Source organism: Streptomyces sp. NPDC037013 (genome assembly GCF_055607265.1).
Map to the genome: position 1 here is coordinate 56488 of NZ_JBVJRV010000001.1, position 103744 is coordinate 160231.

Here is a 103744-nt window from a genome sequence, read left to right on the forward strand (position 1 = left end):
GGCGACCCCTGGGGCGACGGCGTGCTGACCCTCGGCCCGATCTCCCTGGCCCACACCCGCATCGCCGCGCTCGCCGCCGCCGCGCTGCTCATCACCGCCTTCCTGCTCGCCTTCCGCCACACCTCGTGGGGCGTGGCCATGCGCGCCGCCGCCGAGAGCCCCGAGACGGCCGCCCTGATGGGCGTGCGCCTGGGCAGGGTCTCGCTCGGCGCCTGGGCGGTGGCGGGCGCCCTCGCCGCCGTGGCCGCGCTGTTCCTCACCGTCTTCCCCACCCCCGGCCTGGAACGCGCCACCTCCCTGGCCGCGCTCAAGGCGTTCCCCGCCGCGATCCTCGGCGGCCTCGACTCCACGACCGGCGCCCTCGTCGGCGGCCTCGTGGTGGGCGTCACCGAGTCCCTCGCCACCGGCTACCAGAGCGACCTGACCTTCCTCGGGCGCGGCCTCGGCGACCTCGCGCCCTACCTCGTCATGACCGCGATCCTGCTGATCCGGCCCGCCGGGCTCTTCGGCACGAAGGAGCTCGCCCGTGTCTGACACCCGCACCGGCGCGCCGCGCTCCCGCGGCCACGCCCTGGTCACCGGCGGCCGTACGTACCTGTGGGCGGCCTGCGCGGTCCTGCTGCTCGCCCTGCCCTTCTACGTCGACCGCTTCTGGCTCCAGGCGGGCCTCTTCGCGATGGCCGCCGCCATCGGCGCGATCGGCATCAACCTCCTCACCGGCGCCACCGGCCAGCTCTCCATGGGGCACGCCTTCTTCCTCGCCGTCGGGGCGTACGGGTACTGCGCCCTCGCCGGTGACGGCGGCGACGGCCTGACGGGGCTCGGCCTGCCGACCTGGCTCGCCGCCGTCCTCGCGGTGACCGTCGCCGGGCTCGCGGGCGGGCTCTTCAGCCCCATCGCGGGCCGCCTGCACGGCGCCTACCTCGGCATCGCGACCCTCGCGCTGATCTTCATCGGGCAGCACGTGCTGTTCAACGCGCACGACCTGACGGGCGGCTCCAACGGGCGTGACGTACCGCCCCTCGACCTCTTCGGCCTCACCTTCGACGAGCGCGAGACGGTGGTCGCCGCCGTCCCGTTCGGCTCCGCCGAGAAGCTCTGGTACGTGGGCCTGGTGCTCCTCGTGGCGTGCGGGCTCTTCGCGCGGGGCGTGCTGCGCGGCCGCCCGGGGCGCGCCATGAACGCGATCCGGGACCACCGCGTCGCCGCCGGGGTGATCGGTGTGCCGGTGGCCCGCTACCGCGCCGGCGTCTTCGTCCTGTCGTCGATGTACGCGGGCCTCGCCGGGGTGCTGCTCGCCCTGGTCTTCCAGCGGACCGTGCCCGACTACTTCGGCATGACGCTCTCCCTGGAGTACCTCGCGATGATCGTCATCGGCGGTCTCGGCTCGGTCGCGGGCGCGGTGGCCGGCGCCGCCCTCGTCTCCCTGCTGCCCCAGCTGCTGAGCCGCTACAGCGAGGCACTGCCCCTCGTCTCGGCACCCGGCACCGGCGGGGTCTCACCGGGCGAGGCGTCCCGGTATCTGTACGGCGCCGCCGTCGTGGCGGTGGTGCTCTTCCTGCCCGGCGGCCTGGCGCGGATCGCCGACCGGCGCAGCAGGCCACGTCCAGGCACTCCAGGGGAGGAAGCATGAAGAGACTGACCAGGGCCACGGCGGCCACCACGGCCCTCGCCGCGCTGCTCGCGCTCGGCGCGTGCAGCTCGAAGGCGAAGGACGGCGGCGGCGGGGGCGAGGACAAGGGCGGGGTGAAGACCGGTACCGGTGTGACGGGCAAGACCATCGGGCTCGGCGTGCTCACCGACATGACCGGCGTCTACGCCACCCTCGGCAAGAGCGTCACCCAGGCCCAGCAGCTCTACGTCGACCGGCTCAATGCCGACGGCGGCGTCTGCGGCCGCAAGGTGAAGCTCACCGTCCGCGACCACGGCTACGACCCGCAGAAGGCCGTCGCCGCCTACACCGAGCTGGAGCCGGACGTCCTCGGCTTCGCCCAGTTCATCGGCTCCCCGTTCGTCGCGGCCGTCAAGCAGCGCGTGGCCGGCAACAAGGGCCTGGTCCTGCCGCAGGCCTGGTCGGCGAATCTGCTGGGCAGCCCCTACGTACGCGTCATCGGGTCGACGTACGACCTGGAGACGATCAACGCGATCGACTTCCTGATGAAGGAGAAGGGGCTCAGGAAGGGCGACAAGCTGGGGCACGTCTACTTCGAGGGCGACTACGGGGAGAACGCCCTCAAGGGCTCCACGTACATGGCGGCCGCGTCGGGCCTCACCGTCGTGGAGCAGAAGATCAAGCCGACGGACAACGACATGACCGCCCAGGTGTCCGCCCTGAAGAAGGCCGGTGTCAAGGCCGTCGTGATCAGTGCGGGCCCCCGGCAGGCCGCGTCCCTGGTGGGCGTCGCCGCGGCGGTCCGCTTCGACGTCCCGGTCATCGGCAACAACTCGGCGTTCGCCCCGCAGCTCCTCGCCACCCAGGCGGGCCCGGCGCTCATGAAGAACTACTACGTGGCCTCGCCCACGCTGCCCATAGGCGCCGACACGGCGGCGGCGAAGAAGCTCGTCGCCGACTACCGGAAGGCGCACCCCGAGGACTCCCTCGACAACGGCGTCGTGGCGGGCTGGACGGCGGCGTCCGTCTTCGGAGAGGCCCTGAAGAAGGCCTGCGCGGACAAGGACCTCACCCGTGAGGGCGTGGACAAGGCCCTCCTCACCATCGACGACTTCGACGCGGGCTTCGGCGTCACCCAGGACTTCACCGACCCGAAGGCGCCCTCGTCCAGGGCGAGCGTGATCCTCAAGCCCGACAAGAAGGCGACGGGCGGCATGCGGGTGGTCCGCGGGCCGGGCACGGCCGCGGCGGCGGAGAAGTACACGGCGGGCGGCTGAATCGGCGGCACGCGAAGGGGGCCTGAACCAGACGGTTCAGGCCCCCTTGGGCGTCGTACACGAGGCTAGGGCAGCTGCGCGGCCCGGGCCTCCCTGCGGTTGCCGCGGAAGTTGTTCACCCTCCGGGCCGTGGCGAAGAGGGGGATCACCGCGCCGAGGACCACCTGGAGCGCGCAGCCGGTCTGCAGGAGCAGCAGGCCGCCCGGGGCGTCGAACGCCCAGGCCGCGAGAAGCCCCATGGCCGCGACGATCCACGCGAGCATGGCGACCGCGAGGGGACCGCGCGGCTTGGGGTACTCGACGCGGCTGACCATGAGCCAGGCCGTGCCGATGATCGCGAGGAGCGTCGCCCAGAAGGGCAGCTCCAGGAGCACGATCGAGACGACCGTGAGCGCCCCGAAGGGCGAAGGCATGCCCTGGAAGGTGCCGTCCTTCACGGTCACGCAACTGAACCGCGCAAGCCGCAGCACCACCGCCAGGAGCACCACGATCGCGCCCACCGCCGCGACCCGCTGATGCGCGTCGTTGGCGACCATGCCGTAGACGAGCACGAAGTACGCGGGGGCGAGCCCGAAGCTGATCAGGTCCGAGAGGTTGTCCAGCTCCGCGCCCATCGGCGAGGACCGCAGCTTGCGGGCCACGAGTCCGTCGAAGAGGTCGAAGACGGCGGCGCAGAGCATGAGGATCACGGTGGTCGCGGCGGAGTGCCGCGCCATGCCGGTCTCCTCGCTGCCCTGCAGGTGCGGGATGAGGATGCCCGTGGTGGTGAAGTACACCGCCATGAACCCGCAGGTGGCGTTACCGAGCGTGAGGGTGTCCGCTATCGAGAGCCGCAGTGAGAGAGGCATCTCCTCGTCGGCCTCGTCCTCCGCCGCCTCGGGCACCCAGCCCGCCTGTGTCTCAGGATCAACCACGGTCAATGCGAGTCACCCCAGCCACGGTCTTCTGACCGACCTCGACGTCCGCCTCGACACCCTCGGGGAGGTAGATGTCGACGCGCGAGCCGAAGCGGATCAGGCCGATCCGCTCGCCCTGCTCCACCTTCGTGCCCTGCGGCACGTACGGCACGATGCGCCGTGCGACCGCGCCCGCGATCTGGATCATCTCGATGTCGCCGAGCTCGGTGTCGAAGTGCCAGACAACGCGCTCGTTGTTCTCGCTCTCCTTGTTGAACGCCGGGACGAACCCGCCGGGGATGTGCTCCACGGACGTCACCGTGCCCGCGAGGGGCGCGCGGTTGACGTGGACGTTCAACGGGCTCATGAAGATGGCGACGCGGGTACGCCCGTCCTTCCACGGCATGATGCTCTGCACCACGCCGTCGGCGGGGGAGATGACCCGGCCCTGAGCGATCTCGCGCTCGGGGTCGCGGAAGAACCACAGCATGCCCGCCGCCAGAGCGGTGGCGGGCACGGCGACGGCTGCGGCGCCCTTGGAGCGGCGCGCGCGGGCGAGGCTGAGTGCCGCGGTTGCGACGGTCGGCAGGAGCCACGGCGATGCTCCGCGAGCAAGGCGTCCCTTAAGAATGCCGTCGCGTGGTGCAGAGGTTTGGCTGTGGGGCATGGATGACCTTCGTAGCGGATGATGCCGCGCAGTGAACGGGGGACGGCGGCTTTTTCCGGATGCTATCGGTTGCGAGCCACAACTGGGCAAGCCAGGAAGCCGAGTCGGCGGCCGAAGAGTGTTGACAGGGTGTGATCTTCTTCTCGGCGAAAGTGGCCCAAACCGGGCATCTAGCCCTGGAATCGATACTCTTCGAGTAGTCGTCGGCCAATGATCATTTTCTGGATCTCGGCGGTACCTTCACCGATCAGCAGCATCGGAGCCTCGCGGTACAGACGCTCGATCTCATACTCCTTCGAGAAGCCGTAACCACCGTGGATCCGGAACGCGTCCTCCACGACTTCCTTGCAGTACTCGGAGGCGAGGTACTTCGCCATCCCTGCTTCGAGGTCGTTTCGTTCCCCGGAGTCCTTTTTGCGGGCTGCGTTGACCATCATCGCATGGGCGGCCTCGACCTTGGTAGCCATCTCGGCCAGCTTGAACTGAATCGCCTGGTGCTGGGCGATCGGCTTGCCGAAAGTGTGGCGTTGCTGGGCATACGAGACGCCCAGCTCGAAGGCACGCTGAGCGACGCCGCAGCCACGGGCCGCGACGTTGACGCGGCCGACCTCGACGCCGTCCATCATTTGGTAAAAACCTCGGCCGGTGACCCCGCCGAGCACGCGATTGGCCGGAATTCGCAGGTCGTCCATGATGAGTTCGGTCGTGTCGACGCCCTTGTAACCCATCTTGTCGATCTTGCCGGGGATGGTGAGGCCGGGACGGACCTCGCCGAAGCCCGGCTCCTTCTCCACGAGGAACGTCGTCATCGACTTGTGCGGCGCGGTGCCCTCGGGGTGTCCTTCGTCACTCCGGCACAGAACGGCCACCAGAGTCGACGTGCCGCCGTTGGTCAGCCACATCTTCTGACCGTTGAGGACGTACTCGTCGCCGTCCCGCACGCCCTTCGACGTGATCGCCGACACATCGGAGCCGAGCCCCGGCTCCGACATCGAGAACGCGCCCCGCACCTCGCCGGCCGCCATCCGCGGCAGGAAGGTCTCCTTCTGCTCCTGGGTGCCGTGCTGCTTGAGCATGTAGGCGACGATGAAGTGGGTGTTGATGATGCCGGAGACCGACATCCAGCCACGCGCTATCTCCTCGACGCACAGCGCGTAGGTGAGCAGCGACTCGCCCAGACCGCCGTACTCCTCCGGGATCATGAGCCCGAAGAGGCCCAACTCCTTGAGGCCGTCGACGATCTGCTGCGGGTACTCGTCGCGGTGCTCCAGTTCGGTCGCGACAGGAATGATCTCCTTGTCGACGAAGTCCCGGACGGTGGAGAGGATCTCCTGCTGGACGTCGGTGAGACCGGCGGTCTGCGCGAGTCGGCTCATGGCTTCACTTCTCCTGGGACTTCAGCTCCGGGCGGCCGGGCTGTTCGCCGCCGCGCTCCTTGATGTACGTCTCGGTGGGCACCATCACCTTGCGGCGGAACACGCAGACCAGCGTGCCGTCCTGCTTGTACCCCTTGGTCTCCACGTAGACGATCCCGCGGTCGGACTTGGACTTCGACGGGGTCTTGTCGAGGACCGTCGTCTCGCCGTAGATCGTGTCGCCGTGGAAGGTCGGCGCCACGTGCTTGAGCGACTCGACCTCCAGGTTGGCGATGGCCTTGCCGGAGACGTCCGGCACGGACATGCCGAGGAGCAGCGAGTAGATGTAGTTGCCCACGACGACGTTCTTCTTGAAGTCCGTCGTCTTCTCCGCATAGTTGCTGTCCATGTGGAGGGGGTGGTGGTTCATGGTGAGCAGGCAGAAGAGGTGGTCGTCGTACTCGGTGACCGTCTTTCCGGGCCAGTGCCTGTACACGGCGCCGACTTCGAACTCTTCGTAGGTGCGGCCGAACTGCATGATGTCCTACGCCTCCGGGGCCTCGAACTTGGACGTGCGGGTCATCCCCGCCGCACGGCCCTTCCCGGAGATGACCAGCGCCATCTTCCGGCTCGCCTCGTCGATCATCTCGTCGCCGAGCATCGCCGAGCCCTTCTTGCCGCCCGCCTCGGACGTGTAGTACTCGTACGCGTCCAGGATCAGCTCGGCGTGGTCGAAGTCCTCCTGGGAGGGCGAGAAGACCTCGTTGGCCGCCTCGACCTGGCCGGGGTGCAGGACCCACTTGCCGTCGAAGCCGAGCGCCGCGGCGCGGTTCGCGACCTCGCGGTAGCCGTCGACGTTCTTGATCTGCAGGTAGGGGCCGTCGATCGCCTGGAGGTTGTTGGCGCGCGCGGCCATCAGGATCTTCATCAGGATGAAGTGGTAGGCGTCCGCCGGGTAGCCGGGCGGCTGCTCGCCGACGACCAGCGACTTCATGTTGATCGACGCCATGAAGTCGGCCGGGCCGAAGATGATCGTCTCGACGCGCTGGGACGCCTCCGCGATGGCGTTGACGTTGTTGAGGCCCTGCGCGTTCTCGATCTGCGCCTCGATGCCGATCTTGCCGACCTCGAACCCCATGGTCTTCTCGATCTGGGTGAGCAGCAGGTCCAGGGCGACGATCTGGTCGGCCGTCTGCACCTTCGGCAGCATGATGCAGTCGAGGTTCTGGCCCGCGCCCTCCACGACGGTGACGACGTCGCGGTACGTCCACTCGGTGGTCCAGTCGTTGACGCGCACGACGCGCGTCTTGCCGGTCCAGTCGCCCTCGTTGAGGAACTTGACGATGGTGTGCCTGGCCTCCGGCTTGGCGAGCGGCGCGCAGGCGTCCTCCAGGTCGAGGAAGACCTGGTCGGCGGGGAGGCCCTGGGCCTTCTCCAGGAAGCGCGGGTTCGAACCCGGTACCGCGAGACAGGAGCGGCGCGGACGCAGACGGTTCACGGGGTGGGTCATGCGGGGACCTCCAGAGGGTCGAGGTGGTTCGCTTTCCGGATCTCGTCGACGATACGGCCGATGATCTCGGTGATGCCGAAGTCCTTGGGGGTGAAGACGGCGGCCACACCCGCCGCCTTCAGGTCCTCGGCGTCGCTGTTGGGGATGATGCCGCCGGCGATGACGGGGATGTCGTGGGCGCCGGCCTCGCGGAGCCGCACGAGCACGTCCGGCACGAGCTCGGCGTGCGAGCCGGAGAGGATCGACAGGCCCACCGCGTGCACGTCCTCGGCGAGCGCCGCGTCGACGATCTGCTCGGGCGTGAGGCGGATGCCCTGGTAGACCACTTCGAAGCCGGCGTCCCGCGCGCGCACCGCGATCTGCTCGGCGCCGTTGGAGTGCCCGTCGAGGCCGGGCTTGCCGACCAGGAAGCGGAGCCTGCCGCCGCCGAGGTCCTCGGCCGTCCGCGCGACCTTCTCGCGGACCAGGGCGAGCGGCGTGCCCTCCTCCGCGGTGACCGCCACAGGAGCGCTGGAGACGCCCGTGGGCGCCCGGAACTCCCCGAAGACCTCCCGCAGGGCCCCCGCCCACTCTCCGGTCGTCACACCGGCGCGTGCGCACTCCAGGGTGGCCTCCATGAGGTTCTCCGTGCCGGCGGCCGCCCCCTTGAGCCGCTCCAGGGCCTTGCAGGGGCGCGGGTGGTTGAACGGCGGCTGGTAGCGGTTGTCGCGCCAGTGCGCGAGGGCGCCGACGACGCGCGCCTCCACCGCCGGGTCGACCGTCATGATCGCCGCGTCCAGATCCGAGGTGAGGGGGCTCGGCTCCGTGGACTCGTAGGAGTTCACACCGACGATCTTCTCCTCGCCCGACTCGATGCGCGCCCGGCGCTCGGCGTGCGAGGAGACCAGCTGCGACTTGAGGTAGCCGGACTCCACGGCGGCCATCGCGCCGCCCATCTTCTCGATGTGGTCCATCTCGGCGAGGGACTCCTCGACCAGGGACTCCACCTTGGCCTCGATGACGTGCGAGCCCTCGAAGATGTCCTCGTACTCCAGGAGGTCGCTCTCGTGCGCGAGGACCTGCTGGATGCGCAGCGACCACTGCTGGTCCCAGGGCCGGGGAAGACCCAGCGCCTCGTTCCAGGCCGGCAGCTGCACGGCACGCGCGCGTGCGTCCTTGGAGAGGGTGACGGCCAGCATCTCCAGGACGATGCGCTGGACGTTGTTCTCCGGCTGGGCCTCGGTCAGGCCGAGCGAGTTGACCTGCACGCCGTAGCGGAACCGGCGGTGTTTCGGGTTCTCGATGCCGTACCGCTCGCGCGTGACCTGATCCCAGATCCGCCCGAACGCCCGCATCTTGCACATCTCCTCGATGAAGCGGACACCCGCGTTCACAAAGAAGGAGATGCGGGCCACGACGTCCCCGAACTTCTCTTCGGGGACCTGCCCCGAGTCGCGTACGGCATCGAGAACCGCGATGGCGGTGGACATCGCGTACGCGATCTCCTGGACCGGTGTGGCCCCCGCCTCCTGGAGGTGGTAGCTGCAGATGTTGATCGGGTTCCACTTGGGGATGTGGGCCACCGTGTACGTGATCATGTCGGTGGTCAGCCGCAGGGAGGGTCCCGGCGGGAAGACGTGCGTCCCGCGCGAGAGGTACTCCTTGACGATGTCGTTCTGCGTCGTCCCCTGGAGCTTGGTGATGTCCGCACCCTGCTCCTCCGCGACCACCTGATAGAGCGCCAGGAGCCACATGGCGGTGGCATTGATCGTCATCGAGGTGTTCATCTGCTCCAGGGGGATGTCCTGGAACAGCCGTCGCATGTCGCCGAGGTGCGAGACGGGCACGCCCACCCGGCCGACCTCGCCGCGGGCGAGGATGTGGTCGGGGTCGTAACCGGTCTGCGTGGGCAGGTCGAAGGCGACCGAGAGGCCCGTCTGCCCCTTGGCGAGGTTGCGCCGGTACAGCTCGTTGGACGCCTCCGCCGTGGAGTGACCGGCGTAGGTCCGCATGAGCCACGGCCGGTCCTTCTGACGCTCTGTCATGTTCCGCTGCTCCTCAGTGCGTTCAGACGTTGCGGAAGCGGTTGATCGCGTCGATGTGCCGGGCGCGCATCTCGGGGTCGCGCACGCCCAGGCCCTCTTCGGGCGCGAGGGCGAGGACGCCGACCTTGCCCTGGTGGAGGTTGCGGTGGACGTCGTAGGCCGCTTGGCCGGTGTCCTCCAGGCGGTACGTCCTGGAGAGCGTGGGGTGGATCTTGCCCTTGGCGATCAGGCGGTTGGCCTCCCACGCCTCGCGGTAGTTGGCGAAGTGCGAGCCGATGATGCGCTTGAGGGACATCCACAGGTAGCGGTTGTCGTACTCGTGCATGTAGCCCGAGGTCGAGGCGCAGGTGGTGATGGTGCCGCCCTTGCGGGTGACGTAGACCGAGGCACCGAAGGTCTCGCGGCCGGGGTGCTCGAAGACGATGTCGATGTCCTCGCCGCCGGTGAGCTCACGGATGCGCTTGCCGAAGCGCTTCCACTCCTTGGGGTCCTGGGTCCGCTCGTCCTTCCAGAACTTGTACCCCTCGGCGTTGCGGTCGATGATCGCCTCGGCGCCCATGGCGCGGCAGATCTCCGCCTTCTGGGGGCTGGAGACGACACAGATCGGGTTGGCGCCGCCGGCCAGCGCGAACTGCGTCGCGTACGAGCCGAGCCCGCCGCTCGCGCCCCAGATCAGGACGTTGTCGCCCTGCTTCATGCCGGCGCCGTTGCGGGAGACCAGCTGGCGGTAGGCGGTGGAGTTGACCAGGCCGGGGGAGGCGGCCTCCTCCCAGCTGAGGTGGCCCGGCTTCGGCATCAGCTGGTTGGACTTGACCAGGGCGATCTCCGCGAGGCCGCCGAAGTTGGTCTCGAAGCCCCAGATCCGCTGCTCGGGGTCGAGCATCGTGTCGTTGTGCCCGTCGGAGGACTCCAGCTCGACGCTGAGGCAGTGCGCGACGACCTCGTCGCCGGGGTTCCAGGCGTTCACGCCCGGGCCGGTGCGCAGGACGACGCCCGCCAGGTCGGAGCCGATGATGTGGTACGGCAGGTCGTGCCGCTTGGTGAGCTCGCTGAGCCTTCCGTACCGCTCCAGGAAGCTGAAGGTGGAGACCGGCTCGAAGATCGAGGTCCACACGGAGTTGTAGTTGACCGAGGAGGCCATGACGGCCACCAGGGCCTCACCGGGGCCGAGTTCGGGGATCGGCACGTCGTCCAGGTGGATCGACTTGCGGGGGTCCTTGTCGCGGGTGTCCAGGCCCGCGAACATCTCCGTCTCGTCCTTGTGCACGGTGATCGCGCGGTACGAGTCGGGCAGGGGGAGAGCGGCGAAGTCGGCGGACGTGACCGCGGCTGAGCCGCTCGCGGTCGCGGTCTGGGCCTGAATCGCGTCCAGGATTTCCTTCACGGTATTGCCTCCGGCGAAGAAGCGTCTGAGGGAACGCTCTTGAGGATTGCGTCGGGTGCTGAAGTTGCGGTGGAGGTGTGCCGTCGGTTCGGCGAAGGGGGTGGTGCTCGGCGACGCCTTGGTGGGGCGCGGGAGGTGCCTGTGACGCAGGCGTCCGGGCGCACGAGCCGTGGCTTGTGGGGACAGCCGGCGTACGGGAGTTCTCTGTACGCCGGCCGCCCGGACACCCTCAACGTATGGCACCGCGTGCCAACGGGCAAGACACTGGGTGCCATCAATTTTTGACCGATGATCGATCAGTGCAGGTCAGAGGGGGTGGAGACATGGCGGAGGGGGCGCTACCGGCTGGTAGCGCCCCCTCGAAAGCCAAGGACGAAACGGGTCAAACAGGTGACTATGAATGCTCGCGCAGCGCCTTCTCGATGGTCCGCATGACCTCGTCGAGCGGCGCGTCCGTACGGGCCACCGTGACCAGGACCTCACCCCGCGCCGAGGCCGTCGCGGGCACGGAGGCGGGCAGGGTGTCACGCCCCGCGCCGATGCCGGTGCCGAAGGTGCGGCGGACGATGGCGAAGGCGTGGTCGAGCTGGGTCTCCACGTCGCCTTGGCCGCCGGCCCGCAGCCAGCGCCGCAGGACGTGGTTGTGGGCGGTGACCACGGCGGAGGCGGCGACCTCGGCGAGCAGCGGATCGTCGTTGCCGTCGTGGTGCGCGTGCTCGTCGAAGTGGCCCAGGAGATAGCGGGTGAAGAGGCGCTCGTAGCGGGCCACCGAGGCGATCTCGCGCTCCCGGAGCGTGGGCACCTCACGGGTGAGGCGGTAGCGCTCCACGGAGACCGCGGGGGAGGCCGCGTACATCTTCATGACTTCCTTGATGCCCCGGCACACCGTGTCCAGCGGGTGCTCGTGCGGCGGCGCCGCGTTGAGCACCGCCTCCGCTCGGATCAGGGTGTCGTCGTGGTCCGGGAAGATCGCCTCTTCCTTGGAGCGGAAGTGCCGGAAGAAGGTCCGCCGGGCGACGCCCGCGGCGGCGGCGATCTCGTCGACCGTCGTCGCCTCGTACCCCTTGGACGCGAAGAGCTCCATCGCCGCGGCCGCCAGCTCCCTGCGCATCTTGAGCCGTTGGGCGGCGGCACGGCTGCCCGCGGCACTCTCCGGAGCGTCGGGGCTTGCGTTGCGTGAGGACTTGGCGGCCTTGGACATGCCATGAACGTACTGCATATGCGCGGTGAGGTGCTCCTGAGGGATGGGGCCGCCCGAGGGTTCGAGCAGCCCGCCCCAGTCCGTCCGTTCGCCCAGGTGCCCCTCGGCCGGCTCAGCGCCGGGCATATTCGCGGAAGCCACGACCCGTCTTGCGGCCGAGGCAGCCCGCGGCCACCAGGTGCTCGAGCAGCGGCGCCGGGGCCAGGCCCGGGTCGCGGAACTCGTGGTGCAGGACCTTCTCGATCGCCAGCGAGACGTCCAGGCCGACGACGTCCAGGAGCTCGAAGGGGCCCATGGGGTAGCCGCCGCCGAGCTTCATCGCGGCGTCGATGTCGTCCAGCGTCGCGTAGTGCTCCTCCACCATCTTGATCGCGTTGTTGAGGTAGGGGAACAGCAGCGCGTTCACGATGAAACCGGCGCGGTCACCGCAGTCCACCGGGTGCTTCCGGATCCTCGCGCAGACCTCGCGGACCGTGGCCCGCACGTCGTCCGCGGTGACCACGGTGCGGACCACCTCGACCAGCTTCATCGCCGGGGCCGGGTTGAAGAAGTGCATGCCGATCACGTCGCGCGGCCGCGAGGTGGCGCGGGCGCAGGCCACGACCGGCAGCGAGGACGTCGTGGTGGCGAGGATCGCGCCCGGCTTGCAGACCTTGTCGAGCGCCGCGAAGAGCTGCCGCTTGATCTCCAGGTCCTCGGCGACGGCCTCGAGGGCCAGATCGACGTCGGCGAACGCCTCGTACGACCCGGCCGGGGTGATCCGCTCCAGTGCCTGCTCCGCCGCCTGTTCCGTCATCCGGCCCTTGGCGACGGACCGCGCGAGCGACGTGCCGATACGGGCCTTGGCCGTCTGCGCCTTCTCCTCGCTGCGGGCGGCGAGCACCACGTCGAAGCCGGCCTTGGCGAAGACCTCCGCGATGCCGGACGCCATCGTCCCTGAGCCCGCGACGCCCACCGAACGGACCGTGCGGCCCGGCCCCCGCACCTCGTCCTCGCGCGGGGTCAGCGCGTCGGGCACCACCTCGGCGCCGCCCGGCTCCGCGTACGTGTAGAAGCCGCGGCCCGCCTTGCGGCCGGTCAGCCCCGCCTCGCTCAGCTGCTTGAGGATCGGCGCGGGCGCGTGCAGCCGGTCCTGCGACTCCGCGTACATGGCCTCAAGGACCGTGCGGGCGGTGTCCACGCCGATCAGGTCGAGCAGCGCGAGCGGTCCCATCGGCAGGCCGCAGCCGAGCCGCATCGCGGCGTCGATGTCCTCGCGGGAGGCGTACTTCGACTCGTACATCGCGGCGGCCTGGTTGAGGTAGCCGAAGAGCAGCCCGTCGGCGACGAAACCGGGCCGGTCGCCGACCGCGACGGGCTCCTTGCCCAGGGCGTACGCGAGCTCGGTGACGGAGGCGACGGCGGCGGGCGCGGTCAGCACGGACGAGACGACCTCGACGAGCTTCATCGCGGGCGCCGGGTTGAAGAAGTGCAGGCCCAACACCCGCTCGGGGCGCGCCGATTCGGCGGCAAGACGGGTCACGGAGAGCGCGTTGGTGCCGGTCGCGATGATCGTGTCGGGGCGCACGACGGCGTCGAGCTCGCGGACGACCTGCTGCTTGATCTCGTACGACTCCGGGACGACCTCGATGACCAGGTCGGCGTCGGCCGCGGCCCGCAGGTCGGTGAAGGTGCGGACGCGGGCGAGGATGGTGCGGCGCTCCTCCTCGGTGAGCCGCTCCCGGCGCACGGCGCGGGCGGTCGAGGCCTCCAGGGAGCCGACCGCGCGGGTGGCCGCCGCCTGACTGATGTCGATGCCGATGACCTCGCGGCCCGCCCGGGCCAGGACCTCGGTGATGCCGGTGCCCATCGTGCCGAGACCGATGACGGCGACAGTGTTCAAGGGAGTGTCCATGCGGGGACTCCTGGAAGAGAGTGACGACTGAGGGGCGCGCGGATACGGCACGTGCGGGGGCGCATGCGATGGCGAACGCGAAGGCAACTGCCGTACGACGAGCGGGAGATGGGGCCTGCCGTGGCCGGGCGGCGCACAGGGCACACCCGGTGAGGGATCCGACCGGCTCTGTCCCGGAGCCGGGTCGTACTGAGGTACCTGAAGTACCGAACCGACCGAACTCCCCCACTGCCCCGGAGGGTGTGGGGGTACCCCCATGGCGGCTGCGTCACCAGGCCGCCACGAGAAAAGGAACTGCTGCGGGGAGTGTGCCCCGCTCACATGAGATTAACCGGCGAGTAACGAGCGCGCCAGCCCGCGATGTTCACCGATGTCTGTGATCTACATCGCGACCACCCGGAAGGCTTAGGCTCACGCCATGGATGAGGAGTTGCGGACGGTGACGGAACGCTTACGGGCCGAGGCCGGGGGATCGCCGGAGTACGAGAGGCTGGTCGCCACCGGCGACCTCGACGAACTCGCCGAGGTGCTCGTCTCGCCCGGACAGCCCCTGTGGGCCCGGGAACTGGCGGCGCTCAGGCTCGGCGTCGCCGGCGACCGCAGGGCCTTCGAGTCGCTCGTCCTCCTCCTCAACCACCGGGATCCGCCGCGGTGTGCCGCGGCGGCCCACGCCCTGGCGCGGCTCGGCGACCCGCGCACGGCGCGCGCGGCGGCCGCCCTCGCGACGAACGAGCTGCGCATCGCCTACGCGTTCTACCCCGTGCGCCTGCTGACCGAGCTGCGCGCGCCCGAGTCGGCGCCCGCGCTGATCACCACGCTGCAGCGCAGGCTCGCCCCGCACGACCCGTACGGGAAGATCGCCCTGGCCTGCGTGGAGGGGCTCGGGGCGCTCGGGGACGGCCGGGCCAGGCCGGTGCTGATGGCGGCGCGCGGCCACCCCCGCCTCGCGGCGGCGGCCTCGGCGGCGCTGGCGCGGCTCCCGGAGTGAGGCGGGGCCGGACCGGACCGGGGGTGGCAGAGGGGCGCGGCGCGGTCAGGTGAGGCGGCACCGGTAGCGCAGCTCGGGGACGGCCATCCCCTCGACCGTCTGCGGGTCGATGGCGCCGTCCGGGGCGAAGCCGAAGCGCTCGTAGAAGCGGCGCGCACGGGTATTGCCCTCGATGACCCACAGGCGCAGCCCGGTGCGGCCCTCGCCCGTGCAGCGCGCCAGACACTCCAGGAGCAGCGCGCGGCCCACGCCCGTGGAGTACTCCTCGGGGTGCGCGTAGAGTGCGTACAGCTCGGCCTCGTCCGGTGGCGCGTCGTCGTCCCGGGCCGGGCCGAAGGCGGCCCAGCCCACGACCCGGCCCGCGCGCTCGGCGACCAGATCCACCGTGGCGTGGCTCCGCGCGAGCCGCTCGCGCAGCCGCGCCGCCTCGTCCTCGGCGCTGAGGGCGTCGAGGAACCCCTGGGGCATCAGCGAGGCGTACGCCGACCGCCAGCCCAGGACGCGTAGTTGGGCGACGGCCTCGCAGTCGGCATCGCGCACGGGGCGTATCCGCAAGGGGGGTATCCGCGTGGTTCGTGTCGGCATGATCCGTGTCCGTGTCCGTGTCGGCTCGGCTACTCCGGCACCACCGCGAACGCCTCTATCTCCATCAGGAATTCGGGGGAGATCAGCGAGGCCACCTGCATCGCCGAGGACGCGGGGAGCCGCTCCGGGTCCAGGAAGGCGTCCCGCGCGGACCGCACGGCCGGCATGTGCGCCATGTCCGTGACGAAATAGGTCAGCTTCACGACGTCGTCGAAGGTCGCGCCTGCCGCCGCGAGACAGCGCCGCAGGTTCTCGAAGACCTGGTGGGCCTGGGCCGTCGCGTCGCCCGCGCCGACCAGCTTCCCCTCCTCGTCCAGGGCCAGTTGGCCGGAGACCGCGACGAAGCGGCCCGTGCCCATGACGACGTGGGTGTACGCGGTGGCGGGGAAGACGCCCTCGGGGGCGCCGATGTGGGTCAGTCGGCTCATGCCCCCATGGTGGACCACGGGTGTGACAACCCTCCGCGCCCGGCCTTCCCGGTGCCCGCGGCACCCGCCGCCCCCGCCGGCTTCGGATCCGGCAGCGCCTCGCACTCCGCGTCGGCCTCGCCGCCGCCCGCGGGCACCTCGCCGCTCGTCAGGTACGCGGCCAAGTACCGGTCCAGGCAGGCGTTTCCGCTCAGCGTGACGCCGTGGTTGCCGCCGCCCCGCTCGACCACGAGACGGGAGCCGGCCAGTGCGCGGTGGAGCGCGACGCCGCCCTCGTACGGGGTGGCGGGGTCGTCGGTCGCCTGGAAGAGCAGGACCGGCGGCAGCTGGGAGTTGGCGACGTCCGGCGGGAACAGGGAGTACGTCGGCCAGAACGCGCACGGAGCGTTGTACCAGGCGTTGTTCCAGGTCGAGAACGGCGCCTTGCCGTGCGCCTCGTCGTTGTCGGCGCGCCAGGTGCGCCAGTCGCGCGGCCACTGCGCGTCCCGGCACAGCACCGCCGTGTAGACGCTGTAGCTGTTCTCGCCCCCGGCGTCCACGGCACCGAGCCTCTCGTACGCCTGGACGAGCGGGGCGCTCTCGTGGTCCTTCGCGTAGGCGGCGAACGCCGCGGCCAGGGTGGGCCAGTAGCGGTTGGCGTAACCGCCCGGGATGAAGGTGTCCTCCAGCTCGGCGGCGCCCACCTTCCCGCCCGCGGGCTTCTCGGCGAGCGCGTCCCGCATCGCGTACCACGCGGCCTCGATCTTCGCGGGGTCCCTGCCGAGACCGTACGTGGCGTCGTGCCGGGCGATCCACGCCATGAACGCCTTGTGGCGGGCGTCGAAGGCGTGGTCCTGGCGGAGGTTGTCCGCGTACCAGACGCCCGTGGGGTCCACGAGGGAGTCGAGCGCCATGCGGCGCACCCGGTGCGGATAGAGCTTTCCGTAGAGCGCGCCCAGGTAGGTGCCGTACGAGTACCCGAAATAGTTGATGCGTTCCGCGCCGAGGGCCGCGCGGATGGCGTCCATGTCCTGGACCGTGCTCACCGTGTCGATGAACGGCAGGATCTCCCCGTACTTCGTAGAGCACGCCTGCGCGAAGGCGCGTGCCCGGTCGAGGTTGGCGCGCTCCAGGGCGGGGGTGGCGGGGACCGAGGCGGGGCGCCCGGGGGAGAAGTGGCCGGGGCGGCAGTTGAGCGCCGGCTCGCTCTTGCCGACTCCGCGCGGGTCGAAGCCGATGACGTCGTACTGTGCGGCCACCCGCTCGGGCAGGGAGGAGGCGACGAACCCCGCCATGGCGAGCCCGCTGCCGCCGGGCCCGCCGGGGTTCACCAGGAGCGGCCCCTGCGAGGTCCCCGCGGTGTGCGGGACGCGGGAGAGGGCGAGGGTGATCTGTCTGCCGGCCGGGTCGTGGTGGTCGAGCAGGACCTTCAGCGAGGCGCACTGGAGCGTCGGGTGGTCCCGGGTGGCGCACTCCCGCCACGCGAGCGGAGCGGGTACGAGGGAAGGTGCGGCCCGGACGGTGTGCGGGCGCCCGGCCGGGGCGCCCGAGGCGGGTGGCACCATCGCGACCATTCCGGCCGCGGCGGCGACCGCGCAGAGTACGACGGCGCGCTTCTTCATCCGGCCTCCCGGAGCGGTGGATCGGGGCCCGCAGGCCGCGGCCCTCGGCGCATGTTTCCGGAAAGCGGCGCCGGAGGAGGCACTCCCACCACGAAATGACCCGAAAGGGGCAAGCCGCTCAGAGCAGCGTGAGCTGCGTGGGTCCCGCCACGGGCGCGGGCGGCTCGGGGACACGGACCCGACGCGACGCGCCCGCGCGCGAGGGGCCGATGCCGAACTCCTCGGCCAGCTCGTGCACCTGACGGGTGACGCGGCGCTGGTACCACTTCGGGGCGTAGGCCCCCTCCGCGTACAGCCGCTCGTACCGGCGCACCAGATACGGGTGGTGGCGGGCCAGCCAGGCCATGAACCACTCCCGTGCCCCCGGCCGCAGATGCAGGACGAGCGGGGTCACGGAGGTCGCGCCGGACGCGGCGATGGCCCGCACGGTGGCGCGCAGCTGGTCGGGGTGGTCGCCGAGGAAGGGGATGACGGGCGCCATCAGGACGCCGCAGCCGATGCCGTGCCCGGTCAGGGTGCGCACGACGTCGAGGCGTCGCTCCGGGGCGGGGGTGCCCGGCTCGACGGTGCGCCACAGCTCCTGGTCGACGAAGCCGACCGAGACCGAGATCCCGATGTCGGTCACGGCGGCGGCCTGTCGCAGCAGGTCGAGGTCGCGCAGGATCAGCGTGCCCTTCGTCAGGATCGAGAAGGGGTTGCCGTGGTCGCGCAGGGCCTCGATGATGCCCGGCATCAGCCGGTAGCGGCCCTCCGCGCGCTGGTAGCAGTCCACGTTGGTGCCCATGGCGATGTGGTCGCCGTGCCAGCGCGACGAGGCGAGCTCGCGCCGCAGCAGCTCGGCGGCGTTGATCTTGACGACGATCTGACTGTCGAACCCGAGGCCGGTGTCGAGGTCCAGATAGCTGTGCGTCTTGCGGGCGAAACAGTAGACGCACGCGTGCGTGCACCCCCGGTAGGGATTGACCGTCCATTCGAACGGCATGCGGGATGCGCCCGGCACGCGGTTCACGATCGACCTGGCCCGGACCTCGTGAAAGGTGATCCCCCGGAATTCCGGGGTGTCGAAGGTCCTGCTGACCACCCTGTCCGCGCCGAACAGCGCGGCATCGGCGGTGGTCCCCGGCAGCGGCCCGTCGGAGAGGTTCTCCCAGCGCATGACGCCTCCTCGGTAGCACTGGCCCCAGAATAGAACACATGTTCCCTTGATCGTGCGCATCGACCCCGAGAGGGTCTGCGGGGAGAAGGGACGGAGGTGTGTCGTGTCCATGGTGTGCCGTGTCCATGGGGTGGCGTTCCGCCGAGCGCGAGAGGCGCGACACCGCACATGTCACCGCCGCGACCGGGGAGGTTGATCGTCGGCGAGGTCGACGCGGTCCTCGCGGGCCGCCGCCGCGCCCTCTGGGCGCGGGACTTCCCCGCCGAAGGCGACCGCGTCATCGCGGGAGTCATCGCCGAACAGATCGCCGCGGGTCCGGCCTATCCCGGCGCGCACGGCCGCCGGCTGATCGTCGAACGCGCGAGCGGGGCCGTCGTCGGCTCCATCAGCCTGTTCGGGCCGCCGAGCGAGGGCTCGGTGGAGATCGGCTACGGCGTCGTCCCCTCCCGGCGCGGCCTCGGCTACACCCCCGAAGCCGTCAGCGCCCTGGTGGCATACGCCCTGACCGCGCCGGACGCCACCACCGTCCACGCCCGCGTGGAACTCGCCGATCCGGCCTCCGTCCGCGTCCTGGAGAAGGCCGGGATGCACCGGTGGAGCAGTGACGGGAGCACCGCCGTGTACCGCACGGACACGCCGGAGCCCTCCCGCCGCCAGCGGAACCCCGGGCCGGCGGGCGGGTCACCGACGCCCGCTCGCCGGCCCCGGGCCACCGGCCCAGCCGTACCCCGTCGCGCCCGGCGGGAGGGGCCGGGGCCCGGTGGAGGCGTCGGGGCAGGGATGATCGAGGACATGCTCGTCGAGTCCCTGTCCGTCGCCGCCCTGGTCGTCGTCCTCGTCTGCGCCGTCATCCGCCCCCGAGGCCTGCCCGAGGCCGTCTTCGCCGTGCCTGCCGCCGGTGTCGTGATCCTGACCGGGGCGATCCCGCTCGACGACGTACGGGAAGAGGCCGCCCGGCTCGGCCCGGTGATCGGCTTCCTCGCCGGCGTCCTGGTGCTCGCCAAGCTCTGCGCCGACGAAGGGCTCTTCCACGCCTGCGGCACCTGGATGGCGCGCCGCGCCAAAGGGCGGCCCCACCGGCTGCTCGACGCCGTCTTCGGGCTCGCCTCACTGATCACCGCGGCCCTGAGCCTGGACGCCACCGTCGTCCTGCTCACCCCGGTCGTCTTCGCCACCGCCGCGCGCATGGGCACCCGGCCGGCGCCGCACGTCTACGCGAGCGCCCACCTGTCCAACACGGCCTCCCTGCTGCTGCCCGTCTCCAACCTGACCAACCTCCTCGCCTTCACCGCGAGCGGGCTGAGCTTCACGCGGTTCGCGCTGCTCATGACGGCGCCCTGGCTGGTCGCCATCGCCGTCGAGTACGCCGTCTTCCGGCGGTTCTTCGCCGCCGACCTCGACGCCCCGACCGAGGGCGGCGAGGACGCGGAACCCCCCGAGATGCCGCTGTTCGCCCTGGTGACGGTCGTGCTCACGCTCGCCGGATTCGCCGTGGCCTCCACGATCGGCGTCGACCCCGCCTGGGCCGCCGCCGCCGGGGCCGCCGTGCTGGCCGTCCGGGCGCTCGTGCGCCGGCACACGACACCCGTGGCGATCCTGCGCTCGGCGTCGCTGCCCTTCCTGGCCTTCGTCCTCGCCCTCGGCATCGTCGTCAGGGCCGTCGTCGACAACGGCCTCGGCGACGCGCTCGGCCGGGTCCTGCCCGACGGCACCGCCCTGCCCGCGCTCCTCGGCACCGCCGCCGTCGCCGCCCTGCTCGCCAACCTGATCAACAACCTGCCCGCCGTCCTCGCCCTGGTCCCGCTCGCCGCGCCGACCGGTCCGGGTGCCGTGCTCGCCGTACTGATCGGCGTGAACATCGGACCCAACCTCACCTACGCGGGCTCCCTCGCCACCCTCCTGTGGCGCCGCATCGCCCACCAGCACGACCACGAGGTCGACCTGGGCCGCTTCACCCGCCTCGGGCTCCTCACCACTCCCGCCGCCCTGGTCCTCGCCACCCTCGCGCTGTGGATGTCGCTCCGGCTCCTGCCGGGATGAGCGGGATGAGCAAGACCCCGACCGGGGACCCGATTTGGGCGGCCGGTACGCCGGGTGGTTGGCTTTCCGCGAAGGCCCCGAGAAACACACCCCGAGAAACACACATGCTGGAGGAAGTGCAATGGCGCAGGTCGAGGCAGTCGCGGAGCGCATCATCACGGCAGGGCCGGACGACGTCTTCGACGCCCTTGCCGACTACAACGGCACCCGGGAGAAGATCCTTTCCGAGCACTTCAGCGAGTACGAGGTGCGCGAGGGCGGCGACGGCGAGGGCACCCTCGTCCACTGGAAGCTCCAGGCCACCAGCAAGCGCATCCGCGACTGCCTCCTGGAGGTCAGCGAGCCCAACGACGGTGAACTCGTCGAGAAGGACCGCAACTCCTCCATGGTCACGACCTGGACGGTGACGCCGGCGGGCGAGGGCAGGTCCCGCGTGCTCGTCACCACCGTGTGGAACGGCGCGGGCGGCATCGGCGGCTTCTTCGAGAAGACGTTCGCGCCCAAGGGCCTCGCGCGGATCTACGACGCCGTGCTCGCCAGGCTCGCCGCCGAGGTCGAGAAGTAGGCCGCCCGCCCGACTCCCGCGCGGCCCCCAACTCCCGCGCGACCCATCCGGGTTGTTCTCACGCTCACCGTTTCGAGTGGTTTTCTGTTCGGTCCCGTTGTACGCCGTAGGGCTCCCACCGGCACTTACGCCCCCGAGGCCCCGTGGCGGGGCGACTCGTCGCGCTTGCTCGCTGTTGTCGCGTAATGCGAGAAATGGGCGGCGCAGGCGCGACGAGGGGAGCAGACGTGGGCGGGACGACGCTGGTGAAGGTCGCCGAGCAGGAACAGCGGGAACAGCAGTCGCAGCGGGATCAGCGGATCGCGTGGGACGCGGCAGGTGGTGACGCGGCCGGGGCGCCCGCGGCGCAGGGCGAACGGGGGCCGGGCCAACCGCCGCCACCCGCCCCCGATCCGGCGGGGCACGGGCTCAGCCCGAGCCGGGTGCGGATGGTGTTCGTCGGGCTGATGCTCGCCCTGCTGCTCGCCGCCCTGGAGCAGATGATCGTCGCCACCGCGCTCCCGAAGATCGTCGGTGAGCTGCACGGCCTCGACAAGATGTCCTGGGCGATCACCGCCTACCTGCTCACCTCCACCATCGGCCTGCCCATCTACGGCAAGCTCGGCGATCTCTTCGGCCGCAAGGGCGTCTTCCAGTTCGCGATCGTCGTCTTCGTCATCGGCTCGGCACTCGCCGGCTGGTCGCGGACGATGGACCAGCTGATCGCCTTCCGCGCGCTCCAGGGCGCCGGCGCGGGCGGCCTGATGATCGGCGTCCAGGCGATCATCGCGGACATCGTGCCGCCCCGGCGGCGCGGCCGCTACATGGGCCTGATCGGCGCCGCGTTCGGCCTCGCCTCGGTCGCGGGACCGCTGCTCGGCGGCTTCTTCACCGACCACGTCTCCTGGCGCTGGTGCTTCTACTTCAACGTGCCCTTCGGGCTCGTCACCCTCCTCGTCGTCACCCTCGTCCTGAAGCTGCCCCGGCGTACCGTCAAGGCACGGATCGACGTCCTCGGCGCCCTCCTGCTCGCCGCCGCCTCCACCTGCCTCGTGCTGCTCACCAGCTGGGGCGGGACGGAGTACGAGTGGGGCGACCGCGTGATCCTCGGCCTCGGCGCGGGCGCCGTCGTGGCGAGCGTGCTCTTCCTCGTCGCCGAGAGGTTCGCGGCAGAACCGATCATTCCGTTGCGTCTCTTCCGCGACCCGGTCTTCAACGTCACCTCGCTGGTGGGCATGGTGATCGGCATCGCCCTCTTCGGGGCCGCCAGTTACCTGCCGACGTTCCTGCAGATGGTCGGCGGGGCCAGCGCCACGGAGTCCGGCCTCCTGATGCTGCCCATGATGGGCGGCATCGTCGGCGCCTCGATCGTCTCCGGCCAGCTCATCAGCCACACCGGGCGCTACAAGATCTACCCGGTCCTCGGCGGCGCCCTCTCCACCGTCGGCATGTGGCTCCTGTCGCGGCTGGAGGCCGACACCTCCCGGCTGCAGTACAGCATCTGGATGGCGGTGCTCGGCGCGGGCATCGGCATGGTCATGCCGGTCCTGGTGCTCGCCGTGCAGAACGCCGTGCGCCCGGCCGACCTGGGCACCGCCACCAGCGCCAACAACTACTTCCGGCAGATCGGCGGCAGCGTCGGAGCCGCGATCTTCGGCACGCTCTTCGCCGACCGCCTCGCCGACGCGCTGCACGAGCGGCTCCCCGCGGGCGCGGCCCTGCCCGACGCGGAATCCATCACCCCGCAGCTCGTCCACACGCTGCCCGCGCCGCTGCGCGAGGGCTACATCCAGGCCTACGCCGACGCGATGCCACGGATCTTCCTCTACCTGGTGCCGGTGCTCGCCCTCGGCATGCTGCTCGCCTTCTTCCTCAAGGAGACCCCCCTGTTGTCCAGCGCCGCCTCCCACAACGCAACCGCCACCGAGCCCGACGCGGACCCCGTCGGCGTCCCCCAGGCCCGCACGGCGCCGTACGCCGCCGGGGTCCCGGTCTGCGGCACCGTGCAGCACCCCGACGGCACCGTGGTGCCCCGCGCCGCCCTCACCCTCATCGACGTGGCCGGACAGCAGATCGGGCGCGGCGCGAGCGGCGAGGACGGGCGGTACGCGCTCTCCACGCCGGGGACCGGCTCCTTTGTGCTGATCGCGGCGGCCGGCGGGCACCAGCCGCAGGCCGTCACCGTCACCGTCGGCGAACGGCCCGTCGAACTCGACGTGGTCCTCGGCGGCGCCGGACGCCTCGCGGGGACCGTGGTGACCGCCGACGGCTCGCCCGTCAGGGACGCCGCCGTCACCCTCACCGACGTCCGCGGCGAGGTCGTCGCCACCACCCGCAGCGGACGCGAGGGCGGTTACGTCATCACGGAGCTGGTGGCCGGCGAGTACACGCTCGCGGCGAGCGCCCCCGCCTTCCGCCCCGCCGCGCTCCCCGTCACCGTGCAGGCCTCGCGCGAGACCCGCCAGGACGTGGAGCTCGCGGGCGGCGCCGTGCTGCGCGGCACCGTACGGGCCGGCGGCGGGCGGACCGTGGAGGACGCGCGCGTGACGCTGCTCGACGCGGCGGGCAACGTCGTGGACACCCTGACCACCGGAGCGGACGGCACCTTCCGCTTCGTCGACCTGTCGTCCGGCGAGTACACCGTCATCGCGGCGGGCTACCCGCCGGTCGCCACCGTCCTCCAGGTCGCCGGCGGCGGACGCACCGAGCGGGACCTCCAACTCGGCCACGAGGACTGAGCCCCGACCTCCCGGGGGGCGTGCGCCGGTGGCCCGGCGTGCGGGGCAATTCCCCCATTGCCCCGCACGGCAACCCGCGCCGGTCGTACGGTGGTTGGTGGCGACCCAGATCTTGCGCCGCCACGGGAAGGAGCATGAGCCATGGACCGAGGCACTCCAGAGGAGCCGGTGACGCAGAGTGCCGCGTCCGGACGCATTCCCCTGGCCGTGGTCGTCGTCGACGGAGCGGGCCTCGTCTCGCACTGGAGCGTCGGGGCGCGCCGCCTCTTCGGCGTCGGCAAGGAGGAGGCGGTCGGCCGCCCGGTGGGCGATCTGCTCCCCGTGCACGGCGCGATCCAGGAGGACCGCGAGACCTACGAGGCGTACGACGGGCTCGGACCCGACCTGGAGACCTCCCTGGACGGGCGCATCTCCTATCCGGCCGCGGGGCGTGCGCGGCTGGCCGGCCCGGGCGACGGCGGAGGCCGCGACCGGGTCGACGTGCTGTGGTGGGCGTATCCGCTGGTCGGCCCAGGACCCGAGCGGCTCCTCGTGCTCGCCGCCGACGCCGCCCGGCTGGCCGCGTCCGAGGGGCCGCGGGGCGACCGGGGCGAGGGCGAGGAGCAGGTGGAGCGGATCGCGCCGGGCTTCGCCCTGCACACCGACTTCCCCGGCGCGGACGAACTCGCGGCGAGGCTCCCCGAGATCCTGCCCAGCATGAGCGTGGACGAAAGCGCCCGCATCGTCTCCCAGATCCTCGAACTGGGCTATCCCGTCCTGGAGTTCAGCCGGCACGACCGGGTCCCCGTCACACCGGACTGGGGTGTCGCCCGGCGGGCCGAGCGCAAGGAGCGCAGGCAGCGCGCCGCGGAGGCGATCGCCCACGGCGCCCCGGTGGCTCCGGAGGCGGTGGACGACGAGGGCGAGGACCTCGAGTACGCCGCGGTGCGCGAGCGCCTGGAATTCCTCAACGAGGTGAGCGGGCGCATCGGCTCCTCGCTCGACCTGTCGCGGACGATCGTCGAGGTCAGCAAGGCGGTCGTGCCGCGCTTCACGGACGTCGCGGGCACCTATCTGCGCGAACAGGTCGTCGCCGGTGAGGGCTTCCCCGAGGGCGTGCCGGACGAGACCACCATGTGGCACCGGGTCGCGCTGGAGCACACCGACGAGCCGGGGCGCTGGGACGACGTGGTGCCCGTGGGGGAGTCCATGCCGTTCCCCGCGCACACGCCGTTCTTCCAGTGCATGACCTCGGGAGACCCGGTGCTCGTGCCGCGCATCACCGAGGAGATGGGCAACGCCATCGCCTCCCAGTTCGAGAAGCGCGACATCCGGCCGCTGATCAACCACCGTTCGATGCTCGTCGTGCCCCTGAAGGCGCGCAATGTGGTGCTCGGCTTCATGATCCTGCTCCGCCACCAGGAGCGGCCCGTCTTCAACGACATGGACCGCGTCACCGGCGCCGAACTCGCCGCCCGCGCGGGCCTCGTGCTCGACAACGCCCGCATGTACACCTACCAGGAGAGCGTCGCCGACACTCTCCAGGACAGCATGCTGCCGCAGATCCAGCCCCGGATGTCCGGCTGCGACATCGCCACCCGCTATCTGCCCGGCACGCTGCTCGGCCGGGTCGGCGGCGACTGGTTCGACTCCGTCAAGCTGCCCGGCTCCCGGACCGCGCTCGTCGTCGGCGACGTCATGGGCCACGGCCTCAACTCCGCGGCGATGATGGGCCAGTTGCGTACGGCCGTACAGACCATGGCCGCCCTCGACCTGCCGCCCGAACAGCTCCTGCGCAACCTCGACGACCTCGCGCAGCGCCTCGGCGAGCACTACCTGGCGACCTGCCTGTACGCGGTCTACGACCCGATCGCGGGCGAGCTGCACCTCGCCAACGCGGGCCACATCCCACCGGTCCTCGTCCGCGCCGAGGACGGCCGCAGCGAACTCCTCGACCTGCCCACGGGGGCGCCCATCGGCGTCGGCGGCGTGCCCTTCGAGTCGGTGGTGGTCCGGGTGGCACCCGGCGACCGGCTCCTCATGTGCACCGACGGCCTCGTCGAGGTCCGCGGCGAGGACATCGGCGTCGGCCTGGCCACGCTCACCGAGTCCGCCGCACACCCCGCCGCCTCCATGGACGCCGCCTGCGACACGATCATCCGCGCCCTCAACACCCGGGGCGGCCGCAAGGACGACGTGGCGCTCCTGATGGCCCGGCTCAACGGCATCCCGCAGGAGCACGTCGCACACCGCCGGCTCGCCGTCGACCCCAGCGAGGTGAGCCGGGCCCGCGACCTGGTCCGCGCCCAGCTGCGCGCCTGGTCCCTCGACTCCCTGAGCGACACCGCCGAACTGCTCGTCAGCGAGCTCGTCACCAATGTCGTGCGCCACTCCCGCAGCACCAGGATCGACCTGCGCCTGGTCCGCGCCGGGGCGCTGGTCTGCGAGGTCGAGGACGACGACCAGACGCTGCCGACGCTGCTCAGCGCGGGCCCCGGCGACGAGTTCGGCCGCGGTCTGCGCGTCGTCAGCGCCCTGGCGAAGGAGTGGGGCACCAGCCGGACGCGGCGCGGCAAGACGGTCTGGTTCGAACTGGCCCTGCCCCGGCGGTAGATGGCGTCGCGTGGGCGCACGCTCCGGCGGGCACGGCGGATGCGGGGCGCACCCGGCGGACGCGTGTCGAATGACGGTGAAGGAAATGCGCGGGTGCCTTGTCCGTGCGCCCCTGGCGCGGTAAACCGATCTTGTCGCCGGCTTCGGCGGCTCTCGTCGGACCCTGGGGAGCACGGACATGAGCGTCACGAGTCGGTACAGGGAGGCGTGGGAGGGGTTCTGGCAGGAGGCGCCCGAGGATCCCGGAGCCGTCTTCTGGGACGCCGAACCCGCCCTCACCGCCGGCGTCCATCTCGCGCTCTTCGAGCCGCACTTGACCGCGGTGGGCCTGCCGCTCGTCGACGTCGGCTGCGGCAACGGCACCCAGACGCGCTTCCTCGCCGACCGCTTCCCGCGCGTCCTCGGCATCGACCTGTCCGCGGCGGCCCTCGACCACGCCCGGCGCGCCGACCCGGCCGGCCAGGCCGACTTCCGGCAGCTCGACGTGGCCGAGAAGAGCGAGGCGGAGCAACTGCACGCGGAGTTGGGTGACGTGAACGTCTACATGCGCGGCGTCCTCCACCAGTGCGAGCCCGCCGACCGGCAGCCGCTGCTCGACAACATCGCCACGCTCCTCGGCGACCGGGGCCGCGCCTTCGTCGTCGAACTCTCGGAGGCGGCGCGTGCCGTCCTGCAGGGCCTGGCTCAGGGTCCGACGGGGCCGCCGCCGAAGCTGGCCCCGGTCTTCGCGCACGGCCTCACCCCCGCCGAGGTCGTCGACACCGCGGTGGGCGAGCACATCGGGGCGGCCGGTCTGAGGGCGGTAGCCGAGGGGGAACTGCCGCTGCTGACCACAGAGTTCACCGCCGAGGGTGCCCGCATCGAACTGCCGTCGAGGTGGCTGGTGCTGGGTCGCGCCGACTGACGCCGACCGAGGATCCGTACCGCCCGGCGAGCGCGGACGCGACCGCCCGCAGGACAGCGAGCGTCCTGCCGGTCCCGCCCCTGCTCAGGGATCGACCGGGCCGTCGGGCGGCGTGCCGACGCCCAGCAGGGCGAGGAAGGCGGCGGCCGCGGGGGAGGGCGCGAACCGGCTCCACACCAGCCGCTCCACCCGCACCGGTCCGTCGGTGACCGGCACGCTCCGCAGGTCGCGCAGTTCGGCGGCGAACGCGGCGGGGAGCAGGGCGACGCCCAGGCCGTGGCGGACGAGCCGCGCCATCAGTTCGACGCCGGACACCTCGAAGGCGACCTCGCGCGGCAGGCCCGCGGCGGCGAACGCCTCGTCCGACTGGGCGCGGGCGGCGGTGCCTTCGGTGAAGTCCACGAACACCTCGGCGGCGAGCAGGCGGAGGTCCACCTCGGTCCTGGCGGCCAGCGGATGGTCCGGGGCGACCACGGCGACGTGCCGCCCCTGGGCGAGTTCGAGCTCCCGGACGCCCTGCGGGTGGAACCAGGGCTGGACGCCGAGGAACGCCGCGTCCAGGGCGCCGTCCCGCACCTGCTCGGCGAGCCGCTCGCTGGGGGCGCTCCGCAGGCTGATCCGCACCTGCGGATGGCGCACGCGGTAGTCCCGCAGCAGTGCGGGCAGGTCGAGGGCGGCCACCGTGGGGATCGTGCCGACGGCCAGCCTCCCGCGGATCTCCCCGGTGGCCGCGGCCACCTCGGCCCGCGCCCGCTCGGCCGCCTCCACGGCCTGACGGGCCGCGGGCAGGAACGCCTCCCCGGCCGGCGTCAGCCGCACCCGGCGGCTGGTCCGCTCGAACAGCCGGGCGCCCAGCTCCTTTTCGAGCCGGGCCACCTGGTGGCTGAGCGCGGACTGCACCACGTGACACCGCTCGGCGGCGCGCGTGAAGCTCATCGTCTCCGCCACCGCGAGGACGTAGCGCATCTGCTGGAGTTCCATCCGATCCATCGTGGAACGCGATGGATCGGATGACAAGCATGTGTTGGACCGATGGATGCCCGGTGGGTGATGCTGAAGCCCACGGCGGAAGACGGCGGAAAACGGCGGCCGCCGTCCCCGTACGCACCCCCGGCGCCGGCCCCGGCGCCCGACCCTCGGAGACCCCCCATGCGCGTGATCGCCTTCGACCACCTCGTCCTCAACGTCACCGACATCGAGCGTTCGCTGGCCTTCTACACCGGGCCGCTGGGCCTTGAACCGGTGCGCGTGGAGGAGTGGCGGGCCGGCGAGGTCCCTTTCCCGTCCGTGCGGGTGAGCCCCACCACCATCATCGACCTCGTCAACGGGCCCGAGGGACAGCCCAGGGGCTCGAACGTCGACCACATCTGCCTGGTCGTCGAGCCGCTCGACTGGCAGGAGGTCATCGACTCCGGCGTCTTCACGGTGGTGGGCGGCCCCGGTGAGCGGTTCGGCGCCCGCGGCACCGCCATCTCCCTCTACGTGCGGGACCCCGACGGCAACACGGTGGAGCTGCGCTGGTACCCCGAGGACTGACGCGCCAAGGGCAGGGCCTAACTGCCCCCGCCGCTGGAACCACGCCAGTACGCGTCCTCGTCCGCCTGCTCGGCTGTTTCAGCGGCCGACGGGCTCTCGAGGCGGCGCAGCAGCTCGCCCAGTGCGCGCGCCGTGCTCACCGTGGTGGGGTGGTGCTCGCCGAGCAGCCGGGTCTGGCCCTCCAGCGTCGCGCGGTACTCGGCTTCGGCGGCGGCGAAAGCACCGCGCCGGCCGAGCGCCCAGGCGAGGGCGTGCCGGGTGTGCAGGGTGTGCGGGTGGTCCGGCCCCAGCAGCCGGGAGCGGTCCGCGAGTACGGCCCGGTACTCGGCCTCCGCCGCCGCCAGGTCGCCCCGCTGGCCGAGCACCCAGGCCAGCGCGTGCCGGGTGTACAGGGTGTGCGGGTGGTCGCGGCCCAACGACCGGGCGCGGTCGGCGAGTACGGACCGGTACTCCGTCTCCGCCGCCGCGAGGTCGCCCCGCTGCCCGGCGATCCAGGCCAGGTTGTGCCGGGCCCACAGGGTGTCGATGTGGTCGGCGCCGAGGACGCGTCGGCGGGCATCGAGGACCGCACGGTACTCGGCCTCCGCCCCGTCCAGGTCCCCGCGGAGGTTGAGCACGTGGGCCAGCAGGTGCTGGGTCCACAGGAGTTGCGGGTCGGTGCCGGGCAGCGTCCTGCGCTGGAGGCCGAGCAGGGCTCGGTACTCCGTCTCGGCCCCGGCGAAGTCACCGGCCAGACAGGTGAGTTGTGCGCGTTCGCGGCGCAGTCTCAGGGCGGTCCTGCCGTCGTCGGGCAGCGCGGCGCAGACCGCACCGGCGCGTTCCGCGGTGGCGGCGGCGAGGTCGTACAGGCCGGCATCCCGCGCGTACTCGATGCAGGACAGGGCCACGGAGGTCACGGACTCCGCGTCCGGGGCCGGCCCGGGCCCACTCCCCAACTGGTCGAGCAGATGGTGCAGGTGGGCGGTCGCGAGGTTCCAGAACGGCCAGTCGGCGGGGTCGCGCGGGTCGTGCCGGCCGGCGCCGTCGTGCAGGCCCCGGGCGACCAGCGCGAGGTAGTCGCCGCGGCTGCGCCGGACCTCGTCGAGCTGCCGGGTCACCTCGGCGACCATCGGGTGCAGGCTCACCGTGTACAGGGCCCGGGGGTCGGGGTCGCCCTCGGGGGCCTGAGTGGTGACCAGGGCGTAGTCGGCGAGCGCGTTGATGGCCTGCTGGAGGTCGGCGCCGGGCCGGAGCCGGAAGAGCGGGGAACCGTGCAGGGCCGGGCAGGGCAGCACCTCCGTGTACGGAATGGGGGCGTCCCCGAAGTGCGCGAGGAGCCGCAGCAGCGGCCTGGTGTGGCCCAGCTGCCGCCGGGCCAGCAGGTCGAGCGTGACCTCCCAGGTCGCGGTGGCCCGTTGGCGCGGCAGGTGCGACGGCCGGCCGGTCGGGCTGTCGAGCAGTTCGTGGAGCCGGTCGCCGAGCGCGACGTGGTAGGCGTCGAACGTCCGGGGACAGCGCGGCGCGCCCGGCCACGAGGGGTTGCGGTCGGCGCGGGAGAGGTAGAGGCCGGCGTGGTGGAGCAGGAGGGGCAGGTGGCCGAGCCGGTCGGAGAGCGCGGCGGCCTGCGCGCCGGGGCCGGCGGCGGGCGCGCGGTCGAGGAGCAGGTCGGTCGCCGCTCTGCGGGAGAGGGCGCCGAGCGGGTGGAGGGTCGCGCAGGGCCCCCACGCCTCGTGGTTCTGATTGCGGCTGGTGATCAGCAGCCGGCCCGGTGGCGGCGGGCGGCGGATCCAGCCGTTGCCGTCCTCCACATGGCCGTCGGGGGCCGCCAGGATGCCCAGGTCGTCGGCGTTGTCGACGATCAGCAGCCAGGGCCGTACGCGCTGTTCCAGTGCCTCCCACACCAGGTCCGGGGCGTCACCGGACGCGCCCGACCAGGCGAGCCTGAGCCGCTCGACGCCGACTCCGAGGCGGACGGCGAGCGCGCGCAGGTGCGCGTCGAACGTGGCGGCGTCGACGGCGGACAGCTGCCACACCTCGGCGCCCCGGGCCCTGGCCTGCGCGGCGACGGCCAGCGCGACCGTCGTCTTGCCCGATCCGCCGGTGCCGCACACCACGTGCACGGTGCCGCCCGGTGCGGCGAGCAGGGCGTCGACGACGCGCCGGCGGCCCCGGACCGGATAGGCGAGCTGGCGGGGCGCGATGGACACCTGGCCCGCGGGGCCGAAGTTCTCGCCGTGGTGGTGCACGTGCAGGTTGTTGGCGGCGGCGTAGGTGTCCCGGTCGGATCCGATCCAGATGCCCGGTTGTTCCGGGTGCGGTGCGGTCATGGCGAGGAGCGGTCTCCGTGGTGGTGCGTGACGGTCATGTCGTGTGCGGCGGTGTAGGAGTCTCTTCCGGCGCGCACCTCGATACGCGCCTCTGGCTCTCGTACGGGCGACTCGGGGCCGTGCCGTTCGGCGCGCACCTGCTCGATCGCCTGCCGCAACTCCCTTGCGGCGTCGGGGTGCTGCTGCAGCAGAGCCAGCAACTGCCGTTCCCAGCCGGGGAGTACGGCCGCGCGGACGTCCGCCCTCTCGCCGTCGGCGGCGCGCTCCACCACGGCGGCCTCGGCCCGGAGCCGGTCCGCCACGTCGGTGAGTCCCGGCTCGCGGCCGAAGAGCCCGAGGAAGCGGGTGCGTGCCGTCTCCCAGGCGTCCGTGGCCATCGCCCCGACCAGCGCCGCTCCGCCCGCTGCCGCCAGGCCGGCCAGTGCCTCGGTCGTCATCGTCCCCAACTCCCCACGGTCCGCCCGCTCTCGGAGGGCCCGGCCCCGGCCGTGACCCGCTCCGTCGGACAGTTCATCGGGCCCTGGGGTCGTCACGTTACGCAATTCCGGTAATACGTGAGGTAACTGAAATGAGGGGTCGCCCCACCGGTTGGGCTCCGTATCACTGCATCCGCACCGAGAAGGGAAGGAGTGGGGGAGGGCGGCGCCCCGAGCCGTCGGCGGCCGGCAGGAACGGGGGGGACCATGTCCGACACCGGAGAGGCGCCTGGAGCGGGCGGGTCGCTGCCCGACCCCCTCGCGACGGACCCGGCCGCCGGGACGGGGGTGCCCGCCGCCACGCCGCCGCTGCACATACGCAGCGCGGGTGAAACCCTCCTGGGGCTGCTCCACCTGCCCCCGGGGCCCGGCCCGCACCCGGTGGTGGTGCTGCTGCACGGCTTCCCGGGCAACGAGCGCAACTTCGACCTCGCCCAGGCGCTGCGCCGTTCGGGGCGCGCCGCGGTGGTCTTCCACTACCGCGGTTCCTGGGGGGTGGGCGGCACCTACGCCTGGCGCCACCTCCTGGAGGACAGCGCGCGCGTCGTCGCCGCGCTGCGCGAGCCCGGCACCGCGGCCGAACATCGGCTCGACCCCGAACGGATGGCGGTCGTCGGCCACAGCATGGGCGGTTTCGCGGCGCTGCTCACCGCCGCCGCGGATCCGCGGCTCCGCGCCGTCGCCTCTCTGGCGGGGTTCGACCTCGGTGCGGTCGGGGCCAGGTGCCGGAAGGACCCGGCGGCCCGGGAGGCGTTCGTGGGCGCCTTCGACGAGGAGCTGCTCCCGCTGCGGGGCACCAGCGGCGAGGCGCTGGTGGCGGAGGCCCAGGCCGCCGGGGACGCGTGGCGGCTGACCCGGCTGGCCCCGCACCTCGCCGACCGGCCCGTGCTCCTGGTGGGCGCCGGCCGGGACCACGTGGCGCCGGTCCGCATCCACCACGACCCCGTCGTCGCCGCGTACCGTGGCCACCCGGTGCCCCGCCTCGAACACCATGTCTTCGCCACCGACCACTCGCTGTCCGACCACCGCGTGGCCCTGGCCAGGACCGTGATCGACTTCCTCGACCGGAGTATGGGCCCCGCCCGGTAGTTCCCCGAAAGTCCCTTCCCGGCCCGAGTCTCGTTCGGTCCTGCGAACCCAACGCCCTTTTCTGCGCGATGCGTTGACGCCGTCCTGCGTGCTGCCTAAGTTGCCGTTCGTAATCCTGATCGCTGTCTGATATTTCGAACGAGACGAAGGCGGATGGTGCGCATGGTGCGAACGGTGGACATGGCGCGCGGGCGGCGGAGACGGCTCGGGCTCACCCTGGGGGCGCTGGGCTCCCTGCTCGCGGGAACCCTCGCCGCGAGCCCCGGGGCGACGGCGGACCCGCCGGCATCGGACGAGCCGGTCGTGGACTACACGATCGACGTCGACACGGCCCGTACCGGCGCGAAGATCGACGACTCGATGTACGGCGTCTTCTACGAGGACATCAACCGCGCGGCCGACGGCGGGCTCTACGCGGAGCTCGTGCAGAACAGGTCCTTCGAGTACGGCCCCGCCGACAACACGTCCTATACGCCGCTGACCTCCTGGGAGACCTCGGGCGCGGCGCGGGTCCGTGACGACGGCGGCCGCCTGAACGCCCGGAACCGCCACTACCTCGCCCTGGGCGGCGGCGCCTCCGTCACCAACTCCGGTTACAACACCGGCATCGCGGTCACGCAGGGCGAGCGGTACGACTTCTCCGTGTGGGCCCGCGCCGACGGCACGTCACGGGCGCCCCTGACCATCGCCCTCCGGGACGGCGCAGGTGGCCTGGCCACGGCCCGCCGCGTCACCGCGCGCGGCGGCTGGGCCAGGTACGAGGCGACCTTCGCCGCCACCCGTACCTCCACCACCGGCCGGCTCGCCGTCACGGCCGGCGCCCCCGCCGCACTCGACATGATCTCCCTCTTCCCCCGCGACACCTACAAGGGCCGTAAGAACGGCCTGCGCAAGGACCTCGCCCAGAAGATCGCCGACCTGAAGCCCGGCTTCCTCCGCTTCCCCGGCGGCTGCCTGGTCAACACCGGCAGCCACGAGGGGTACGACGAGAAGTCCGGCTGGCAGCGCAAGCGTTCCTACCAGTGGAAGGACACCATCGGCCCCGTCGAACAGCGCGCCACCAACGCCAACTTCTGGGGGTACAACCAGAGTTACGGCCTCGGCTACTACGAGTACTTCCGGTTCGCCGAGGACATCGGAGCCATGCCGCTGCCCGTCGTGCCCGCCCTGGTCACCGGCTGCGGACAGAACAAGGCCACCGACGACCCGGCCCTGCTCCGGCGGCACATCCAGGACACCCTCGACCTCATCGAGTTCGCCAACGGCCCCGTGAGCTCGGAGTGGGGTCGCAAGCGGGCGGCGATGGGACACCCCGAACCGTTCCACCTCACCCACCTGGAGGTCGGCAACGAGGAGAACCTCCCCGAGGAGTTCTTCGCCCGCTTCAAGGAGTTCCGGGCCGCCATCGAGGCCCGGCATCCGGAGATCACGGTCATCTCCAACTCCGGCCCCGACGACAGCGGTTCCATCTTCGACAGGGCGTGGCGGCTCAACCGCGACGCGGACGTCTCCATGGTCGACGAGCACTACTACAACAGCCCCCGGTGGTTCCTGGAGAACAACGACCGCTACGACTCCTACGACCGCAAGGGCCCGAAGGTCTTCCTCGGCGAGTACGCCTCACAGGGGAACAGGTTCGCCAACGCCCTCTCCGAGGCCGCGTACATGACGGGCCTGGAGCGCAACGCCGACGTCGTCAAGCTGGCCTCGTACGCGCCGCTGCTCGCCAATGAGGACTACGTGCAGTGGAAGCCGAACATGATCTGGTTCGACAACCACCGCTCCTGGGGCTCGGCCAACTACGAGACGCAGAAGCTCTTCATGCGCAACGTCGGCGACGAGGTCGTGCCGTCCACCGCCTCCGGCACCCCGGCCGCGTCCGGCCCGATCACCGGCGCCGTCGGCCTCTCCACCTGGGCGACCAGCGCCGCCTACGACGACGTGAAGGTCACGTCCGCCGACGGCCGCACCCTCCTCGACGACGAATTCTCGGCCGGTGACGACCGCTGGACGAGGGCCGCGGGCAGGGGCAGTTGGGCCGTCCGCGACGGTGCGTACGTCCAGTCCGACGAGAGCGCCGAGAACACCCTCGTCACCGCGGGCGACCAGGGGTGGCAGAACTACGACCTGAAGGTCAGGGCCACCAAGAAGGCGGGCAAGGAAGGCTTCATGGTCGCCTTCGGGGTCAAGGACACGGGCAACCTCTACTGGTGGAACCTCGGCGGCTGGAACAACACCCGGTCGGCCGTGGAGAAGACGACCGACGGCGGCAAGCAGACGATGATCGAGGACGGCACGAGGATCGAGGCGGGCCGTGCATACGACCTGCGCGTCGAGGTGCGCGGCCGGCAGGTGACGCTCTACCTCGACGGCGCCAAGTGGGGCTCCTTCACCGACGACAGGCCCGCCGAGCCCTTCCGCCAGGTCGTCACCCGCGACAAGGCCACCGGCGAACTGATCGTCAAGGTCGTCAACGCCCAGGCGGCAGCGGCCCGTACGCGGCTGGACCTCGGCGCCGGAGCGAAGCCCGCGGCCACGGCGCGCGTGACCACGCTGACCGCCGACCCGGCGGCCGAGAACACCGGGGACGCGCATCCCGTCGCACCCAGGACGTCGACCTTCGAGGGGGTCGACGACCGCTTCTCGTACACCTTCCCGGGGAACTCGGTGACGTTCCTGCGCATCAGGACCGGCTGAGATCAATCCCCGCTCGGGGAGCGCGAGTTAGGCTTACCTAACTTGCGCGGCCCGTCGGGTGGCGGTGCCGCGCTCCGTCCGGATCGGAAGGGGAACGGCTGTGACCAACGGTGAAGCCCGGAACGCGGCGGCGGAGGCCGAGGACCGGATGCGGATGATCCAGCTCGTCTTCGGCAGCATGGCGGCACAGACCCTGCGCGCCGCCCAGCGGCTGCGGGTGGCCGAACTCCTCGGCGACGGCGAACGCCCCGCCGAGGAGGTCGCCGCGGAGGCGGGAGCCCGGGCCCAGGGCATGACACGGCTGCTGCGCGCCCTCGCGAGCCTCGGCATGGTCCGGGAGAGCGCGCCCGGCACCTTCGCGGTGACGTCCGCCGGCGCCCTGCTCCACCCGGACCACCCCGACTCGGTGGCGGCCCTGGTGGGGCTCTTCACCGAGCCGCTCATGCTGCGGGCCTGGGAGGACCTGGACGTCGCCGTGCGGACCGGCAAGCCCACCTTCGACGCGGCCTTCGGCAAGGACTTCTTCTCCTACCTCAAGACGGACCCGGAGCAGTCCGCCCAGTTCAACGCGGCCATGAGCCAGGGCACCAAGGCCATCGCCGAGGCGCTGCCGGAGGCCTTCGACTTCGGCGGATACCGCACGCTCGTCGACGTCGGCGGCGGCGACGGAACGCTGCTGGCGGCGGTGGCCCGCGCCCACCCCGGGCTGACGGGCATCGTGTACGACACGGAGGAAGGTCTGGCGCAGGCCCCGCAGACGCTGGCGCGGCACGGGCTCTCGGGCCGGTGCTCGACGGTGACCGGGGACTTCTTCCGGTCGGTGCCCGAGGGAGGCGACCTCTACCTCCTGAAGAGCATCATCCACGACTGGCCGGACGAGCGGTGCGCCGTCATCCTCGGCCACTGCCGCGCGGCGCTGCCGCCCGGCGGGCGGGTGCTGATCGTGGAGTGCGTGCTGCCCGAGGCCGGGGACCCGGAGCAGGTGGGCGCCAGCTACCTCAGCGACCTCAACATGATGGTGAACGTGGGCGGCAGGGAGCGCACCAGGGCCGAGTTCGAGGAGCTGTGCGGCCGGGCAGGGCTGACCGTCCTGTCCGTGACGCCGGTGGGCGCGGGCAGCCCCTTCTGCGTGATCGAGGCCGGCCTGAGGACCCGTTGACCTGCCTCTGTCGTGCCCTTACCGTTTCGGCGTTCGACATGACAGATCCTGTCCGGTATCTCGAACGTCTCGCGCGGTGGCTCCCGCGCTGCCGCCCCTTTCGGAAAGGCAGAACTCCCCATGAGTACGAGCAGTGAACTCCCCGGCCGCAGAGCGCTGTTGAAGGGCACGGCAGCCGTCGGCGCCGCCGGGGCGCTGGCCCTGGCGCCGGGCACCGCCCGCGCCGGCACCCCGCACGGCGCCGCCGGAAGGGCGCCCCTCGTCAACCCCCTCGTCCGCACCCGCGCGGACCCGCACATCCACCGCCACACCGACGGCCGCTACTACTTCACGGCCACCGCACCCGAGTACGACCGCATCATCCTGCGCCGTTCCCGCACCCTGCGCGGCCTCACCACCGCGACGGAGGCCGTGGTCTGGCGGCGGCACACCGACGGCGAAATGGCCGCGCACATCTGGGCGCCGGAACTGCACCACATCGACGGCAAGTGGTACCTGTACTTCGCCGCGGCCCCCTCGCACGACGTGTGGAAGATCCGCATGTGGGTCCTTGAGAACTCCCACCGCGACCCCTTCAAGGGCAGCTGGACGGAGAAGGGCCGGATCACCACCGCCTGGGACACCTTCTCCCTCGACGCGACCACCTTCACCCACCGCGGCACCCGCTACCTCGCCTGGGCGCAGAAGGACCCCGCCGAGGACCACAACAGCGCCGTCTTCCTCTCCCGGATGGCGAACCCCTGGACCCTGACGGGACCTCAAATACGCCTCACGACACCGGAGTACGACTGGGAGCACATCGGCTTCAAGGTCAACGAGGGCCCCTCGTTCCTCCGGCGCGGCGGGCGCGTCTTCATGACCTACTCCGCGAGCGCCACCGACGCCCACTACTGCATGGGACTGCTCACCGCCGCCGCGGACAGCGACCTCCTCGACCCCGGCTCCTGGACGAAGTCACCCCTGCCCGTCTTCACCAGCAACGACACCACCGGGCAGTACGGCCCCGGCCACAACTCGTTCACCGTCGCCGAGGACGGCCGCACCGACGTCCTCGTCTACCACGCCCGCCCGTACAAGGACATCGTCGGCGACCCGCTGGACGACCCCAACCGGCACACCCGCGTCCAGCCCTTCGGCTGGCGGCCGGACGGCACACCGGACTTCGGCGTCCCCGTGGCGGACGGCCCCGCATAGCGATCGGCGCCCGGAGTGCCGTCGCACTCCGGGCGCCGCGGGCGGGGCCGGCTCAGCGGCCCGAGAAGGCGTGCACCGTGCTCGACCGGTACCGCTCACCGGGCCGCAGCACCGTCGAGGGGAACGACGGCCGGTTCGGCGAGTCGGGGAAGTGCTGGGTCTCCAGGCACAGACCGTCGCCCTGGCGGTAGGTGCGCCCGGAGGGGCCGGTGAGCGTGCCGTCGAGGAAGTTGCCCGAGTAGAACTGCACGCCGGGCTCCGTCGTCGCGATCCGCATCGTGCGCCCCGACCCGGGATCGCGGAGCGTCGCGAAGGGCTCGGGGCGCCGGGTGATCCCCTTGTCGAGGACCCAGTTGTGGTCGTAGCCCTTGGCGGTCACCAGCTGCGGGTGGGCGGTGCGGATGTCCTCGCCGATCCTCTTGGCGCGCCGGAAGTCGAAGGGCGTGCCCGCCACCCGCGCCAGCTCGCCCGTCGGGATGAGGCCCTTGTCGGTCGGCGTGAACCGGCCCGCGTCCAGGGTGAGTTCGTGGTCGTAGATGCCGCCGCTGCCCTCGCCCGCGAGGTTGTAGTACGTGTGGTTGGTGAGGTTCACGACCGTCGCCCTGTCGGTCGTGGCCTCATAGTCGATCCGCCAGTCGCCGGGCGCGGTGAGCGTGTAGGTGACCTTCACCCGCAGCGTCCCCGGATAACCCATGTCACCGTCGACGCTCACATGGCGCAGGACGAGGCCGACACCCGTGGAGTCCGCGAACGGCTCCACGTCCCACACCCGCGTGTTGAAGCCCTTCGCCCCGCCGTGCAGGCTGTTCTCCCCGTCGTTGACCGAGAGTTGATACGTGGTGCCGTCCAGGGTGAAGCGGCCGCGGGCGATGCGGTTGCCGTAGCGGCCGATGAGCGCGCCGAAGAACGTGGTGCCCGCGGCGTACGCCTCGATCGTGTCGTACCCGAGGGAGACGTTCGCGTACCGGCCGTGCCGGTCGGGGAGTTCGAGGGACTGGACGATGCCGCCGTAGGAGAGGACCTTCATCCTCGTGCCGCCGTTCGCCAGCGACCAGCGGTACACCTTCGTGCCGTCGGCGAGCCTGCCGAACAGCTCCTTCGTGGGGCGGCGCCCCGCCGACGCGTGCGCGGTGCCGGCGGCGGCCGCGGAGATCCCCGTGGCGGCGGCCGCGGCCAGGACGGTGCGTCTGCTCGTTGCCATCTGCGGTTCCATCAGAGGTTCAGCTCCATCAGAGTTCAGCTCCATCAGAGAGGGGGGACGGGGGACTAGCGGCCGACCTTGCGCTTGTTCCAGACGTCGAAGCCGACCGCGGCGAGCAGCACGAGCCCCTTGATGACCTGCTGGTAGTCCGTGCCGATGCCCACCAGCGACATGCCGTTGTTGAGGACGCCGAGGACCAGGCCGCCGATCACCGCGCCCATCACCGTGCCGACGCCGCCGCTCATCGACGCGCCGCCGATGAAGGAGGCGGCGATGGCCTCCAGTTCGAAGTTGAGGCCCGCCTGGGGGGTGCCCGCGTTGAGCCGGGCCGCGTACACACAGCCCGCGAGCGCCGCGAGGACACCCATGTTGACGAAGACGAGGAAGGTGACCCGCTTGTCCTTGACGCCCGAGAGCATCGCGGCGGCCTTGTTGCCGCCGAGCGCGTACACGTGCCGGCCGACGACGGCGTTGCGCATCACGTAGCCGAGGGTGATCAGCAGCCCGCACATGATGAGCATGACGACCGGCACGCCGTGGAAGCTCGCCAGCGTCAGGGTGAAGGCGACCACCGCCGCCGTCATCGCCACGCACTTCGCCGCCCACAGACCGGCCGGAAGCACCTCCAGGTCGAACGCCGCCTGCCGCTTGCGGTCCCGCCACTCGCGGAAGAGGAGGAAGGCGACGGTGACGAGACCGAGGACGAGCGTGGGGTTGTGGTACTGGGTGTACGGGCCCATCTCCGGGATGAAGCCCTTGGCGATGTTCTGGAACCCCTCGGGGAAGGGCGCGAGCGACTGGCCCTCCAGGACGATCTGCGTCAGACCGCGGAAGAGCAGCATGCCGGCGAGCGTCACGATGAACGACGGGATGCCGAGATACGCGATGAAGAAGCCCTGCCAGGCGCCCGCGACCGCCCCGATCAGCAGCGAGAGGACGAGGGCGAGCACCCACGGCATGTCGTGCTTGACCATCATCACCGCCGACATGGCGCCGACGAAGGCCACCAGGGAGCCGACGGAGAGGTCGATGTGACCGGCGATGATGACGATCATCATGCCGATGGCGAGGATGAGGATGTAGCCGTTCTGCTGGATCAGGTTGGAGACGTTGTTCGGCAGCAGCAGCGTGCCGTCCGTCCAGATCTGGAAGAGCACGACGATGAAGGCCAGGGCGACGAGCATGCCGTACTGGCGCATGTTGGAGCGCATGCTCCGCACGAGCAGCGCCCCGGCCGACGGGGCGGCGGGCGGCGGCGCGGCGGACGAGTCCCGTGGCGGAGTGGTCGTGGTGGTCATGGCGGCCTCAGCTCCTGCTGCTTCTGGTCTTGGTCATGTGGCGCATCAGGACTTCCTGGGTGGCCTCCGCGCGGCTGACCTCACCGGTCAGGCGGCCCTCGGCCATCGTGTAGATCCGGTCGCACATCCCGAGCAGCTCCGGCAGTTCGGAGGAGATGAACAGGACCGCCTTGCCCTGCGCCGCGAGCTTGTCGATGACGGTGTAGATCTCGTACTTGGCGCCCACGTCGATGCCGCGCGTCGGCTCGTCGAGGATCAGCACCTCGGGGTCGGCGTGGATCCACTTGCTCAGGACGACCTTCTGCTGATTGCCGCCGGAGAGGCGGCCCACCTGCTCGAAGACCGTCGGCGTCTTGATGTTCATCGACTTCCGGTAGCGCTCGGAGACCTGGCGCTCGTGGTGTTCGTCGACGAAGCCGCCGAAGCCCCCGAGGCCGCCGATGCCGCGCCGCCGCATACCGGTCAGGGAGGCCAGCGAGACGTTGCGGTTGATGTCGTCGATGAGGTTCAGGCCGTAGCGCTTGCGGTCCTCGGTGACGTAGGCGATGCCCGCGCCGACCGCCGCCGGGACCGTCTTCGTGACCACCGGACGGCCGTTCACGGCCACGGTGCCCGCGACGTACTGCCCGTACGAGCGGCCGAAGACGGACATGGCGAGTTCGGTGCGGCCCGCGCCCATCAGCCCCGCGATGCCGACGATCTCCCCGCGCCGCACGGTCAGCGAGACGTCGTCGACGACGGTGCGCTGGTGGTCGACCGGGTGGCGCACCGTCCAGCCCTCCACCGACAGGGCGAGCTCACCGGCGTCCACGCCCTCGTACGGCGTGCGGTCGGGGAAGCGGTGGTCCAGGTCGCGGCCGACCATGCCCCGGATGATCCGGTCCTCCGACAGCTCCGCGTCGCCGTCCGCGGAGCGGCGTACGGGCAGCGTCTCGATGGTCCGCCCGTCGCGGAGGATCGTCACCGCGTCGGTGATCCGCCGGATCTCGTTGAGCTTGTGCGAGATGATGATGCTCGCCACGCCCTGCTCGCGCAGCTCCACGATCAGGTCGAGGAGCTTGCCGCTGTCCTCGTCGTTGAGCGCGGCCGTCGGCTCGTCGAGGATGAGCAGCTTCACCTCCTTCGACAGCGCCTTGGCGATCTCCACCAGCTGCTGCTTGCCCACGCCGATGTCGAAGACCGGTGTCTGCGGCTTCTCGTGCAGGCCGACCCGCTTCAGCAGGGCGCCCGCCCGGCGCAGGGTGTCGTTCCAGTCGATGAAGCCGCGCGTGGTCCGTTCGTTGCCGAGGAAGATGTTCTCGGCGATCGACAGGTACGGGACGAGGGCCAGCTCCTGATGGATGATCACGATGCCGTGCCGCTCGCCGGCACGGATGTCCTTGAAGGCGATCGGTTCGCCCTCGAAGAGGATCTCGCCGTCGTAACTGCCGTGCTCGTGCACCCCGCTGAGGACCTTCATCAGCGTCGACTTGCCCGCGCCGTTCTCGCCGCAGATCGCGTGGATCTCGCCCGCCCGCACCGTCAGGTTCACGTCGGAGAGCGCCTTGACGCCCGGGAACGTCTTCGTGATCCCGCGCATCTCCAGAAGCGGCCGGCTCTCCCGCGCGGCCCCGCTCATGAGAGCTGTCCCGCCGTGAAGTACCCCTCGTCGACGAGGAGCCGCGTGTTCTTCCTGTCGATGCTGACGGGCTTGAGGAGGTAGGACGGCACGGTCTTCTTGCCGTTGTTGTAGTCCTTGGTGTTGTTGACCCGCACCTTCTTGCCGGTCAGCACCGCGTCGCCCATCTGCACCGTCTGCGCGGCCAGTTTGCGGGTGTCCTTGAAGACGGTCTGCGTCTGCTCGCCCCGCATGATCGACTTCACGGAGGCGAGCTCGGCGTCCTGGCCGGTGATGACGGGCAGCGGCTGGCTCTTGCCGCCGTATCCGGCGCTCTTCAGCGCGGAGATGATGCCGATGGAGATCCCGTCGTACGGCGAGAGGACCGCGTCGACGCGCTGCTCGCCGTAGCTCTTGCTGATCAGGTCGTCCATGCGCTTCTGCGCGGTGCCGCCGTCCCAGCGCAACGTGGTGGCCTGGTTCATCCGCGTCTGCTTGCTGCGGACGACGAGCTGCCCGGTCTTCAGATACGGGCGGAGCACCTTCATGGCGCCGTTCCAGAAGTACTTGGTGTTGTTGTCGTCCGGCGAGCCCGCGAAGAACTCGATGGTGTGCTTCTCGCCCGAGCCCGCCTCCGGCTTGCCGAGCTTGAGCTTGTCGACGATGTAACTGCCCTGCAGCTCGCCGACGCGCTCGTTGTCGAAGGACGCGTAGTAGTCGACGTTCTGGGTGCCGAGGATGAGGCGGTCGTACGAGATCACGGGGATCCCCGCCTCATGCGCGCGCTTCAGGACGTCGGTGAGGGCCGAGCCGTCGATGGCGGCGACGACGAGCAGCCGGTGCCCCTTGGTGATCATGTTCTCCAACTGGGCGACCTGGTTCTCCACCTTGTCGTCGCCGTACTGGAGATCGGTCTCGTAACCGGCCTTCTCGAACTGCTCCGCCATGTTCTTGCCGTCGGCTATCCAGCGTTCGGACGCCTTGGTCGGCATGGCGAGGCCGATCGTGCCGCCCTTGCCGGTCTCCGCCTTGTAGCGGCTGCCGCCCTTGGCCTCCTGGCCGCAGGCGGCGAGCGAGACGGTGAGCAGCGCGGCCGTCAGGGCCACGCCGAGCGTGCGGGTACGCGGTCTCGTGCGCATGGTCAGTCCCCTTCCGGGACGGGGAAACGGCACAGCTCACCGGCGTGGTGCGAGCCCAGCGGCGACATGCCGCCGTCCGCGCCGTGCCGGGCGAGCAGGTCGAGGGCGAGCCGGCCGCGCCTGACCCGCTCGCGGGCGGTGGCCAGGGCGTGCTCGCGCAGATGGGCGCCGTACGGGTAGATGCCGGCGGACTTGGAGAGGCCGAACTTGACGTACAGGGGGGCGCCGCGCCTGATCAGCTCGGCGACCTCGTACATCCGGACGTAGCCGCCGAGGTCGTCGGGGGCCTCGACGTACATGTCCATGGGCGCCCGGCTCACCCGGCGGATCTCGGTGAGGTGGTCCGGGGTCAGGTCGGAGGGCACGTTGAGGGAGTCGGCGCCGAGACGCTCGTACACGGCGTACGAGGCGGGGTTGACCGGGCCGGTGAGTGCGGACAGCTTGAAGGTGGTGTCGGCGGGCAGGACGCCGGCCACCCGGAGCCGGTGCAGCGTCCACAGGACGCCCTCGTCCGCGACGAGCAGACAGCGCACGCCGAGACCGGTGGCGCGCACGGCGTCCTCGACGCAGCCCGCGAGCGCGGCGTGGCCCCGGGCGCGCAGCCCCGCGCCGCCGGAGTCGGTACGGGTGGAGGCGCCGGTGTCCCAGGTGCCGCGCGGGCCGGTGAACAGGCAGAGTTCGATGTCGCGTTCGGCGCACGCCTCGACCATCTCGGTGATCTCGACGTCGGTGAGCATCCAGACGCCGCTGCCCTGGCTGATGCGGTGGACGGGGACGTCGAGGCGCGCGCTCTCCTTGAGGACGACGGCGAGCGCCTCGGGGCCCTCGACGGAGGGGATCTCGGTGCGCCAGGTGCCGCCGTCGGGGAAGGCGTGCGGGGAGGCGGTCGCCGGGTCGGGGGCGGGCACCGCGTGTCCGATGCGGGCGAGGGCGTCGACGCCGGGGCGGCGGGGGAGGGAGGGGCCGGTCACGTGACTCCAATGTTCGGTATATCGAACGAGGTTCGACTCGTTCGGCAGAAGGGGGGGCGCGGTTCGATTCATTCGGCGCGGCCGGTGGGTGTCGGCGGGTTCGCGGCCGGAGGGTTCAGGGCCGCAGGAGCACCTTCCCGGTCTTCGGGTCGCCCCCGCCGACGAGGGTGATCGCCTCCCCGAACCGCTCGAGATCGAACTCGTGCGTGATCAGCGGGGCGGGATCGAGCAGTCCGAGCCCGAACGCCCGCACCGCCTCCGACCAGGCCGAGGACGGCGCCCCGAAGACGGAGCGCACCTCCAGCTGGCTGAGGGACAGATGGACCGGGTCGATGCCGACGGCTCCCGGCGCGAACATGCCCGTGAGCACCACCCGGCCGCCCCTGCGGGCCAGCAGACAGGACGAGGCGGCGGTGGTGGGCGCCCCCGCGGTCTCCACCACGAGATCGAAGGCACCCTCGGCGGACCGGGCCTCCTCGGGCGAGACGGCATGGGACGCCCCGAACTTCAGCGCCTGCTCGCCGCGGGCCGCGCGCGGGTCGACGACGGTCAGCTCGGCGGGGTTGGACGCGGCGAGCAACTGCACGGCGAGCAGCCCGAGCGTCCCGGCGCCGACCACCGCGACACGCTCACCGGGCCGCGGCCGGCCCGCCCGTACGGCCGCCGCGATCACGGCGGCCGGTTCGAGCAGCGCGGCGGCGCGCAGGTCCGCGTCGTCGCCCAGCGGATGCAACAGCCGTGCGGGCACGGTGAGATGGTCGGCGAAGGCGCCCGGCTCGGTGAACCCGGTCTCGGCATAGCCACCGGTGCACAGGCTCGTCTCGCCGCACCGGCAGCGCTCGCACACCCCGCACGCCCGGAACCCCTCGGCGACGGTCGCGCGCCCGACGAGGGCGGGATCGACGCCCTCGCCCACGGCCAGCACGGTCCCGGACCACTCGTGGCCGGGAACCACCGGGTAGCGGACGTAGGCGGCGTCGCGGTGTCCGTCGTACACCTCGCGGTCGCTCATGCAGATCCCGGCGGCGGCGACCCGGACGAGGACCTCGCCGAAGCCCGGCACGGGGACGTCACCGGTGACGAGCCGGTGCCCGCCCGGCCGGTCGACGACGATCGAGCGGCTGCCGCTCACCCCTGCGCCCCGCCCGGCGCCCGCTTCTCCCAGCCCTCGGCCCAGAGGTCGAACCGGGCCTGCTGCTGCGGGAATTCGGCCGCCGCGTCGGTGTCGAGCTCGACACCGAGACCCGGCTCGTGCGACAGGTGGAAGCAGCCCGTCTCCGGATCCACCCGGGGCGCGCCCTTCACCACCTTCTTGATGTCCGCGTCCGCGAAGTCGTTGAAGTGCTCGAGGATCTTGAAGTTCGGTGCGGTGAAGCCGACTTGGAGCGAGGCGGCGGTCAGCACCGGGCCGCCCACGTTGTGCGGGGCCACCAGCATGTAGTGCGTCTCGGCGGTGGCCGCCAGTTTGCGGGTCTCCCAGATGCCGCCGATGTGGCCGACGTCGGGCTGCAGGATGTCGGCCGCCTGGTTCTCGAACAGTTCGCGGAACTCGATCCGGTCGTGGATGCGCTCGCCGGTCGCCACCGGCATCTCCACCTTGGCCGCCACCTTCGCCAGGGCCTTGAGGTTCTCCGGCGGCACGGGCTCCTCCAGCCAGGCCGGCCGGAACGGGGCGAGCTCGCGCGCGAGCCGGATCGCGGTGGCGGGCGAGAACCGGCCGTGCATCTCCAGCATCAGTTCCGCGTCGGGTCCGATCGCGTCCCGCGCCGCCTCGATCAACGAGACGGCGTACAGGCTCTGTTCGTGGTCCAGCTCGTAGTGGCCGGTGCCGAACGGGTCGATCTTCAGGGCGCGGTAGCCGCGCTCCATGACCCCCCGCGCGGCCTTGTGGTACGCCTCCGGGGTGCGCTCGGTGGTGTACCAGCCGTTGGCGTACGCCTTGACCCGGTCGGTGACCTTGCCGCCGAGGAGCTGCCAGACGGGGACGCCGAGCGCCTTGCCCTTGATGTCCCAGCAGGCCATCTCGATGACGGCGATGCCCGACATCACGATCTCGCCGGCCCGGCCGTAGTCGCCGTACTTCATCCGGCGCACGAGATCCTCCACCGCGAACGGGTCGGAGCCCTTGATGTGGTTGGCCTCCGCCTCGCGGAGGTAGCCGATGAGCGCGTCGGTGTGGCCGAGCATGCGCGTCTCGCCGACGCCGGTCAGCCCCTCGTCGGTGTGGACCTGGACGTAGGTGAGATTCCGCCACGGCGTACCGACCACATGCGTGCTGATTCCCGTAATGCGCACGGCAGTTGCCCCTCGATTTGTTCGGTATTTCGTCACACGTTCGAAATGTTGGCGTGACGTTATTCACGGTGGCCGGAAGGTGTCAATGGGTCGCGCGGAACGGTCTTGTGGCGAGGCGCCGGCCGTGCTGCCGGGCGCCGGCGGCCATTGCGCCGCGAACTCCGCCGTGCCTACCCTGTGTTCGTCATACCGATCAGCGACCGAAGTTTCGGACGCGCAGGGTGGGAGGCCGAACTCATGGGACGACTGGTGCCCGCGGTGACCAGGTCGCTGGACATACTCGAACTCTTCCTGGAGGGCGACGGCACGCTCTCCGCGCCGGAGGTCACCCGCAAGCTCCAGCTGCCGCGGACCACCGTGCACGAGCTGCTGACCACCCTGGCCGCCCGCTCGTACCTCGTCCAGACCCCGGACCAGCCGGGCCGCTACCGGCTCGGCGTGCGCACCTACCAGCTCGGCAGCCGCTACGCCGAACAGCTCGACCTGGCGGCCGAGGGCCGGCAGGTGGCGCGTGAGGTCGCCGAGACCTGCGACGAGACCGTGCACGTGGCGATCCTGGAGGACACCGACGTCATCTACATCGCCAAGGTGGACTCCACGCACGCCGTGCGCATGGTCTCCGCGGCGGGCCGCCGCCTGCCCGCGCACTGCACCTCGGTCGGCAAGATGCTGCTCGCCTCGCTGCCCCCGGCCGAGCTCGAAGCCCGCATCCAGGGGCGGGAGTTCACCGCCATGACGCCCGACAGCATCACGGATCCCGGGGCGCTGTTGACCGCGCTCGCCGGGATCCGCGAGCGGGGCGTCGCCGTCGAGCACCGGGAGTCCAACCCCGACGTCAGCTGTGTGGCGGCGCCCGTGCGCGACGGCGCGGGCCAGGTCGTGGCGGCCCTCTCCATCTCCGTGCCGATGATCCGCTGGAGCGAGGAGCGCGAGCGCGAGCTGGCCGACCTCGCCGTCAAGGGCGCCGCCGACCTCTCGGCCCGCCTCGGCCACCGGGGCCGGCGATGAGCCGTCCGTACGACGTGGCGGTGGACGAGCGGGCCGCGCTCGGCGAGGGCCCCACCTGGGATGCGGCCACCGGCCGGCTCATCTGGGTCGACATCCTCGGCGCGCGCGTCCACACGTACGCGCCCGGGGACGGCCGCCGCACCGTCATGGCCACCGAACAGCACGTCGGCGCCGCCAAGCCCCGCGCGGGCGGCGGCCTCGTGGTCAACCTCCGCGACGGCATCGGCCTGTACGGGCCCGGCGGCGCCCCCTTCCGCTGGCTGGTGCGCGACCCGGTGCCCGGCCGCCGCGGCAACGACGCGGCCGTCGCGCCCGACGGCACGCTCTGGGCGGGCACCATGCGTTCCGACGAGGCGCCGGGCGGCGGCAGTCTCACCCGCGTCGCCCCCGACGGCACCACCACCGAACTGCTCGGCGGGGTGACCGTCAGCAACGGCACCGGCTGGAGCCCCGACGGGCGGCTCGTCTACTACGTCGACAGCACCACGCGCCGCGTCGACGTGCTCGACCACGACGGCCGCGACGCCGTGCGCAGAAGGCCGTTCGTCCACATCGAGGAGGGGGCGGGCTTTCCCGACGGGCTCACCGTCGACGCCGACGGCTGCGTCTGGGTCGCGCTCTGGGACGGCGCCGCCGTCCGCCGCTACACCCCCGACGGACGGCTCGACCGCACCGTGGAGCTGCCGGTGCGCCGCCCCACGGCCTGCGCCTTCGGCGGCCGCGAGCTGACCGACCTGTACATCACCACGGCCCGCACCGGCCTCGACCGGCCGCACCCCCTCTCGGGCTCGGTCCTGGTCGTGCCGGGTGCGGGCCGTGGCCTGCCGGGCGTCGCGTTCGCGGGCTGACTCAGCGCTTCCCGGCGAGGGTGCAGACGGCGCTCGCGCTCTTGTGCGGGTCGCTCTCCGAGCGTGCGGTGAGGGTGAGCTTGCCGTGCCCGGCCTTCGGCTTCGCGGCGACGGCGACGTCCACCTCGACGGTGGAGCCGGCCCGTGCCGTGGTCAGCTTGCTGGGCAGCCAGGCGGACCAGCCGCGGCCCGATACCTCGGCGGAGAGCCGGTAGACGTCGGAGCGGAGGTAGCGGGCAACGTTCTCGGGGTGGCCGCCCGGCGGGTCGGCGACGGCGCGGCCGGTGTTGGTCAGCGGGAAGGTGCAGGTGGCGCGGTTCTTGCCGGGGTCGCCCGACGCCTCGCCGCGGCCGAGCGCGGCGCCGCGCCGCTGGGGACCGGAGCCGTCGAGGGACTTGACGGCGATCGTGTACGACAGGACGCCGGAGCGGCTCCGCCGGATGTCGGTGACGTAGAAGTGCAGCCGGTTGGCGCGGTCCACGTACTCGTAGGAGCTGCCTGAGTCGGCGCCCGCGTGGAAGAGCGCGTCGCTGAGCTGCCGGTAGTCCCCCATGGTGATCTTCTGCGGGGTGCCGTCGGGGCGCGTGAAGTCCACCATGTCGATGTCCTCGGGGTGGGCGTCGATCACCCAGGCGAAGGGGGCCCGGTCCTCGTTCTTGGTCTTGGAGATCAGCACCCCGTTGTCCGGGGTGAAGGAGTCCATGCCCATGCGGTCCACGACCTCGACGGTGTAGTTCTGGTAGCCGCCGCCGTCGCAGAGCGGATCGGTGTCGCGGTCGCAGGCGGGGGAGAGGTCGCGGGACATGGCGATATTGACGCCGGAGAGGCCGTCGGCGCCGGGCGGCGCGGAGCGTGCGGTGACCCGGGCGACGACCGTGCCGGAGTCGTCGAGCGCGTCGCGGTCCAGGCGCAGCACGTTCTTCTCGTCGACGATGCCGAGCTTCAGCTTGTCGCGCAGCACGTGGTGGGAGCCCATGGAGCCGCCCTCGGTGGCCGGGATCTTCCAGCGGGTGTGCGGTCCGCCGGGACCGTTGAACGAGCCGCGCGAGAGCATGCTCCAGATGCCGGTGTAGGAGCGGCTCAGGGGCGTGCCGTAGGGGTTGTTGTAGTTGTCGCCGATGCCCAGGATGTGGCTGAGCTCATGGGCGTACACCCCCATGCCGGAGCTCTCGGCCTGGGTGGAGGAGCCGGTGACGGCGTTGGGCCAGATGCGGGCCGCGGCCTGCCAGGAGGTCCATGGCACGTAGCGGGTGGCGGCGGAGTTGCCGCCGGAGGCGATGGGGGCGGGCGGCCCCCAGGCCGCGGGCACCTGTCGGGGTCCGGCGAACTTCATCTGGCCGAACTCCTGCCAGGTGGAGGACTCGTCCTGCCCCGCGGTGAGGAAGAAGACGAAGTCGTACTTGGCGGCCTCCGCCTCGCCGACCTGAGCGATCCAGGCGGCCTTCCCGTCCGTACGGATGTTCTTGCCGCAGGTGGTGCGCGCCGGGCAGGCGTCGGGGTTCATGCTCGCCTCGATGCCGTACTGGAAGGACTTGTACGGCATGCGGTACACGCCGTACGCCGTCAGGTCGACGCCGAAGCGGCCGCCGGAGTCCTCCATCCAGTACTCGTTGATGGTGTGGCCGTGGTTGAGCGTGCCGGGCTTGTTGAGGAAGTCGCGGTAGAACGCGGGGAGCCGGTCGCGCGGTACGCCGGACGCGGTGGGCTGCGGGTTGCCGAAGACGGTGGAGCCGGGCGGCCTGCTGAGCGTGAACTCCTCGTCGGGATAGTCGAGGAGCACCAGGGCGCCCTTGAAGGTGCGCTCGGTGGGTTCCAGGCCGGGGTCGGCCCAGTCGGTGCCGGGCACGGAGCGGTACTCGCTCCAGGTCATGTCGTCGGGGTTGCGCCAGTTCTGCGGGTCGATGGGGCGGATCAGGGAGGGCCGGGCCCGGTCGGGCCCGCCGGATGCGGCGGGCTCGCCCGGTGTCGCGCGGGCGGTGCCGACGGCGGCCGCCGCCAGGGTGGCGAGGACGGCGGCGACGACGGTGGTGCGACGGGCCGGTCGGCGCGGACGGGTGCGGTGGCCGCGCGCGGGGCGTCTGTGACGGAGGAACATGGCTCACCTCGTGCCTCTTGCCGGGATAAAATGGACAAGTGCATGACAAGCCGTTCGAGTGGTGCGTCCGCTGCCAAGGTAGGCCGCCCGGGGCGGTGATGCCAGAGCGCCCCGGGCGGCCCGGTTCAACGGCCGGGCCCGGCCGCCCCGTTCAGCGGTCCAGTTTCCGCAGGTACTTCCCGAACTTCTCCAGACCGTCGATGTTGCGCGGCCCGCTGATGCCCTCGTTGTAGTCGAGGACGAAGAAGTTGTTCTTCCTGACGGCCGGCAACTCCCTCGTGTGCGGCGACTTCTTCAGGAACTCGATCTTCTTCTCCGCGGACTGCTCGCCGTAGTCGAAGATGATGACCACCTCCGGCTCGGCCTCCGTCACGGCCTCCCAATTGGCCTGCGTCCAGCGCGCGTCGAGACCGGCGAAGATGTTCCTGCCGCCCGCGCTCTCGATGATGTCGTTGGGCGGCACCTGACGGGCGGCCGTGAACGGCTGGTCCGTGCCCGAGTCGTACAGGAAGACCGGCACCCGCTCGCCGCCCTTCGGCGCCTTCGCCTCCACGGCCGCCACCCGCTTCTTCAGCCCGGAGACGACCCGCTCGGCCCTCTTCTCGACGTGGAAGATCTTCCCGAGCCGCTCCAGGTCGCTGTAGAGCGCCTTGAACGGGGTGACGCGCTGCGGGAATCCCGGGTAGTTGAAGCAGCTCTCCGTGTGCATGAAGCTCTGGATCCCCAGCTTGTCGAGGATCTTCGGGGTGATGCCCCGCTGGTCGCTGAAGCCGGAGTTCCAGCCCGCGACGACCAGGTCCGCCCTGGCCTCGACGACGACCTCCTTGTTGAGCAGGTCGTCGCTGAGCTTCTTCACCCGGGCGTACTCCTTCGCCCACGGGGACTCGCTCACCGGCGGCAGGCCGGGCGGCATCACGTACCCCTGCACGTGGTCGGTCAGGCCGAGGCTGAACAGCTTGTCGGCGCTGCCGCCCTCGTAGGCGACCGCGCGCCGGGGCACCTTGTAGGAGACGGGCTCGCCGCAGCGCTCGACGACGGTCCGCTCGGACGCCTCGGCGCCGCCGTCCGCGTCGACCTCGGCGCCGCAGCCGGTGAGCAGCGTCAGCGCGAGCGCGGATCCGGCCGCGAGGGATCGGGGATGGGACATGGGCAGTCGTGCCTTTCAGAGGGAGGGGTGGAGGGAGTAGAGCAGCTGCGGGTCGCCCGTCAGCGGATGCGGCACGACGCTGGCCTTGACGCCGAACACGTCGGCGACCAGCTCCTCGGTGAGCACCTCCGCAGGGGTCCCGGACGCCACCAGACGGCCCGCCGACAGCACGCCGATCCGGTCGCACGCGGCCGCCGCGAGGTTGAGGTCGTGCAGGACGACGAGGACGGTCGGTCCGGCCCCGCGCAGCTGGGACAGGACCTCGATCTGGTGGCGTACGTCGAGGTGGTTGGTCGGCTCGTCCAGGACGAGGACCCGGGGCTCCTGGACGAGGGCGCGGGCCAGCAGCACGCGCTGGCGCTCGCCGCCGGACAGGGTGAGGACGCCGCGGCGGGCCAGATGGCCGATGTCCAGGCGGTCCATCGCCCGTGCGCACAGCTCCCGTTCGCGTGCGGTGAGCGCCTGGTTGCCGCGCTGGTGCGGGGCCCGGCCGAGCGCGACGACCTCCTCCACCGTGAAGTCGAGGCCGACGGAACCGTCCTGCGTCATGGCGGCCACGAGCTGCGCGCCGCGCCGCACGGAGAGCCGGGCCAGGTCGTCCCCGCCCACCCGCACCGTGCCCGTCGTCGGCCGCAGCGCCCGGTACACGCAGCGCAGCGCGGTCGACTTGCCGCTGCCGTTCGGCCCGACCAGGCCGACCACCTGCCCGTCCGGCACGTCGAGCGACAGATCGCGTACGAGGCTCCTGCCGTCGACGACGACGCCGAGCCCGTCGATGCGCAGCTCCATCTCAACGCCCCCCGAGAACATGGCCCTTGCGGCGCATCAGCGTGATGAACACCGGCACACCCACCAGGGCGGTGATGACGCCCAGCGGCAGTTCGCGCGGCGCGACCACCGTCCGGGACAGCAGGTCCACCCAGACCATGAAGACCGCGCCGACCAGCGGGGCAACCGCGAGGACCCGGGTGTGCGTGGCCCCGACGACCATCCGCACCAGGTGCGGCATGACGAGCCCGACGAAGCTGATCGACCCGCTCACGGCGACCATCACCCCGGTGACCAGGGAGACGAGCACGAGCAGTCCCCTGCGGTGCCGGTCGGCGCCGACGCCGAGGCTCGCCGCGGTCTCGTCGCCGAGCACCAGGACGTCCAGCGCCCTGCTCTGCCGGTACAGCAGGGCGAGACCGGCCAGGACGGCCGCGGAGACGACGGGCAGCGCGCCCCAACTGGCCGCCCCGAAGCTGCCCATGGTCCAGTAAAGGACCATGGCGGTCGCCTCGCTGTCCGGGGAGAAGTAGATGATGACGCTCATCACGGCCTGGAAGCCGAGCGACATCGCGACCCCCGTGAGGACCAGGCGCAGCGGCGACAGCGCGCCCCGCTCGCTCGACGCCGCGTACACGAGGAAGGACGCGACGACCGCGCCGGCGAACGCGCCGGCCGACACGGCGTAGACGCCGAGCGCGGCCAGGCCGCCGGTCACCGTCACGCCGACGGCGCCCACCGACGCCCCCGAGGAGACGCCGAGGACGAACGGGTCGGCGAGGGCGTTGCGCACCATCGCCTGGACGGCCACGCCGACCGCGCTGAGTCCGGCGCCCACCAGCGCGGCGAGCAGCACGCGCGGCGTCCGGATCTGCCAGATGATCTGGTACGTCGTCGACTCGTCGGCGCCGATGCGGCCGCCGCTGAGCGCCGCCCAGAGATAGCGGGCGGTCTCGGCGGGCGACACGTAGGCGGCGCCGAGGCCGATTGCCACGACGACCGAGACGATCAGCAGGAGGCCGAGCGCGACGCAGGTCAGCACCAGGGCCCTGGTCGAGGCGAGCCGGTCCCTGACGGTGGTCCGGGTCATCGGCGCACCCTCGGCGGGTGCCCCGGCGAGGACGCTCACGCGGTCACCGCCTCGTCGTCCACGGGGCCCGCGCGCCGCAGCCGGACGACGGCGCCGAGCGCCACGAGCACCAGCGCGCCGAAGACGGCCGCGGTGCCCGGGTAGCCGGCGAGGCCGAGGCCCGCGCCGCCGAGCGCCGCGCCGGCGAACACGCCGAGGCTCTGGCCCGCCGCGTTGAGGCTGAGCGCCGAGCCGCGCAGCGTGGTCCCGCAGCGGCGCACGATGAGGCTGACCACGCAGGCCGCGACGATCGCGTGGCTCGCCGCGTGCAGCGCGGTCAGCGCGAGGGCGAGCGGCAGCCAGTGCGTGAAGTAGAAGCCGATGACCGAGAGGAGTGCGGCCACGAGCCCGGCGGCGAGCATCCGCTCCGTGCCGACGCGCGGCGCGGCGGAGTTGGTGACCCGCCCGGTGAGGAGGTTGCTGACGAAGAACGCCGCGCCGCTGAGCGTCCAGACGAACGCGAACAGCCCGGCGTCGAGGCCGAACCGCTCCTCGTAGAAGGCCGCGAGGTAGGAGAGGTACCCCATGAAGACCGCGGTGCGCAGGAATCCGATCAGGAGCAGCGGCAGCACGCCGCGGACCGCCGCGAGCGCCTTGAACGAGGCGAGGTAGCCGAGGCGCGGCCCGGTCCGCGCGGCCCGCGCCGCGCCGTCGTCCCGCTGTCGCCGGCGCCGGGCCACGAAGACCGCGGCGAGCGCCAGCGACACGGCGGTCACGGCCAGCAGGTCGCCCTGCCACCCCCAGAAGAGCGCGGGCAGCGCGATGACCGGCGCGGCGAGCATGGCGGTCATGGACTGGGTGGCCGTGACGAGGGTCGCCGCGCGCCCGGCCGCCCGGCCGGTGCCGAAGCGGTCGGCGGCCGCCGCGGTCAGCGCCGGGTTCAGCACGGACGTACTGGCGCCGACCAGCAGGCAGAAGGCGGCGAGCAGCACGAAGTGGCCGCCCGCGCCGAGTGCGGCGGAGGCGCCGAGCGCGGCGAGCGCGCCCGCCGCCGCCCACTCCCTGGGCACACGGTCGATGAGCGGGGCCAGTGCGGTGCCGACCAGCAGGGCGGCGAGCCCGCCGAGCCCGCGCAGGCCGCCCATCGCGGCGACGCTGCTGCCCGCCTCGTCGGCTATGGGCACGAGGTAGGTGCTGAAGACGGTGAACGGCAGCAGGCCGACGGCCGCGGCGAGCAGGACGGGCCACAGGGCGCGGGCCATCCGCAGGTCGCCCGGCACGGGTTCGGCGGCGGTGTCCTTGGTGGGGGCGTCGGCGCTCACGCGGCCGCCCCGCTCGTAAGGGCGGCCCGGTACCGGTACATCGGGGTGGGGTCCGCGCTGAACTGCGAGAACGTGAACGGTTCGGCGTTCAGGGCGGTGACACCCGCGCCGAGGAAGGCGCGGGCGACGGCGCTGCCGCTCTGGGCGTAGACGATCAGCGGCACGTCGTGTTCGACGCAGTGGCGCAGGATCAGGTCGAAGGTGCCGTTGCTGAGGGTCATGCCGGTGGCGACCACCGCGTCGGCCCGCGCGAGGACCTCGGTCATGTCGTCGGTGACGGGGTCGCCCCACGCGGTCGTGCGCAGGTTCAGGTCGCAGGGCAGGCAGACGCCGCCCCGCTCGCGTATCGCCGCGACAAGGGGGTTGACCACGCCGATCAGGGCGACCCGGGCGCCGGGCGCGATGTCGAGCAGTCCGGCGACGGCGGCGTCGCGGGCCTCGGCGCGCCGTTCGGGCGTCCCGGCCGGCAGCATGACGCGCTCGGCGTCGTCTGCGTCGCGGTGCGGGCGGACCCGGGCGAGGTAGGCGTCGAGCGCCGCGGTGCGCACCGGTGCGCACTCGTCGCGCAGGAGCTTGTCCAGCGAGTGCCCCGAGGCGTTCTCGCAGAAGTCCGGGGCGACTTCGCCCGCCTCGAAGGAGCAGGCGCCGAACGCGTCGCCGACGCGGAGCAGCAGGTAGTGGTTGTGGTACGTGACCTCGCCCCCGGCGAGCCGGGTGGTGTTGTAGAGCCAGAACGCGCTGGTGACGGTGAAGTCGCCCGGGTCGGGGCCGTGCGCGCCCGACAGGACGGCCTCGGTGAGCTCCGCGACGGTGTGGGGCGTGGGGTGCGACATGTGTTTGCTGTTCTCTCTCGGGGGCGGGTGGTTCAGGGGGCGGTGGGCGCGGTGACGGGCGGCCAGGCCGTCGTGGACCAGGGGTGCTTCAGCTCGTCGAGCGAGGTGATCTCGTGCGGCTTCAACGTGTCGATGTCCGGGGCCTGTTGGTGGTGCGCGTACGCGCTCTCGACGTAGCGGTGGCCGGTGTCGGCGGCGATGAAGACGTACGTGCGCGAGTCGTCCCGGCGCCGTTCCCACAGGGCGGCGAGGTGGGCGGCGCCCGCCGAGAGCCCGGCGAAGATGCCGCTGGTGCGCAGCAGGGAGACCGCACCGGAGAGGGCGCTGTCGAAGTTGACCCAGTGCACGCGGTCGTACAGCTCGTGCCGGACGTTGCGGAACCGGATGGCGCTGCCGATCCCGGCGATGATCATGTCCGGGTCGGCGACGTGCTCGGAGCCGAAGGTGACGCTGCCGAAGGGCTGCACGCCGACGAGACGCACGTCGCGGCCCGTCTCGCGCAGATAGGTGGCGAGGGCCCCCGTGGAGGCGCCCGAGCCGACGCCGCCGACCAGGGCGACCGGGCCCGCGGGCAGCTCCTCGTCGAGCTGGTCGGCCACCTCGCGGTAGCCGTAGTAGTGGATCTCGTCGTGGTACTGGCGCATCCAGTGGTACGAGGGGTTCTCGGCCAGGATCTCGGCGATGCGCCGGACCCTCGTCTCCTGGTCGAGGCGCAGGTCTTTGGAGGGTGCGACCTGTTCCAGCGTGGCGCCGAGTATCTCCAGCTGGACCCGGGTCGAACGGTCCACGGTGGTGGAGCCCACGATGTGGCACTTCATCCCGTGGCGGTGGCAGGCGAGGGCGAGGGCCTGCGCGTAGATGCCGCTGGAGCTGTCGATGAGCGTGTCGCCCGGCCGGACGGCGCCCGTCTCCAGCAGGTGTCGGACGGCGCCGAGGGCCGAGTAGACCTTCATGGTCTCGAAGCGGAGGCAGGTCAGATCCGGGGCGAGGGATATGAGATCGGGTCTCTTCACCGCTTCGGCGATGTGGGCGTGCATGGCTGAGATCCCCCGTAGGGCGTGCGGGACGTGTGGGCAGGGCGGGACGGGGCCCGGGGGAGCGCAGCGGCTTTCGGCCCCCGGGAACGCCGAGAGCATCACACTAGATGAAAATGATTGTCAAGAGCGGTTAATCTCGGCACACTGATGGCCGCGGGGTGCCGAGACGGGCACCCCGCGATGTCGAGAGGAGTCGCGTGAAGCTGTTCCAGGAGGCCGGGCCCCGGCCCATGGCCCGCCCGCCGCGAGAGGGGCCGCCGCCGGGCACGGGGGTCGGCACCGCCTTCGGCACGTTCGGCGAACTGCTCCAGGGGGCCCTGCCGGAGGACGATGGCGACTTCCTCGTGACGCTGCCCGTCGCGCGGTGGACGATGGCCACGTTCCGGCCCGGGTCGGCCTCGGGAGAGCTCGAGGTCCGTCCCGCGCACAAGACCAAGGCCCTCCGACTGGCGCGCATGATCGCCGACTTGGCGCCGCCCCGGCCCGGACCGGCGCGCGGCGGGGTGCTCAACGTCAGCAGCGTGATCCCCGAGGGCAAGGGGCTCGCCAGCTCCTCGGCCGACCTCGTCGCCACCGCACGCGCGGTCGGGCGCGCGCTCGGCGTCCCCATGCCGCCCGCCGCGATCGAACGGCTTCTGTGCCGCATCGAACCCACCGACGGCGTGCTCTACCCCGCCATCGTCGCCTTCCACCACCGCAGCGTCCGGCTCCGCGCGGTCCTCGGCTCGCTGCCCGCGATGGCGGTGGTCGGCATCGACGAGGGCGGCTCGGTGGACACCGTGGACTTCAACCGCATCCCGAAACCGTTCACGGCCGCCGACCGGCGCGTCTACGCCGGCCTGCTCTCGCGCCTCACCGACGCCGTGGGCCGCCGGGACCTCGCGGAGGTCGGCCGGATCGCCACGCGCAGCGCGCTGATGAACCAATCGCTGCGCCACAAGCGGTCGTTGGAGCCGATGCGCGCCATCTGTCGCGAGGTCGGCGGCCTCGGCGTGGCGGTCGGCCACAGCGGTACGACCCTGGGCGTACTCCTCGACGCGACGGACCCCGCGTACACGCGACGCGTCACCGCGGCGGCACGCGCCTGCGCGGACCTCGCGGGCCAGGTGGCGGTCTACCGCACCCTGAGCTTCCGCCCCGGATGCGGCGCGATCCCCGGCGGGCCGGGGTGCGTGCCGGTGTCGGCGGGGGAGGGGGTGCTGTGACGGGTGGCCCCAGCCGTACTGCCGACTACCCGCCCCTTGGAGGGCCCCCGAACCCCCGGATCTCCCTCAGTCACCCCCACGAGCATCCGCTCCCGCCCGCCACGCCGAACGCCGCAGCAGGCGGAGGCCGTTGAGGCCGACCAGGACCGTGGAGCCCTCGTGGCCCGCGACGCCGAGTGGCAGCGGGAGGTGGCCTGCGAGGTCCCAGGCCACGAGCGCGGCGATGCAGACGGAGGCGATGACGAGGTTCTGCACCACGACCCGGCGGGCCCGCCGGGAGAGGGCCACGACCGCGGGCACGGCGCCGAGTTCGTCGCGGACCACGACCACGTCGGCGGTCTCCAGGGTCAGGTCCGACCCGGTCCTGCCCATGGCGACGCCGCTGTGCGCCGCGGCGAGCGCGGGCGCGTCGTTGACGCCGTCGCCGACGACCAGGACCCGCTCGCCGCGCTCCTCCCACTCGCGTACGGCCGCCACCTTGTCCTGGGGCAGCAGTCCGGCCCGTACGTCATCGATCCCCGTCTGCCGGGCCACGGGGGCGGCGGACCGTGCGGTGTCGCCGGTGAGCAACACCGGCGCGGAGCAGGTGAGTTGACCGAGGGCGGCGACCGCTTCGGCCGCTCCGGGGCGCGGCAGGTCGGTGAGGTGCAGGGTCGCCGCGGGGGCGCCGTCGACCAGGACCACGACGACGGTGCGCGGGTCGTCCTCCGCCGCCCCGGGCAGGGGCGCGTCCAGGAGCCGGTCCGGGCTGCCGACCCGTACCGTGCGGCCCGCGACGACCGCGCGTACGCCACGGCCCGGGGCGGCGGCGAACTCCCGCGCGCTCTCCAGGGGAAGCCCGCGTTCGCGTGCCGCGGCGACCACGGCGCGGGCCAGCGGGTGCTCGCTGGGGTGTTCGGCGGCCGCGGCGAGCGCCAGTACCTCGTCCTCGCTGAGGCCCGTCCCGGGCAGCGTCCGCACGGCGGTGACCCGGGGCGTGCCCTCGGTGAGCGTGCCCGTCTTGTCGAAGGCGGCCTTGGTCACGGTGCCGAGCCGCTCCATCACGACGGCGGATTTGACGAGGACCCCGTGCCGGCCGGCGTTGGCGATGGCGGAGAGCAGCGGCGGCATGGTCGCGAGGACCACCGCGCAGGGCGAGGCCACGATCATGAAGGTCATGGCACGCAGCAGCGTCCCGGTGAAGCCGGCGCCGAACGCGAGCGGGACGGCGATGAGCGCGAGGGTGGCGGCCACCACGCCCGCCGAGTACCGCTGTTCGACCTTTTCGATGAAGAGCTGCGTCGGCGCCTTGGTCTCGCCGGCCTCCTCGACCATGGCGACGATGCGGGCGATGACGGAGTCCGCGGGGTCGCGGTCCACGCGGACGCGCAGCGCCCCCGTGCCGTTGAGGGTCCCGGCGAACACCCCGTCACCCGCCGTCCTCGGCACGGGCAGGGGTTCGCCGGTGATGGTGGCCTGGTCGACCTCGCTGCTGCCGTCGAGCACGGTCCCGTCGGCGGGCAGCCGCTCACCGGGCCGTACGAGAACGGTGTCGCCGACGCGGAGTTCACCGGCGGCCACCCGCTCCTCGCCGGAGCCGTCGGACCCGCCGTCCGGGGTGCCCGTGCCGCCCGCGCCGGTCAGCCGTACCGCCATGGCAGGGGCCAGGTCGAGCAGTCCGCGCACGGAGTCCGTGGTGCGCCGGGTCGCGAGGGCCTCAAGCGCCCCGGAGACCGCGAAGATGACGATGAGCAGACCGCCGTCGAGGAACTGGCCGATGGCCGCGGCCCCGAGAGCCGCGACCACCATCAGCAGGTCGACGTCGAGGCTCCGTTCCCGCAGCGCCCTGAGCCCGGCCACGGTCGGCTCCCAGCCGCCGGCCGCGTAACAGAGGGCGTAGAGCGGGCCCCACAGCAGGCCGGGCGCCCCGGCGAGGTCGAGCGGGCAGGCGAGCAGGAAGGCGGCCGTGGCCAGCGCCGCCCAGCGGACCTCGGGCAGGGCGAGGAGCCGGGAGCGGCGCGGCCGGCCGGGGACGGGAGGGGCGGGGGCCGGGGTCGGCCGGTCGCCCACCAGGGCGGAGGACATCGGGGCACACCTCTTCGGGGACGGAGGCAGGGCGGAGGAGCCGGGCGGCGAGGGGGAGGAGCCGCACGGCGGCCGCGGGCCGGGTGGGGCCGCGCGGTCCGCATCACCATAGCGGAACACATGAAGAGGTCTTCAAGTGTATGACGAGTAGGATTGCCGCATGGGACACGGAGTCGACAGCAAGATCAGCCCTGTCACGCACCTCGACGCGGACTCCGCCGCCACGATCGCCGCCACCCTCCAGGCGCTGGCCACCCCGTCCCGGCTGATGATCCTCACCAAGCTCCGCCAGGGCCCGTGCGGCGTCGGCGCGCTCGCCGACGCGGTCGGCATGGAACAGTCGGCGGTCTCCCACCAGTTGCGCCTGCTGCGCGCGCTCGGCCTGGTCACCGGCGCCCGCGATGGCCGCCGCATTGTCTACAGCCTCTACGACAACCACGTGGCGCAGCTGCTCGACGAGGCCGTCTACCACATCGAGCACCTGCGGCTCGGCAGCCGGGACCTGCCCCCGCGCGACGACGCGGGCTGACCCCGGCCACCATTCCTCGGGCCCCGGTCGGCGGCCGGTGTTCCTGCGGGCCGGCCGGTCTCAGTCCGTGCCGTCCAGGACCCGGAGCGCGGCGGGTGGCGCCGTCGCGGCGGGGCGCACGGCGGTGCGGTCGGCCAGGTCGTCGACGACGGTGAGCAGGCTGCCCGTGCGGGCGTGGACGGAGCGCTGCCGCCCCGCGCCCCCGCCGCCCGCGACGAGCCGCCGCAACGCCGCGGTCACGCCCGCCAGTTCGCCGTGCTCCGCGAGGGCCGGCCGGGCGTGGGCGAGGAGCCGGCGGACCTGCTCAGGGGCCGGCACGAGCCGGCTCGTCCACGGGTCGAGGCCGTGTCCGCTCAGGCCGTCGCGGGCACAGCGCCAGTACGCGGCGCGCAGCAGGGAGTCGTCCACCGCGGGCCCGGGGTCGCCCCGCCGCACCCGGTCGAGCGCCCGCACGACCAGGGCCCGTACCAGGACGGCGAGGGCCGCCGCGTCCTCGACGCCGGTGACGACGTCCATCGCCCTGATCTCGACGGTCGGCAGGTGGGCGCAGGGACGGATGTCCCAGTAGAGGGAGCGTTCGCCGAGGGTGGCGCCGGCCTCCTGGAGCGAGGCGGCGAGCGCGTCGTACTGGGCGGCGGAGGAGAAGTGCGGCGGAGGGCCCGCGACGGGCCACCGGGTGGCCCCCAGGGTCCGCCAGCTGCAGTAGCCGCTGTCCCGTTCCTCCCAGAAGGGCGAGTTCGCGGCCAGCGCAACCAGGGCCGGCAGCCACGGCCGCAGATGGTTGCTGACCAGCACGGCGTGGTCCCGGTCGGGCACCTCGACGTGGACGTGCAGCCCGCAGAAGGCGAAGGTGTCGTACAGCGACCGGAACGTCTCGACCTGGGCGCGGTAGTGGGGGTCGTTGTTGAGCGGGACCGGCGCCCGCATGCCGAGCAGCGGGGTGGCGGAGGCGACGACGCGCAGGCCTTCGCAGGCCGCCGCGGCGGTGATGGCCCGGCGGACGCGGCGCAGCTGGTGGAGGAGGTCGGCCCGGGTGGCGCAGGGCGGTGTCTTGCCCTCCACCTGGTACTGGGATGCCTCACCCGTGACCAGGTCCCCGACCACGGGCTTCAGGCGGGGCAGGATCCGGGAGGCCGCGGGGACGACGGCGCGGTGCGAGGCGTCGACGAGGAAGTACTCCTCCTCGACGCCGACGGGAGGAAGACGGTCGGGCATACGTGGCCTGTCCTTCGGGGAGAGGGCGGGTGACGCGTGCCCTCTCCACCTTCCTCGCACCGGGCGCCGGCTGCGAGTCAGGTGTGCGCCAGGGCTGTCCGGCCGCCCCGCGCCGGAATGCGGCGGTGGGTGTCCGCCAGGAGGTTGCGCATCGCCATGCGGTACAGCTCGGCCTGGTGCGCCCCGAGGAAACCGGTGTGCCCGAACACCTCCAGGACGACCATCCCGTGCACGTACCCCCACACGCTCAGCATCAGGGCGGTCGCCGCGGGCGGCAGCTCGCCACCGCCCGTGGGTGCCAGCTCCGCCAGGTGTTCCAGGAAGGCCGGGGAGAGCGAGCGCACGTCGGTGGCGGCGAGCTGTTCCGGCGTGAAGCCACGGAACAGTTCCCTCTCGAAGACGGCGCTCATCCGGCGGTTCGCCTCCGTGGTGGGCCCGTCGACCGGCGCGTGGTAATGCCGCAGCGGTGCCCCGTAGAGGAGTTGGAACCGCTCGGGATGGTCGATGGCCCAACGCCGGTACGCCTCCGCGGCGATGACCATCCCCGGCGGCTCCGCGTCGTCCCGGGGGCCGTCCGTCGCGGCCTGCACGGCGTCCGCCAGGTCGTCGTACGCCTTGGTGATCAGCGCTGTGACGAGATCGTCGCGGCTCGGGAAGTAGTGGTAGAGCGCCTGCACGGTCATGCCGAGGCTGCGGGCCACCGCGCGCAGGGAGAGCGCGTGGGGGCCGTGCTCGACGATGTGGGACTCGGCGGCGCCCACGATCTCCTGGGCGGCGACGGCCCGGCGCCGCTCGCGCAGGGACGGCCGCACCGGCGGGGCTTCGTCTGGGGACATGGGGCGACGGTACGGCCGTATGTCCACGCCGCGGTACCGAATCGGCCATCCCGTGAAGAAAATCTGACACTGCCAAATCAAGTTGTGCCCCGCTAGCGTCGGTGACGGCGACGAGGAGCGCGCACCGCGCTCCGGGCACGGCCCGCTTCGTCCGTCCGGTGCCGGCAGCGGAGCGCACGCGTTTCCCGTTCCCCTCCTGCCCGGCCGCCTCATGTCCTTCTCACCGCAGCACCCAAGGAGCGAGCCCGTGTTCGAACGTATGGCCGAACTGGCGATCCGCAGGTCCCGGCTGGTCCTCGTCGTCGCCGCCGTGGCGGTGGCCCTCATGGGTGTCCTGGGCGCGGGCGCGTTCGGGAAGCTCCTGGGAGGCGGCTTCGACGACCCCGCGTCCCCGTCCTCCCGGGCCAGGGCCGTCATCGACGAGAAGTTCGGCGGGGAGACCGACCTGGTGCTCCTGGTCCGGTCCGAACGGGGGCGCGTCGACGCCCCGGCCGCCCGGGACGACGGCCGGGCCCTGGTGGCCGACCTCAAGAAGGAGAAGGGCCTGGAGAACGTGGTCTCGTACTGGGACACGAACAGCCCCGGCCTCCGCTCCGAGGACGGCCGCGAGGCCCTGGTCCTGGCCCGGGTGAAGGGCCGTGACATGGCACGGCAGGAGAACGCCGGGAAGGTCATCGACGCCTACACCGGCACCTACGCGGACACCTTCACGGTCAAGGCCGGGGGCAGCACCGGCGTGAGCCACGAGATGGGGCCGCAGACCGAGAAGGACCTCGTCCTCGCCGAGACCATCGCCGTGCCGCTGATCCTCCTGCTGCTCCTGGTGGTCTTCGGCACCGTGGTCTCGGCGCTGCTGCCGCTGGCCGTCGCGCTCATCGCCGTCGTGGGCGTCTTCGCCGAGCTCTACGTCGTCGGCAGCGTCACCGACGTCTCCGTCTTCGCCGTCAACCTCACCACCGCCCTCGGCCTCGGACTCGGCGTCGACTACGCGCTGTTGATGGTCAGCCGCTTCCGGGAACAGCTCGCGGCGGGCGCGAGCGTGGACGACGCCGTGCGCGGGACGATGAGCACCGCGGGCCGCACGGTGGCGTTCTCCGCCGCGACCGTGGCGGCCGCACTCGCCGCGCTCATGGTCTTCCCGCAGTACTTCCTGCGCTCCTTCGGCTACTCGGGCGTCGGCGTCGTCGTCATCGCGGCCCTCGCCACCCTGTTCGTGATGCCGGCCCTCCTCCACGTCCTTGGCCACCGGGTCAACAGCGGCCGGCTGCCGTGGGTGAAGCCGGACCGCACCCGGTCCGGCACATCCGCCTGGGGACGCCTCGCCCGTACCGTCATGCGCCGGCCCGCACTCACCGCGCTGCCCGTCCTCGCCGTGCTGCTCCTCGCGGCGAGTCCGCTGCTCGGCATCACCTTCGGCACGGCGGACGAACGGGTGCTGCCCGAGGGCGCCGAGAGCCGCCAGGTCTCGGCGGCGCTGCGGGAGAACTTCAACGGAAACGACGCCGCCGCCCTGCACGTCGTCATCGACGAGGCCGTCGGCACGGCCGCGTTGAGGTCGTACGCGGCCGGCCTGTCGGGGCTCGACGGCGTCGCCCGCGTCGAGACCGGCACCGGCGTCCACACCGGCGGCCGCGCCGAACCGACGGGACCGGGAAACGCGGCACTCGCCCGCCCCGACGCACAGCAGCTCAACGTGGTGAGCACCCTGACCCCGAAGTCGGATGCGGCCAAGGAACTGGTGGAAGAGGTCAGGGCCGCCACCCCGCCCCCCGGCACCCACCCGCTGGTCGGCGGCGGCGACGCCGAACTGGTCGACTCGAACGACTCCATCGGCGGCAGGCTCCCGCTCGCGGTGGGGTTGATCGCCGTCACCACCTTCCTGCTGCTCTTCCTCTTCACCGGCAGCGTCGTGCAGCCGCTGCGCGCCCTGGTCCTCAACGCGCTCAGCCTGGGCGCGACCATCGGCGTCATGACGTGGATGTTCCAGGACGGCCACCTCTCCGGCCTGCTCGGCTTCACCCCGCAGCCGATGGAGACCTCGATGACCGTGCTGATGTTCTGCGTCGCCTTCGGCCTCTCCATGGACTACGAGGTGTTCGTCACCAGCCGCATCAAGGAACTCCACGAGCTGGGCGAGGACAACGAATCCGCCGTGGCCGACGGCCTCGGCCACACCGGGGGCATCGTCAGTGCGGCGGCCGTGCTGATCGCGTTGAGCTTCTTCGCCTTCGGGACGGCCGAGATCAGCTTCATGCAGCTGTTCGGCCTCGGCAGCGGTCTCGCCATCCTCATCGACGCGCTCGCCGTCCGCGGCATCCTGGTACCCGCCGCGATGCGGCTCCTGGGCCGCTCGGCCTGGTACGCGCCGGGTTTCCTGCGCACGTTCCACGCGCGGTTCGGCCTCAGCGAGGCCGCTCCCGCCCCGGCACCGGCCCCGGCACCCGACGCCGACGCACCGTACGCGAAGAACTGACCGAAAGCCGCCCCCCTCGTGCCCGTGCCGGGTGACTTACACGTGGACGCCCAACCCCGTCCGCCCCGGCGCGAGTTCCGGGCGAAGGACCAGGTCCTCGTCGTAGGCGCCGCCGTTCTCGTGGTGGTAGGGGAGGGGGTCCGTGGTGGGCAAGGTCCGGAGGCGGTCGCGGAGTCGGGCCGTGGCGCGTGCGTGGCCCGTCTCCGTGAGCCGGTCCGCGCCGTAGACCACGTAGGGCGGCAGCGCGGCCATGCCGGTGTACCAGAACGTGCCGTGCAGCAGCGGGAACAGCACCTCATCCAGCTGGCCGTGGATCCCGCGCGGGCCGAAGCCGGACTCCCTGGCGCCGACCGACGTGACGATCAGGGCGCGCTTCCCGGCCAGACCGCCCTCCCCGTACCGCAGGGTCCGGCCGTCCGGACCCCGCAGGCCGAAGGCGAAGCCCTGGACGAGGACGCGGTCGAACCAGCCCTTGAGGATCGCGGGCGGGCCGAACCACCAGAGCGGGAAGTGGAAGACGAGCGCGTCCGCCCAGTCGATCTTCTCCTGCTCCAGACGGATGTCCTTGCTCAACGCCTCTTCCCGGTGGGCGCGTTCCTGCTCGTGGCCGACGAACAGCCGCTCCGGGGAGGCGCCCTCGAAGTCGTCGGCGTCCACAACGGCCTTCCAGCCCATGCCGTACAGATCCGACACGCGGTGCTCGTGGCCGAGCCGATCCAGCGTGGCCAGCCCCTCGTCCAGCAGTGAGCCGGCGAGCGAGCGCCGTTCCGGATGCGCGAATACCCAGAGAATCTTCATGCCCCGATCGTGTGCCGGGGGCCCGGCGGCCCACGAGTGGCCAGATGGTCATGGAGCGCAAGGATCTGGCCAGTGGGTGCCGGCCCCCGCGTGCCAGGGGATCTTGGCCTGGGCTCCGGGGATGCGTAGCGTGAAGATCCGCGGCAGCGCCGACTCCGTCATCGCCGGGCGATGGCGGGGTCCGTCTGCTGTCATGGGACGCTCGACGAGCCGCCGACCCCTGTGATGGGACTGTGATTCATGAAGATCCTCATCAGCGCCGACATGGAGGGCGCCACCGGAGTGACCTGGCCGGCCGACGTGCTGCCCGGGACCGCGCAGTGGGAGCGGTGCCGGGCGATGTTCACGTCGGACGTCAACGCCGCCGTGCTGGGTTTCTTCGACGGCGGCGCCGATGAGGTGCTCATCAACGAGGCGCACTGGACCATGCGCAATCTGCTCCTGGAGGAGCTGGACGAGCGGGCCGAGATGCTCACCGGGCGGCACAAGTCGCTCTCCATGGTCGAGGGCGTCCAGCACGGTGACGTCGACGGCATCGCCTTCATCGGGTACCACGCGGGCGCCGGCATGGAGGGCGTCCTCGCGCACACCTACCTCGCCAACCAGATCACCGGCGTCTGGGTCAACGGCGTACGGGCCAGCGAGGGACTGCTCAACTCCCACGTCGTCGCTGAGTACGGCGTCCCCGTCGTCCTCGTCACCGGCGACGACCTCGCCTGTGAGGACGCCCTCGGCTACGCGCCCGGCGCGCTGAAGGTCGCCGTCAAGGACCACGTCTCGCGGTACGCGGCGGTCTGCCGCACCCCGGCCCGTACCGCCGCCGACATCCGCGCCGCGGCGAAGGACGCCGCCGCGCTCGCCGTGCGCCACGAACCGGTGGCCGGCGGGCCGTTCACCGTCGAGGTCGAGTTCGACGCCGAGCACCTGTCCATGGCGGCCACCGTCGTCCCCGGTGTGCGCCGTACGGGGGAGCGCAAGGTCGCCTACGACAGCGGGACGATGTACGAGGGGATCCGTACCTTCAAGGCGGTTACGACGATCGCCTCCGCCGCCGTGGAGGAGCAGTATGGCTGACCAGGAGCAGGGCCCGGACCAGGACCAGGACCGGGAGCGCGGTGAACCTTTCGACGCGCGGGCGCTCGACGAGGTCGTGACGTTCACCTCCGACCTCATCCGCATCGACACCACCAACCGCGGCGGCGGCGACTGCCGCGAGCGGCCCGCCGCCGAGTACGCCGCCGAACGCCTCGCCGACGCCGGCCTGGAGCCGACGCTCCTGGAGCGCACCCCGGGCCGCACGAACGTCGTCGCCCGCATCGAGGGCACCGACCCGGGCGCCGACGCGCTCCTCGTCCACGGCCACCTGGACGTCGTGCCCGCCGAGGCCGCCGACTGGAGCGTGGACCCCTTCTCCGGGGAGATCCGCGACGGCGTCGTGTGGGGCCGCGGCGCGATCGACATGAAGAACATGGACGCGATGATCCTGGCGGTCGTGCGCAGATGGGCGCGGGCCGGGGTGCGGCCCCGGCGCGACATCGTGATCGCCTTCACCGCCGACGAGGAGGCCAGCGCCGCCGACGGCTCCGGATTCCTCGCGGACCGGCACGCCGGGCTCTTCGAGGGCTGCACCGAGGGCGTCAGCGAGTCGGGCGCCTTCACCTTCCACGACGGTCGCGGTAACCAGATCTACCCCATCGCCGCGGGCGAGCGCGGCACCGGCTGGCTCAAGCTCACCGCGCGCGGCAAGGCGGGCCACGGCTCCAAGGTCAACCACGCCAACGCGGTCAGCCGGCTGGCCGGCGCCATCGCCCGCATCGGCGAGCACCGGTGGCCGGTGCGGCTCACCCCGACCGTGCGCGCCTCGCTCGTCGAACTCGCCACGCTGTACGGCCTGGAGACCGACCCCCAGGCGCCCGGCTTCGACGTGGACGCCCTGCTGGAGAAGCTCGGCCCGACCGCCGACCTGGTCGCGCCGACCGTCCGCAACAGCGCCAACCCGACGATGCTGCAGTCGGGTTACAAGGTGAATGTGATTCCAGGTGAGGCAGTGGCGTACGTCGACGGACGCTTTCTGCCCGGGGGAGAGGAAGAGTTCTGCCGCACGCTTGACCGGCTCACCGGCCCTGACGTCGACTGGAAGTTCCACCACCGCGAGGTGGCGCTGCAGGCGCCGGTCGACTCGCCGACGTACGCGCGCATGCGGGCGGCCGTCGAGGAGTTCGCGCCGGAGGGCCATGTCGTGCCGTACTGCATGTCCGGCGGTACGGACGCCAAGCAGTTCTCGCGGCTCGGCATCACCGGCTACGGCTTCTCGCCGCTGAGGACACCGGAGGGCTTCGACTACCAGGCGTTGTTCCACGGAGTCGACGAGTGCGTCCCCATCGACGCGCTGCACTTCGGTGTCCGCGTCCTCGACCGCTTTCTGCGTACGGCCTAGAAAAAATGGGGGAAGAGAAGGACATGATGCAGACCAGCGCGTACGGATCATGGCCGTCGCCGATCGACGCCGGGCTCGCCGCCACCCACGACGGCGCTCCGGGGTACGTGGGCTTCGTCGGCGCCGAGACCTGGTGGACCGAGCCGCGGCCCACCGAGTCCGGCCGGCGCGCGCTGGTGCGCAGGCTGCCCGACGGCGAGGAGCGCACGGTGCTGCCCGCGCCGTGGAACGTGCGCAGCCGCGTCGTCGAGTACGGCGGCCGGCCGTGGGCCGGGACCGAGCGCCCCGGCGGGCCGCTCGTGGTCTTCGTCGACTTCGCCGACCAGCGCCTGTACGCGTACGAGCCCGACACCCCCGGCGCCGAGCCCCGGCCGCTGACCCCGCTCTCGGACGTGGGCGGCGGCCTGCGCTGGGCGGAGCCGCTGCTGCGCCCCGACCAGGGCGAGGTCTGGTGCGTCCTGGAGGAGTTCACGGGGGAGGCGCCGACCGACGTGCGGCGCGTCATCGCCGCGGTACCGCTCGACGGCTCGGCGGCCGGGGACCGCACGGCCGTCCGCGAACTCTCCGACGGCAGACACCGGTTCCTGACCGGACCGCGCCTCTCGCCCGACGGCACCCGGGCCGCCTGGATCGCCTGGGACCACCCCCGCATGCCGTGGGACGGCACCGAGCTGGTCCTCGCCGAGGTGCGCGGGGACGGCACCTTCGGCGCGGCCCGCCCCGTCGCGGGCGGCCCCGAGGAGTCGGTCGTACAGGTCGAATGGGCCCATGACGGGCGGCTGTTGTTCTCCAGCGACCGCACCGGCTGGTGGAACCTGTACCGGGCGGACCCGGACGACGCCGCCACCGTCCACCCGCTCTGTCCGCGCGAGGAGGAGTTCGCCGGGCCCCTCTGGCAGACCGGCCTGAACTGGTTCGCGCCGCTGGAGAGCGGACTGGTCGCCGTCGTGCACGGCAAGGGCGCCACCTCCCTCGGCATACTCGACCCCGAGACCGGTGAGGTCGTCGACTCGGCGGGCCCCTGGACGGAGTGGTCCGCGACCGTCGCCGCGCACGGCTCCCGGGTGGCCGGCGTCGCGGCGAGCCCGCGCAGCGCGTACGAAGTGGTGGAGCTGGACACCTGCACCGGCCACGCCCGCGTCATCGGCGCCGCCCACGACGACCCGGTGGATCCCGCCTACTACCCGGAACCGCAGATCCGCACCTTCTTCGGCCCGGCGGGACGCGAGATCCACGCCCACATCTACCCGCCGCACCACCCGGGGCACATCGCGCCAGACGACGAACTGCCGCCCTACGTGGTGTGGGCCCACGGCGGCCCCACCGGCCGCTCCCCCCTCGTCCTCGACCTGGGCATCGCCTACTTCACCTCGCGCGGCATCGGCGTCGCCGAGGTCAACTACGGCGGCTCCACGGGGTACGGGCGCGAGTACCGCAACCGGCTGCGTGAGCAGTGGGGGATCGCGGACGTCGAGGACTGCGCGGCCGTCGCCCTCGCCCTCGCCGACGAGGGCACCGCCGACCGCTCCCGGCTCGCCATCCGCGGCGGCAGCGCGGGCGGCTGGACCACGGCGGTCTCGCTGACCAGCACGGACGTCTACGCCTGCGGGACGATCATCTATCCCGTGCTCGACCTCGCGGCGTTCGCCTCGGGGGAGACCCACGACCTCGAATCGCGGTACCTGGAGTCGCTCGTCGGACGGCTCGACGACGTCCCCGGACGGTACGCCGAGCGTTCGCCGGTCCGGCACGCCGAGCTGATCACGGCGCCGTTCCTGCTGCTCCAGGGGCTGGACGACGTGGTCTGCCCGCCCGCCCAGTCGGAACGATTCCTCGCCAGGATGGAGGGGCGCGGCATCCCGCACGCCTACATCGCCTTCGAGGGCGAGGGGCACGGATTCCGCCGAGCCGACACCATGGCCCGCGCCCTGGAGGCCGAACTCTCCCTGTACGCGCAGGTGTTCAGGATCGACCTCGCGGGACGCGTCCCCACCCTGGAGCTCGCCAAGTGACACCTCTCATACGGCCCGCGCGCCTTCGCCCCGGCGCGCGGGTCGCCGTCGTCGCGCCGAGCGGCCCCATACCCGCCGAGCGTCTCGACGCGGGCCTGGACATCCTGCGCGGCTGGGACCTGGATCCCGTCGTCATGCCCCATGTGCGCGACCGGCACCGGGAGTTCGGCTACCTCGCGGGAGCCGACGCCGACCGGGCCCGGGACCTGGCGCGGGCGTGGTGCGACCCGTCCGTGTCCGCCGTGCTCTGCGCCCGGGGCGGGTACGGCGCCCAGCGAATGGTGGACCTCGTCGACTGGGCGGCGCTGCGGGCTGCGACCGCGGCCCGCGGCCCCAAGGTGTTCGTCGGCTACAGCGACGTGACCGCGCTGCACGAGGCCTTCGCCGTGCGCCTGGGCGTCGCCACGCTGCACGGCCCGATGACCGCGGCGGCGGACTTCCTGAAGAACGCGCGGGCGCAGGAGCATCTGCGCACGACCCTCTTCACACCCGAGGACGCCCAGGTCATCGAGGCCGTCTCCCCGCACACGGCGGTGCTGGCCGGCGGCCGGGCGCGGGGCGTCACGCTCGGCGGCTGCGTGTCGCTGCTCGCCGCCGACCTCGGCACGCCCGCGGCGCGTGGATCCGCCCGCGGTGGCCTGCTCTTCCTGGAGGACACCGGCGAGGAGGCGTACCGCCTGGACCGCATTCTCACCCAACTCCTGCGCGCCCGCTGGCTGGACGGCGTGGCCGGGATCGCGCTCGGCTCCTGGGAGGAGTGCGGGGACCGCGACGAACTGCGGGCGCTCTTCGCGGACCGGCTCGGCGGGCTCGGTGTGCCGGTCGTCGACGACTTCGGGTTCGGGCACTGCGAAGGGGCGCTGACGGTGCCGTTCGGTGTGGCGGGCGAACTGGACGCGGACGCGGGGACGTTGACCCTGGCGGAGCCCGCGCTCGTCTGACGTCCGCGCCCCTGGGTCTCCCGGCAGAAACCGCCGTCACGGGCGTTGACCCCGACATGACACGTGTCACACGATGGCTCCGGCCGGTACTTACCGGTCGGTAGTCGCCGGCCGCCCTCAGCGTGGAGGTCCCCTTGTCCCGTCGCCGTGCCCTGTCCCTCGCCACCGCGGCGGCGCTCGCCGCCCCGCTCGCGCTCACCGGCCCCACTCCGGCCCACGCGACGGGCCAGTACACCGTCACCGCGCTGAAGTTCACCGTCCCGGCGGGCGGCAGGAACTGCACGGTCGACGCCGATCTGTACCGGCCCGCCGGCGTGGACGCCGCCCACCCGGCGCCCGCGGTCCTCTCGACCAACGGCTTCGGCGGCAGCAAGTCCGACGGGTCGACCGCCGCCGTCGGCAAGGCCTTCGCCGAACGCGGCTACGTCTCCCTCGTCTATTCCGGCCTCGGCTTCGGCAGGTCGGGCTGTCTGATCTCCCTCGACGACCCCGGCATCGACGGCAGGGCGGCCGCCGGACTCGTCGACTTCCTCGGCGGCGAGCGGGCCGCCGACGACGGCACCACGGCGGATTACGTCACCTCCGACGGCGACGGCGACCCGCGCGTCGGCATGATCGGCGGCTCCTACGGCGGGGCGGTCCAGCTGGCGACGGCCGCCACGGACCACCGCGTCGACGCCCTCGTCCCGATGATCACCTGGAACGACCTCGCCTACTCCCTCGACCCGAACAACGCCACCGACCGCACCGTCCCGGGCGCCGCCAAATGGCAGTGGATGAACGGCTTCTACCTCATCGGCGAGGGCCAGCCGCTGCTCGTCCCGAACCTCGACCCCTCCCGCGTCAACCGGCTCGGCTGCCTGCACTTCGTCACCGACGCCTGCGAGACGATCCGCACCCTCAACTCCGGCCGGTACCCGGCCGACAGGACCAAGGCGCTCCAGGAGTACGCGCGCGGCGTCTCGCCCGTCTCGTACCTGGGCAAGGTGAAGGCACCGACCCTTCTCGTCCAAGGGCAGGCCGACACGCTCTTCAACCTCAACGAGGCCGAGGCGACGTACAAGACGCTCCGCGAGCAGGGCACCACGGCCAAGATGATCTGGCAGTCCTGGGGCCACAGCGGCGGCATGACCGACCCGGCCTCCGGCGAACTCGACCTGAGCCGGGGCAACCTGGACTCCTCCTACGTCGGCAAGAGGATCCTCGCCTGGTTCGACCGCTACCTCCAGCGGAAGAAGGACGTCGACACGGGCCCCGCCCTCGCCTACCACCGCGACTGGATCAGCGACCCCGGCACCGCCTACGCGAGTGCCCCCGGCCTCCCCCCGCTCAACCGCAGGCTGTACCTCTCCGGCGACGGAAAGCTCGTCGACGACCGCGAGAAGGTGGCGCGCGGCAGCCGCGAGTACCGCAACCTGCTGATCCCCACCAGCCACTCGGAGTCCTCCCTCGCCGGGATGCTGGGCCTGCCCGACCCGGCGCCCCACGACGCCAGGGGCACCTACCTCGACTGGACGACACCGCCCCTCGGCGACTTGGTGGACGTGGTCGGCGCGCCCCGGGCCACCCTGAAGGTGAGCTCGCCGAAGACGGAGCGCGTGCAGCACTCCGGCGACGCGGCCGACAAGCTCGTCCTCTTCGCCAAGCTGTACGACGTCGCGCCCGACGGCGGACAGACCCTCATCCACCGCCTCGTCGCGCCCGTGCGGGTGCCGGACGTCACGAAGCCGTTCACGGTGTCGCTGCCCGGCATCGTGCACCGCTACGAGAAGGGCCACCGGCTGCGGTTCGTGGTGGCCGCGAGCGACGGGGCGTACGGCGGCAACCGCGGTATCAAACCCGTCACGGTGACCAGCGCCCCCGGCGACACCGGCGTCCTCGACCTGCCCGTCGTCGGCCACTGACGTCACCCGTACGGCCCACCGACCCACCCCGGAGGCACCCCCACCGCGCGCCGAGCCCCCCTGCTGCCCATGCTGGGGGCGGGGGAGGCCGGCGTACCTCCGACGGAAGGGTCCACACCATGAGCCCCAACACCTCCACGGGCGGCTCGCAGAGCGGCGGCCCGGGCGGCGGGCTGATGACACCCGGCAGGGTGGCCGTCGCCGCGATCGTCGTCCTGACGCTCGTCTTCATCTTCGAGAACACCCGCAGCACCAAGATCCGGCTGCTCATCCCCGAGGTGACGGTGCCCCTGTGGATGGCGCTGCTCGGCACCGGACTGATCGGCGCGCTGTGCGGCGCCTACTTCATGAGACGGCGCAGGTGAGAGGCGACCGCCCCGGAACCGCCCGCCATCGACACCCCCGATGCGCGGGGTGCGGCAGGAGATAGCGTGGACGGATGTCCGATCATGCCGTCCCGCTCGCCGAAGGCCCCCGCGCGGGCATACGCCCCCTCTCCCTCGCCGACTGCGCCGAGTTCACCGCACGCGCCAGAGAGAGCCGGGAGCTGCACCACCCCTGGCTCTTCCCGCCCGCCACGGACGACGCCTACCACGCCTACGCCACCCCGCTCATCGAGGCCCAGGACAGGGCCGGATTCCTGGTCTACGAGCGTGACGGCGGAGCCATCGCCGGGTTCATCAACATCAACAACATCGTGCGCGGCGCCTTTCGCAGCGGCGCCCTCGGCTACGGCGCCTTCGCGCACGCCGCCGGCCGGGGCCTGATGGGCGAAGGACTCGCCCTCGTCGTCGAGCAGGCCTTCGGCGTACTCGACCTGCACCGCCTCGAAGCCAACATCCAACCGGGCAACGCCCCTTCGATCGGGCTCGTCCGGCGCGCCGGCTTCCGGCTCGAGGGCTTCTCGCCGGACTTCCTCTTCATCGACGGGGCCTGGCGCGACCACGAACGCTGGGCGCTCACCGCCGAGATGGCGGCCGCCCGGAACGGCGGCGCCGGGACGTCCGGCTGATCTTCCCGGCCCTGGCGCCCCGCTCGCCGAGCCCCGCACCGATGGCAGTGTTGAAAGCGTCGGCGTACGTCGCGGAGGATGGGCGCCATGCGGAATATCGTCATCGTCGACGCCCCCTCCAACCTGGGCCTGCGCCCGCCCGCCCCCGGCACCGTGCCCGGCTGCTACAAACTCGCCGGAGCCCTGCGGGAACGCGGCATCCTGCGCCGGCTCGGCGCCCTCGAAGGGGGCGTCGTGGTGCCCCCGCGCTACGACCGCGGCGACTGGCAGGAGGGCGACGGCGTCTTCAACGCCGCCGCCATCGCCTCGTACACCCGTCAGCTCGCCGACCGCGTCGAACACCACGTGCGTGCCGAGGACTTCGTCCTCGTGCTCGGCGGGGACTGCTCGATCCAGCTGGGCGCCGCGCTCGCGCTGCGCCGCATCGGGCGGTACGGGATCGCCGCCGTGGACGGCTCCGCCGACTTCCGCCACCCCGGCAACTCCGACCGGATCGGCGCCGCGGGCGGCGAGGAGCTCGCCCTGGCCACCGGCCGCGGCCAGCGGGACCTCACCGACATCGAGGGGTTGCGGCCCTACCTGCGCGACGAGGACGTCTGCCTCTTCGGGATGCGCGACGGCGACGAGGACCGCGCCGAGTTCACCGAGCTGAAGATCGCCAACGCCACCGTCGGCGAACTCAGGAAGTGGGGTCCGGAGAACGTCGCCCGCGCCGTCGCCCCGACGCTGGAAGCCCCCGAACTGGACGGATTCTGGGTCCACCTGGACGCGGACGTCCTCGACCCGTCGGTGATGCCCGCAGTCGACAGCCCGGACCCCGGCGGCCTCTTCCCCGACGAACTCGTCGCACTGCTGCGGCCGTTCGTGACCTCGCCGCGCTGCGTCGGGATGAACGTGACCATCTACGACCCGGACCTGGACCCGGACGGCAAGGCGGGCGACATGCTCACCGACGTGGTCGTGGCGGCCTTTGCGCAATCCTGACCTGGGCGGGCCCTGGCCGGAGCCCCGCCGACCGTGTTCCATGGTGATCGTGAAGACCACCGTGCGACGCGACGTACTGACCCTGCCCGCTGCGGAGCCGGGGCCCGAGAACCCGCTGCCGCCGCTGCTGCCGCTGAGGGAGGTGCACACCCTCGACGAGCGCGCCAAGGAAGGGCTGCCGCGCGACATGGCGCGGCAGCTCGGGTACGAGCCGCTGCGCTCACCGCTGCCCACCCGCATCCTCGACGGGTACGGCCGCGAGCGCACCGAGACCACACTCGACGTGATCGTCGTTGAGAACGACCGGCTGCGCGCCACCGTCCTGCCCGGCTACGGCGGCCGCGTCCACTCCCTCCTGCACAAACCGACCGGACGTGAACTCGTTTACCGCAACCCCGTGTTGCAGCCCGCCGCCTTCGCGCTCAACGGCGCCTGGATCTCCGGCGGCATCGAGTGGAACATCGGCGCCACCGGCCACACCACCCTGTCCTGCGCTCCCGTGCACGCGGCCCGCGTACCCGCGCCCGACGGCGGCGAGATGCTGCGCCTGTGGGAGTGGGAGCGGCTGCGCGACCTGCCCTTCCAGGTCGACCTGTGGCTGCCGGAGAACTCCGACTTCCTCCACGTCGGCGTCCGCGTCCGCAATCCGCACGAGAAGCCCGCACCCGTCTACTGGTGGTCGAACACCGCGGTGCCCGAGGAGTGCAGGGTGCTCGCCCCCGCCGACGAGGCCTGGCGCTTCGCGTACACCGGCGGGCTGCACAAGGTTCCGGTCCCGGAGTCCGACGGCGTCGACCGCACGTACCCCGAGCGCAGCGAACACCCCGCCGACTACTTCTACGACGTGCCGGACGGCGCCCGCCGCTGGATCGCCGCGCTCGACGGCGCCGGGTACGGCCTCGTCCAGACCTCCACCGACCTGCCGCGCGGCCGCAAGCTCTTCCTCTGGGGCACCGGCACCGGCGGCCGCCGCTGGCAGGAGTGGCTCACCGAACCGGGCACCGGCGGCTACGCCGAGATCCAGTCGGGTCTCGCCCGCACCCAACTGGAGCACGTACGCCTGGACGCCGGGGCCGAGTTCAGCTGGCTCGAGTCGTACGGGCCGCTGTCCGCGCCGGCGGACCGCGTGCACGGCGCGTGGGCGGGCGCGCGCGAGGAGGTGGCGGCCCGGCTCGCCGAGGCGCTGCCCCGGGAGGCGGTCGACGCCGCGTACGAGGCGTGGTTGGGGTGCGCCGACACCGAGCCCGGCGAGGTGCTCGCCGTCGGCTCCGGGTGGGGCGCGCTCGAAGTCCTGCGCGCTGAGTACAAGTTGCCCGGCACGCCCTTCGCCGAGTCGACGCTCGGGCCGGAGCAGGTGCCGTGGCGGGAGCTGCTGGAGACCGGCGCCGTTCCCGAACCGCGCAAGGTCGCACCGCCCGGCCCGACGCTGGTCGCCCGGCACTGGCGGGACATGCTGGAGACCGCGCCCGCGCGGCCGCTCACCGAGTACCACCTGGGCGTCGCGCAGTGGCACGCGGGCGACCGGGCACAGGCCGTCCGCAGCTGGGAGCGGGGCCTTGAACTGGCGCCCTCCCGCTGGCCGTTGCTGCGCTGCCTCGCCGTATCCGACCGCGCGGAGGGCAACACCGAGCGGGCCGCCGACCGGTACGCCGAGGCCTTCGACGACCTGTGCCAGGAGCGGCGCGACGACGGACCGATCTGGACGGCGGCCACCGCGGCGCTCGGCCGCGAGGCGATCACCGCGCTGCTCGCCGCCGGCCGTCCCGGAGCGGCCCGCGCGGTCTGGACCCGCCTCGGCGAGGCCACCCGGGCCGAGGGCCGCTTCCGCCTCCTGGAGGCCCAGATCCTCTACGCGGAGGGCGACATGGCGGCGGTCCGCGCCGTCTTCGAGGCGGGCTTCGAGGTGGCGGACCTGCGGGAGGGCGCGGAGACCCTGGGCGAGCTGTGGCGGGCGGCGACGGGGGAGCGGGACGTACCGGCGCGCTACGACTTCCGCATGCGGCCGGCGGAGGACTGAGCCGGCCGCCGTCTCCGAAGGGCGCGGTGCGCAACGGGCCGCGCGAGCACACCGCACGCCTCGGTATGCGAGGCCGGAGGGGCGAACCGGTCAGGAATGGAGAAGCCCGGCGGTATCCGCCGCCATTAGCGTGACGGCATCGGGCTTGGACCTTTCGGACCTTGAGGAGAAACACATGTCACTGCAGATGAACGCCGTCATGCTCGGCGTCGAGGACATGAACCGCGCCAAGAAGTTCTACGTGGAGGGCCTGGGCTGCACCATCGACCAGGACCACCCCGGTTTCGTCAGACTGCGCCTCGGGGCGGAGTCGTCGATGCTGGCGCTGTACGAATGGGAGGCCGCCGCGAAGGACGCCGGGGTCTCCCCGGAGGGGTCCGGATTCCGTGGCGCCTCGTTCCACTTCATCACCGGTTCGCGCGAAGAGGTGGACGAGACCGTGCGGGCGGCGGAGGCCGCCGGGGGCGCCGTGGTCAAGGAGCCGGCCGCCACCCAGTGGGGCGGCTACTACGGCTACTTCAGCGACCCTGACGGCCACCTGTGGAAGGTCACCACCGCCGCCTGACGGCGCGCGGTTCCGGCCGCATCCCGAACAGGAGCTGGAGAGGCCCCCGCTTGGCGTGGCCCAGGGCGGCGCGGAGCGGGGTGAGTCCCGGCGGTTCCTCCGGCGCGTGGCACGCCCCCGGCGCGCCGCGCGCCGGGCCGCCTGGACGGCGAGGGGCTCACACCTCGTACAGGTGCCGCACGTCGGCATGTTCCGGCCGACGCACGCGCACCCCGCTGTGCGGCAGGGGCTCCAGCAGCGCCGTACCGCCCGCCGCGAACACCGTCCTCCGCTCGGTCCGGGCCGCGCGGGCCCGGCGGGGTGTCCGTCCGGCGGTGGGGGATACGGGTCAGCTCCCGACGGCGCGGCGGTCCACGTACTCGAAGACGGCGCCGTCCGGGTGCATCGCGATGAGGTTGCGGCCGACCGGGGTCGGGACCGGGCCCGCGATGATGCGCGCGCCCGAGGCGTTCAGGACGGTGTACGCCTCGTCGACGTCCTTGACCGCGATGGTCGCCGTCACCTTGCGGAGCACCTCCAGCTCCTGCTCCGGGCCGCTCATCAGCAGGAAGCAGCCGATCGCCGCGACGGAGACACCGCCGCGCTCGAAGCGCATGGCCTCGGCGCCCGCGAGTCGTTCGTAGAACGCGACCGAGGACTCCAGGTCCTCGACGCAGATCCGCAGCGTGGTTCCCAGGATCTCCATGATTGGACGCCCTCACCTCTTCGACCTGCCACCGGCCCCGCAACGATTTCACGGCGGGCGGCCCGCCCGCCACCGCCTCCGGCGAGAAGATCCTCCACCGCTCGCCGGCCGCCAACTCCCCTGGGCCGCAAGCACATCGGAGGGCGGCACCCTATGGTGCCGCCCTCCGATGTGCTTGCCCGCCCTCAGGACTGGGGACGGCTGCCGTGGTTCGCGCCGTTCTTGCGGCGGGCCTTCTTCTTGCGGCGTCGCTTCGAGGACATGGGTACCTCCGTGTTTCCAGTGGTGCTTCCCGGTTGCGAAGCCGGGCGATCATGCGCCGCCTACCCTAGCGGGCGACGGGCCATGGTGTGGCCTGCGTCACCCCCGACCACCGGATCGGGTGGACGGCGGGCCGGGGCGTCCGGGCCCTGCCGTTACCCGGCCGCGGGTCCGGGTACCCGGGCGCCATGACTGGTCCCGAGAACCCACTGACCGGCCTCGACAAAGGCCTGACCGACGAACTGGTCCGGACGATCCGCGCCGAGCTGCGCGAAGAGCTGCGGGAACAGACGAAGAAGCAGCGGCGCAAGGCCACGCTGTACGCCGCGTCCGGCGCCGCGGCCCTCTACGCGGGCGCCGCGTTCGCGCTCGCCATCGGCCTCGTCATCGACCTCGGCCTGCCCGACTGGGCGGCGGCTCTCATCGTGGCCGCCGCGCTGGGCGTGGCGGCGTTCCTGCTGCGCAACGCGGCACGGGGCGGCGACGGCCGGGGGACGGGGGCCGGGGTCCCCGCCGCCGAGGCGCTGCAGGCCCCTGGCGGGGTCACCGCCCCGGACGGCGGCACGGCCCCCGGCGGACTGACGGCCCCCGGCGTGCCCGCACCCCCACCGATGCCACCCACGGCACCGGTCCCGGCCCCCGCGACCGCACCGGACCCCGAGGCGCCGTCGCGCCGGGCGGAGTGACGCGCCGACCACGACGGCACTCCGCCCCGGTTCCGGGCGCATGCCGGGCGTGCCCGCGCCTCCGCCGATGCCGTCCACGGCGCCGGGCGGAGTGACGCACCGGCCGCGTCCGGCGGGCTGACGGCACCCGGCGGCCCCGGCGTACCCGCGCCCCCGCCCACCGCGCCCGGTCCGGCCCTCGCGACCGCACCGGACCCCGGGACGCCGTCGCGCCGGGCGGAGTGACGCGCCGGCCACGTCCGGCGGGCTGACGGCTCCCGGCGGGTCCGGGGTGCCCGCGCCCCCGCCGATGCCGCCCACGGCACCCGACCCGGCGCCCGCGACCGCACCGACTTCGAGGCGCCGTCGCGCCGGGCGGAGTGACGCGCCGGCCACGACGGCACTCGCCCCGGTCCCGGGCACCCGTGTCCGGCGTGCCCGCGCCCCCGTCGACCGCCCACGGCGCCCGGCGGAGTGACGCGCCGGCCACCACGCCACCCCGCCCCGGTCCCAGGCGCACGCCCCGGCCTACCCGGCCCGGACCGTGGCGGCGCCCGTCGCCCACCGGGGGCGGCTCACCGCCACCCCGTCACCCCCACCACCTCCGCCGCGATGTCCCCCACGGCCCGGCCGTCCGTGGCGATGCGGTGGGTGTCGGGGGCGGCGTGCTTGTCCAGGCGGCGGGCCATCATCTCGCTGCGGTGCAGCTGACGGGCCAGCTCCGAGCCAAGCTCGCGGGAGCCGAGGCGCTCCTTGGCCGTGGCGTCCGTCGCCGTCAGCAGTACGCGGATGACGCGCGGGCCCTCCAGCGCCCTGGTGAACAGCCCCTCCTCGTCGGCCAGGACGCTCGCCGTGTTCGTATAGATGAGCCGACGGCAGCCGAGCGCACGGTAGTTGGCCCAGATCGCCGCGAGGTTGCGCTCCGTGATCCGGGAGCGGTGCGGATCGCCCGGCGGCGCCGGATGGACCGCGTCGAGGGCGTCGCCCTCGATCAGGGCGTGCCCGACGTCGGCCACCCGCAGCAGCGCCGCGACCTCCAGGCCCACCGACGACTTGCCGACGCCGGAACGGCCCCCGATCAGCAGCACCTCCGTACGCCCGCCCACGCCCGCACCGCCCTGAACCCGTCTCTCCACGACCCGTCTCTCCATGCGACGAGCCTGGCAGCGGGCCGCGCCCCGGCGCGACCACAATTCACGCGGTGACGGCCGCGGATCACACCACCCGGAACTCCTCCACCTCGTCCGTCCGCAGCTGCAGCCCGTGCCCGACGCCGCCGTCCGGGCGGACCACGCCCCCCGTCGGGTCGAGCGCGCCGTCGAAGAACATCGACTCGATCCGCACATGGTCGTGGAACCACTCGATGTGCCGCAGATTCGGCACGCACGCGGCGACCGCGGCATGCGCGTGCGGCGCGCAGTGCGCCGAGACCTCCAGGCCGTGCGCCTGCGCGAGCGCCGCCGCGCGCAGCCACTCCGTCAGGCCGCCGCAGCGCGTCGCGTCCACCTGCAGGCAGTCCACGGAGGGGATCATGCGGGCGAAGTACGGCAGGTCGTAGCCGTACTCGCCCGCCGTCACGTCGCACACCAGCGCGTCCCTGACCAGCGCGAGCCCCCGCAGGTCGTCGGAGGAGACCGGCTCCTCGAACCAGCCCACGCCGTACTCGGTGAGCACCCGGCCCACCCGCACCGCCTGCTTGCGCGTGTAGCCGCCGTTCGCGTCCACATACAGCTCGGCCTGCGGGCCGATCACGTCGCGCGCGGTGCGCACCCGGGACACGTCGCGGGCGGCCGCCCTGCCCCACGCCTCACCGACCTTGATCTTGACGCGCGGGATGTGCTGGCCGTGCACCCACCCGTTCAGCTGCGCCGCCAGATGCGTGTCGTGGTACGTGGTGAAGCCGCCGCTGCCGTAGACGGGGACCTCGTCGCGGGCCGCGCCGAGCAGACGTACGAGAGGAAGCTCCAGAAGCCGGGCCTTGAGGTCCCACAGGGCGATGTCGACCGCGGAGACCGCGCACGCGGCGGCGCCTGGCCGGCCCGTGTTGCGCACCGTCTTCATCATCGCGTCGTGCGCCGCGGGGATGTCCAGGGCATCGAGTCCCCTGATCACCGGGGTGAGTTGCTCCTCCACGAGCGCGGCCACGGCGGCCGGCCCGTAGGTCCAGCCGGTCCCCGTCGCGTCGCCCGCCGCGATCTCGACGACGACGATGGTCGTGGTGTCCCAGGCGAAAGTGCCATCGGCCTCGGGTGCGTCGGCAGGCACCGTGTACGCGGAGACGGCGGGCCGTTCGATGGGGACTTCATGCTTCATCGGTCTGTCCTCGGATCTCCTGGATCGTGCGGGCGGGGAGGTGCGCGCGGTCCCGCCGTGCCGCGTACGTCAGCGTTTACGTCATCGTCGAAGGCCGCCGCCACCGGGCGGGGGCGCCCCAGCCGCTCCGAGTGGCGCGGCGTCGGTGGGGGTGCGCCTCCGGAGCGAGGGGCGGAGCCGGACGGAACGGATACGACTGCGGGTAACCCCGCCGCGCCGCGGCAAACGGCGCCGGACCGGCCCTGCCCGAGCGTTCCGGCCGGGACGGCCGGTCACCCGTACGCGGAGTTTGGCGGCCATCGCGCTGGGGCACGCGGGGGGTCCCGACCCGCCGGAACCGACCCGCCGGAGGCGCACCATGAGCCGATCCCGCACCGCCGTCGGCGGAGCCGGATCCGCCGACGGCCCGCAGCAGCCCCTGCCGACCCGGCACCGGACGGGTCGCGCCCCGCTGCCCCCGGACCGGCCACGTCACCCGTGGTCGCCCCGGGCCCCCGCACGACCGCGGCCGGCGAAGACCCCGGAGCCGACGCGGAACCCGCAGTCCAAGGAGGACCCTCCATGACCATCGGCACCGAAGAACTGAACGCTCTCGCACGGCAGTTGCGGGTCGACTCCGTCCGGGCCGCGGCCGCCGCGGGCTCCGGCCACCCCACCTCGTCGATGTCCGCCGCCGACCTGATGGCGGTACTCGTCGGCCGGCACCTCCACTACGACTTCGAGCGGCCCGACCACCCCGGCAACGACCGCTTCATCCTCTCCAAGGGCCACGCATCGCCGCTGCTGTACGCCGCGTACAAGGCGGCCGGGGCCCTCACCGACGAGGAACTGCTCACCTTCCGCGAGGAGGGCAGCCGCCTCGAAGGGCACCCCACGCCGCGCACGCTGCCCTGGGTCGAGGTCGCCACCGGCTCGCTGGGCCAGGGGCTGCCCGTCGGCGTCGGCATGGCCCTGTCCGGCAAGCGGCTCGACCGGATCCCGTTCCGCGTCTGGGTGCTGTGCGGCGACAGCGAGCTCGCGGAGGGCTCCGTCTGGGAGGCCGCCGAGCACGCCGGATACGAACACCTGGACAACCTCACCGCGATCGTCGACGTCAACCGCCTCGGGCAGCGCGGCCCGACCCGCCACGAGTGGCAGCTGAGCGCCTACGCCGACCGCTTCAAGGCCTTCGGCTGGCACGTCGTCGAGACCGACGGCCACGACGTCGACGCCGTCGACCGCGCCTGCCAGGAGGCACGTTCCACGGCCGGGCAGCCCACCGTGATCCTCGCCAGGACCGTCAAGGGCAAGGGTGTCGCCGCCGCGGAGAACCGCGAGGGCCTGCACGGCAAGCCGCTGCCGGACGCCGAGGAAGCCGTCGCGGAGCTGGGCGGCGTACGCGACGTACACGTGGAGGTGAACAGGCCCGCCGCCGCGCGGACGCCGCACGCGGTGGGCGGTGGCCACCTCGAACTGCCGCGCCACGAGCTGGGGGAGGCCGTCGCCACCCGTACCGCCTTCGGGCAGGCGCTCGCCGCGCTGGGCACCGCGCGCGGCGACGTGGTGGCCCTGGACGGCGAGGTCGGTGACTCGACGCGGGCGGAGTACTTCGCCAAGGAACACCCCGACCGGTACTTCCAGTGCTACATCGCCGAGCAGCAACTCGTCGCGGCTGCCGTGGGGTTGGCGGCGCGCGGCTGGGTGCCGTACGCGTCGACGTTCGCGGCGTTCCTCACCCGTGCCCACGACTTCGTGCGGATGGCCGCGGTGAGCGGCGCCGACATCAACCTCGTCGGCTCGCACGCGGGCGTCGCGATCGGCCAGGACGGCCCCTCCCAGATGGGCCTGGAGGACCTGGCGCTCTTCCGCGCCGTGCACGGCTCCACGGTCCTGTACCCGTGCGACGCCCACCAGACCGGGCGGCTCGTCGCCCAGATGGCCGGGCTCGACGGGATCCGCTACCTGCGCACGTCGCGCGGGGACGCGCCCGTCATCTACGGGCCGGACGAGGAGTTCCCGATCGGCGGCTCCAAGGTGCTGCGCTCCAGCGACGCGGACCGGCTGACCGTCGTGGCCGCGGGCGTCACCGTCCACGAGGCGCTGGCCGCCGCGGACGCGCTCGGCCAGGAGGGCATCCCGGTGCGCGTCGTCGACCTGTACTCCGTCAAACCCGTCGACCGCGACACCCTGCGCGAGGCGGCCGAGGCCACCGGCTGCCTGCTGACCGTCGAGGACCACCGGGAACAGGGCGGCCTCGGCGACGCCGTCCTCGACGCCTTCACCGACGGCCGGCCCGTCCCGCGGCTGGTGCGGCTCGCCGTGCGGACGATGCCGGGCTCCGCCTCGCCCGAGGAGCAGCTGCGCGCCGCGGGCATCGACGCCGGGTCGATCGCGGCCGCGGCCCGGCTGCTGGTGGAGGAAGGCATCGTCCGGTGAGCGCGGTCAGCGGCGCCGCGCCGACCTGAACCAGGCGTTCGCCTCGGGGCGGAACATCAGCGCCGTCGCCGTCAGGGCGGCGGCGACGTGCAGCGCGATACCCGCGCCGAGCAGTACGTCGACGGCGCCCGCGTCCCGCAGCGCGGCCGCGAACGCGCCGGGGCCCGGCACCCGGTGGACCGCCCCGGCCGGCGGCGGCAGCGCGCCGAACGCGCCGAGCACGGTGAGCGCGCCGACCCCGCCGACCAGGGCGAGGCGCGCCCGCCCGGCGCCGCGGCGCATCCGTACCGCTACCAGGACAGTCGCGGCGTACACGGTCATGCGCAGCAGCAGCCCAGCGGCGAGAGCCTCGGCGGCGGCCTCCGGGCGGGCCCCGGACACCTCCCGCACCACGGCGAGCACCGTCCCGAAGACGCCCGCCGCGACCGCGGTGAGCCAGAGCGCGAAGGCGGCCCCGACGGCGTCCGGCGCCGGTGGCCCGGCGGTGCCCGGCAGCACGTGGGACAGGAGTCGCCGCTCCCGGGAGCGGGGCCGGGGGCGGGGGAGGCGGGGCAGTCCCGAGTGCGGGGCGGGGCCGGGGCTGTCCGGGGTGCGCGGCGGATCGGAGCCGTGAGTCATGTCACGGAAGGGCCCGGACCCGCCGGGTCCGGGGCGCCCGGAGCGGCGCGTCGTCGTGACGGAGCCGGAGGGGGCGGCGGAGCCGGTGGGGTGCGGGGTGTCCGAGTGGTGCGGGACATCTCGTTCGTGCGTCGTCATGGCGGACCTCACAGGAGGGGACGGCCGGTCGGTGTCCCTCGATCCTGCCGGGCACGCAGCCCGCGGACACGCCCGTCCTCCCCCCACTTGCCGGTGGTGCCAGCCACCCTTCCCACCAGGGTGAACACCACCCCGTCCGAACGGCCCCCGACGACTACCGGCCCGGGCCCGGGGTACCCGGCAGGGACATCGGACCCGGCGAAGCGAGGCGAAGGGAGCACCATGAACGACGTACGGACGGTACGGGCCGGCCGTCGCACCGTGCAGCTGCACCGGCCCGACAAGGTCCTCCTGCCGGGCCGCGACGGCGACGGCGGGACCGGCACCGCCGGTGCGGTGGAAAGAGCCGGCCACACGAAACAGGACCTCTTCGACTACTACCGGGCCGTCGCCCCCTTCATGCTGCCCCACCTGCGCGGCCGTCCCCTCATGCTGGAGCGCCACCCGGACGGTGTCGGCGGCCCCCGGTTCATGCAGAAGGACACCCCCGACCACTACCCGGAGTGGATCACCCGAGCCGAAGTGGCCAAGGAGGGCGGCACCGTCACGCACACCGTGTGCGACGACACCGCGACCCTCCTCTTCCTCGCCGACCAGGCGTGTCTGACCCTGCACCGCTGGCTCTCCCGCGCGGGACGGGTCGACCACCCCGACCGGATGGTCTTCGACCTCGACCCGGCGAAGGACGACTTCGACGTGGTGCGGGACGCGGCGCGCCTGCTCGGCGAGCTCCTCGACCACATGGGCCTGCCGTCCGCCCTGATGACGACGGGCTCGCGCGGCCTGCACGTCGTCGTCCCGCTCAACGGCCGCCACGACTTCGACGACGTGCGGGACTTCGCCAAGGACGTCGCCGAGACCCTCGCCGCGGCCCACCCCGAGCGGTTCACCACGGCCGCCCGCAAACAGGCGCGCGGCGACCGGCTCTACCTCGACGTGCAGCGCAACGCGTACGCGCAGACCGCCGTCGCGCCCTTCTCGGTACGGGCCGCGCCGGGCGCCCCGGTGGCCGTACCGATCGCGTGGGAGCAGCTGGACGACCCGGCGGTGCACGCCCGCCGCTGGACCATCGACGACGCCGTGGAGCAGGCCCGTACCGACCCGTGGGCCGGAGTCCTGCGCTCCGGTCGGGCGCTGGGGCCGGCCCGCCGCAAGCTGCGCGCGCTGCGCGGCTGAGCGTCACCACGGCACCCCGGTCGCATACGTAGCGATCACGTTTGGCCAAGGCTCTTCGGGTAACCCGGTGAAGGAGGTGAACATGGCCAATACGACGCGTAAGACGACAGAGAGCAAGACATCGGGCAAAAAGGCATCGGAGGCGAAGACGTCGGAGAGCGAGACGACCGCCGCATCGGGCGAGCGCGACGGTGACGCCGAGCGGCACGGATCGGGCGGCGGCAGCGCGCTGCCGGGCCCCGTGGCCGTTCTCCGCAACGCCCGCGAGCAGCTCGCCGAGTTGACCGGCGCGACGCCGGAATCGGTGTCGTCCTTCGAACGCACCGAGGAGGGCTGGCTGTTGGAGATCGAAGTCCTCGAACTGTCCCGGGTACCGGACACGATGAGTCTCCTCGCCAGCTACGAAGTCCAACTGGATTCACAGGGTGAGCTCACCGGCTACCGGCGGTTGCGCCGCTACGAGCGCGGACGCTCCGAACCCCGCGGTACCGGCCACTAGCCCGGCACGGCAGAGAGAGCAGACAGGACCCAAGACCTAACCAGGGAAGACAAGAGCCAAGGAGGCAGAGTCGGCATGACCGTAGTCCCGGCACAACAGTCCGGCGGCGGAGGCGGCACCAGTGGCCTGTACGACGTCGTGGAACTCATCCTCGACCGAGGACTCGTCATCGACGCCTTCGTACGCGTTTCGCTCGTCGGCATCGAGATCCTGAAGGTCGACGTCCGTGTCGTCGTCGCGAGCGTCGACACCTATCTCCGGTTCGCCGAGGCCTGCAACCGCCTCGACCTGGAGACCGGACAGAAGAAGGACCCCGGCCTGCCCGACCTCGTGGGTGAGATCACGGAGTCCGGCGCCAAGGGCAAGTCCAAGGGCGCGCTCTCCGGAGCCGCCGAGACCATATCCGACGCCTTCAAGCAGTCCCGCGAGGAAGGCCAGCGGCAGAGCGAGGACCGGCCGCGTGCCCGGCGCTCCACCTCGCGCCGGAAGGAGGAGAACGAGTGACCACGTACGTCTACGGCATCGCGAGCAGCTCCCACCGGGCGCTGCCGGACGGCATGGAGGGCATCGGCCGGCCGGCCTGCCCCGTGCGCATCCTGAAGAACGGTGAGCTCGCCGCCATCGTGAGCGACGCTCCCGAGGACCTCAAGCCGAAACGGCGCGACCTGCTCGCGCACCAGAACGTCCTCTCCGAGGCCGGCGCCGCGGGTTCCGTGCTGCCGATGCGCTTCGGCAGCCTCGCCCCGGACGACGAGACGGTCGTCTCGGTCCTCGGCGAGCGGGCCGACCACTACGAGGAGCGGCTGCGCACCCTCGACGGCAAGGTCGAGTACAACGTGAAGGCCACGCACAACGAAGAGGCCGTGCTGCACCAGGTCCTCGCCGAGAACCCCGAGCTGCGCGCCATGGTCGAGGCCAACCAGCGCCAGGGCGGCGGCACCCACGAGCAGAAGCTCCAGCTCGGCGAGGCGATCACCTCCCACGTGCGGGCCCGCGAGGAGAGCGACGCGGTCGAGGTGCGGCGCGCCCTGGAACCGGCGGCCGAAGCCGTCGAGGGGGGCCCCGAGGGCACCGGCTGGCTGGCGAACGTCTCGTTCCTGGTGAGCCGCAAGTCCTCCGAGGGCTTCCTCGCCGCCGTCGAGGAGCTGCGGGCCGATCAGCCGCACCTGGAACTTCGGGTGCACGGCCCGCTGCCCCCGTACAGCTTCGTGGATCCGGGACCGGCTGAACCCGCGGAGTAGCCGCGATGGGACTGATCGGCGAACTGCTCCTGCTGCCTCTGGCCCCGGCCCGCGGCTCCCTCTGGGTGCTCGGGCAGGTGGTCGACGAGGCGGAGCGGCAGTACTACGACCCCTCGGCGATCCGTCGTGAACTCTCCCGCCTCGAGGAGCTCCTCGAGGCGGGAGAGATCGACGAGGCCGAGTTCGAGCGGTGCGAGGACCAGCTTCTCGACCGACTGCAGCACAGCACAGGACAGGACTTCTGAGAATGAACCGAATGGCAGTGGGCCTCGCCGTGGGCGCGGGATATGTCCTCGGACGTACGAAGAAGGCGAAGTTCGCGTTCGCCGTCGGCACCATGGTGGCCGGCAAGCGGCTCAACCTGAGCCCCAAGGCGCTGGGCCAGTTGGTGACACAACAGCTGGAGAACAACCCGCAGTTCAAGGAGATAGGCGATCAGCTGCGCCAGGATCTGCGGGGCGTCGGCAAGGCCGCGACCGGCTCACTCCTCAACCGGCAGCTCGAAGGCCTCGCCGACCGGCTGCACGACCGCACCCTCGACGTCCAGGACCGCATCGCCGGTGTGGTGCCGGACGACGTGAAGGGCGCACAGGACGACGACGCGGACGACGACGCGGAGGACGACCGGGACGCCGAAGAGGGCGGGGACCGGGACGCCGACGCCGGCGCGGAGCGGTCCGGGCGGCGCAGGAAGGCCCCGGCCAAGCGGTCCGAGCCGAAGGCGGACGCGAAGTCCGCCCCCAAGGGGGCCGCGAAGAAGGCCCCGGCGAAGAAGACGGCACAGAAGACCACGCAGAAGACGCAGAAGGGCGCGCAGAAGACGGCCCGGAAGACCGCCCAGAAGAAGACCACGTCGGCGGCGCGCGGCACCGCCCGCAGGGCCGCCTCATCGGCCCGCACCGGCGGTGGCAGGACGAAGGGAGGCAGCGACCATGGCTGAGTCACCCCTGAGCGACATCACGAAGAGCCCGGCCGCCGACCGCCTGAAGGAAGAAGCGCAGGCCTACCTGATGGCCCAGGTCGAGCGCATGCTCATCGGAGTCGGACACCGGCTCGGTGACGCCACCGTCAAGCTGAACGACATCGCGGACGGCAAGAGTCCGGGCTTCGGCAAGCTGGCGGCACAGGCGGGCAGAAAGGTGGCCGAGGGCAAGGGTCCGGTGCGCAGCGCGCTGGAACTCGGCGGCGGCCACCTCAAGGACAAGGTCACCGACGCCGTCAAGGGCTTCGGCGGCGGCGGACGGAAGAAGGGCGGCGCGGGCCAGAAGCCCACCGTCATCCTGGAGTACATCGATGTCGGTGTCCCGGTGCGGGAGGCCTACGACCAGTGGACGCAGTACCAGGAGTTCTCCACCTTCGCCAAGGGCGTCAAGGGCGCCACCGTGGTGAACGACACGGAGTCCGACTGGAAGCTCAAGGTCTTCTGGTCCAACCGGAGCTGGAAGGCGCACACCACCGAACAGGTGCCGGACCAGCGGATCAGCTGGACCTCGGAGGGCGCCAAGGGCATGACCAAGGGCGTCGTCACCTTCCACCCGCTCGGCGAGAACCTCACCCGGGTGCTGCTGGTCATCGAGTACTACCCGAAGGGTCTGTTCGAGAAGACCGGCAACATCTGGCGCGCCCAGGGCCGCAGGGCCCGCCTCGACCTCAAGCACTTCGCCCGGCACATCACCCTGCGCGGCGAGGCGAGCGACGGCTGGCGCGGCGAGATCCGTGACGGCGAGGTCGTCCGCAGCCACGACGACGCGGTCGCCGAGGAGGAGGAGCAGGAGCAGCAGGACGGGTACGACGAGCAGGACCGGCGGGACGAGCCCGGCGCCGAGGCCGGCGAGGAGCCGGACGACGAGCCCGAGGCCGAGTACGACGAGGACGAGGACGGCGAAGAGGTCGAGGAGCGCGAGGACGAGCCGGCCGAGGAGTACGAGGACGAGGACGAGCCCGAGGAAGACCTCGTGGACGAGCCCGAGGACGAGTACGAGTACGAGGACGAGGAAGAGCCCGACGCCGACGAGGAGAAGCAGCGCGAATACGCCGAGTCGGCCGGCGGCGGACGGGACCGTCGATGACGACCTCTTCGGGCAGCGGACTGCCGAGCCCCTACGGCAGCCACAGCGGCGGCGCCAACCTCGCCGACATTCTGGAACGTGTCCTGGACAAGGGCATCGTCATCGCCGGCGACATCAAGATCAACCTGCTCGACATCGAACTGCTCACCATCAAGCTTCGCCTCATCGTCGCCTCCATCGACAAGGCCAAGGAGATGGGCATCGACTGGTGGGAGGACGACCCGGCGCTCTCCACGGGAGCGCGCCGCGCCGAACTCTCCCGGGAGAACGCCGAGCTGAAGCAACGTCTGGCAGAACTGGAGGAACGCACATCTCTGGAGCCGGCCGAAAAGGAGACACATGAACGCCGTGAACGATGAGGGATGCGGCGAAGGACCGCCCAACGACGGCCCGCACCACGACGATCTGCGGTACGTCTACGCGGTCTGCCGCCCCCTCACCGCACCGCTCGCCGCCGACCTCACGGGGGTCGGCGGCGTCCCGCCCCGTCAGCTCGCCCATGCGGGGCTCGTGGCACTGGTCGGCCCGGTGCCGGAGCGGGACTTCGCGGAGGCGCCGCTCCGCGCCCACCTCGAGGACCTCGACTGGCTCGCCGCCACGGCCCGGGCCCACCAGCGGGTGATCGACGCGCTGACCTCCGTCACCTGCCCGCTGCCGCTGCGCCTCGCGACCGTCTTCCGGGACGACAGCGGCGTACGCGCCATGCTGGAGGACGGGGCCGAGCGCTTCCACCGCGTCCTGGAGCGGATCGACGGACGCGTCGAGTGGGGCGTGAAGGTCCACATGGAGAGCACGGAGTCCGTCGAACCCCAGGCTCCCGCCGCGCCCCGGCCGAGTGGGCCCGGCAGCGGCCGCGACTACCTGCGCCGCCGGCGCAGCCAGCGGACCGCCCAGGAGGAGAACTGGCAGCGGGCCGAGGCCTTCGCCCGCCGGCTGCACGAGTCGCTCTCGCAGCGGGCCGACGACAGCAGGCTGCACGCGCCGCAGAACTCCGAGCTGTCCCGCACGCCGGGCCGCAACGTCCTGAACGCCGCCTACCTGGTGCCCCGCGCGGACTCCGAGGAGTTCGTCGAGCTGGTGGACCGCACCAAGGACGAGGACCAGGGGACGAGTGGCCTGCGGGTGGAACTGACGGGGCCCTGGGCCGCGTACTCCTTCACCGGCGACGAAAAGGACGCTCCCGCATGACCGTCGTCGAACGCCGCGAAATAGCCCTGGTCGACCTGCTCGACCGGCTCCTTGCGGGCGGCGTCGTCATCGCGGGCGACATCACCCTGCGGATCGCGGACGTCGATCTCGTGCGCATCGACCTGAACGCACTGATCAGCTCGGTCAACGAGAACGTGCCCGCGCCGTGGCCGGAGACGGAGTGAGCCGCATGAACGCCGACACGCACACGGACACGAACGCGAACACGGACACGAACACGGAGACACCCACGACCGCCCCCGCCAAGGACGGTGCCAGGGCCACGGACCGCCGGGGGCGCATGGACCTCGACCCCGACACCGTCGAGCGGGACCTGGTGAAGCTGGTCCTGACCGTCGTCGAGCTGCTGCGCCAGCTGATGGAGCGCCAGGCGGTACGGCGCTTCGACACCGGCGAGCTGAGCGAGGACCAGGAGGAGCGCATCGGCCTCACGCTGATGCTCCTGGAGGACCGGATGGCCGAACTCCGCAACCGGTACGGGCTGCGCCCCGAGGACCTGAACCTGGACCTCGGGCCGCTCGGCCCCCTGCTCCCCCGGGAGTGAGGCGTCCGGCGCGCAGGGGCCGCGCGGGTCACTTCCGGCAGAGGATCTCCCCGTGCAGGACCGTGAACCAGGCGTCCGCCCGGTCGCCCCACTCCCGCCACGCCTCGGCGGCGGCGCGCAGCCGCTCCGGCTCGGCGTGTCCGCCGCTCACGGCGCGCTCGGCGTAGCTGGAGGCGACCGTGCGGTCCGCCCACAGCCCGCTCCACCAGGCCCGTTCCTCCTCGGAGCTGTAACACCAGGTGCCTGCGGTCGCGGTGATGTCCGTGAACCCGGCCTCCAGGGCCCAGGCCTTGAGGCGGCGGCCCGCGTCGGGCTCGCCGCCGTTGGCGCGGGCCACCCGCAGATACAGCTCCAGCCAGTCGTCCAGGCCGGCTGACGCCGGATACCAGGTCATCGCCGAGTAGTCCGCGTCGCGGACCGCGACGAAGCCCCCCGGCCTGCAGACCCGCCGCATCTCGCGCAGCGCCCGCACCGGGTCGCCCACGTGCTGCAGCACCTGGTGGGCGTGGACGACGGAGAAGGTGTCGTCGGGATAGTCCAGATCGTGGACGTCGGCCACGGCGAACTCCACGTTGTCCAGACCGCGTTCGGCGGCGGTGGCGCGCGCCCGGTCGAGGATGCCGGGGGCCCGGTCCACACCCGTGACCCGCCCTTCGGGGACCAGCGCCGCCAGGTCGGCGGTGATGGTGCCCGGACCGCATCCGATGTCGAGGACCTTCATGTGCGGCTTCAGCGAACCGACCAGGTAGGCGGCCGAGTTGGCGGCGGTGCGCCAGGTGTGCGAGCGCAGCACGGACTCGTGGTGCCCGTGGGTGTAGACGGCGGTCTCCTTCGGCATGGCGGAACCCCTTCGTGTACGTGTACCGGGTGTACGTGTACCGGGAATGTACGCCGCCGTGCCGAATGATGAGACCCGTATATCAGGATGTGGACAACGGGGGTCAACGTATGGGGTTCAGGGGGCGGTAGACCGTCAGCGCCTCCGGCAGCTTGTCGACCGTCAACGTGCCCTGGACGCGCGTCACTTCACCGTCGTAGGCCACGACCGTGTCCTCGCCGAGCCCGTCCACCCGCAGCCGCGGCAGCCGCACGGCCGCCTGGGCGGGGGAGCGGACCTCGGAACCCGTCAGCGCGGCCGCGAGGAGCCGCGCGCCCGGCTTGCGGCCGCCGTGCACGATGCGCACGTCGAGCAGCCCGTCGGCCAGGTCGAGCCGGCGCCCCGGGGTGAAACCCGGCCGGTGGTAGGTGCAGTTGCCCGCGAAGAGCAGCCACAGCGCCCGCTCCCTGCCCCGGAACCGGGCCACCATCGGCCGCTCGTCGGAGCGCAGCACCTTCAGCGCCGCGAGTACCGACGCCGGCTTGCCGCCGATGCGCTTCGACCACTGCTCGCGCAACCGCACCAGCTGCGGGTACACGCCGAGACTGAAGGTGTTGAGGAAGTACTTCTCCACGCTCCGGCCCGTCCCTTCCTCCGAACCCTCACCGGTACAGGCCGTGAAGCGGCCCACGTCGACGGCGACCGCGTCACCCGCCTCCACCGCACCGGACAGGTCACGGGCGTCCTCGACCCCGAGGTCGTACGCGAAGTGGTTGAGCGTGCCGCCGGGCAGTACCGCAAGCGGCAGCCCGTGCTTCAGGGCGACGGTGGCCGCCGCGTTCACGGTGCCGTCGCCGCCGCACACGCCGAGCACCCGCGCGCGGGCCGCCGCCTTCTCCAGCTCGGTGCCGAGACCGGCGGGCTCGGCCACCACGACCTCCGCCTCCGGCAGCACGTCGTGCAGCGCCTTGACCCGCTGGGCGGTGCCCGCGCCCGCGTTGGCGACCAGCACCAGGCCCGCGCCGCCCGGCAGCGACGGCGCCGTCACCCGCGGGCGGCCGGGCGGGGCCAGCTGCGCCCGCGTCGGCACCAGGCCGCGCACCGCGAACGCCGCGCCGGCCCCCAGCGCGCCGCCCACCAGGACGTCGCTCGGGAAGTGCGCGCCGGTGTAGACCCGGGAGACCGCCACCGCGGCGGCGAGCGGCGCCACGGCCGCGCCCCAGGCCCGCGACTCCAGCGCCACACCCGTGGCGAAGGCGACGGCGGACGCGGAGTGGCCGGAGGGGAACGACGTGGTGATCGGCTGCCGCTTGAGCTGCCGGATCAGCGGCACCGCGTCGAGGAGCGGCCGGGCCCTGCGCACCGAGCGCTTGCCCAGCGTGTTGATGGTCGCGGAGGCGAGGGCCAGGGAGGCCACCCCGCGCACGGCGGCCCGCCGGGCCCGCGGCGTACGTGTCGCGGCGATCCCCGCGGCCGTCGCGAACCACAGCACGCCGTGGTTGGCGCTCTGGCTCAGCCCGGGCAGCACCCGGTCCGCGCCGGGCCAGTGCCGCTTGGCGACGGCTTCGAACAGCCGGTTGTCGGCGGCGACCAGGCGGGCCTTGAACGGGTGGTGCCCGGCGGCGGGCCGGGACATGTCGAGGCCGGAGACGTCCGGGGTGTCAGCGTTCATGGCGCCCGCGTACCCCGCGCCCCGTCGTTCAGGCTCCGGCGCACAGAACCCGCAGGTGGGAGCCGTGTAAGGGAGACCTCACCGCCCGGCCGCGGAATCGGTTTGCCCGGGTGGCGGTCGGCCACGGACAATCCCGCACATGGGACATCTGGAAGCCGCACATCTCGAGTACTACTTGCCGGACGGGCGGGCGCTGCTCGGTGATGTCTCCTTCCGGGTCGGCGAGGGCGCGGTCGTCGCCCTCGTCGGGGCGAACGGCGCGGGCAAGACCACGCTGCTCCGGCTGATCGCGGGCGAGCTCCAGCCGCACGGCGGCACCGTCACCGTCAGCGGCGGCCTCGGCGTGATGCCGCAGTTCGTCGGCTCCGTGCGCGACGAGAGCACCGTGCGCGACCTGCTCGTCTCGGTCTCCCACCCGCGGATCAGGGCCGCCGCCGAGGCCGTCGACGCCGCCGAGCACGCCATCATGACGGTGGACGACGAGGCCGCCCAGATGCAGTACGCGCAGGCCCTCTCCGACTGGGCGGAGGTCCAGGGGTACGAGGCCGAGACGCTCTGGGACATCTGCACCACGGCCGCGCTCGGGATCCCCTACGACAAGGCCCAGTTCCGCGAGGTCCGCACGCTCTCCGGCGGTGAGCAGAAGCGCCTCGTCCTGGAGGCCCTGCTGCGCGGCGGCGACGAGGTGCTGCTCCTGGACGAGCCCGACAACTACCTCGACGTGCCCGGCAAGAGGTGGCTGGAGGAGCAGCTCGCCGAGACCCGCAAGACCGTCCTGTTCGTCTCCCACGACCGGGAACTGCTCGCCCGCACCGCCGAGAAGATCGTCAGCGTCGAGCAGAGCCCCGGCGGCGCCGACGCCTGGGTGCACGGCGGCGGCTTCGGCACGTTCCACGAGGCCCGCAAGGAGCGCTTCGCCCGCTTCGAGGAGCTGCGCCGCCGCTGGGACGAGAAGCACGAGCAGCTGAAGAAGCTGGTGCGCACGCTGCGCCAGGCCGCCGACGTCAGCCACGAGATGGCCTCCCGCTACCACGCGGCGCAGACCAGGCTCCGCAAGTTCGAGGAGGCGGGCCCGCCGCCGGAGCCGCCGCGCGAGCAGGACATCACCATGCGCCTGCACGGCGGGCGCACCGGCGTACGGGCCGTGACCTGCGAGCGGCTGGAGCTCACCGGCCTGATGAAACCCTTCGACCTGGAGGTCTTCTACGGCGAGCGGGTCGCCGTCCTCGGCTCGAACGGCTCGGGCAAGTCGCACTTCCTGCGCCTGCTCGCGGGCGAGGACGTCGCGCACACCGGCAGCTGGAAGCTCGGCGCGCGCGTCGTGCCGGGACACTTCGCGCAGACCCACGCGCACCCCGAGCTGATGGGCCGTCCGCTCCTGGACATCCTCTGGCGCGAACACGCCCAGGACCGCGGCGCCGCGATGTCCCGGCTGCGGCGGTACGAGCTGACCAAGCAGGCCGAGCAGAACTTCGAACGGCTCTCCGGCGGCCAGCAGGCCCGCTTCCAGATCCTCCTGCTCGAACTGGCCGGATGCACGGCCCTGCTCCTCGACGAGCCCACCGACAACCTCGACCTGGAGTCCGCCGAGGCGCTGCAGGAAGGCCTGGAGGCCTTCCAGGGCACCGTCGTCGCCGTCACCCACGACCGCTGGTTCGCCCGCTCCTTCGACCGCTACCTGGTCTTCGGCAGCGACGGGCAGGTCCGGGAGACCCCGGAGCCGGTATGGGACGAGCGGCGGGTCGAGCGCGCCCGCTAGACCCGAAGCGCGCGCGGACCGCTCGCGGTGCATCCTGGGTAGTACGGGGCGAGCGGGTACCCGTGGGGGAAGGGAGCGACGCGACAGAGCGATCGGAGCGATCCATGACCGGAGTCGATCCGGGCCGGCTGGACGACCAGCAGCTCATCAAGGAGCTGGAGACGATCCACCGGACCCGCCACAACACCCTGCTGCACGGCTCGGACGAGGCCCTGCGCACCCACGACGAACGCATGGCGCAGCTGGAGGGCGAGTATCTGCGCCGCCACCCGCACAGGTCGGTGGCGGGCGGGCGGACCCGGGCGGGCGCGCGCGAGCGCGAGACGGGGGCCACGCCCTCATGAGCGGCGACGAGACGGATACGGCCCACGGCACGGGCACGGCGGGCGACGCGCGGGCGGCGGGACGGGCCGACGGGGCACGCCCGGCCCTGCTCGACCGGCACGGCGAGGCGCTGGACCTCTTCGCCGACCGAGTGCACGCCATCCGCGCGGACCAGTGGGACGAGCCCACGCCGTGCACCGAGTGGACCGTGCGCGACCTGGTCGGGCACCTCACGGCCGAGCAGCTGTGGGTGCCGGCCCTGGTCCGTGACGGCGCCACCGTCGACTCCGTCGGCGACGCCTTCGACGGCGACGTGCTCGGCCCCGACCCGGTCGCGTCCTGGGACACCGCGGCCGCCGCGTCCCGTGCCGCCTTCCAGGAGCCCGGCGCCCTCGACCACACCGTCCACCTCTCCTTCGGCGACACCTCCGCCGCCTTCTACTGCGGCCAGATGATCACCGACCTCGTCGTGCACGCCTGGGACCTCTCCCGCGCGATCGGCGCCGACGAGGGCCTCCCCCGTGACCTCGTCGACTTCGCCGTACGTGAAGTCTCGCCGTACGCCGCCGAGTTGGCGAAGAGCGGCCTTTTCGCCCCCTCGGTGGAACCGCCCACGGGGGCCGATGCCCAGACGAGACTCCTGAGCCTCCTGGGACGCCGGGTGTGACACCGACGGCTTGCTCCCGCGCACTGAGGGAACCTTGTGTGCATGAGAGTTGGCGTGATTGATGTGGGATCGAACACGGTACGGCTGGTCGTCGCGGACGCCGACGGCCAGGTGCCGCTGCCCGTGCACACGGCGAAACGGCGGCTGCGGCTGGCCGAGCACGTGGACGCGGACGGGCGGCTCGGCGACGAACCGGTGCGGACACTGGTCGACGCGGTGCGCGACGTACAGGAGGAAGCGAGACGGTGGGGCGTGGCGGAGCCGTTCGCCTTCGCGACGTCGATCGTGCGCGACGCGCCGAACCGGACCGAGGTGCTCCGGGCGGTGGAGTCGGGGGCGGGGGTCCGGCTGCGCACCCTCTCCGGTGAGGCGGAAGCGGAGCTGACCTTCCTCGCCGCCCGGCGCTGGATGGGCTGGCGCGCGGGCCCGCTGGTGCTCTTCGACATCGGCGGGGGCTCCTTCGAGGTGGCCTTCGGCCGCAGCCGGCTGCCCGACTACGCGGCCTCGCTGCCCCTGGGCGCGCGCCGCCTGACGCGCGAGCTCTTCGACGGCCAGGACCCGCCCCGCGAGCAGGATCTCAAGGCCGTACGCCGCCAAGTGCGCCACCAGCTGCGGGACGTGGCCGCCCGGATCCGCTGGGAGATGCCGCACACCGCCGTCGCCACCTCCCGCACGTTCCAGCAGCTCGCCCGGTTGTGCGGCGCGGCACCCGGCCGCTACGGCCCGTTCGTCGAGCGGCAGTTGGACCGCCGCGCCCTCGGCGAGGCGCTGAAGGAGCTGGCCCGGCTCCCCGCCGACCGGCGCGCCCAGCTGCCGGGGATCTCGGCGGCGCGCGCCGGGCAGTCCGTGGCCGGCGCGGTGGTCGCCCACACCGCCATGAAGCTGACCGGGACCGAGACGGTGACCGTCTGCCCGTGGGCCCTGCGCGAGGGGATCCTGCTGCGCTACATCGAGGACGGCGACGCCGACTGGTGGGCGAGCCAGGACGCGGAGACCGCCGAGGGCGCCCTCGCCGGCCCGGCGTCCCTGCGGCTGACCGCCACACCCTGCACCACCTGACCGCCCGCCTCAGCGCAGGGCGAGGACGAGGGCCAGTGTGAGGGCGGTCAGGCCGGCCGCCAGCCAGCTGACGTAGTCGCCGGGCCGGCCCGAGTGCAGGCGCGGCTGGCCGCCGCACGTGCGCCACGTGACCGCCTGCCTCAGCGCAGGGCGAGGACGAGGGTCAGGGTGAGGGCGGCCAGGCCGGCCGCCAGCCAGCTGACGTAGTCGCCGGGCTGGCCCGAGTGCAGGCGCAGTTGGCCGTTACGCCCTGCACCACCTGACCGCCTGCCTCAGCGCAGGGCCACGACGAGGGTCGGCGTGAGGGCGGTCAGGCCGGCCGCCAGCCAGCTGACGTAGTCGCCGGGCTGGCCCGAGTGCAGGCGCGGCAGGGGACGGACGAGGCGGTGCGGGAACAGCCCCGGGCGGGCACCCCGACCAGGCCGAGCACGGCGGTGACCAGGGCGACGTCGCGGTACGAGGAGCGGTCGAAGCCCTGGGCCAGGGCGAGGAAGAGGGCGGGCGCGAACGTGGAGGCGAGGGCGAGCCCCACCAGGCGTTCGGTCGCGGGCCCCCGGCAGGCGACCCACAGCGCGGGACCGAGCCCGTCGACGAGCAGGACGAGCGCGGCGCCCAGCCAGCCGTTCACGGCGCCCCGCCCCCGGGGTGTGCGGGTGGACCGGTGGGGGAGTGCGCGGGCTTGCCGTCCGCTCCCGCCGACAGGGTCCGCTCCATCCGCGAGGGGTTCCCGTCCAGCGCGCGCACCCGCAGCCCGTCGTCGTCGGCGTCCAGCACATATGTTCCCGGTGTCGACGACAGCAGGGTGGCGGCCCAGGCGGGACCGACGCCGGGACCGAGCCGCACCGTCCGGAACCCGCCGCCCGGCGGCCGCCCCCGCAGCGCCCGCGCCATGGCCCGGCAAGGTCCGGCCGTCTCCGCGGCGCAGGTGACGGGCCAGGCCCACAGGGCGCCCAGGCACCGCACGAGGCCGTCGGCGCGCACCCCGGCCGCCCGCCGCACGGCCCGCGCGCCCACCGCGCCGAACACGGCGATGGCCGCGCCGACGACGAGTTCGAGCGGGGAGAGGGTGCTGACGAAGACCGCGTAGAGGGCGAGCAACAGCACGGTCCAGAGCAGCACTTCACGGGAGAACAACCGCGACACCTCGGTTCCGGTCCGCTCCGTCGTCCAGCCTTTGTACGGCTCTTCGCCGTGCGGGCGGGGCAACGACACGGCGCACCCCGGGCCCGCGGACCGGCCTCAGGGCGTGCCGGGCCCCGCGTCCGGGGCGGCGCGGCTGATGTCCGCGAGCGCCGACGACGGGTCCTGGGACAGCGCGAGATCGCCGAGGCTCACCATGCCGACCGGGTGGCCGTCCTCGACCACCGGCAGCCGGCGCACCGCGTGGTCGCGCATCAGGCCGACCGCGTCGGCCACCGCGTCGTCGGGGGCCACCACCACGGGGTTCGGCGTGCAGACGGCCTGCGCGCTGACCGTCAGCGGATCCGCGCCGTCGGCGACGGCGCGCAGCGCGATGTCCCGGTCGGTGAGCACACCCAGGACCCGGCCGTCCTTGGCGACCAGCACGTCGCCGATGTCCTGGGCGCGCATCAGCTGCGCCGCTTCGACGAGGGAGGCGTCGGGGCGTACCGCCACGACGCCGGGCGTCATGACGTCCCTTACGAATTCAGCCATGGCTGAGGCCCTTCCTGCATACGTTCGTCGTACGTTCCTCGTGATGACTTCGCGCAGTACCCCTGTGTCAACGGCCCATGCCTGGCGGGGCCATGGAGGTTTGCCCCGCCGGGCCAGGATCCCAGCGTGTGAGCCGGCGGTCCGGCGGCCGTCAGGCCGTCGGCGCGCTCCTCAGCGTCACCGTGGTGGTGAAGACGGGAAGGTCGGACTGGTGGCCGCTGACCGCGAGGGACACGTGGTGCTCGTCGGGGCGGGGGAGGAGCTCCGTCGTGATCAGGCAGGGCCGGTCGAACTCCACGTACCGGAAGAAGGACGTGTCGAAGGCGACCGGGACCGCCGTGTGCCCCGTCGCCGCCTGCGCCGCCTGGGCCGCGGCCTCAAGCAGCACCATGCCGGGGACGTGGTCGTGCGGGTGGTCGAAGAGCACGGTGTGCGAGGTGTCCACGCGGAGCTGGAAGGTGCCCGGCTCGGTCGTGGGCGAGAGGACCACGTTGCGCGGGTCGGTGCGGCCGACGTGGGAGGCCGGCACCGGGGGCGTGAGCGGGATCGCCCGGGCGAAGGCGCTCTTGGCGTCCGCGTAGGTGCCGCGCAGACGGTCGTAGAAGGCCGGGGGGTGGGTGGTGTACTCCAGCGAGGCCGTGCCCAGCGGCCTGCCCCCGCGGCTGGCCTCCACCTGCGAGGCGAGCTGGACCGAGCCCAGCCGCCGGCGCTTGACCCGGGTGTGAACGATGGTGAGTTCGACCTCGGCGGGGCCCGCGTCCGTGCCCAGCGCATCGGGGTCGACGGTGGACCGGATGTGCTCCCAGCCCAGGCGGTGGTCGAGGGGGATGTCGTGTGCGGCGTGCGTGAGCAGGGCGAGTGCCTGGCGCAGCGTCTCCGTGACGAGCAGCGGGCTGTAGGCGGCGCCCTCGGTGTAGAAGCTGTGCTGCCGCGGCCAGCGCGCGGTGACGATCTGGCACTCTTCGGAGACCGGCCGCCAGTCGGTGACGAGGGCTTCGTCCTGGATGGACTTGCGCACCAGCTTCTTGGTGGTGGTCGAATCGGTCGCCGAAGTGGTGACGGTGAGTGCCATGACGAGTTCTCTCCCCTGAAACTGCGTGCTGAACTTGGGCATGAGGAGGTACTGCGTCTCCCCCCGCCTGCAGTAAGATAAAGAATAGTATTTTTCTTGTCGAAGCTGATCAGCGGGGTGCACATGGCGGTGCGAGCGGTGAAGCAGGAGAGGGCTGCGCGGACGCGGGCCGCCCTCACTCTGGCGGCGGCCGAGGTGTTCGGTGAGTACGGCTTCGCCGGCGCCAGCGTCGCGCGGATCGCGGACCGGGCGGGGCTGACGCTCGGGGCGGTGTACTTCCACTTCAAGTCCAAGGAGGAGCTGGCCCGCGAGATCGTCAAGGCGCAGCCCGATCTCGTGGTGCCGCCGCAGGAATCGCACGGCCTGCAGCACGCCATCGACACCACGCTGACCTGGGCGTACCAACTCCTCGAGGATCCCGTCCTGCAGGCCGGCGCCCGCCTGGTGATGGACCAGGAGCACTTCGTGCCCAAGAGCGAGAACTCCCATCAGCAGTGGATGGGCATCCTCCTGCGGGACTTCCAGGAGGCCCAGCGGCGGCGGGAGTTGAGGGCCGGCGTTGACGTGGAGGCGTATGCCCGCCTCGTCGTCAACGCGTGTACGGGAGCGCAGATGCACGCGCAGCTGGAGACCTCCCGGAGCGACCTGCCCCAGCGGGTCGAGGAAGCCTGGCACTGCCTGCTGCCCGCGATCGCGGCACCCGGCACGGTCAAGAAGATGCAGTTCGGCAAGGAACGGGGAGTGGCGTCGTGAAGCAGTGGTCCGGGCCGGAGGAAGGCCCGAAGGTCGTGGTGACGGGTGCCACGGGTGCGGTCGGGCGGCATGTCGCCCGCATCCTGGGCGAGCGCGGCGTCGCCGCGCGGCTGGTGGTGCGGGACGCGGAGAAGGCCGCGCGCATGGAGCTGCCGGGTGAGATCGTCACGGGCGACTACCAGGACCTCGCACGTCTCGAGGAGGCGTTCGCGGGGGCCGACGCGGTCTTCGTGGTGACCGCCAACCCGCTGCGGCCCAAGGACGACGGGAACATCCTGGCGGCCGCCCGCTCGCAGGGCGTACGGCGGGCGGTGAAGATCTCCTGGACGGCCGTGACGGACCCCGGCGCCGACGACCTGATCGCGCGCTGGAACCGCGAAAGCGAGGCCCTGCTGCGCGACTCCGGGCTCGACTGGACGGTCCTGCGCATGCGTTCGCCGATGAGCAACACGCTGTCCTGGGCCTCCTCGATCCGCGAGGAGTCGGTCGTCAGGAGCCCCGGCGGCGACGCCCGTACGGCGTGTGTCGACCCGCGCGACGTCGCCGAGGTGGCCGTGCGCGCGCTCACCGAACCCGGCCACGAGGCGCGGGCGTACGCGCTGACGGGGCCGCACCCCCTGACGCCGAGGGAGCAGACCGAGCAGCTGGCCGAGGCCCTGCAACGCCCGCTCAGATTCGAGGAGCTGACGCTGGATCAGGCGCTCGCGCGGTGGCGTGAGCGGCTGCCCGAGCCCCTCGCCCAGGCCCTCGCGCAAGCGGCCGAACGCCGCTCCGCCGACGCCTCGGCCGGCACCGAAGGTGACCTGGAGAGGCTCCTGGGGCGGCCGGCCACCACCTATCGGACGTGGGCCACCGATCACGTCCCGTACTTCACGTGACGCGCGTGGCCGGCGGCCACGCGCGCACCCGGCACAGGAGAAACACCTTGGACACGACCCACCGGCCGCTGCGGGACAAGACCGTGATGGTCACGGGAGCCTCCAGCGGCATCGGCGCCGCGGCGGCGCGGCTCTTCGCCGAACAGGGCGCGGCGGTGGGGCTGATGGCCCGCCGCGAGGACAAGCTGCGCGAACTCGCCGACGAGATAGCGGCGGCGGGCGGCCGGGCCGTGGTGACGGCCGGGGACGTGACCGACCCGAAGGACGTCGAGCGGGCGGTCACCGCGCTGGTCGACGCATGCGGGCGGCTCGACGGGGCGTTCAACAACGCCGGCTGGGGCTCCATCGGTACGCCGATCCACGAGACGGACGACGCGGTGTTCCGGCAGATCATGGACGTCAACGTGCTGGGCGTGTGGAACTGCCTGAAGCAGCAGATCCCGGTGATGAAGCGGCAGGGGAGCGGGTCGATCGTCAACACCTGCAGTACCGCGGGCTCGTACGCGACCGGGGCCATCGCCCCCTATGTGGCAGCCAAACACGCGGTGCTCGGGCTGACGAAGGCCGCCGCGGCCGAGTACGGCGCGCACGGCGTGCGGGTCAACGCCCTGATGGTGGGCGCCACCCGCACCGAGCTGATGGAGACCGCCATGGAGCAGGTGCCGCAGCTGGAGCAGGCGGCGGTGGCCCGGGCCATCCAGCGGCGACTCGCCGACCCGGTGGAGGTGGCCCGCGCGGCGGCCTGGCTCTGCGGCGACGAGGCGTCGTTCATCACCGGGGCCGGGGTGCCCGTCGACGGGGGATGCAGCGCCGTGTGACGTGGGGCCGTGTGACGCGCGGCCGGGCACGGAGGCGGGGCGGCCCCGGTGCGCTGGTGTTGTCCTCGTCCGGGGTCGCGTCCTCCTCGTTCAAGGTTCGCCCGCGCTGAGCGCGGCGATCGCCGCCTCGCCGCCCGCCTCCCGCCCCGGCTCCACCCCGGGCAGGGCCTGCCGCCAGATGCGGGCGAGCATGGTGACGTTGCTGCCCGGCGCGTCGGGACAGCAGCGGTGACAGAGGGTCGCCTCCACCCCGCAGACCAGGTGCACGGCCATGTCCGTGATCGCGGTCCGGTCCACGCCGGGCAGGCTGTCGGCCGGTGCCTCCCCCAGCCGCGCGCCGATCACCGGCGCCCACAGGCACTGCCAGGCGGGCTGCCCCTCGGAGCCCTCCCGGGCCAGGCGCGCGGCGGCCCGTACCGAAGGGTCGCGCTCCAGCAGGTCCACGAGGGCGAGCGTCAGGGACACCACGTACTGCAAGGGGGGTTCCTGACGCGCGGCGACGCGGTCGATCAGTGCGCGGGTGGCGGCTTCGCCGTCCTCCCTGACGGCGGCCGCCAGCTCTCCCTTCGAGGCGAAGTGGAAGGTCAGCGCGCCCATCGAGATCTCCGCCGCCCGGGCTATCCGGGCGAGCGACGAACCGGAGTACCCGAGGCGGTCGAACTCGCCGGCGGCCGCTCTCAACAGTGCGCGGCGGGTGCGGCCCGCTCTCTCCTGCTTCACTGTGACCCTTCCTGGAAGGTGTTCTCGTCCTGCCTGTGCCGGCCCTGAACGGGGAGGCGAAAACATAGAAACCACTATTATTCTAGCGTGGTGGCAGGGGGGATCCAAGCGGGGGTGCGCGCTCACGCCGGCGGGGGGGGGGGGGAGGTCGAGGGTGGGGTCGGACAAAGGGGGTGGTTGTGGTGGGGAGTGGGGGGGTAGGTGGGGGCACAAACTTCCGGCCAA

The 103744-nt window shown here is 72.4% G+C and carries 95 protein-coding genes and 1 pseudogene (1 of these 96 cut by a window edge); 50 read left to right on the forward strand and 46 right to left on the reverse strand.

The window, feature by feature from the left end:
* The 3 genes in view from ACZ7DY_RS00250 to ACZ7DY_RS00260 are tightly spaced (each overlapping or abutting the next) and all read left to right on the forward strand, a layout consistent with a single transcriptional unit that may run on beyond the window.
* A protein-coding gene (locus tag ACZ7DY_RS00250) for a branched-chain amino acid ABC transporter permease (protein ID WP_471127966.1) crosses the window boundary here: on the forward strand, positions 1-534 show its 3' portion. The gene continues 357 nt to the left of window position 1, outside the view; 534 of the gene's 891 nt are visible here — the last part of the coding sequence; its start codon lies off the left edge, out of view; it ends in the stop codon at positions 532-534.
* A complete protein-coding gene (locus ACZ7DY_RS00255) occupies positions 527-1633 on the forward strand; it encodes a branched-chain amino acid ABC transporter permease (RefSeq protein WP_471127969.1) in 1107 nt (368 codons plus the stop codon). The genes ACZ7DY_RS00250 and ACZ7DY_RS00255 overlap by 8 nt, the downstream gene beginning before the upstream one ends.
* Positions 1630-2889, forward strand: a complete 1260-nt coding sequence (locus ACZ7DY_RS00260) for an ABC transporter substrate-binding protein (protein ID WP_471127971.1) — start codon at positions 1630-1632, stop codon at positions 2887-2889. The genes ACZ7DY_RS00255 and ACZ7DY_RS00260 overlap by 4 nt, the downstream gene beginning before the upstream one ends.
* A gap of 65 nt (positions 2890-2954) precedes the next feature.
* Here ACZ7DY_RS00260 and pssA read toward each other — a convergent pair whose 3' ends face one another.
* From pssA to ACZ7DY_RS00305, 9 genes are all read right to left on the reverse strand, one after another.
* Positions 2955-3809, reverse strand: a complete 855-nt coding sequence (pssA, locus tag ACZ7DY_RS00265) for a CDP-diacylglycerol--serine O-phosphatidyltransferase (RefSeq protein WP_471127973.1) — start codon at positions 3807-3809, stop codon at positions 2955-2957.
* On the reverse strand, positions 3796-4452 hold the full coding sequence (locus ACZ7DY_RS00270; RefSeq protein WP_471127976.1) for a phosphatidylserine decarboxylase: 657 nt from the start codon (positions 4450-4452) through the stop codon (positions 3796-3798). Before ACZ7DY_RS00270 ends, pssA begins: the two co-directional genes overlap by 14 nt.
* A gap of 170 nt (positions 4453-4622) precedes the next feature.
* A complete protein-coding gene (locus tag ACZ7DY_RS00275) occupies positions 4623-5828 on the reverse strand; it encodes an acyl-CoA dehydrogenase family protein (RefSeq protein WP_471127979.1) in 1206 nt (401 codons plus the stop codon).
* Positions 5829-5832: 4 nt separating this feature from the next.
* Positions 5833-6345: a MaoC family dehydratase gene (locus ACZ7DY_RS00280; RefSeq protein WP_471127982.1), complete on the reverse strand. Its 513-nt coding sequence runs from the start codon at positions 6343-6345 to the stop codon at positions 5833-5835.
* Between the two features lie 6 nt (positions 6346-6351).
* Positions 6352-7317: an HpcH/HpaI aldolase/citrate lyase family protein gene (locus ACZ7DY_RS00285; protein ID WP_471127984.1), complete on the reverse strand. Its 966-nt coding sequence runs from the start codon at positions 7315-7317 to the stop codon at positions 6352-6354.
* Positions 7314-9341 (reverse strand): methylmalonyl-CoA mutase family protein, encoded by a 2028-nt coding sequence (locus ACZ7DY_RS00290; protein WP_471127986.1) that lies wholly within the window; start codon positions 9339-9341, stop codon positions 7314-7316. The genes ACZ7DY_RS00285 and ACZ7DY_RS00290 overlap by 4 nt, the downstream gene beginning before the upstream one ends.
* 22 nt (positions 9342-9363) lie before the next feature.
* Positions 9364-10725 carry a crotonyl-CoA carboxylase/reductase gene (gene ccrA, locus ACZ7DY_RS00295; RefSeq protein WP_471127989.1) on the reverse strand — a complete coding sequence of 454 codons (1362 nt, stop codon included), beginning with the start codon at positions 10723-10725 and terminating at the stop codon, positions 9364-9366.
* Positions 10726-11119: 394 nt separating this feature from the next.
* Positions 11120-11944: a TetR family transcriptional regulator gene (locus tag ACZ7DY_RS00300; protein WP_471130130.1), complete on the reverse strand. Its 825-nt coding sequence runs from the start codon at positions 11942-11944 to the stop codon at positions 11120-11122.
* 94 nt (positions 11945-12038) lie between these two features.
* Entirely contained in the window at positions 12039-13820 is a 1782-nt protein-coding gene (locus ACZ7DY_RS00305) for a 3-hydroxyacyl-CoA dehydrogenase family protein (protein WP_471127991.1), read from the reverse strand.
* A gap of 418 nt (positions 13821-14238) precedes the next feature.
* Here ACZ7DY_RS00305 and ACZ7DY_RS00310 point away from each other — a divergent pair, with 418 nt between their 5' ends.
* A complete protein-coding gene (locus tag ACZ7DY_RS00310) occupies positions 14239-14808 on the forward strand; it encodes an adenylosuccinate lyase (RefSeq protein ID WP_471127994.1) in 570 nt (189 codons plus the stop codon).
* A gap of 45 nt (positions 14809-14853) precedes the next feature.
* On the opposite strand, the gene ACZ7DY_RS00315 is transcribed toward ACZ7DY_RS00310, so the two are convergent.
* From ACZ7DY_RS00315 to ACZ7DY_RS00330, 4 genes are all read right to left on the reverse strand, one after another.
* Positions 14854-15348 carry a GNAT family N-acetyltransferase gene (locus ACZ7DY_RS00315; RefSeq protein WP_471127997.1) on the reverse strand — a complete coding sequence of 165 codons (495 nt, stop codon included), beginning with the start codon at positions 15346-15348 and terminating at the stop codon, positions 14854-14856.
* A gap of 74 nt (positions 15349-15422) precedes the next feature.
* Positions 15423-15821, reverse strand: a complete 399-nt coding sequence (locus ACZ7DY_RS00320) for a RidA family protein (RefSeq protein ID WP_471127999.1) — start codon at positions 15819-15821, stop codon at positions 15423-15425.
* Positions 15818-17422, reverse strand: a complete 1605-nt coding sequence (locus ACZ7DY_RS00325) for an alpha/beta hydrolase (RefSeq protein WP_471128002.1) — start codon at positions 17420-17422, stop codon at positions 15818-15820. Before ACZ7DY_RS00325 ends, ACZ7DY_RS00320 begins: the two co-directional genes overlap by 4 nt.
* 118 nt (positions 17423-17540) lie before the next feature.
* Entirely contained in the window at positions 17541-18578 is a 1038-nt protein-coding gene (locus ACZ7DY_RS00330; protein ID WP_471128005.1) for an Rv2578c family radical SAM protein, read from the reverse strand.
* Between the two features lie 168 nt (positions 18579-18746).
* Between ACZ7DY_RS00330 and ACZ7DY_RS00335 the strand changes: the two are divergent.
* The 6 genes and pseudogenes from ACZ7DY_RS00335 to ACZ7DY_RS00360 form a co-directional block, all read left to right on the forward strand.
* A pseudogene (locus tag ACZ7DY_RS00335) lies at positions 18747-19157 on the forward strand (GNAT family N-acetyltransferase); the annotation flags it as partial.
* A 201-nt stretch (positions 19158-19358) separates the two neighbouring features.
* Positions 19359-20618: an arsenic transporter gene (locus tag ACZ7DY_RS00340; protein WP_471130132.1), complete on the forward strand. Its 1260-nt coding sequence runs from the start codon at positions 19359-19361 to the stop codon at positions 20616-20618.
* 121 nt (positions 20619-20739) lie between these two features.
* Positions 20740-21183, forward strand: coding sequence for an SRPBCC family protein (locus ACZ7DY_RS00345; protein WP_471128008.1), 444 nt, complete (start codon positions 20740-20742; stop codon positions 21181-21183).
* A gap of 194 nt (positions 21184-21377) precedes the next feature.
* Positions 21378-23900 carry an MFS transporter gene (locus ACZ7DY_RS00350; protein ID WP_471128011.1) on the forward strand — a complete coding sequence of 841 codons (2523 nt, stop codon included), beginning with the start codon at positions 21378-21380 and terminating at the stop codon, positions 23898-23900.
* Between the two features lie 141 nt (positions 23901-24041).
* Positions 24042-26492, forward strand: a complete 2451-nt coding sequence (locus ACZ7DY_RS00355) for an ATP-binding SpoIIE family protein phosphatase (RefSeq protein WP_471128013.1) — start codon at positions 24042-24044, stop codon at positions 26490-26492.
* Positions 26493-26670: 178 nt separating this feature from the next.
* Positions 26671-27396 (forward strand): class I SAM-dependent methyltransferase, encoded by a 726-nt coding sequence (locus ACZ7DY_RS00360; protein WP_471128016.1) that lies wholly within the window; start codon positions 26671-26673, stop codon positions 27394-27396.
* 84 nt (positions 27397-27480) lie between these two features.
* Here the strand turns inward: ACZ7DY_RS00360 and ACZ7DY_RS00365 are convergent, their stop codons facing one another.
* Positions 27481-28377 (reverse strand): LysR family transcriptional regulator, encoded by an 897-nt coding sequence (locus ACZ7DY_RS00365; RefSeq protein WP_471128019.1) that lies wholly within the window; start codon positions 28375-28377, stop codon positions 27481-27483.
* A gap of 168 nt (positions 28378-28545) precedes the next feature.
* Between ACZ7DY_RS00365 and ACZ7DY_RS00370 the strand changes: the two genes are divergently transcribed.
* On the forward strand, positions 28546-28932 hold the full coding sequence (locus ACZ7DY_RS00370; protein WP_471128022.1) for a VOC family protein: 387 nt from the start codon (positions 28546-28548) through the stop codon (positions 28930-28932).
* Between the two features lie 17 nt (positions 28933-28949).
* Here ACZ7DY_RS00370 and ACZ7DY_RS00375 read toward each other — a convergent pair whose 3' ends face one another.
* Both ACZ7DY_RS00375 and ACZ7DY_RS00380 read right to left on the reverse strand, forming a co-directional pair.
* On the reverse strand, positions 28950-31238 hold the full coding sequence (locus ACZ7DY_RS00375; RefSeq protein WP_471128024.1) for a tetratricopeptide repeat protein: 2289 nt from the start codon (positions 31236-31238) through the stop codon (positions 28950-28952).
* On the reverse strand, positions 31235-31675 hold the full coding sequence (locus ACZ7DY_RS00380) for a hypothetical protein (RefSeq protein WP_471128027.1): 441 nt from the start codon (positions 31673-31675) through the stop codon (positions 31235-31237). The genes ACZ7DY_RS00375 and ACZ7DY_RS00380 overlap by 4 nt, the downstream gene beginning before the upstream one ends.
* A 246-nt stretch (positions 31676-31921) precedes the next feature.
* On the opposite strand from ACZ7DY_RS00380, the gene ACZ7DY_RS00385 reads away from it, so the two are divergent.
* The 4 genes from ACZ7DY_RS00385 to ACZ7DY_RS00400 all read left to right on the forward strand — a co-directional run bounded on the left by ACZ7DY_RS00385 (position 31922) and on the right by ACZ7DY_RS00400 (position 37853).
* Entirely contained in the window at positions 31922-32803 is an 882-nt protein-coding gene (locus tag ACZ7DY_RS00385) for an alpha/beta hydrolase family protein (protein WP_471128029.1), read from the forward strand.
* A 162-nt stretch (positions 32804-32965) separates the two neighbouring features.
* Positions 32966-35500: an alpha-L-arabinofuranosidase C-terminal domain-containing protein gene (locus ACZ7DY_RS00390; protein ID WP_471128032.1), complete on the forward strand. Its 2535-nt coding sequence runs from the start codon at positions 32966-32968 to the stop codon at positions 35498-35500.
* Between the two features lie 148 nt (positions 35501-35648).
* Positions 35649-36659 (forward strand): methyltransferase, encoded by a 1011-nt coding sequence (locus ACZ7DY_RS00395; RefSeq protein ID WP_471130135.1) that lies wholly within the window; start codon positions 35649-35651, stop codon positions 36657-36659.
* A gap of 120 nt (positions 36660-36779) precedes the next feature.
* Positions 36780-37853 carry a glycoside hydrolase family 43 protein gene (locus ACZ7DY_RS00400; RefSeq protein WP_471128035.1) on the forward strand — a complete coding sequence of 358 codons (1074 nt, stop codon included), beginning with the start codon at positions 36780-36782 and terminating at the stop codon, positions 37851-37853.
* A gap of 52 nt (positions 37854-37905) precedes the next feature.
* Here the strand turns inward: ACZ7DY_RS00400 and ACZ7DY_RS00405 are convergent, their stop codons facing one another.
* From ACZ7DY_RS00405 to ACZ7DY_RS00435, 7 genes are all read right to left on the reverse strand, one after another.
* A complete protein-coding gene (locus tag ACZ7DY_RS00405) occupies positions 37906-39054 on the reverse strand; it encodes an aldose epimerase family protein (protein ID WP_471128037.1) in 1149 nt (382 codons plus the stop codon).
* Between the two features lie 65 nt (positions 39055-39119).
* Positions 39120-40352 carry a multiple monosaccharide ABC transporter permease gene (mmsB, locus tag ACZ7DY_RS00410; RefSeq protein WP_471128039.1) on the reverse strand — a complete coding sequence of 411 codons (1233 nt, stop codon included), beginning with the start codon at positions 40350-40352 and terminating at the stop codon, positions 39120-39122.
* A gap of 7 nt (positions 40353-40359) precedes the next feature.
* A complete protein-coding gene (gene mmsA, locus ACZ7DY_RS00415) occupies positions 40360-41970 on the reverse strand; it encodes a multiple monosaccharide ABC transporter ATP-binding protein (protein ID WP_471128041.1) in 1611 nt (536 codons plus the stop codon).
* The gene (gene chvE, locus ACZ7DY_RS00420) at positions 41967-43088 is read right to left on the reverse strand and encodes a multiple monosaccharide ABC transporter substrate-binding protein (protein WP_471128044.1); all 1122 of its coding nucleotides are present in this window, start codon (positions 43086-43088) and stop codon (positions 41967-41969) included. Before chvE ends, mmsA begins: the two co-directional genes overlap by 4 nt.
* 2 nt (positions 43089-43090) lie before the next feature.
* Positions 43091-44059 (reverse strand): hypothetical protein, encoded by a 969-nt coding sequence (locus ACZ7DY_RS00425; RefSeq protein WP_471128047.1) that lies wholly within the window; start codon positions 44057-44059, stop codon positions 43091-43093.
* Positions 44060-44174: 115 nt separating this feature from the next.
* Positions 44175-45191 carry a zinc-dependent alcohol dehydrogenase gene (locus ACZ7DY_RS00430; protein ID WP_471128050.1) on the reverse strand — a complete coding sequence of 339 codons (1017 nt, stop codon included), beginning with the start codon at positions 45189-45191 and terminating at the stop codon, positions 44175-44177.
* Positions 45188-46354 (reverse strand): mandelate racemase/muconate lactonizing enzyme family protein, encoded by a 1167-nt coding sequence (locus ACZ7DY_RS00435; protein WP_471128053.1) that lies wholly within the window; start codon positions 46352-46354, stop codon positions 45188-45190. Before ACZ7DY_RS00435 ends, ACZ7DY_RS00430 begins: the two co-directional genes overlap by 4 nt.
* Before the next feature lie 237 nt (positions 46355-46591).
* Between ACZ7DY_RS00435 and ACZ7DY_RS00440 the strand changes: the two genes are divergently transcribed.
* Together ACZ7DY_RS00440 and ACZ7DY_RS00445 are read left to right on the forward strand one after the other, a co-directional pair.
* A complete protein-coding gene (locus tag ACZ7DY_RS00440; protein ID WP_471128055.1) occupies positions 46592-47362 on the forward strand; it encodes an IclR family transcriptional regulator in 771 nt (256 codons plus the stop codon).
* Positions 47359-48210 carry an SMP-30/gluconolactonase/LRE family protein gene (locus ACZ7DY_RS00445; protein WP_471128058.1) on the forward strand — a complete coding sequence of 284 codons (852 nt, stop codon included), beginning with the start codon at positions 47359-47361 and terminating at the stop codon, positions 48208-48210. Before ACZ7DY_RS00440 ends, ACZ7DY_RS00445 begins: the two co-directional genes overlap by 4 nt.
* 1 nt (position 48211) lies before the next feature.
* Here ACZ7DY_RS00445 and ACZ7DY_RS00450 read toward each other — a convergent pair whose 3' ends face one another.
* From ACZ7DY_RS00450 to ACZ7DY_RS00480, 7 genes are all read right to left on the reverse strand, one after another.
* Complete coding sequence (locus ACZ7DY_RS00450; protein ID WP_471128060.1) at positions 48212-50305, reverse strand: M6 family metalloprotease domain-containing protein; 2094 nt, start codon at positions 50303-50305, stop codon at positions 48212-48214.
* A 151-nt stretch (positions 50306-50456) separates the two neighbouring features.
* Positions 50457-51452: an ABC transporter substrate-binding protein gene (locus ACZ7DY_RS00455; RefSeq protein WP_471128063.1), complete on the reverse strand. Its 996-nt coding sequence runs from the start codon at positions 51450-51452 to the stop codon at positions 50457-50459.
* Between the two features lie 15 nt (positions 51453-51467).
* Positions 51468-52241: an ABC transporter ATP-binding protein gene (locus ACZ7DY_RS00460; protein ID WP_471128066.1), complete on the reverse strand. Its 774-nt coding sequence runs from the start codon at positions 52239-52241 to the stop codon at positions 51468-51470.
* 1 nt (position 52242) lies between these two features.
* Positions 52243-53310, reverse strand: a complete 1068-nt coding sequence (locus tag ACZ7DY_RS00465; protein WP_471128069.1) for a FecCD family ABC transporter permease — start codon at positions 53308-53310, stop codon at positions 52243-52245.
* Between the two features lie 35 nt (positions 53311-53345).
* Complete coding sequence (locus tag ACZ7DY_RS00470; RefSeq protein ID WP_471128072.1) at positions 53346-54611, reverse strand: MFS transporter; 1266 nt, start codon at positions 54609-54611, stop codon at positions 53346-53348.
* The gene (locus ACZ7DY_RS00475; RefSeq protein WP_471128075.1) at positions 54608-55444 is read right to left on the reverse strand and encodes a Rossmann-like domain-containing protein; all 837 of its coding nucleotides are present in this window, start codon (positions 55442-55444) and stop codon (positions 54608-54610) included. Before ACZ7DY_RS00475 ends, ACZ7DY_RS00470 begins: the two co-directional genes overlap by 4 nt.
* Before the next feature lie 32 nt (positions 55445-55476).
* Positions 55477-56481 (reverse strand): cysteine synthase family protein, encoded by a 1005-nt coding sequence (locus tag ACZ7DY_RS00480; protein ID WP_471128077.1) that lies wholly within the window; start codon positions 56479-56481, stop codon positions 55477-55479.
* Positions 56482-56711: 230 nt separating this feature from the next.
* Here ACZ7DY_RS00480 and ACZ7DY_RS00485 point away from each other — a divergent pair, with 230 nt between their 5' ends.
* Positions 56712-57686 carry a GHMP family kinase ATP-binding protein gene (locus tag ACZ7DY_RS00485; RefSeq protein ID WP_471130138.1) on the forward strand — a complete coding sequence of 325 codons (975 nt, stop codon included), beginning with the start codon at positions 56712-56714 and terminating at the stop codon, positions 57684-57686.
* A 66-nt stretch (positions 57687-57752) separates the two neighbouring features.
* Here the strand turns inward: ACZ7DY_RS00485 and ACZ7DY_RS00490 are convergent, their stop codons facing one another.
* Positions 57753-59750, reverse strand: a complete 1998-nt coding sequence (locus tag ACZ7DY_RS00490; RefSeq protein ID WP_471128080.1) for a heavy metal translocating P-type ATPase — start codon at positions 59748-59750, stop codon at positions 57753-57755.
* Positions 59751-59910: 160 nt separating this feature from the next.
* Here ACZ7DY_RS00490 and ACZ7DY_RS00495 point away from each other — a divergent pair, with 160 nt between their 5' ends.
* Complete coding sequence (locus tag ACZ7DY_RS00495; RefSeq protein ID WP_471128081.1) at positions 59911-60279, forward strand: ArsR/SmtB family transcription factor; 369 nt, start codon at positions 59911-59913, stop codon at positions 60277-60279.
* A 60-nt stretch (positions 60280-60339) separates the two neighbouring features.
* Here the strand turns inward: ACZ7DY_RS00495 and ACZ7DY_RS00500 are convergent, their stop codons facing one another.
* Both ACZ7DY_RS00500 and ACZ7DY_RS00505 read right to left on the reverse strand, forming a co-directional pair.
* Positions 60340-61494: a carboxylate-amine ligase gene (locus ACZ7DY_RS00500; protein ID WP_471128084.1), complete on the reverse strand. Its 1155-nt coding sequence runs from the start codon at positions 61492-61494 to the stop codon at positions 60340-60342.
* A gap of 77 nt (positions 61495-61571) precedes the next feature.
* On the reverse strand, positions 61572-62330 hold the full coding sequence (locus ACZ7DY_RS00505) for a TetR/AcrR family transcriptional regulator (RefSeq protein ID WP_471128087.1): 759 nt from the start codon (positions 62328-62330) through the stop codon (positions 61572-61574).
* A 247-nt stretch (positions 62331-62577) separates the two neighbouring features.
* Here ACZ7DY_RS00505 and ACZ7DY_RS00510 point away from each other — a divergent pair, with 247 nt between their 5' ends.
* A complete protein-coding gene (locus tag ACZ7DY_RS00510) occupies positions 62578-64803 on the forward strand; it encodes an MMPL family transporter (RefSeq protein ID WP_471128089.1) in 2226 nt (741 codons plus the stop codon).
* A 36-nt stretch (positions 64804-64839) separates the two neighbouring features.
* On the opposite strand, the gene ACZ7DY_RS00515 is transcribed toward ACZ7DY_RS00510, so the two are convergent.
* Positions 64840-65601: an NAD(P)H-dependent oxidoreductase gene (locus ACZ7DY_RS00515; RefSeq protein ID WP_471128091.1), complete on the reverse strand. Its 762-nt coding sequence runs from the start codon at positions 65599-65601 to the stop codon at positions 64840-64842.
* A gap of 240 nt (positions 65602-65841) precedes the next feature.
* Here ACZ7DY_RS00515 and ACZ7DY_RS00520 point away from each other — a divergent pair, with 240 nt between their 5' ends.
* The 10 genes from ACZ7DY_RS00520 to ACZ7DY_RS00565 all read left to right on the forward strand — a co-directional run bounded on the left by ACZ7DY_RS00520 (position 65842) and on the right by ACZ7DY_RS00565 (position 77473).
* On the forward strand, positions 65842-66675 hold the full coding sequence (locus tag ACZ7DY_RS00520) for a M55 family metallopeptidase (RefSeq protein WP_471128094.1): 834 nt from the start codon (positions 65842-65844) through the stop codon (positions 66673-66675).
* Positions 66668-68038, forward strand: a complete 1371-nt coding sequence (locus tag ACZ7DY_RS00525) for a M20/M25/M40 family metallo-hydrolase (protein WP_471128097.1) — start codon at positions 66668-66670, stop codon at positions 68036-68038. Before ACZ7DY_RS00520 ends, ACZ7DY_RS00525 begins: the two co-directional genes overlap by 8 nt.
* Before the next feature lie 26 nt (positions 68039-68064).
* The gene (locus tag ACZ7DY_RS00530) at positions 68065-70050 is read left to right on the forward strand and encodes a S9 family peptidase (protein WP_471130140.1); all 1986 of its coding nucleotides are present in this window, start codon (positions 68065-68067) and stop codon (positions 70048-70050) included.
* Positions 70047-70991 (forward strand): S66 peptidase family protein, encoded by a 945-nt coding sequence (locus tag ACZ7DY_RS00535; protein ID WP_471128100.1) that lies wholly within the window; start codon positions 70047-70049, stop codon positions 70989-70991. The genes ACZ7DY_RS00530 and ACZ7DY_RS00535 overlap by 4 nt, the downstream gene beginning before the upstream one ends.
* Before the next feature lie 134 nt (positions 70992-71125).
* Positions 71126-72895, forward strand: a complete 1770-nt coding sequence (locus ACZ7DY_RS00540) for a CocE/NonD family hydrolase (protein WP_471128102.1) — start codon at positions 71126-71128, stop codon at positions 72893-72895.
* 119 nt (positions 72896-73014) lie between these two features.
* Complete coding sequence (locus ACZ7DY_RS00545) at positions 73015-73260, forward strand: LapA family protein (protein ID WP_471128104.1); 246 nt, start codon at positions 73015-73017, stop codon at positions 73258-73260.
* 74 nt (positions 73261-73334) lie between these two features.
* Complete coding sequence (locus ACZ7DY_RS00550) at positions 73335-73907, forward strand: GNAT family N-acetyltransferase (RefSeq protein WP_471128107.1); 573 nt, start codon at positions 73335-73337, stop codon at positions 73905-73907.
* An 87-nt stretch (positions 73908-73994) separates the two neighbouring features.
* Entirely contained in the window at positions 73995-74891 is an 897-nt protein-coding gene (locus ACZ7DY_RS00555) for an arginase family protein (RefSeq protein ID WP_471128110.1), read from the forward strand.
* A 40-nt stretch (positions 74892-74931) separates the two neighbouring features.
* Positions 74932-76908 (forward strand): DUF5107 domain-containing protein, encoded by a 1977-nt coding sequence (locus tag ACZ7DY_RS00560; protein WP_471128112.1) that lies wholly within the window; start codon positions 74932-74934, stop codon positions 76906-76908.
* Between the two features lie 175 nt (positions 76909-77083).
* A complete protein-coding gene (locus tag ACZ7DY_RS00565; RefSeq protein WP_471128114.1) occupies positions 77084-77473 on the forward strand; it encodes a VOC family protein in 390 nt (129 codons plus the stop codon).
* A 328-nt stretch (positions 77474-77801) separates the two neighbouring features.
* On the opposite strand, the gene ACZ7DY_RS00570 is transcribed toward ACZ7DY_RS00565, so the two are convergent.
* Together ACZ7DY_RS00570 and ACZ7DY_RS00575 are read right to left on the reverse strand one after the other, a co-directional pair.
* Complete coding sequence (locus ACZ7DY_RS00570; RefSeq protein WP_471128117.1) at positions 77802-78158, reverse strand: VOC family protein; 357 nt, start codon at positions 78156-78158, stop codon at positions 77802-77804.
* Positions 78159-78343: 185 nt separating this feature from the next.
* Positions 78344-78421 carry a 50S ribosomal protein bL37 gene (locus ACZ7DY_RS00575; protein ID WP_370443954.1) on the reverse strand — a complete coding sequence of 26 codons (78 nt, stop codon included), beginning with the start codon at positions 78419-78421 and terminating at the stop codon, positions 78344-78346.
* Between the two features lie 186 nt (positions 78422-78607).
* Between ACZ7DY_RS00575 and ACZ7DY_RS00580 the strand changes: the two genes are divergently transcribed.
* The gene (locus ACZ7DY_RS00580) at positions 78608-79105 is read left to right on the forward strand and encodes a phage holin family protein (RefSeq protein WP_471128119.1); all 498 of its coding nucleotides are present in this window, start codon (positions 78608-78610) and stop codon (positions 79103-79105) included.
* Positions 79106-79659: 554 nt separating this feature from the next.
* Here ACZ7DY_RS00580 and ACZ7DY_RS00585 read toward each other — a convergent pair.
* Complete coding sequence (locus ACZ7DY_RS00585) at positions 79660-80220, reverse strand: nucleoside/nucleotide kinase family protein (RefSeq protein WP_471128121.1); 561 nt, start codon at positions 80218-80220, stop codon at positions 79660-79662.
* Positions 80221-80299: 79 nt separating this feature from the next.
* Entirely contained in the window at positions 80300-81397 is a 1098-nt protein-coding gene (locus ACZ7DY_RS00590; RefSeq protein ID WP_471128124.1) for an enolase C-terminal domain-like protein, read from the reverse strand.
* Between the two features lie 567 nt (positions 81398-81964).
* Between ACZ7DY_RS00590 and ACZ7DY_RS00595 the strand changes: the two genes are divergently transcribed.
* Positions 81965-83812, forward strand: coding sequence for a transketolase (locus tag ACZ7DY_RS00595; RefSeq protein ID WP_471130143.1), 1848 nt, complete (start codon positions 81965-81967; stop codon positions 83810-83812).
* A gap of 6 nt (positions 83813-83818) precedes the next feature.
* Here ACZ7DY_RS00595 and ACZ7DY_RS00600 read toward each other — a convergent pair whose 3' ends face one another.
* Positions 83819-84568, reverse strand: coding sequence for a hypothetical protein (locus tag ACZ7DY_RS00600; RefSeq protein ID WP_471128127.1), 750 nt, complete (start codon positions 84566-84568; stop codon positions 83819-83821).
* A gap of 222 nt (positions 84569-84790) precedes the next feature.
* Between ACZ7DY_RS00600 and ligD the strand changes: the two genes are divergently transcribed.
* The 11 genes from ligD (at position 84791) to ACZ7DY_RS00655 (ending at position 91306) form a co-directional block, all read left to right on the forward strand.
* A complete protein-coding gene (gene ligD / locus ACZ7DY_RS00605; RefSeq protein ID WP_471128130.1) occupies positions 84791-85744 on the forward strand; it encodes a non-homologous end-joining DNA ligase in 954 nt (317 codons plus the stop codon).
* A gap of 82 nt (positions 85745-85826) precedes the next feature.
* Entirely contained in the window at positions 85827-86243 is a 417-nt protein-coding gene (locus ACZ7DY_RS00610) for a gas vesicle protein GvpO (protein ID WP_471128133.1), read from the forward strand.
* A gap of 75 nt (positions 86244-86318) precedes the next feature.
* Positions 86319-86747: a gas vesicle structural protein GvpA gene (locus ACZ7DY_RS00615; RefSeq protein WP_471128136.1), complete on the forward strand. Its 429-nt coding sequence runs from the start codon at positions 86319-86321 to the stop codon at positions 86745-86747.
* Entirely contained in the window at positions 86744-87484 is a 741-nt protein-coding gene (locus tag ACZ7DY_RS00620) for a GvpL/GvpF family gas vesicle protein (protein WP_471128138.1), read from the forward strand. The genes ACZ7DY_RS00615 and ACZ7DY_RS00620 overlap by 4 nt, the downstream gene beginning before the upstream one ends.
* Before the next feature lie 5 nt (positions 87485-87489).
* A complete protein-coding gene (locus ACZ7DY_RS00625) occupies positions 87490-87729 on the forward strand; it encodes a gas vesicle protein GvpG (protein WP_471128139.1) in 240 nt (79 codons plus the stop codon).
* 2 nt (positions 87730-87731) lie between these two features.
* Positions 87732-88424, forward strand: a complete 693-nt coding sequence (locus ACZ7DY_RS00630; RefSeq protein ID WP_471128142.1) for a DNA primase — start codon at positions 87732-87734, stop codon at positions 88422-88424.
* A complete protein-coding gene (locus ACZ7DY_RS00635) occupies positions 88417-89553 on the forward strand; it encodes an SRPBCC family protein (RefSeq protein WP_471128145.1) in 1137 nt (378 codons plus the stop codon). Before ACZ7DY_RS00630 ends, ACZ7DY_RS00635 begins: the two co-directional genes overlap by 8 nt.
* A complete protein-coding gene (locus tag ACZ7DY_RS00640) occupies positions 89550-89912 on the forward strand; it encodes a gas vesicle protein (RefSeq protein ID WP_471128147.1) in 363 nt (120 codons plus the stop codon). Before ACZ7DY_RS00635 ends, ACZ7DY_RS00640 begins: the two co-directional genes overlap by 4 nt.
* A complete protein-coding gene (locus ACZ7DY_RS00645) occupies positions 89893-90741 on the forward strand; it encodes a GvpL/GvpF family gas vesicle protein (protein WP_471128150.1) in 849 nt (282 codons plus the stop codon). The genes ACZ7DY_RS00640 and ACZ7DY_RS00645 overlap by 20 nt, the downstream gene beginning before the upstream one ends.
* A complete protein-coding gene (locus ACZ7DY_RS00650) occupies positions 90738-90926 on the forward strand; it encodes a gas vesicle protein (RefSeq protein ID WP_471128153.1) in 189 nt (62 codons plus the stop codon). Before ACZ7DY_RS00645 ends, ACZ7DY_RS00650 begins: the two co-directional genes overlap by 4 nt.
* 116 nt (positions 90927-91042) lie before the next feature.
* Positions 91043-91306 (forward strand): gas vesicle protein K, encoded by a 264-nt coding sequence (locus ACZ7DY_RS00655; RefSeq protein ID WP_389315558.1) that lies wholly within the window; start codon positions 91043-91045, stop codon positions 91304-91306.
* A gap of 28 nt (positions 91307-91334) precedes the next feature.
* Here the strand turns inward: ACZ7DY_RS00655 and ACZ7DY_RS00660 are convergent, their stop codons facing one another.
* Complete coding sequence (locus tag ACZ7DY_RS00660) at positions 91335-92144, reverse strand: class I SAM-dependent methyltransferase (RefSeq protein ID WP_471128155.1); 810 nt, start codon at positions 92142-92144, stop codon at positions 91335-91337.
* 103 nt (positions 92145-92247) lie between these two features.
* Entirely contained in the window at positions 92248-93795 is a 1548-nt protein-coding gene (locus ACZ7DY_RS00665) for a phosphatase PAP2 family protein (RefSeq protein ID WP_471128158.1), read from the reverse strand.
* Between the two features lie 139 nt (positions 93796-93934).
* Here ACZ7DY_RS00665 and ACZ7DY_RS00670 point away from each other — a divergent pair, with 139 nt between their 5' ends.
* From ACZ7DY_RS00670 to ACZ7DY_RS00685, 4 genes are all read left to right on the forward strand, one after another.
* Positions 93935-95554 carry an ABC-F family ATP-binding cassette domain-containing protein gene (locus ACZ7DY_RS00670; protein ID WP_471128161.1) on the forward strand — a complete coding sequence of 540 codons (1620 nt, stop codon included), beginning with the start codon at positions 93935-93937 and terminating at the stop codon, positions 95552-95554.
* Positions 95555-95658: 104 nt separating this feature from the next.
* A complete protein-coding gene (locus ACZ7DY_RS00675; protein WP_471128164.1) occupies positions 95659-95898 on the forward strand; it encodes a DUF6158 family protein in 240 nt (79 codons plus the stop codon).
* Entirely contained in the window at positions 95895-96545 is a 651-nt protein-coding gene (locus ACZ7DY_RS00680) for a TIGR03086 family metal-binding protein (protein ID WP_471128167.1), read from the forward strand. Before ACZ7DY_RS00675 ends, ACZ7DY_RS00680 begins: the two co-directional genes overlap by 4 nt.
* 42 nt (positions 96546-96587) lie before the next feature.
* On the forward strand, positions 96588-97604 hold the full coding sequence (locus ACZ7DY_RS00685) for a Ppx/GppA family phosphatase (protein ID WP_471128170.1): 1017 nt from the start codon (positions 96588-96590) through the stop codon (positions 97602-97604).
* Between the two features lie 310 nt (positions 97605-97914).
* Here ACZ7DY_RS00685 and ACZ7DY_RS00690 read toward each other — a convergent pair whose 3' ends face one another.
* From ACZ7DY_RS00690 to ACZ7DY_RS00705, 4 genes are all read right to left on the reverse strand, one after another.
* Entirely contained in the window at positions 97915-98232 is a 318-nt protein-coding gene (locus tag ACZ7DY_RS00690) for an MrpF/PhaF family protein (protein ID WP_471128173.1), read from the reverse strand.
* Positions 98229-98816, reverse strand: coding sequence for a hypothetical protein (locus tag ACZ7DY_RS00695; RefSeq protein ID WP_471128175.1), 588 nt, complete (start codon positions 98814-98816; stop codon positions 98229-98231). The genes ACZ7DY_RS00690 and ACZ7DY_RS00695 overlap by 4 nt, the downstream gene beginning before the upstream one ends.
* A gap of 27 nt (positions 98817-98843) precedes the next feature.
* Positions 98844-99278, reverse strand: coding sequence for a CBS domain-containing protein (locus tag ACZ7DY_RS00700; protein WP_471128177.1), 435 nt, complete (start codon positions 99276-99278; stop codon positions 98844-98846).
* Positions 99279-99429: 151 nt separating this feature from the next.
* Positions 99430-100350, reverse strand: a complete 921-nt coding sequence (locus ACZ7DY_RS00705) for a ScbA/BarX family gamma-butyrolactone biosynthesis protein (RefSeq protein WP_471128179.1) — start codon at positions 100348-100350, stop codon at positions 99430-99432.
* Between the two features lie 123 nt (positions 100351-100473).
* On the opposite strand from ACZ7DY_RS00705, the gene ACZ7DY_RS00710 reads away from it, so the two are divergent.
* The 3 genes from ACZ7DY_RS00710 to ACZ7DY_RS00720 are packed head-to-tail and all read left to right on the forward strand — an operon-like array spanning position 100474 to position 102799.
* Complete coding sequence (locus tag ACZ7DY_RS00710; protein WP_471130146.1) at positions 100474-101103, forward strand: ScbR family autoregulator-binding transcription factor; 630 nt, start codon at positions 100474-100476, stop codon at positions 101101-101103.
* Positions 101100-101981, forward strand: coding sequence for an NAD(P)H-binding protein (locus ACZ7DY_RS00715; RefSeq protein ID WP_471128181.1), 882 nt, complete (start codon positions 101100-101102; stop codon positions 101979-101981). Before ACZ7DY_RS00710 ends, ACZ7DY_RS00715 begins: the two co-directional genes overlap by 4 nt.
* A 47-nt stretch (positions 101982-102028) precedes the next feature.
* On the forward strand, positions 102029-102799 hold the full coding sequence (locus ACZ7DY_RS00720; protein ID WP_471128183.1) for an SDR family NAD(P)-dependent oxidoreductase: 771 nt from the start codon (positions 102029-102031) through the stop codon (positions 102797-102799).
* Between the two features lie 90 nt (positions 102800-102889).
* Here ACZ7DY_RS00720 and ACZ7DY_RS00725 read toward each other — a convergent pair whose 3' ends face one another.
* Positions 102890-103519, reverse strand: coding sequence for a TetR family transcriptional regulator (locus ACZ7DY_RS00725; RefSeq protein WP_471128186.1), 630 nt, complete (start codon positions 103517-103519; stop codon positions 102890-102892).
* Positions 103520-103744: the final 225 nt, after the last annotated feature.

Bases quoted from the DNA above. Each gene is read 5' to 3' on its own strand.
- ACZ7DY_RS00270 (WP_471127976.1), bottom strand. From the start codon at position 4,452: ATGCCCCACAGCCAAACCTCTGCACCACGCGACGGCATTCTTAAGGGA.
- ACZ7DY_RS00680 (WP_471128167.1), top strand. From the start codon at position 95,895: ATGAGCGGCGACGAGACGGATACGGCCCACGGCACGGGCACGGCGGGC.
- ACZ7DY_RS00555 (WP_471128110.1), top strand. From the start codon at position 73,995: ATGCGGAATATCGTCATCGTCGACGCCCCCTCCAACCTGGGCCTGCGC.
- mmsA (WP_471128041.1), bottom strand. From the start codon at position 41,970: ATGAGCGGGGCCGCGCGGGAGAGCCGGCCGCTTCTGGAGATGCGCGGG.
- ACZ7DY_RS00300 (WP_471130130.1), bottom strand. From the start codon at position 11,944: ATGCAGTACGTTCATGGCATGTCCAAGGCCGCCAAGTCCTCACGCAAC.
- ACZ7DY_RS00645 (WP_471128150.1), top strand. From the start codon at position 89,893: ATGAACGCCGTGAACGATGAGGGATGCGGCGAAGGACCGCCCAACGAC.
- ACZ7DY_RS00640 (WP_471128147.1), top strand. From the start codon at position 89,550: ATGACGACCTCTTCGGGCAGCGGACTGCCGAGCCCCTACGGCAGCCAC.
- ACZ7DY_RS00525 (WP_471128097.1), top strand. From the start codon at position 66,668: ATGGCTGACCAGGAGCAGGGCCCGGACCAGGACCAGGACCGGGAGCGC.
- ACZ7DY_RS00465 (WP_471128069.1), bottom strand. From the start codon at position 53,310: ATGACCCGGACCACCGTCAGGGACCGGCTCGCCTCGACCAGGGCCCTG.
- ACZ7DY_RS00610 (WP_471128133.1), top strand. From the start codon at position 85,827: ATGGCCAATACGACGCGTAAGACGACAGAGAGCAAGACATCGGGCAAA.
- ACZ7DY_RS00575 (WP_370443954.1), bottom strand. From the start codon at position 78,421: ATGTCCTCGAAGCGACGCCGCAAGAAGAAGGCCCGCCGCAAGAACGGC.
- ACZ7DY_RS00480 (WP_471128077.1), bottom strand. From the start codon at position 56,481: ATGCACGCCCACATCGCCGAAGCGGTGAAGAGACCCGATCTCATATCC.
- ACZ7DY_RS00400 (WP_471128035.1), top strand. From the start codon at position 36,780: ATGAGTACGAGCAGTGAACTCCCCGGCCGCAGAGCGCTGTTGAAGGGC.
- ACZ7DY_RS00380 (WP_471128027.1), bottom strand. From the start codon at position 31,675: ATGACGACCGAGGCACTGGCCGGCCTGGCGGCAGCGGGCGGAGCGGCG.
- ACZ7DY_RS00350 (WP_471128011.1), top strand. From the start codon at position 21,378: ATGGGCGGCGCAGGCGCGACGAGGGGAGCAGACGTGGGCGGGACGACG.
- ACZ7DY_RS00495 (WP_471128081.1), top strand. From the start codon at position 59,911: ATGGGACACGGAGTCGACAGCAAGATCAGCCCTGTCACGCACCTCGAC.
- ACZ7DY_RS00375 (WP_471128024.1), bottom strand. From the start codon at position 31,238: ATGACCGCACCGCACCCGGAACAACCGGGCATCTGGATCGGATCCGAC.
- ACZ7DY_RS00485 (WP_471130138.1), top strand. From the start codon at position 56,712: ATGGCCCGCCCGCCGCGAGAGGGGCCGCCGCCGGGCACGGGGGTCGGC.
- ACZ7DY_RS00505 (WP_471128087.1), bottom strand. From the start codon at position 62,330: ATGTCCCCAGACGAAGCCCCGCCGGTGCGGCCGTCCCTGCGCGAGCGG.
- ACZ7DY_RS00625 (WP_471128139.1), top strand. From the start codon at position 87,490: ATGGGACTGATCGGCGAACTGCTCCTGCTGCCTCTGGCCCCGGCCCGC.
- ACZ7DY_RS00590 (WP_471128124.1), bottom strand. From the start codon at position 81,397: ATGAAGCATGAAGTCCCCATCGAACGGCCCGCCGTCTCCGCGTACACG.
- ACZ7DY_RS00475 (WP_471128075.1), bottom strand. From the start codon at position 55,444: ATGTCGCACCCCACGCCCCACACCGTCGCGGAGCTCACCGAGGCCGTC.
- ACZ7DY_RS00365 (WP_471128019.1), bottom strand. From the start codon at position 28,377: ATGGAACTCCAGCAGATGCGCTACGTCCTCGCGGTGGCGGAGACGATG.
- ACZ7DY_RS00305 (WP_471127991.1), bottom strand. From the start codon at position 13,820: ATGGACACTCCCTTGAACACTGTCGCCGTCATCGGTCTCGGCACGATG.
- ACZ7DY_RS00450 (WP_471128060.1), bottom strand. From the start codon at position 50,305: ATGTTCCTCCGTCACAGACGCCCCGCGCGCGGCCACCGCACCCGTCCG.
- ACZ7DY_RS00630 (WP_471128142.1), top strand. From the start codon at position 87,732: ATGAACCGAATGGCAGTGGGCCTCGCCGTGGGCGCGGGATATGTCCTC.
- ACZ7DY_RS00340 (WP_471130132.1), top strand. From the start codon at position 19,359: ATGATCGAGGACATGCTCGTCGAGTCCCTGTCCGTCGCCGCCCTGGTC.
- ligD (WP_471128130.1), top strand. From the start codon at position 84,791: ATGAACGACGTACGGACGGTACGGGCCGGCCGTCGCACCGTGCAGCTG.
- ACZ7DY_RS00685 (WP_471128170.1), top strand. From the start codon at position 96,588: ATGAGAGTTGGCGTGATTGATGTGGGATCGAACACGGTACGGCTGGTC.
- ACZ7DY_RS00345 (WP_471128008.1), top strand. From the start codon at position 20,740: ATGGCGCAGGTCGAGGCAGTCGCGGAGCGCATCATCACGGCAGGGCCG.
- ACZ7DY_RS00500 (WP_471128084.1), bottom strand. From the start codon at position 61,494: ATGCCCGACCGTCTTCCTCCCGTCGGCGTCGAGGAGGAGTACTTCCTC.
- ACZ7DY_RS00360 (WP_471128016.1), top strand. From the start codon at position 26,671: ATGAGCGTCACGAGTCGGTACAGGGAGGCGTGGGAGGGGTTCTGGCAG.
- ACZ7DY_RS00440 (WP_471128055.1), top strand. From the start codon at position 46,592: ATGGGACGACTGGTGCCCGCGGTGACCAGGTCGCTGGACATACTCGAA.
- ACZ7DY_RS00550 (WP_471128107.1), top strand. From the start codon at position 73,335: ATGTCCGATCATGCCGTCCCGCTCGCCGAAGGCCCCCGCGCGGGCATA.
- ACZ7DY_RS00445 (WP_471128058.1), top strand. From the start codon at position 47,359: ATGAGCCGTCCGTACGACGTGGCGGTGGACGAGCGGGCCGCGCTCGGC.
- ACZ7DY_RS00530 (WP_471130140.1), top strand. From the start codon at position 68,065: ATGCAGACCAGCGCGTACGGATCATGGCCGTCGCCGATCGACGCCGGG.
- ACZ7DY_RS00280 (WP_471127982.1), bottom strand. From the start codon at position 6,345: ATGCAGTTCGGCCGCACCTACGAAGAGTTCGAAGTCGGCGCCGTGTAC.
- ACZ7DY_RS00395 (WP_471130135.1), top strand. From the start codon at position 35,649: ATGCGGATGATCCAGCTCGTCTTCGGCAGCATGGCGGCACAGACCCTG.
- ACZ7DY_RS00600 (WP_471128127.1), bottom strand. From the start codon at position 84,568: ATGACGACGCACGAACGAGATGTCCCGCACCACTCGGACACCCCGCAC.
- ACZ7DY_RS00705 (WP_471128179.1), bottom strand. From the start codon at position 100,350: ATGGCACTCACCGTCACCACTTCGGCGACCGATTCGACCACCACCAAG.
- ACZ7DY_RS00655 (WP_389315558.1), top strand. From the start codon at position 91,043: ATGGACCTCGACCCCGACACCGTCGAGCGGGACCTGGTGAAGCTGGTC.
- ACZ7DY_RS00320 (WP_471127999.1), bottom strand. From the start codon at position 15,821: ATGAGCCGACTGACCCACATCGGCGCCCCCGAGGGCGTCTTCCCCGCC.
- ACZ7DY_RS00490 (WP_471128080.1), bottom strand. From the start codon at position 59,750: ATGTCCTCCGCCCTGGTGGGCGACCGGCCGACCCCGGCCCCCGCCCCT.
- ACZ7DY_RS00650 (WP_471128153.1), top strand. From the start codon at position 90,738: ATGACCGTCGTCGAACGCCGCGAAATAGCCCTGGTCGACCTGCTCGAC.
- ACZ7DY_RS00285 (WP_471127984.1), bottom strand. From the start codon at position 7,317: ATGACCCACCCCGTGAACCGTCTGCGTCCGCGCCGCTCCTGTCTCGCG.
- ACZ7DY_RS00520 (WP_471128094.1), top strand. From the start codon at position 65,842: ATGAAGATCCTCATCAGCGCCGACATGGAGGGCGCCACCGGAGTGACC.
- ACZ7DY_RS00570 (WP_471128117.1), bottom strand. From the start codon at position 78,158: ATGGAGATCCTGGGAACCACGCTGCGGATCTGCGTCGAGGACCTGGAG.
- ACZ7DY_RS00330 (WP_471128005.1), bottom strand. From the start codon at position 18,578: ATGCGCTGGGAGAACCTCTCCGACGGGCCGCTGCCGGGGACCACCGCC.
- ACZ7DY_RS00660 (WP_471128155.1), bottom strand. From the start codon at position 92,144: ATGCCGAAGGAGACCGCCGTCTACACCCACGGGCACCACGAGTCCGTG.
- ACZ7DY_RS00290 (WP_471127986.1), bottom strand. From the start codon at position 9,341: ATGACAGAGCGTCAGAAGGACCGGCCGTGGCTCATGCGGACCTACGCC.
- ACZ7DY_RS00275 (WP_471127979.1), bottom strand. From the start codon at position 5,828: ATGAGCCGACTCGCGCAGACCGCCGGTCTCACCGACGTCCAGCAGGAG.
- ACZ7DY_RS00355 (WP_471128013.1), top strand. From the start codon at position 24,042: ATGGACCGAGGCACTCCAGAGGAGCCGGTGACGCAGAGTGCCGCGTCC.
- ACZ7DY_RS00615 (WP_471128136.1), top strand. From the start codon at position 86,319: ATGACCGTAGTCCCGGCACAACAGTCCGGCGGCGGAGGCGGCACCAGT.
- ACZ7DY_RS00310 (WP_471127994.1), top strand. From the start codon at position 14,239: ATGGATGAGGAGTTGCGGACGGTGACGGAACGCTTACGGGCCGAGGCC.
- ACZ7DY_RS00670 (WP_471128161.1), top strand. From the start codon at position 93,935: ATGGGACATCTGGAAGCCGCACATCTCGAGTACTACTTGCCGGACGGG.
- mmsB (WP_471128039.1), bottom strand. From the start codon at position 40,352: ATGACCACCACGACCACTCCGCCACGGGACTCGTCCGCCGCGCCGCCG.
- ACZ7DY_RS00580 (WP_471128119.1), top strand. From the start codon at position 78,608: ATGACTGGTCCCGAGAACCCACTGACCGGCCTCGACAAAGGCCTGACC.
- ACZ7DY_RS00710 (WP_471130146.1), top strand. From the start codon at position 100,474: ATGGCGGTGCGAGCGGTGAAGCAGGAGAGGGCTGCGCGGACGCGGGCC.
- ACZ7DY_RS00560 (WP_471128112.1), top strand. From the start codon at position 74,932: ATGGTGATCGTGAAGACCACCGTGCGACGCGACGTACTGACCCTGCCC.
- ACZ7DY_RS00665 (WP_471128158.1), bottom strand. From the start codon at position 93,795: ATGAACGCTGACACCCCGGACGTCTCCGGCCTCGACATGTCCCGGCCC.
- ACZ7DY_RS00370 (WP_471128022.1), top strand. From the start codon at position 28,546: ATGCGCGTGATCGCCTTCGACCACCTCGTCCTCAACGTCACCGACATC.
- ACZ7DY_RS00545 (WP_471128104.1), top strand. From the start codon at position 73,015: ATGAGCCCCAACACCTCCACGGGCGGCTCGCAGAGCGGCGGCCCGGGC.
- ACZ7DY_RS00515 (WP_471128091.1), bottom strand. From the start codon at position 65,601: ATGAAGATTCTCTGGGTATTCGCGCATCCGGAACGGCGCTCGCTCGCC.
- ACZ7DY_RS00455 (WP_471128063.1), bottom strand. From the start codon at position 51,452: ATGTCCCATCCCCGATCCCTCGCGGCCGGATCCGCGCTCGCGCTGACG.
- ACZ7DY_RS00565 (WP_471128114.1), top strand. From the start codon at position 77,084: ATGTCACTGCAGATGAACGCCGTCATGCTCGGCGTCGAGGACATGAAC.
- ACZ7DY_RS00325 (WP_471128002.1), bottom strand. From the start codon at position 17,422: ATGAAGAAGCGCGCCGTCGTACTCTGCGCGGTCGCCGCCGCGGCCGGA.
- ACZ7DY_RS00260 (WP_471127971.1), top strand. From the start codon at position 1,630: ATGAAGAGACTGACCAGGGCCACGGCGGCCACCACGGCCCTCGCCGCG.
- ACZ7DY_RS00460 (WP_471128066.1), bottom strand. From the start codon at position 52,241: ATGGAGCTGCGCATCGACGGGCTCGGCGTCGTCGTCGACGGCAGGAGC.
- ACZ7DY_RS00700 (WP_471128177.1), bottom strand. From the start codon at position 99,278: ATGGCTGAATTCGTAAGGGACGTCATGACGCCCGGCGTCGTGGCGGTA.
- chvE (WP_471128044.1), bottom strand. From the start codon at position 43,088: ATGCGCACGAGACCGCGTACCCGCACGCTCGGCGTGGCCCTGACGGCC.
- ACZ7DY_RS00390 (WP_471128032.1), top strand. From the start codon at position 32,966: ATGGTGCGAACGGTGGACATGGCGCGCGGGCGGCGGAGACGGCTCGGG.
- ACZ7DY_RS00675 (WP_471128164.1), top strand. From the start codon at position 95,659: ATGACCGGAGTCGATCCGGGCCGGCTGGACGACCAGCAGCTCATCAAG.
- ACZ7DY_RS00405 (WP_471128037.1), bottom strand. From the start codon at position 39,054: ATGGCAACGAGCAGACGCACCGTCCTGGCCGCGGCCGCCGCCACGGGG.
- ACZ7DY_RS00385 (WP_471128029.1), top strand. From the start codon at position 31,922: ATGTCCGACACCGGAGAGGCGCCTGGAGCGGGCGGGTCGCTGCCCGAC.
- ACZ7DY_RS00635 (WP_471128145.1), top strand. From the start codon at position 88,417: ATGGCTGAGTCACCCCTGAGCGACATCACGAAGAGCCCGGCCGCCGAC.